Raw genomic sequence first — 114,670 nt, forward strand, 5'->3', positions numbered from 1 at the left:
GTACCCCCCCCCCCCCCCCCCCCCCCCCCCCCCTCCCCCCCCCCCCCCCCCCCCCCTCCTCTCCCCCCCCCCCCCCCCCCCCCCCCCCGCCGCCGCTGCGGCGGCGCACCGGCGCGGCCCAGATCCTCGTCCAGTGCGCCCTGTTCGGCGTGACCGGGCTGCGCGGGCTGGTCGCCCTCGCGGTCATCGACAACGTCCTCGCCGTGCTGGCCCCCAAGGCCTGGGCCCCGTACACCTCGTGGTGGTTGGTGCTGGCCGGCTGGGTGGTGCTGTTCAGCGCCCCGTCCCGGTTCGCCCTGGGCGCGGCCGCCGCGCGGTTGCTGACCCGGGGGATCGTCCCCGGCGCCTACCCGCGCGGGGGCAGGGTCCACCTGCGGCTGTGGGCCGCGGAACGCGCCGTGGCCTCCTTCGGCGTCCCCGCGCTGCTCGGAACCCCGTGGGCCGCCCGGTACGCGCGTGCGCTCGGCTGCGCCACCGGAAAGGGGGTCGCGCTGCACGCGATGCCGCCGGTGACGGGACTCGCCGAGCTGGGCGACGGCTGCGCCGTCGAGCCCGAGGCCGACCTGTCCGGGTGGTGGGTGGACGGCGGGACCCTGCGGGTGGGGGCGGTGCGGGTGGGCGCCGGAGCCCGGGTGGGGCACCGGTCGATGCTCATGCCGGGCGCGGTGGTCGGACCCGGCGCCGAACTGACCGGCGGCGGCTGCCTGTCGGGCGAGATCCCCGCGGGCGCCAGCTGGGAGGGCTCACCGGCCCGCCCGACCGCCCGACCGGGGCCGGCCGCGGCGCGGCGGCCCGCGGGCGGCGCATCCGGCGGGCGGTCCCGCCCCGGCCGGTGGAGGGCCTGTTACGCCGTGACCCTCGGCATGCTCCCGCTGCTCCCGCTCCTCGCCGGCGCGCCCGCACTCGTCGGGACGTACTACCTGGTCAAGGACTGCGTGACCCTCGGCGCCGTCGCCCTGTGGCTCCTGCTCACCGTTCCCGTCGCGACCTGCGTCACCACCCTGTGCTGGATCCTCACCGTGGCCGCCGTCGTCCGCCTCCTCGGCCGCGGCATCACCCCCGGCGACCACCCCGCCGACGGCGGCGTCGCCTGGCGGGTCTGGCTGGTGCACCGGCTCCTCGGCGGCGCGCGGGCCTCCCTCTTCCCGTTGTACGCGAGCCTCGCCACGCCCCTGTGGCTCCGGCTGCTCGGTGCCGGGGTCGGCCGACGGACCGAGATCTCCACCGTGCTGACCCTGCCCTCACTGCTCACCGTCGAGGACGGCGCCTTCCTCGCCGACGACGTGCTCGCCGCGCCGTACGAGCTGCGCGACGGCCGGATGCGGCTGGGCGCGGTCCGCGTCGGGCGGCGCGCCTTCGTCGGGAACTCCGGCATCGTCGGCCCCGGGCGCTCCGTGCCCGACCACGCGCTGATCGGGGTCCTCTCCGACGCCCCCGCGCACAGCGGCCCCGGGACCTCCTGGCTGGGCCGGCCGACGATGCCGCTGCCGCGGGTGGCGGCCACGCCGGACGCGGGGCGCACCTTCGAGCCGGCACCGCACCTGGTGCTGGCCCGCGGGCTGGTCGAGCTGTGCCGGCTGATCCCGCTGATGTGCGGGCTGGCGCTGGCCGAGGGGGTGCTGCTCGCCCAGCAGGACGCCCTCGACTCGGGCGGCCTCTGGCTCGCCGCCGTGGTCGGCGCACCCCTGCTGCTGGCCGCGGGGGTGGCCGCTGCCCTGACGGCGACCGCCGCGAAGTGGATGCTCGTGGGCCGCTTCCGGGCGACGGAACACCCGCTGTGGAGTTCCTTCGTCTGGCGCAACGAGCTCTACGACACCTTCGTGGAATCCCTCGCCGTGCCGTGGTTGGCCGGCCCCTTCACGGGGACGCCCGTCCTCAACTGGTGGCTGCGCAGCCTGGGGGCCCGGATCGGCCGGGGCGTGTGGTGCGACACGCACTGGCTTCCGGAGACGGATCTGATCGCGCTCGGGGCGGGGGCGACCGTCAACCGCGGCTGTGTGCTCCAGACGCACCTGTTCCACGACCGGATCATGCGGATGGACACGGTCGATCTCGCCGAGGGCGCCTCGCTCGGCCCGCACAGCATCGTGCTGCCGGGCAGCGCGGTCGGCGCCCACGCTTCGGTCGGTGCCTCCTCCCTGGTGATGCGCGGTGAGACCGTCCCACCGGCGACCCACTGGGCGGGCAACCCGATCGCCGGGGCCGCCGCCCCCGCCATCGAATGACCCCCACCGGCCGTCCCCGGGCCGGCTACCCCGCTGCCAGCAGGACGGTGCCGGCCAGGGCGAGGCCGGCCCCGGCCGCCTGGACCGTGCGCAGCCGTTCCTTCAGGAGGGCGAAGGCGGCGAACGCGGTGACGACGGGGTACAGCGAGGACAGTACGGCGGCCACCGTCACCGGACCGTTCTGCGCGGCGACGGAATAGGTGCCGTTGGCCGCGACGTCCGCCAACCCGACGAAGGCCAGCGCGGGCAGCAGGGTCCACAGCAGCGCGGGGCCGCTGCCCGCCGGGAGCACCCGGTTCCCGCGCCGGGCCGAGGCCCAGAGCGCGGCCCCGCCCGCCGCCACGTTCGTCACGCGCTGCACGAAGAGGGCCAGGAACAGGCTGGTGAGTCCGCTGGACGCCTCCGAGATGAGCGCCATGACCGCGCCGAAGCCGAAGGCCGCGCCCAGGGTGAGCAGCACCGCCTGCCGCTGTACGGGCGCCCCGCGCAGCTCGGGCCCGCCCGCCAGCAGGATCCCGACCAGGGCCACCGCGATGCCCGCGACCTGGCCGAAGCCGGGCCGTTCGCCGAGCGTCAGACCGACCCCGACGGGGACGACGACGCCCAGTGAACCGAGCGGCGAGACCACGCCCATCGGGCCCAGCGCGAGCGCCTTGTAGAAGCTCAGCATGGCGAGGGGGCCCACCAGACCCGCGGCCACCGCGAACCACAGCTGCGGTCCGGCCTCCCGCCAGGCGCCGGTGCCGAGCACGATCGAGCCGAGCACGACGACGGCGAGGGCCTGCGAGGCGACGACCACGGTGAGCGCGGGAAGCCTGCGCGTCAGCAATCCGCCCCCGAAATCGGCGAGACCCCACAGAATGGCTGTGGCCAGGGCGAACAGGGCGGTCATGGCAGGACCTCGCAGTACAGTGCATTGAACTAGTGAGTCCACTGCACGATAGTTCAGCCCATTGAACTCTGTCATCCAAAATATTGGACGGTATGGTGTCGGATCTCGAACAACTCACCCAGGCGCTCGCCCGGAACCTCAAGAAGTGGCGAGGTGAGCGCGGTTTCACCCTGGACGCGCTGGCGGCCCGCGCCGGAGTGAGCCGGGGGATGATCATCCAGATCGAGCAGGCCCGTACCAACCCCAGCGTCGGCACCACGGTCAAGCTGGCCGACGCCCTGGGCGTCAGCATCACCACCCTGCTCGACCACGAACCCGGCCCCCAGGTGCACATGGTGCTCCCGGGGCAGGGCGTGCGCATGTGGTCGACGGACGGCGGCAGCGCCAGCGACATGCTGCTCGGCGACGACCGGCGCGGACCGCTGGAGATGTGGACCTACCGGCTGGAGCCGGGCGAGGGCACCGACTCCGACCCCCACCCGGCCGGCACCGTCGAGATGATGCACGTCACCGCGGGGGAGCTCACGCTCCTCGTCGACGGGGAGCGGTACGTCGTACCGGCGGGCGGGGCCGTGTCCTTCGAGGCGAACGCACCCCACGCCTACCGCAACGACGGCCCCGTGCCGATGGAGATGACGATGGCGGTGTCCATCCCGCCCGTGGGCCGCCCGTAGCCCGGGCGGGGGAGCCCGGGGCGGCCAGGGCTACAGGGCCGGGATCTCGATGGCCGGGCAGCGGTCCATGACCATGTCCAGCCCGGCGGAGGTGGTCCGCTCGAAGGCGTCCTCGTCGACCACGCCGAGCTGGAACCAGACGGCGCGGGCGCCGGCCGCCGCGGCCTCGTCGGCGACCGGACCGGCCAGCGCGCTGTTCACGAAGACGTCCACCACGTCCACCGGGAAGGGGATCTCGGCCAGCGAGGCGTAACCCTGCTCGCCGTGGACCGTCTCCGCCTTCGGGTGCACCGGCACCACGCGCTTGCCGAAGCGCTGGAGCACCCGCGCCACGCCGTAGGCGGCGCGGTCGCTGTTGTTGGACAGTCCCACCACGGCCCAGGTGTCGCCGTGTTGGGTGAGGATCCTGCGGATGGTTTCCGGGTCGCCGTACACGCGTGCCGCCTCCTGCTCTCGCGGGCCGGCCGGATGCCGCCCGCACCCGGCTTCAACAGGGAGGACACCTGTCCGATTCCCCCGTCCGATTCCCTTTAGGGTGGAGCGGGTGAAGGCAGACCAGTACGTCACGGTGGCCCGCGAGGGCGTCCACGAGTCCGAGATCAACCGCTCGCGCTTCCTCTGCGCGCTCGCGCCCGCCGCGACCGAGCGCGAGGCGCAGGACTTCGTCGCCCGCATCCGCAAGGAGCACCCCACCGCCTCGCACAACTGTTACGCCTACGTCGTCGGGGCGGACGCCTCCGTCCAGAAGGCCAGTGACGACGGCGAACCGGGCGGCACGGCCGGAGTGCCGATGCTCCAGATGCTGATGCGGCGCGACATCCGCTACGCCGTCGCCGTGGTCACCCGCTACTACGGCGGTGTGAAACTCGGCGCGGGCGGGCTGATCCGGGCCTACGGCGGCGTGGTCGGCGAGGCCCTCGACGCGCTGGGCACGGTCACCCGCCACCGCTACCGGCTCGTCACCGTCACCGTCGACCACCAGCGCGCCGGCAAGACCCAGAACGACCTGCGCTCGACCGGCCGGACCGTGGTCGACCTGCGCTACGGCGCGGCCGTGGAGATCGAGATCGCCCTGCCCGAGGCCGACCTGCCCGCCTTCGAGGCGTGGCTCGCCGACAGCACGGCGGGCAGCGCGACCCTCACCCTGGGCGGGGAGACCTACGCCCCCTAGGCCCTGTCGTCAAAGTGCCGTCTGCCTCGCGACGCCTGGCACGCACTCTCGCCGCACCGGGCGAAAGCCAAGTACGTCCAGTACGCGGGCTTCCGCCCGGCACGGCGAGAGCACGCACCAGACGCCGCGGGGCCGCCCTTCGGGCGACGACGGCACTTTGACGACAGGACCTAGCGCCGTGGCCGGGTGAGCGACGGGGCCGGGTGAGCGACGGGGCCGGCCCGTCGCCCCGGGTCACCGCTTTGGCCCGCCGCCCCGGGTCACCGTCGCGCCGACTCGCCCTGCGCCGCCTCGATGCCCGCGTGCAGATCCACCGCGGCGTCCAGGGTCGCGGCGCCGGACAGGGCCAGGCAGGTCAGCAGGGCCGCGGCGGTGAGGTGCCGTGCGGTGCGGGGGCGTGCCGCGGCCGCGGCCCCCACCGGTCGGCCCAACAGGGCCGCCACCCGGCGCGGTACCGGACCGGCCGCCGCGGCCAGCGCGAAGGCCGGCCTTGCGGTCGGACCGGACGCCCCGGCCGTACGGCTGGCGAGCGCGGCCCGGCCGATGGCCCGGGCGGTCAGCCCGCGGTCACCCGTGGCGCGCGCGGCCGCCTCGTCGGCGCTGCGCTCCAGGGCGTAGGCCAGCGGTTCGCGCAGGGCGCGCAGCGCCGGATGACACAGGGCCGCCAGATCGGTGACGGCGGCGAAGAGGTGGTGACGCCCGCGCAGGTGGGCGCGTTCGTGGGCGAACAGCGCCTCGCGCTCGGCGGCCGTCAGCGCGTCGAGCATGCCGGTGGTCACCACGATCCGACCCGGGCGGCCGGGCAGCGCGTAGGCGTCCGGCCCCGGCTCGTCCAGGACGACCAGTTCACCGGCGGCGTGCGCCGCGAGCCGGCCGGCGCGGCGCAGCTGGGTCCGGCGCCGGTTCGCGGCCCGCACCAGCAGTGCGGCGGACCAGCCCAGCAGGGCCGCGGCCACGACGGCCACCGCCACCACGGCATCGGGCGAACCGGTCCGCAGCGGAGTCAGCAGCCTGCCCAGCGCGGCGACGGCGCGCAGGTGCGTGGCGCCCGGGACCACGAGCAGCGCGAGGGAGACCGTGCTGGCGAGGGCCAGCCCCGCCGCGGCGCAGGTCAACAGCCACACGGCGGGCCGCGGGGGCAGGCAGGCCGCCAACCGCCGGCTCACGGGCCCGGCGAGGAAGGGCACCAGCAGCGGCAGCCAGACCGCGTAGATCACGCCCCGCCCCCGTCGAGCAGGGACCGCAGCAGCTGCTCGTCGTCGTCGCTCAACTGCGAGACGAAGCGGGTCAGCACCGCGCCCCGGTCCTCGGTCTTGCGCAGCTCCGAGTGCATGCGACGGGCCGTGAGCCCGGAGGCGTCCTCCGTCGGCAGGTACGCGAACCCGCGGCCGGAGCGGGTGCGGGACACCGCGCCCTTGTCGTGCAAGCGGGTCAGGATCGTCGTCACCGTCGTCCGCGCGTGCGACGTGCCCAGTGCCTCCTGGACCTGGCCGGGGGTCAGCGGGGCGCCGGCCGCCCACAGGGCCGCCAGCACGGACGCCTCCAGCTCGCCGGCCGGCAGTCGGTCCGGGTTGGCCTCACCCATGGGGCGCTCCTCACGCTTCCTCCGTCTACGGTGGTGTAGACCGTCTACGGCAGTGTAATGCGGCGCCGCCGGAACACCACGGGCCGGTCGGCCCTCGCTCCGCGGCGGCCGGCCGACTGGTCGTCCACCCCCGGGCGCCGGTGGCAAACTGAGAACCGAGACGGACCGGACGCCGATTCGCGTTAGCGTGGTGGACGCCCGCCGCGGCGCCCGTAGGGGGTCCGTGCTGGTCCCGGAGCTGGAGGAACGGTAAAAGTGCAGGTCGGAGTGGCATTGTGAGGATCCTCCACACCTCCGACTGGCATCTCGGCCGGGCCTTCCACCGGGTCAACCTGCTCGGGGCGCAGGCGACTTTCGTCGATCACCTCGTCGAGACCGTGCGGGAGCGAGAGGTGGACGCCGTGCTCGTCGCGGGCGACATCTATGACCGCGCCGTGCCGCCGCTGCCCGCCGTCGAGCTCTTCGACCAGGTCCTGCGCCGGCTCGCCGAGCTGGACGTGCCCACCGTGATGATCTCCGGGAACCACGACTCCGCCCGCCGGCTCGGCGTGGGGGCCGCACTGATCGGCCGCGCCGGGATCCACCTGCGGACCGACCCCGAGGGCTGCGCCGACCCCGTCGTGCTCACCGACGTACACGGCGAGGTGGCGTTCTACGGGCTGCCGTACCTCGAACCGGCCCTGGTCAAGGACGCCCTCGACGCACCGAAGGTCAGCCACGAAGCGGTGCTCGGCGCCGCCATGGACCGCATCCGCGACGACCTCGCCACCCGCGGCCCCGGCGTCCGCTCGGTCGTCATCGCCCACGCCTTCGTCACCGGCGGCCAGGCCAGCGACAGCGAGCGCGACATCGCGGTCGGCGGGGTCGACTCGGTGCCCGTCGCCGTCTTCGACGGAGTCGACTACGCCGCCCTCGGCCACCTGCACGGCTGTCAGACGATCAACGAACGGGTCCGTTACTCCGGTTCCCCGCTCGCCTACTCCTTCTCCGAGGTCCACCACCGCAAGACGATGTGGCTGATCGAACTCGGCGCCCCGGGCACGAGCCCGGTGGCCGAGCGGATCGACACCCCCGTCCCGCGCCCGCTCGCCCGCATCCGGGGCCCCATCGAGGAACTGCTGCAGGACCCCGCGCTCGCCGGACACGAGCAGGCGTGGGTGGAGGCGACCCTCACCGACCCGGTCCGGCCCGAGGACCCGATGGCCCGCCTCCTCACCCGCTTCCCCCACACCCTCGTTCTCGCCTTCGACCCCCAGGGCCGTGAAGAGGACGACGGCGCCTCCTACGCACAGCGCCTCAAGGGCCGCAGCGACCAGGAGATCGCCGAGGACTTCGTCACCCACGTCCGCGGCGGGGGCGTCGCCGACGAGGGCGAACGGGCCGTGCTGAGGGCCGCCTTCGACGACGTCCGCGTCGAAAGCGCAACTCTCGAAACCGGCCGTCGAGGGCGGGACCGATGAGGCTGCACCGACTCAAGGTCACCGCCTTCGGGCCCTTCGCCGAAGCGCAGGAGATCGACTTCGACACGCTCTCCGGCGCCGGGATCTTCCTGCTGCACGGACCCACCGGCGCGGGCAAGACCTCTGTGCTCGACGCGGTCTGCTACGCCCTGTACGGCTCCGTGCCCGGCCCCCGCCAGGCGCCCGGCACCAGCTTGCGCAGCGACCACGCCGGCCCCGATGAGGCCACCGAGGTCACCCTCGAACTCACCGCGGGCGGCCGCCGTTTGGAGATCACCCGGCGCCCCGAACAGCCGCGCCCCAAGAAGCGCGGCACCGGCACCACCAAGGACAAGGCCCAGAGCTGGCTCCGCGAACACCTCGGCGACGCCGGCTGGCAGGGACTCAGCCGCTCCCACCAGGAGATCGGTGAGGAGATCGAGCAGCTCATCGGCATGAGCCGCGAACAGTTCTGCCAGGTCGTGCTGCTGCCCCAGGGCGAGTTCGCGCGCTTCCTGCGGGCCGACGCCGAAGCCCGCGGCCGTTTGCTGGGACGGCTCTTCGACACCCGCCGCTTCGCCGCCGTCGAAGCCCTGCTCGCCGATCAGCGCAGGGCCGCCGAGGTCAAGGTGCGCGCGGGCGACGAGAAGGTGCTCGGCACGGCCCAGCGGCTGGCCCAGGCCGCCGGGGACTGTGCGGACCTGCGCGCCTGGCCGCTGCCCGGACACCAGCCCGGCGACCCCGGGCTCGCCGAGGCCGTACGGGCCTGGGCGGCCGTGGCACGCAGCTCGGCCCGGGAACGGCTGACCGTGCGCGAGCACGCCCTCATCGCCGTCGAAGCCCGGCACGCGGCAGCCCGCCGGGCCGCCGAAGGGGCCCGGGAACTTGACCGGCTCCAGCGCCGCCACGCCGAAGCCGTCCACCGCGCCGAGGTCCTCGCCGACGCCGCACCCGAGCGGGAACGGCTCCGCGAACGCCTCGACCGGGCCCGCCGGGGCGCCCTGGTCGCCCCCGCCCTCGACCTGCGCGAAGCCGCGGCCGGCGCCCACCGGGTCGCCGTGCAGGCCGTCGACGATGCGCGGCGGCGCCTGCACTGCGACCTCGTCGAGGCGAGCGCCGAACAACTCGCCGCCCTCGAACAGCGACTGCGCGGCGAGCTCGGCGCGCTCGGCGCCGCCCAGCGCGCCGAACAGCGCAGCGCCGACATCTCCCGCGAACGCGCGGCCCTGGAACGCGAGTCCCGTGCCGCCGAGGAACAGCAGCAGGAATCCGCCGACTGGCTGGCCCGCTGGGAGCCCCTGCGGGCCGCGCTGCGCGAACGCGTGGACATCGCCCAACAGGCCGCGACCCAGGCCGAACACCTGGCCGGCCGGCTGGAACCCGCCCGACTGCACCTGGCCGCGGCCCGCCGCCGGGACGCCCTCGCCGCCGAAGCGGAGGCCACCGCCGGCGAACTGCTCTCCGTACGCGAGGAGTCCGCGACGGCCCGGGAGCGCTGGCTGGAACTCAAGGAGACCCGGCTGCGCGGGATCGCCGCCGAACTCGCCGAGGCACTCGTCGCGGGGCAACCCTGCACCGTGTGCGGCTCGGCCGACCACCCCGCACCCGCCCGCCCCGCCCCCGGCCACGTGGATCGCGCCGCCGAGGACACCGCCCACGCCCGCTTCGAGCAGGCCGAGGAGCGCCGCGCGACGACCGAGCGCAGGCTGGCCGCCGTACAGGAAGCCCGTACCGAGGCGGCCGCCGCCGCCGGGGACGCCACCACGGCCGAACTCCTCGACCGCACCCGGGAACTGACCGATCGGCACGCCGCGGCCCACGCCGCCGCGGCGGGACTGCACGGAGCCCGCGAACGACTGGCCCACGCCGAACGCGAACACGCCTCCCGCAGCGCCGACCGGCTCGAAGCCGAACGCCGCATCGCCGCCCGCTCCTCGCGCCGCGAAGTCCTGGACGAGGAACAACGAGCACTGGAGGAGGAACTGGCCCGGGTCCGAGCCGGCTCGGCCAGCGTCGGCGACCGGGCCAGGCTGCTGGAGACCCGGGTCCGCCTAGTAGCGGACGCCGCGGGCGCGCTGCACCGCGCCGAGGCCGCTGCCGAACGCCTCAAGGAAGCCGACGGACGCCTCGCCGACGCCGCCTTCCGAGAGGGCTTCGACACCACGGAGGCCGCCGCCGACGCGGTCCTCGCCGAATACGAGCGCAGCGCCCTACAGCGTCGCGCGGACGCCTGGCAGGCCGAAGAAGCACTGCTGGCCGACCGGTTCGCCGAGGCCGACGCGGCCCGCGCGGCCGAGGAACCGCCCGCGGACCCGCGCGCCGCCGAGGAGCGAGCCGAGCGGGCCGCGGCCCGGCTGCGCGCCGCCGGTTCCGCAGCCGACGCGGCGCGGCTGCGCTGCACCGAACTGGACCGGCTGTCCCGGCAGATGGAGAGCGAGCTGCGCGCGCTCGGCCCGCTCCGCGAGAGCTACGACCGGGTGGCCGCACTGGCCGCTCTCACCGCCGGCACCTCCGCCGACAACGAGCGCAAGATGCGCCTGGAGGCCTACGTGCTGGCCGCACGGCTGGAACAGGTCGCCGCGGCCGCGACGGTACGGCTGCTGCGCATGTCCGGCGGCCGGTACACGCTGGTCCACTCGGACGCCAGGGCGACCGGGCGGGGCCGGTCGGGCCTGGGCCTGCACGTCGTGGACGCCTGGACCGGCAGCGAGCGGGACACCGCCACCCTCTCGGGCGGCGAGACCTTCTTCGCCTCGCTCGCCCTAGCGCTCGGCCTCGCCGACGTGGTGACCGACGAGGCGGGCGGGATGCGCCTGGACACCCTCTTCATCGACGAGGGCTTCGGGAGCCTCGACGACCAGGCCCTGGACGAGGTGCTCGACGTACTCGACTCGCTGCGGGAGCGGGACCGCAGTGTCGGGATCGTCAGTCACGTCGCGGACCTGCGCACGCGGGTCCAGACCCAGTTGGAGATTGTCAAGCAGCGGGGTGGTTCCGTGGTGCGCCACCACACGGGCGGCGCCTCGTAACCGAGGATGCCGGAGCGGGCGTCACGATGGCGTCACTGTGTGTAGTCGCCCTCGCGTTCCGTCACGGACTCAGGGGACGGCGGGGCAGCGGCGAGGAGTAGATGACGCTCGTCGTCACCGAGCCGAGTCCGGCGATCTTGCCCGTGACCTCTTCCAGGTGCGCCATCGAGCGGGACACGACCTTGAGGACGAAGCAGTCGTCCCCGGTGACGTGGTGGGCCTCCAGGATCTCCGGGGTGCTCTCCAGCAAGGCGTGGAACGGCTTGTAGTTCCCGTGCGGGTAGCGCAGCCGGACCAGCGCCATGATGGACTTCCCGAGCTTCTCCGGGTCGACCACCGCGGTGTAGCCGGTGATCACGCCCGCCTCCTCCAGCCGGCGCACCCGCTCGGTGACGGCGCTCGGGGACATGGAGACCGCGCGCGCCAGCTCGGCGAAGCTGGCGCGGCCGTCCTGCTGGAGGGCTTCCAGGATGCGCCAGTCGGTGGCGTCGGGGGAATAGTCGGTCATGTGCCAGGTCTAGCAGGGGAAATCACGGTAGGACAAGGCGATGGCAGTGGAATACCACTTCCGAAGATGATCAGTCGATCGTAGATTTTGAGCCATGACGACGACGCAGCAGCCCACCGCCACCGTGCCCACCACCAACTCCGTCCTGCGGGTGCCCCCGGCCGCCCCGGCCGTGGCCGCCGCCTACTTCGCCGCCAGCCTCGCCTTCCACGCCGACGTCTCCGACGTCGCCGGCGCCCTCGAGGCCCACCGCGAGCAGGGCGTCGAGCTCGGCTTCCAGATCATCGACTCGCGCTCCACCCCCTCCTGGGACCAGGCGCACATCCCGGGGGCGATCCACCTGCCCACGGCCCTCATCCCCGAACAGGCCGAGCGGCTCCTCGACAAGAACGTGCCCGTGGTCACCTACTGCTGGGGGCCGGGCTGCAACGGCGCCACCCGCTCCGCCCTCGCCCTCGCCCAGCTCGGCTTCCAGGTCAAGGAGATGCTCGGCGGCATCGAGTACTGGATCCGCGAGGGCTTCGAGGTCGAGACCTGGCAGGGCAGCGAGCGGCGCGCCGAGGCCGACCCGCTGACCGCCCCCACCGACTCCGACGACTGCGGCTGCTGACACCCGCCCCGCGGACCCCGTACGACGACGGGCCGTTCGCCCCCCGCCGGGGGCGAACGGCCCGTCGTCATGGGCCGACCGCAGTGCGGTCAGCGCGCGGTCTGTGCGTGGTCGACGCGAGGTCGCCGTGGGGTCAGAGCTTCGACAGCTCGTCCACCAGGTCGTCCAGGCCCAGCGAACCCTGCGAGAGGGCCGCCATGTGCCAGGCCTTGAGGTCGAAGGACTCGCCGTGCGCGGCGCGGGCGTTGTCCCGGCCCAGCAGCCAGGCGCGCTCGCCCAGCTTGTAGCCGATGGCCTGGCCCGGCATCGAGACGTAGCGGGTCAGCTCGCTCTCGATGAAGTCGGCCGGGCGGCCGCTGTGCAGCCCGAAGAACTCCTGCGCCAGGTCCACGGTCCACGTCTCGCCCGGGTGGAACGGCGAGTCCGCCGGAATCTCCAGGCCCAGGTGCATGCCGATGTCCACGATGACCCGTGCGGCGCGCATCATCTGGCAGTCGAGGTAGCCCAGGCGCTGCTCGGCGTCCGTGAGGTAGCCCAGTTCGTCCATCAGGCGCTCCGCGTACAGGGCCCAGCCCTCGGCGTTGGCGCTGACGATGCCCACGGTGGCCTGGTAGCGGGAGAGCTGGTCCGCCACGTGCGTCCACTGCGCGAGCTGGAGGTGGTGGCCCGGAACGCCCTCGTGGTACCAGGTCGAGACCAGGTCGTAGACCGGGAAGCGGGTCTGGCCCATGGTCGGCAGCCAGGTGCGGCCGGGGCGCGAGAAGTCCTCGGACGGCGAGGTGTAGTACGGCGCCGCGGCGCCGCCCGCCGGGGCGATCCGGGACTCCACCTTGCGGACCCGCTCGGCGAGTTCGAAGTGGGTGCCGTCGAGGTTCTCGATGGCCTCGTCCATGATGCCCTGCAGCCACGCCTGGACCTCGTCGACGCCCTCGATGTGGGTGCCGTGCTCGTCGAGGTGGCGCAGCGCGTCCCAGGGGCCGGCGCCGGGCAGGATCTTGGCCGCCTCGGTCTTCATCTCGGCGAGCAGCCGGTGGTACTCCGACCAGCCGTAGGCGTACGCCTCGTCCAGGTCGAGGTCCGTGCCGTTGAAGTAGCGCGACCAGCGGGCGTAGCGCTCGCGGCCCACCGGGTCCGGGGAGCCCTTGACGGCGGGGGCGTACACGTCGCGCATCCAGTCGCGCAGCGAGACGACGGCGGCGTTCGCACCCTCGACGGCCGCGTCGAGCTCGCTCCGCAGCGACTCGGGGCCGGCCGCGGCGAAGTCGGCGAAGAAGCCGGGGCCCTCGCCGTCCTCGCCGACCCAGGTGCCGAGCTGGCCGATGAAGGTGGCGGTGGGGCGCGGGCTGCCGTACAGGCCGCGGTCCAGGCCGAGCTGGAGACACTCCCGGTATCCGGCGAAGGCGGCGGGAACCGCGCGCAGCCGCTCGGCGATCGCGGCCCAGTCCTCGTCCGTGTCGGCGGGGGTCAGCGTGAAGACCTCGCGGACGCTGTGCACCGGGGAGTGGATGTTGCTGACCGCGCGCAGGTCCTCGTCCGCTTCGTGCACGGCGAGTTCGGCGGTCAGGCGCTCGCGCAGCAGACGGGCGCAGCGGCGCTCGGCGTCGCTGTCGCCGCCGGGGAGCCGTTCGGCGGCGTCGAGCTTGGCGAGGGTGGTGCGGGCGAGTTCGGCGGAGGCCTCGCGCCCGGCGGGGGAGAAGTCCGGGAGTTTGGCAGAACTCGCGGCGACACCGAGGTAGGTGCCGGTGATCGGGTCGAGTGCGATGAGGTCGTCGACGTACGCGTCCGCGACCTGGCGGGGCAGCTGGTTGCCGCTGTGGAGGGTGTCTGACATGCGGACATCTTCATACGGGAGACCCGTCCGCGTCACTACCGTTCGCTGTCAGCAGCCTGACGCGGGCCGCAGCGGTGCGCTGCGTCCACCTCCATGGAAGGGCATCCGCGGCCGGCGCGGGCGATTTCGCGCCACGGGGTCCGGTGCCGTTCCGGGTACGCCGCCGGCCCCGGGGGAGTGGACGCGCCACCCGGGGCCGGCGGGGGCCGGAAGTCCGGCGCGCGCGTCAGTTCTGGTGGCGCGGGCTCTCGTACGGCCGCTGCTCGGCCTGCTGCCGGTACGTCGGCCCGGCGCCGACCGTGGCGGTGTCCAGGCGGGCCGTGATCACCAGGGTGCCCTCCTCGATCTGGTAGTCGAGCGGGAGCCCGAGACCGCGCATGGCGGCCACCATGCCGGTGTTCGAGGCCTGCGTGACGGCGTACACGCTGTCGCAGCGGGCCTCGACCGCCATCGAGACGAGCCTGCCGAGCAGCTCGGAGCCGATGCCGCGGCGCTGCCAGTCGTCCTCGATGAGCAGTGCCACCTCGGTCTCGTCCCCGTCCCACAGCAGGTGGCCGAGGGCGACCAGCTTGCCGGAGGCCGTGGTGGCGGCCAGGGTGCGGCCGAAGCGCGGGCTCAGCAGGTGGCCGAGGTAGCGGTCGGCGTCGGCGACCGGACCGTGGTAGCGCAGGCCCAGCGTCCGCTCGGAGCAGCGGTCGTGCATCGCGCGCGCGGCCGGCAGGTCGGAGCCGTCGGCGCGGCGCACGGTGATCTCGTTGCCCTCGGGCAGGGTCAGCACGTCCTGGCTGCGCGGGACGCGCGGGCCGAGTCGGGCGTCCAGCTCGACCAGGGCGCGGGCGCGGGCGAACTCGGTCGGGGTGAAGGGCAGGTGGGGGCGGTCGACGGTGATCGCTCCGCCCGAGGGGTCGCGCAGCCGCATCGTGGTGGACTCCAACACGCCTTCGACCGGGGCGTGGGCGGCCGCGTTGGGGCGGCCGGTGAGGGTGGTGGCCGGGATCGAGTGGATCGTGCAGCGGCCGAGGAGCTGGCGCAGCGCGAGCGGCAGTTCGGCGGCGTCGAGGGCGGTCCGGGTGGCCAGCCCCAGGACCCGGGTCGGGGTGTCGACGAGGTCGTGGGCGTCCGCGCGCTCGATCCAGGTGCTGTGGCCGCCCGCCCGGGCGACGGCGCGGGTCAGCTCGGCGGAGGCCAGCTCCTGCGGGGCGCGCAGCAGGAATTCGTCGACGGTGCCGCCCTCGGGGAGCGGGTGCGTCTGGAGCGTCAGGATGTCGACGGCGTGGTGGGCCAGCGCGGTGCACAGCGCGGCGAGGCTGCCGGGTTCGTCCCGTACGGTCGTGCGCATCCGCCACAGCGCGGTGGAGCCGGCGGTCGTCGGGTCGGACGCCGCGTCCGCCGCCGTACCGCCGCCGGAACGCGCGGATCCCGACGAGGTGGCCCGGCCGCCGTCGGCCGAGGCGCCGGTCGGGGCGCCGGTATCGGAGGGGGCCGCCTGGCCCGGGGGAGGCGCGTGGCTGTGGCGGCGGGCCCACCAGGTGTGGAACCCGGCGGTGACCAGGAGCGCGACCGCCGAGGCCACCAGCATCACGGGCCCGCTCGGACCGTGCACCACGAGATTGGCCAAGGCGTCGGCGACGGCCACCGCGCAGAACAGCGCGGCCAGCTCCACGAGGTCGTGGCGCCAGTGATGGGCGCGCTGGGGGCGGTGGGAAGGGTGGGCGGTGGCGGGGCTGCGGTCAGTCATGCAGACCACTGTGACGCGGGGGTGTTGCGTGATCACGAACGGTTTGTGACCGACTGGTTAAGTGTCGATCCGATCGATTTCGCCCGGTTTTCCGGCTTGTCGCTCCCATGACTACTGGCCCACCTGGCCCGGCCGGAGCGTCTTGGTGAAGAGCACGTCGCCGCCCTGGCGGCGCAGTCGCACGGTCAGCTCCCCGCTCGCCCCGTCTATCTCCACCTCTCCGTAGTACGGCGGGTTCTCGGCCGGGGACATGTTGGCCACCGGCGCCGACTGCACGAAGGCCGTCTCGGGGCCGAAGGTCGCGTCCAGCCGTCCGTGCGGGAAGCCGCCCGCGCCGACGGGCCCCGACACGAACTCCCAGAAGGGGGCGAAGTCGCGGAAGGCCGCCCGCTCGGGGGCGTAGTGGTTGGCCGCGGTGTAGTGGACGTCCGCGGTGAGCCACAGGGTGCCGGTGATGCGCTGGTGCTTGATGTGGCGCAGCAGTTCGGCGATCTGGAGCTCCCGGCCCAGCGGAGTGCCCGGGTCGCCCTGGGCGACCGCCTCGAAGTCGGTCGCGCCGTCGGCCACGACGATGCCGAGCGGCATGTCGGCCGCGATCACCTTCCAGGTCGCGCGGGACCGGGACAGTTCCCGCTTCAGCCAGGCCAACTGCTCGGCGCCCAGGATGCCGACGGGGTCGGTGCCCTGGCGGTCCGGGGAGTTGGCGTTGCGGTAGGTGCGCATGTCGAGGACGAAGACGTCGAGCAGCGGGCCCCGGCGCACGACCCGGTGCACCCGGCCCTCGGCCCGGGTGGCGGGGTCGACCGCGAGGCCCGGGAAGTACTCGCCGAAGGCGCGGCGGGCCCGCTCGGCCAGCACGTCGACCTGCTTGACCGTGTAGCGCGGGTCCTCCAGCAGCTGACCGGGGTACCAGTTGTTGCGCACCTCGTGGTCGTCCCACTGGGCGATGACCGGGACCCGGGCGTTGAAGGCGGTGAGGTTGCGATCGAGCAGGTTGTAGCGGAAGTTCCCGCGGAACTCCGCCAGGGTCTCGGCGACCTTCGACTTCTCCTCGGTGGTCACGTTGCGCCAGATCCGACCGTCCGGCAGCGTCACGCTCGGCTGGAGCGGACCGTCCGCGTAGATGGTGTCCCCGCTGAAGAGGAAGAAGTCGGGGTCGCGCAGGCGCATCTCGTCGAAGACGCGGTAGCCGCCGAGGTCCGGATTGATGCCCCAGCCCTGGCCCGCGAGGTCACCGGACCACAGGAAGCGGACACCGGAGCGGCGCGAGAGGGGCGTCGTGCGCAGGCTGCCGTAGACGGGCTCGCCGCTGCGCCGCGGGTCGTCCGGATCGGCCACCACCACGCGGTAGTGGACTTCCGCGCCCGGCGGGAGGCCGCGCAGGGGGGTGGTGCCGGTGAAGTCCGTGGCCGGTCCGAGGAGGGGACCCGGGTGCCGGCGCACCCCGCGGCGGAACGATTCGGTGGGCGAGGTCTCGACGTACATGCGCGCGGGGCGGTCGGAACGGGTCCAGATGAGCGCGGACCCCTCCGTGACCTCACCGGACTGGGTGCCCCACGACGCGCTCGGGCGACCGGACCGGGCGAAGGCCGGCGCCGACAGGCCGAGCGGGAGGGCGAGCGCGGCGGAAGCCGCGAGCGAGCCGGTGAGCAGGGTCCGGCGGGTGTGCGGCATCGGTGCGTCTCCAGGGTTCCGGTCGGGCTCGCGCGGGCCGGACCAGTGTGCCGCCGGCACACCGGCCCGTCCGCGTCGCGCACGCGAACCGTGGATGAACAGCCGTCAGCCGACGGTCGGAGCCGGGAGCGTGGCGCGGGCCGTGTCGAGGATGACCCGGGCGACGAGCGCGGGGTCGTCGTTCATCGGGACGTGCCCGCAGCCCGGCAGCCGGACCAGCCGCGCGCCGGGGATCGTGCGCTTGGCGCGCACGCCCTGACGGCGCGGCAGCAGCCGGTCCCGTTCGCCCCAGGCGATGGTGACCGGTACCCCGGGCACGTCGTCGGTGAACCGTACGGACCCCCCGGCGGCCAGCGTGGAGTCGAAGCCGGTGGCTCCGCGCAGGGCGAGGGTCTCCGCGACCACGGCTTCGGGGGACCGCCGACCGGGGCGGGCGTAGATGGTGCCGGTGAGGGCGGCGCGGCCCACGGCACTGCGGGAGAGCCGCTCCACGGCGGGCAGCGGGAGGGCGTGGGCCCCGGCGCGCATCGCACGCAGCGCCCCGAAGGCGTAGCGGCGCTCGGTCCCGCTCCAGAATCCGGCGGGGGACAGGGCGGTCACGGAGCGGACGAGTCCGGCGCGCCCCATGGCCAGGGCGAGCAGGCCGCCGAGGGAGTTGCCCGCCACGTGGGGGCGCTCGACGCCGAGGGCCGAGCAGAGGGCGCCGAGGGCGGGGGCGACGGTGTCGAGGTCGTAGGGGACGCCCTCCGGGAGCGGGGCGGAGGCGCCGAAGCCGGGCAGGTCGACCGCGATGACGTCGTGGTCGGCGGCCAGGACGTCGGTGACCGGGCGCCACGCCTGGAAGTGGTGGCCGATGCCGTGGAGCAGCAGGATCGGCTCGCCCGCGCCCTTGCGCTCGTAGGCCACGGTCGTCGTGCGGGGGCCGATCGGGGAGTCGATGGTGAAGGAGGCGGTGCTGGTCATGCTGCTCCTCGGGTGCGGTGGTGGACCGGTGCGGCGGTGAGGGCTGTGAGACTCGCTGTCAGTAATGATTACCGCCCGGTAGCACCCGACTACAAGTCTCCGGGAACGCCGAGAACATCCTGTGAACGGCTTGATACGAATACCCGTTATGCCCGGCAGCGGGATGAGGATTGGTCTTGACCAAGTCCGGGAGCCGTCCTATCGTCGCAGGGATAGTGCAAGGACCTTTAATAAACAAAGGCGCGGAACTGCCGCTGGAACACGGCGATTGCAGCGATGGCAGGAGGAGTCAGGGTGGGGACCACGCAGCTCGAATCGGTGCCGGAACCGAAGTACTGGCACCTCAAGACCGTGCTCAGCGAGGCGCTCGACCAGGACTTCGCCGTGGGCGAGGTGCTGCCCAACGAGCGTGACCTGGCCGCCCGCTTCGGCGTCGCCCGCGCGACCCTGCGCCAGGCCCTGGAGCAACTGGAACTCGAAGGCAGGCTCCAGCGCCGACGCGGTGTCGGCACCACCGTGGCCCCGCCGCGGGTGGGCGTCGCCGTCGGCACCACCCAGCACGCCTGGCCCGGCGAGGCCGTCGACGGGTGGCAGCTGGTGGACGCGGCCGAGACCCTGCCCAGCGCCGCCGTCGCCAAGCTCCTCGGCACCGCCTCCGCCGTCCCCTTCGGCACCGACCAGACCGTGCACACCGTGCGCCGGACCCGGGTCACCCAGGGCCAGGCCGTCGCGGCCGAGCTGCTGTACGTCCCCAGCTCCTCGGTGCCGGGCCTCTCCGGCATAGACGCTCCCGCCGGACCCGCCCGCGCCCGCGCCGTGCTGCGCGAGCTGCAGCGCCTGGCGCTGGAGGGCCAGGACCGATCCGTGGAACTCGGCTCGGCCCGCGCCGACGACGCCAAGGAGCTCGACCGGCTGCCGGGGGCCCCGGTGCTGCTGGTCACCACCCGCTTCTTCACGGCCGAGGGCACCGCGGCCGTCTCCGTCGCGACCTACCGCGCGGACACCTGCCGACTGACCTTCGGGGACTCGGGCGACGTCCAGATCAGCCACCACGCGGAGACGCTCGTCGCCTCCTGACCGGCGGGCACCCGCCCGCGGGTCCACCCGCTCTCCGCGCCACCCGAGGCGGTCCCTTCCCAGGGACCGCCTCGCGGCGTACCCGGCGCGGTATCAGGCGCGGCCGCGGGACGCCGCCGGCTTCTCCACCGCGAAGAGCTCCTCCTCCGCCTGGTCCAGCGCCAGCCGCAAGGCTCCGGTCGCCACCGCCGCCTCCCCGAGCAGGGACAGGGCCACGCGCGGCGGCCGCAGGCAGTACCGCTCCAGCTCCCGCCGCAGGGGATCCAGGACCCCGTCGAGCCCGGCGGCCCAGCCGCCGACCACGACCAGCTCCGGATCCATCGCCAGGACCAGGGCGGCGACGTCGTGCACCAGGCGCTGGATGAACCGCTCCACCGCGGCCATCGCCCCCTCGTCACCCCGCTTGGCCATCGCGAACACGGCGGCGACGGCCTGCTCGTCCAGCGGGTGCAAAGGTTCCCCGTTGGTCGACAGCAACCTTTCCGGCGTCACGTCACGGCCCAGCAGGTGCAGCGCACCGATCTCGCCCGCCGCGCCGCCGAAGCCGCGGTGCAGCCGCCCGTTGATCAGCGAACCGGCACCCGGGCTGAGGCCCGCCATGACGAACACCAGGTCGTCCGTGTCCCGCCCCGCGCCCTTCCAGTGTTCGGCGACCGCCGCCGCGTTGGCGTCGTTCTCCACCTGGACCGGGCAGCGGAAGGACCGCTGCAACCGCTCGCCGAGCGGGAGCCCGGTCCAGCCCGGAAGGGCGGTGCACAGACGGACCGTGCCGTCCGCCTCCACGATGCCCGGGCTGCCGACGCCGACCGCGCGCAAGGAGTCCCTAGGCACTCCGGCGCGCCGGAGCAGGTCGGCGACCGTGGCCCGGACCCGGTCGAGCCGCTCGTCGGCCGAAGCCGACTCGTCGACCTCCTTGGTACCGGCCCCGATCACCCGTCCGTCCAGCCCGGAGAGCAGCGCCGCGACCCGGTGCGAGCCGATCTCGATCCCGAGCAGATGGCCTGCCTCCGCACGGAAGCGGAACCGTCTGGCCGGCCGTCCTTGTCTGCGAGCGCCCTCCTCCGCCTCGGCCTCCATGACGAGCCCGGTGCCGATGAGTCCCTCGACGACTCCCTCGACCGTAGGTCGCGAGAGCCCGGTCAGTCGGGTGAGATCGGTGAGCGTCGGTGATTCGGCCGCGCGAAGCGCCCGCAAGACCACGGCGGAATTGATCCGCCGAAGCAGCGAGGGGTCCCCGCCGGTCAGCTGCCCCAACGTGTGTCCTCCCAGCTAGCGCGCTTGTCAGCCGGATCGTACTGCGCACACTGGGTGACGGCGAGAAGCGGCCCCCCATCGGCCGGAATCGATCCCTCCTCTCTACGCTCTCAGGCCGGGGCGACGAACCCCGATTCGTACGCCATGATCACTGCCTGGGTCCGGTCCCGCGCCCCCAGCTTCGCCAGCACCGCACTCACATGGGACTTCACGGTCTCCGTGCCGACGAACAGCTCTCCGGCGATCTCCGCGTTCGTCAGCCCCCGTGCCATCAGCCGCAACACGGACTCCTCCCGCTCGGTCAGTGCCGCCCGCTCCAGCGTGCTCCGAGCGGCCCGGTTCCCGTACTCGGCGGCCAGTGCGCGCACCGCGGCCGGGAAGAGCAGGGTCTCGCCCTCCGCCACCAGCCGCACCGCGTGGACGATCTCCGAGGGCCGGGCCCGCTTCAAGAGGAACCCGTCGGCCCCGGCGCGCAGGGCCCGGTAGACGTACTCGTCGTTCTCGAAGGTCGTGACCACAAGGATCTTCGGCGGGTCGTCGACGCTCTTGAGCACGGCCCGGGTGGCCTCGATCCCGTCGAGCAACGGCATCCTGACGTCCATCGCGACCACATCCGGCCTCAGCCGGCGGACCAGCGGGATCACGGCGGCCCCGTCGGCGGCCTCGCCGACGACCTCGATGTCGGGCTGGGCGTCCAGGACGGCGCGCAGTCCCGCACGCACCAGGGGTTCATCGTCGACGAGGAGCACGGTGACGGGCATCCCGTCAGCGTATTCGCTCCAGCGGGAGCCGGGCGCGCACCCTCCAAGTGCCCTCGTGCGGACCGGTTTCGGCCGCACCGCCCAGCAGCGCGGCCCGCTCCCGCATCCCGCGCAGCCCGCTGCCGCTGCCCGACATCAGGGTCGGCCCCTTCGGGAGCGGGTTGGTCACCTCCAGGTCGAGCTGCCCGACGGCCACCGCGACCCGCACCCGGACCGGTACCGGCCCGCAGTGCCGCAGCACATTGGTCAGCGCTTCCTGCAGGATCCGATACCCCTCACGAGTGACCGGCCCGGGCAGCTGGTCCAGCGGCCCGGTGACTTCGCTCTCCACCCTCGACCCCGAGGCCCGGGCCGACTCCAGCAACCGGTCCGCCTCCGAGAGGGTCGGCCGCTGCGAGGGCGGCTGCGCGGACTCCCGCAGCACCAACAGCACCCGCTCCAGATCCTCCAGCGCGGCCCGCCCGGTCTCCTCGATCGCGCACAAGGCCCGCTCCGTGAACTCCGGGCTGCCCGCCGCGCGAGCCGCTCCGGCCTGCATCACCGCGACGGTCAGCGCATGACCGATCGAGTCGTGCAGCTCGCGGGCGATCCGGTTGCGCTCCAGCAATCGCTCGGTCCGCTCCTCCAGCGCGGAGAGCCGCTCGGCGGCCGAAGGCCCGAGCAGGCGGCCGGCGATGGATGTGATCATCTCGCCGAGCAGGACGACCGTCGAGGCGAGCAGGACCAGCGGTACCGGGGTGAGGACGGCCGACGCCCAGCGCGGTACCTCCAGCGGCAGCCACGGATCCGCCGAAGGGTGGCCGAAGGCCGCGCATCCCAGCTCGACCGAGGCCGACAGCAGGAACACGGTCGAGAACAGCGCCGCCGAGGAGACCAGGAGCCGTATCTCGAGCCACAGCACCGTCCGCCAGCGATCGCCCCAATGAGCCGAAGGGGACGCGCTGATCGCGCTGCCGAGGCCTCCTTCGTCATGCGGAGCGAGCAGGAACCGTGCCTGGAGGCCCTCGGCCAGCCGCACCCAGGGCACCAGGCCGAACGGCGCGACCAGGAGCAGGGGCAGCAGCGGCGCGGCAGGGTAGATGAACATCCACACGGCCACGACGAGGGTGGGCACGCACAGATGTAACCAGCGGGTGTAGGTCACCGCCTTCAACGGTGCACGGAGCATTCGGTACATGCCGTCATCGTGGCAGCCGCCGGATCGTGCCCGGCACCCCCGCACGGGGGAGACGAGCACCCCTGCACGGGGGAGACGAGCACCCCTGCACGAGGGAGACGGGGGAGGGACGGGGAGATGGACCGCCCCGCGCGGGGGTCAGACGCGGATGCGTGCGAACAGCTCGAGGTGGCCGCACTGCGGACACCGGAACGCGTCGATCTGCCACCGCTGCCGGCCCAGCCGCTTCGCCCCGCCGAAGACCCCGCGTTCCAACGCCCCGGCTATCCAGCGGGCGTATCCCCGCGCGCCTTCTCCGGTGTCCTCGACGAAGCCCTGCTCAAGCCCCACGGCACCGCACTGGGTGCACTTGATGGTGTTCACGCGGTGAGTGTAGGCAGCGGGTCATCTCCCCCGCGCGGGGGAGGGGTTCCCCCCTGACGGGGGAGGATCGGCCAGGGCCCGACGCCGAATCTTGAGACATGAAGACCATCGAGATCCGCGAACTCACCAAGGAGTACGGCACTACTCGGGCCGTGGACCACCTCAGCTTCGAGGTGCGGCCCGGACGAGTCACCGGCTTCCTCGGACCCAACGGCGCAGGCAAGTCGACCACGATGCGGCTCCTGCTGGGCCTGGACCGATCCACCTCCGGCACCGCCACCATCGGCGGCCGGCTCTTCACCGACTTCCAGGACCCGCTGCACCACGTCGGGGCGCATTTGGACCCTCAGGCGGCCCACGGCGGGCGGACGGCCCGTGACCATCTGCTCGCCCTCGCGGTCAGCAACCGCATCCCTGCCCGTCGGGTCGACGACGTCCTCGAAGAGGTCGGGGTCGCCGCCGTGGCCGGGCGGCGGATCAAGACCTTCTCCTTGGGGATGCGCCAGCGCCTGGGCATAGCCGCGGCGCTGTTGGGCGAGCCCGGGGTGGTGCTCCTGGACGAGCCGACGAACGGGCTCGACCCCGAAGGCATCATCTGGATCCGGGAACTGCTGCGACAGCTCGCGCTGGAGGGGCGGACGGTCCTGGTCTCCAGTCACCTGATGTCGGAGAGCGCGACGTTCGTGGACCACTTGGTCGTCCTGGGCCGGGGCAGGCTGCTCGCCGACACCTCGATGAAGGAGTTCATCGACGCGCGGAGCGCTCCGAGAGTACGGCTGCGTACCTCGGACCCCCGACGCATGCGAGAGGTCCTCGCCGCCGACGGGCTCTCCATGGAGGAGGCCGAGGAGGGACGGTGGCGGGTCGAGGGCGCGCAGGCCGAGAGGATCGGCGCTCTCGCGGCCCGCGAAGGCATACCCGTCCTGGAGCTGGTCGATGAGCGCGCCTCGTTGGAGCAGGCCTACCTCGATCTCACGGCGAACGCGACCCCTTTCGCCGCCCGCTCCGGCGCACGCTGACCTTGAGCAGCACCTCTGGCACTGCTGGCATTGCTGGCATCAACGGAACCAAGCGAACCAAGCGAACCAACGGCACCACCCGCATCCCCGTCGCCACCAGTACTGCCCTGACTTCCCCCACCACCGGACTCGCGCATGCACCCGAAACGACCTGACTGGAGAACTGGCCATGACCGCCCGCGCCTTGCCCACCGTCCCCGTCCTGCACTCGGAATGGATCAAGATACGGTCGCTGCGCGGCACCCTCTGGGCGCTCGTCGCGATACTCGCCGCGACCTCCGGCATCCAAGTACTCATGGCCGCGATGATCGGCCCGTCCGAGGCGGCGAGACCAGGGAGCGATCCGCTCCGGTTGGCCTTCTACGGTGTCGCCTTCGGGCAGATAGCGGCCATCACCTTCGGTGCGAAGGCCGTCGCTTCCGAGTTCCATGACGGGGCGCTGCGGACGAGCTTGGGCGCGGTGCCGCACCGGACCCGGTTATACCTCTCCAAGATCGTGGTCATCGGCGCACTCGCGCTGGTGGCGGGACAGCTCACCGGAATCGTCACCTTCGTGGCGGGTCAGGTCCTCATGGGAGAGCGGGCCTTGGGTGCGGGATCGCCGGGTGCGGTCCGGGCGATCCTCGGAAGCGGGCTCTACCTCGCCCTGATGGCGCTCTTCGCAGCCGGCTCGACCGCGGTACTGCGTAGCGGGACGGCCGTGTTGAGCCTGCTCATACCCTTCGTCCTGCTGGTCTCGTTCGTCATCGGTGACCACGCGGGCGGCCTGGGGCAATACCTTCCGGACCGTGCGGGGCAGCTCGTGCTGAGCACCCACCCGCAAGGAGACCTCGGCCCGTGGGCCGGGTTGGGCGTAGAGGCCTTGTGGGCGGTGGCCGCCTTGGTGGCCGGTGGGGTCGCCCTACGCCGACGGGACGCGTGACGCCGGGCCACTTGTCAGTGGTCGTGGGGATACTGACGACATGACGACGGCAGCGCACCTCGAGGCAATCGACCGGCTCCGGACGCGCGGGTTCCCCGCGGCGCGGAGCAGATCGGTGACCGAGCGGAGCGGCCCGGGTTACCACCTCGTGGAGCTGGGGGAGAGTCGCTGGTACGGCGATGAGGACGCGGCCGACCGGATAGCCGGGGTCGAGCAGATCTCGGCCGAGTACGGAGCGCTCACCCAGAGGTTGGCGGAGCGCTGGGGGGAGGAGCAGGTGTTCCATCTGGGAAGCCTGCTGGAGAGGGCGGTCTCGGGAGGGGGAGAGGGGGAGGTCCCGGAGCCCTGGGGGGAGATGAGCGGTACGACCGACCACGTGCACGTGTGGCGGGTCGAGGGGCGCTGGGTGGTCGTGTACGTCGCCGAGTGGGGAGCCGATCACTCACCACAGTTGATGGCCGCCGTCACGGTGATCGATCCTCCCTAGCGATCCGGTTCCCAAGGGGACGGCTGGTGCGAGGGGGCGGCGAGCCAGTCGGCGAGGGCGGCGTAGTCCGCGTCGGCCAGGCCGCGGCGGGGGTCGACCCGGTGGAGCAGGGCGGGGCCCGAGTGGTGCGCGGACACCCAGGTTCGGTCCGCGTCCGTGATCTCGTCGTCCACCCAGATGAACGGCCCACCCGCTGCCCGGGACAGCAGCCCGCGGGTCTTCCAGTGGAGGCCGAAGCGCGCGTCCCGCTCCTCCCGCTCCTCCCGCTCGGTCGGTCCGTCCGAGGCGGACGGCTCCGGCCAGCGCATTACTTCCAGGGGTGGTAGGCCGAGCAGGGGTGCGAGGTGGGTGTTGGCGTCGGTCATCCAGGTCGTGGCCCAGACCAGGGTGCACGGGAGCGCCGACAGCCGGGGGCCGTGGCGCGGGTCGAGCCGGTGCAGGAGCGGGTGGGTGGCGACGTCGCCCGAGGCTGCGGGCCACGCCGGGTGGGGCGGGTACGCGTGCGACGGTCCGCCGAACGGGATGAGCGGCCCGTCCACGTCGAGGAAGAGCAGCGCAGGGCCCGAGGTGTCGGGCGCGGTCAGTGGTCCACCTCGGCGGCCAGGCGGAGGCGGGCGTACTCCTCGGCCATGGTGTCGGCGGTCCAGTGGGCGTTGAGACCGCTCGGGTTGGGCAGGGCCCAGATCCGGGTGGCGCCGATGGTGCGCTCCTGGGGGCCGATCTGGGCCTTTCGCTCCCCGAAGGCCGTGCGGTAGGCGGTGACGCCGACCACGGCCAGCCACTGGGGGCGCAGGAGTTCCACCTTGGCCGTCAGCAGGCGGCCGCCCTCGCGGAACTCCTCCGCATCGAGCTCGTCGGCGCGGGCGGTGGCCCGGGCCACGACGTTGGTGATGCCCAACCGGTAGGTCAGCAACTCCTCCTGCTCCGCGGGGGCCAGGCGGCGCGGGGTGAAGCCCGACAGGTGCAGGACGGGCCAGAAGCGGTTTCCGGGACGGGCGAAGTGGTGGCCCGTCGCGGCGGACAGCAGACCCGGGTTGATCCCGCAGAACAGCACGCGCAAACCGCCCGCGACCACATCCGGGAGGATGCGGTCGCGGGCGGCGGCCAGCTCTTCGGGCGTCAGAGGATCGACCCCGGGGTGTAGCCCGCGGCCTCCGGGTGCTGCTTGGTGATCTCCTCGATGCGGGAGACCACCACGGCGACCTGGTCGCCCGCCGCGCCGGTGAAGGACAGCTTGTCGGCCATCAGGGCGTCGAGCTGCGCGCGGTCCAGCGGCATCCGCTCGTCCGCGGCCAGCTTGTCGAGCAGCTCGTTGCGCTCGGCGCCCTGCTCGCGCATCGCCAGGGCGGAGGCCACCGCGTGCTCCTTGATGACCTCGTGGGCGGCCTCGCGGCCGACGCCGGCGCGGACCGCGCCCATCAGGACCTTGGTGGTGGCCAGGAAGGGGAGGTAGCGGTCCAGCTCGCGGGCGACGACCGCGGGGAAGGCGCCGAATTCGTCCAGGACGGTCAGGAAGGTCTCCAGCAGACCGTCGAAGGCGAAGAAGGCGTCCGGCAGCGCGATCCGGCGGACCACGGAGCAGGAGACGTCGCCCTCGTTCCAGGTGTCGCCCGCGAGCTCGCCGGTCATCGAAGCGTAGCCGCGCAGGATGACCATCAGGCCGTTCACGCGCTCGCAGGAGCGGGTGTTCATCTTGTGCGGCATCGCGGAGGAGCCGACCTGGCCGGGCTTGAAGCCCTCGGTGACCAGCTCGTGCCCGGCCATCAGACGGATGGTCTTGGCGATCGAGGACGGGGCGGCGGCGAGCTGCACCAGCGCGGTGACCACGTCGTAGTCGAGCGAGCGGGGGTAGACCTGGCCCACCGAGGTGAAGGCGTGCGCGAAGCCGAGGTGGCCCGCGATGCGCTGCTCCAGGTCGGCGAGCTTCGCGGTGTCGCCGCCGAGGAGGTCGAGCATGTCCTGGGAGGTGCCGACCGGGCCCTTGATCCCGCGCAGCGGGTAGCGCTCCAGCAGGTCCTCAAGGCGGCCGTAGGCGACGAGCAGCTCGTCGGCGGCGGTCGCGAAGCGCTTGCCCAGGGTCGTGGCCTGCGCCGCGACGTTGTGCGAGCGCCCGGCCATGACCAGCTCGGCGTGCTCGGCGGACAGCTTGCCCAGGCGGGCCAGCACCGCGACCGTGCGGTCCCGGGCCAGTTCCAGGGAGAGCCGGATCTGGAGCTGCTCGACGTTCTCGGTGAGGTCGCGGGAGGTCATGCCCTTGTGCACGTGCTCGTGACCGGCGAGGGCGTTGAACTCCTCGATCCGGGCCTTCACGTCGTGCCGGGTGACCTTCTCGCGCTCGGCGATGGAGGCCAGGTCGACCTGCTCCAGGACGCGCTCGTAGTCGGCGAGGGCCGCGTCGGGCACCTCGATACCGAGGTCCTTCTGGGCGCGCAGCACGGCGAGCCACAGCCGCCGCTCCAGCGTCACCTTGTACTCGGGGGACCACAGGACGGCGAGCTCCGCGGAGGCGTAGCGGCCGGCCAGGACATTGGGGATGCGGGGCTTGGCAGTCACGTGTAGGGATTCTACTTGCGCTTCGGCTGTGCGTTTACGCAGGTGGGTGCCCCGCCTCTGGTTGTGGCTTGCTACGAGAGCCGCTCGCCCGTTCCGGTGGCGTACGGCAGCAGTTCCGGCCGCTTCGCCGGGCGGCCGTCCCCGGAGGAGCGGCCCGTCAGGCGGCGGCCGATCCACGGGAGCAGGTGTTCGCGGGCGAAGCGTGCGTCGTCGATGCGCCGGACGGCCCAGCCCGGCGGCCGGGTAGCGGACAGCGGGGCGCGCCAGTCCTCCTCCGCGGGCAGCCCCAGGGCCTGCCACACGGCCTCGGCGACCCGCCGGTGTCCCTCGTCGGTGAGGTGCAGCCGGTCGGCGTGCCACAGACGCTGATCGGCCAGCACGGGGGCGCCGTACAGGTCGACGACCAGTGCACCGTGCCGCGCCGCCAGTTCGTCGATGAGGGCGAAGAGCTCTTCCATGCGCGGACGGAAACGTTCCATCACGGGCCCCTGGCGGCCGGGCGAGCGCATCAGCACCAGCTGCCCGCACGCGGGTGCCAGCGTCTCCACGGCGGCCTCCAGGTGGCCGCGTACCCGTCCCATGTCGACCTTGGGGCGCAGGGTGTCGTTCAGGCCGCCGACCAGGGTGACCAGGTCGGCGCCCATGGAGGCGGCGAGGGGTGCCTGCTCGGTGGCGATCTGGCCGATCAGCTTCCCGCGCACCGCCAGGTTCGCGTAGCGGAAGCCGGGCTCGCGGGCCGCGAGACGGGCGGCGAGCAGATCCGCCCAGCCCCGGTAGGACCCGTCCGGCAGCGCGTCGGACATGCCCTCGGTGAAGGAGTCGCCGACCGCGACCAGACTCGTGTAAGACGCATTCATCTCCATGGCGGGAGCGATGCTACCGCGCGGTTCCCCGGTCCCGCGAGCGCGGGCGAGCGCGCGAGGGGGCCGGGGAACCGCGCGTCGCTATGCGGCGGTCTGGTTGCCGAACAGTTCGCGCAGCACGTCCTCCATCGTGACCAGACCGGTCATGGACCCGTCCGTCGCGAGGACCGCCGCCAGGTGGGTACGGCTGCGCCGCATGGCGGTCAGCACGTCGTCCAGCGGGGTCTCGGCCCGGACCTGGGCGATCGGCCGCAGGGCGGAGACCGGGAAGGCCTCGTCGCGCGCGAGCACGTCGAGGGCGTCCTTGACGTGCAGGTAGCCGAGGATCTTCTGCTGGCCGTCGAGCACCGGGAACCGCGAGTACCGGGACGCGGCGGAAAGGCGCTCCAAGCCCTCGGGCGTGATGCCCTCGCCGGCGGAGACCACCCGGTCCACGGGCAGCGCCACGTCGATGACGGGCCTGCGGCCCAGTTCCAGGGCGTCGTGCAGGCGCTCGCTCGCCCGGCCGTCGATCAGACCGGCCGCGCTGGAGTCCTTGACGATGCGCGCCAGCTCGTCGTCCGAGAAGGTCGCCGCGACCTCGTCCTTCACCTCGACCCGCAGCATCCGCAGCAGCGCGTTGGCGAAGGCGTTGATCGCGAAGATCACCGGCTTCAGCCCCCGCGTCAGCGCCACCAGCGGCGGTCCGAGCAGCAGGGCGGTACGGACCGGCTCGGCCAGCGCCACGTTCTTCGGCAGCATTTCGCCGAAGAGCATGTGCAGGTACGTCGCCAGCGCCAGGGCCACCACGAAGGAGATCGCGTGGGTCACCCCGGCCGGTACGCCGACCAGGTCGAGGAGCGGGGTCAGCAGGTGGGCGATGGCGGGCTCGGCGACCACGCCGAGCACCAGGGTGCACAGGGTGATGCCCAGCTGGGCCGCCGCCATCAGGGCCGACACGTGCTCCAGGCCCCACAGCACGGCCCGGGCCCGCCGGTCGCCCTGCTCGGCGTACGGCTCGATCTGGCTGCGCCGGACCGAGATCAGCGCGAACTCCGCGCCGACGAAGAAGGCGTTGACGACCAGGGTCGCCAGGCCGATCAGCAACTGGATCGCGGTCATCGGCCCTCCTCCGGGTACCTGTCGTCGCTCTTCTTGCCCTGCCTGCGGCGCGCGCCGTCCCGCGGTGCCTCGGCGGGCGCCGCGACGGGGGCGTGCAGCAGCACGCGGGCGGCCCGCCGCCCGCTGTCGTCCACCACGTCCAGCTGCCAGCCGCCCAGCTCCAGGCTGTCGCCGACCACCGGTATGCGGCCCAGCTCCGTGGCCATCAGCCCGGCCAGGGTCTCGTACGGGCCGTCCGGCACCCGCAGCCCGATCCGCTCCAGCTGGTCGGTGCGGGCCGCGCCGTCCGCGGAGAAGAGCCCGCGGCCGGAGGCGTCCGTACCGGCCGGGGCCAGGTCCGCGGTCTCGTGCGGGTCGTGCTCGTCGCGGACCTCGCCCACGACCTCCTCGACGATGTCCTCCAGCGTGGCCACGCCGGCCGTGCCGCCGTACTCGTCGATGACCACGGCCATCGTCTGCCGGCCGGACAGCCGGTCCAGCAGCCGGTCCACGGTCAGCGACTCGGGGACGAGCAACGGCTCGCGCAGCAGCTGGGAGACCGGGTGGCGGCGGCGGTCCGCGGCGGGCAGGGCCAGGACGTCCTTGATGTGGACGGTGCCGACGACGCTGTCGAGGCTGCCGCGGTAGACGGGGAAGCGGGACAGGCCGGTGGCCATGGTCGCGTTCGCCACGTCCTCCGCGGTCGCCTGCACGTCCAGGGCGGTGACCTGGACGCGCGGGGTCATCACGTTCTCCGCGGTCAGGTCGGCCAGGTTCAGGGTGCGCACGAAGAGTTCGGCGGTGTCCTTCTCCAGCGCGCCCGCCTTCGCGGAGTGCCGCGCCAGGGCCACCAGCTCCTGCGGGCTGCGCGCCGAGGCCAGCTCCTCGGCCGGCTCCAGGCCGAAGCGGCGGACCATGCGGTTGGCCGTGCTGTTCAAGTGGCCGATGAGCGGCTTGAAGGCCCGGCTGAACATCCGCTGCATGGTCGCCACCCGCTTGGCCACGGCCAGCGGGGAGGAGATCGCCCAGTTCTTGGGGACCAGCTCGCCGACGACCATCAGGACGACGGTCGACACGGCGGTGCCCAGGATCAGGGCGGTGGAGGATGCGGCTCCGGCGGGCAGCCCCATGGCCTCGAACGGGCCCGTGAGCAGGGCGGAGATCGAGGGCTTGGAGATCATGCCGATGACCAGGCCGGTCACGGTGATGCCGAGCTGGGCGCCGGAGAGCTGGAACGTCAGGCTGCGGACGGCGGCCAGGGCGCTGTCGGCCCCGCGCTCGCCCCGCTCGGCGGCCTGTTCGAGCTCGCTGCGCTCGATGGTCGTCAGCGAGAACTCGGCCGCGACGAAGACCCCGCACGCGAGGCAGAGCAGCAGCGCGACGACGAGCAGAAGCACTTCGGTCATCGGTTCACCTCCGTCCCATGATCAGACAGGAGGAGGGGTGTCGCGCGATGTCGGGTACTGGGAGGCTCGCCCATGGGCGGACGCTCACACCTTTCGATTCGAGGAGAACGTTCCCCATAGGGTAAAGGATCGGCAAAGCGGTCGCATCCGCGTTACGCGGGGCCGAACGGCTTGACCCAGCGGCGCCAGTGGTCCTCCCGCGCGTAGCCCGCCGCGGCCCAGGCCCGCCGGGCCCGCTCGTTCGCCTCCAGCACCATGGCGTCCCCGCGGCGTCCGCCCACCGCCAGGAACCGCCGCTCGGCCGCGTCCAGCAGCGCCGTCCCGATGCCCTGCCGGCGGTGGGAGGGGAGCACCGCCAGCCGGTAGAGCGAGCAGCGCCAGCCGTCGTAGCCGGCGATGACGGAGCCCACCAGGATCCCGTCGGACTCGGCCAGGATCAGGGCCTGCGGGTCCCGCCGGACGAGGCGGGTCACCCCGTCCACGTCGTCCGTGATGGAGGTGCCCTCCGCCGCCACCTTCCAGAAGGCGAGCACGTCCTCGGCGTCGGCCGGGGCGGCGGCCCGTATGCGCAGATCGATCATGGCGGTGAGCCAAACACGCGCCCTCGCCCGCGCGCAATGGTCGACCGTACGAAACCGGCGCCGGTCAGTCGTCGCCGCGCCGGGCCGATCCGATCACGCAGTACGAGGTAGGCAGCGCGGGCCCGCGCTCCGGTACGCGCACCCCGCGCTGCTGGACGATCCGGAACCCGGCGGCCTCGATCGCGGCCAAGGTGTCCCGCGCGGTGTGGCAGCCGCCGAACAACCGGGGCCACACCGTGCGGTCCAGCGCGCGCTGGACCCCCGCCATGGTCGGTCCCGGCGCCAGCCCGTGCTCGAAGAAGCGCAGCTCACCACCCGGCCGGATGACGCGGTGCAGCTCGGCGAGGGAGCGCGGCAGGTCCCGCACGGTGCACAGCACCAGGGAGGCCACGGCCGCGTCGAAGGCCTCGCTCTTGACCGGGAGGGCCTCGGCGGCGCCGGGTACGACGTCCACCGGGACCTCGGCCCGCCGCGCGGCGGAGGTGGCGAGGCGGCGCAGGGTCCGCTCCGGTTCGACCGCGACGACTTCGCAGACGGCGCGCGGGTAGTGGGCGAAGTTCAGCCCGTTGCCCGCGCCGATCTCGATGATCCGGCCGGAGAGGCCGTGCAGCAGTTCCCCGCGCAGCGCGGCGAGCCCGCCGTGGGCGTCGGCCTGGACGCTCATCCGGGCGTAGAAGCGGGCGAAGACGGGGTGGTGGACGGCGTCCCGGGGCAGGGCCGGTCGGGGGCGCGGTGACATGACGGACCTCCCGGAGCGGGCGGACGTACCCATGTCTTCAGTCTCCCCGCGCCACGGGGCGTCACCCCTCCCGGCGCGGGGGTTCACCGAGAAGCGTGCCCCGAGGGGCCGGGCGGGCCGGATCCCGGGCCGCCCGGGGCTTCAGGACCAGGCCCGCAGGAAGGCGGTCGCGGACCACGCGCCGCCCAGGTCGGGGGCCAGCCAGCCGGCCGCGGCCGCGCGGAAGGCCTCGGGCGCCAGGGCCCCCGATCCGTGCGGCACCGCCCCGAGCAGCGGCATCTCGGACACCACCGGGAGGTCGGCCAGATTGCAGCGCGACGCCAGGTCGGGGGCGAGGGGCCAGCTGCCGACCACGATGCCCAGGCCCGTCAGCCCGCGGGCCCGCAGCGCCTCGCCCGTCAGCGCCGCCGAATTCAGGGTGCCGAGCCCGGCGGGCGCCACGATCAGCACCGGAGCCCGGAGCAGTCGGGCCGCGTCGGCGAGGGTGTGCCCGGCCTCGTCGAAGCGCACGAGCAGCCCGCCCGCGCCCTCGACGAGGACCAGGTCGTGCTCCGCGGCCAGTGCGGCCGCGGCCTCCGCGACCGCGGCGGGCCCGACGGTGGCCAGCCCGGAGCGCCGGGCCGCGGTGTCCGGAGCCAAGGGCTCCGGGTAGCGGGCCAGCTCCAGCGTGCTCACGCCGGCCCCCGCGAGCCGCCGCACCTCGGCCGCGTCACCGTCCTCGCCGGGGGCGACCCCGGTCTGCGCGGGCTTGAGCACCGCCACCGAACGCCCGGCGGCCAGGGCCGCGGCGGCGATCGCCGAGGTGACGACGGTCTTGCCGATCTCGGTGCCGGTACCGGACACCACCACCACGCCCGTCGGAAGGGAACTCACCGGGACCGCACCTTCCGCACCACCAGCACTACTCACGCCACCAACACCACCAACACCACCGGTACCCATCGAACCGTTCAGCCTTCCCGCGCCGCCGCGCACACCGCACGGCCGATCCGCGCGACATCGCCGTCACCCGTCACGAACGGCGGCATGGTGTAGATCAAGTCCCGGAACGGCCGCAGCCACACACCCTCCCGGACCGCCGCCCGGGTCGCCGCGGCCATGTCGACGGGGTGGTCCAGCTGCACCACCCCGATCGCCCCGAGCACCCGTACGTCCTTCACCCCGGGCAGGTCGGCCGCCGGAGCCAGGCCCTCCAGCAGCCCGGCCTCGATCCGCTTGACCTCCCGCGCCCAGTCCTGGGACAGCAGCAGGTCGAGCGAGGCGAGCGCCACCGCGCAGGCCAGCGGATTGCCCATGAAGGTCGGCCCGTGCGCCAGCACCGGCACCTCGCCCCGGGAGATCCCGTCCGCCACCCGCGCCGTGCAGAGCGTCGCCGAGAGCGTCACGTACCCGCCGGTCAGCGCCTTGCCGAGGCACATCACGTCCGGGGTGATCCCCGCGTGGTCGGCGGCGAAGAGGGCGCCGCTGCGCCCGAATCCGGTCGCGATCTCGTCCAGGATCAGGAGCACGTCGTACTCGTCGCACAGCTCGCGCAGCACCCGCAGGTAGCCCGGGGAGTGGAAGCGCATGCCGCCGGCGCCCTGCACCACCGGCTCCACGATCACCGCGGCCAGTTCGTCCGCGTGCGCGGAGACCAGCGAGCGCAGGTGGTCGACGTAGGTCGGGTCGACGGGGGCGTCGAAGCCGCCGGGCGGCTCCTGCGCGAAGAGCTGGCGCGGGAGCATGCCCTGCCACAGCTCGTGCATGCCGCCCTCGGGGTCGCACACGGCCATCGGCTGCCAGGTGTCCCCGTGGTAGCCGCCGCGCCAGGTGAGCAGGCGGTGCTTGCCCGGACGGCCCACCGAGGTCCAGTACTGGAGGCACATCTTGACCGCGACCTCGACCGAGACCGAGCCGGAGTCGGCGAGGAAGACGTGCTCCAGGCCGGCCGGGGAGATCTCGACCAGCTTCGCGGCGAGCCGGACGGCGGGCTCGTGGGTGAGCCCGCCGAACATCACGTGCGACATCCGGCCCAGCTGGTCGCGCACGGCGTCGTTGAGCACCGGGTGGTTGTAGCCGTGGATGGCCGACCACCAGGAGGACATGCCGTCGACCAGCTCGTCCCGGCCCTCGCTCGGCCGGCCGAGCCGCAGTCGCACGCCCGAGGCGGAGGAGACGACCAGCGGCTCCTGCCGCCCGGGCATGGGTCCGTACGGGTGCCAGACGTGCTGCCGGTCCAGCGCGAGGAGCGCGTCGGCCGGCAGCGGGTCGTGCGGGTGGTACCGGTCAGGCATTGGGCGCGAGTTCCGTTCCCGCGCCGCGGCGGCGCACGGCCACCAGGTCCGAGCGCACCTCGCCGGCCTCGGCCTGGCCCGAGGGGGCCGGGGCCGGTACGGACGCCGCGGCCGGGGCCGCCTCCGCCTCGTGGCCGGAGCAGCCGCCGCACGCCGAACCGCAGCCCGCCGCCGCACCCGCGTCGGCGGAGGACGCCGAGGACGCCGCCGAACCGCACACGGACGCACCCGCGGCCGCGCCGCCGCCGTGCGAGCCGCAGCCGCCGGCCAGCGCGTCGGAGCGGTGCGCGGGGAGGGTCGACGTACCGGCGCCCTCGACCTCGAAACCGGCGTCCGCGATCATGTCGAGGTCGGCCTGGCCGGCCTGGCCCTCACTGGTCAGGTAGTCGCCGAGGAAGATCGAGTTGACCAGGTGCAGCGCGAGCGGCTGCATCGAGCGCAGGTGCACCTCGCGCCCGCCGGCGAGGCGGACCTCGACGTCGGGGCAGACGAAGCGGACCATCGCGAGGATGCGCAGCGCGCGCTGCGGGGTGAGGTTCCACTCCTTGGCGAGCGGGGTGCCCTCGAACGGGATCAGGAAGTTGACCGGGACCGAATCCGGGTCCAGCTCGCGCAGCGAGTAGACGACGTCGACGAGGTCCTCGTCGCTCTCGCCCATGCCCGCGATCAGGCCGGAGCAGGCGGACAGGCCCGCCGCGTGCGCCTTCTGCACGGTGTCCACGCGGTCCGCGTAGGTGTGGGTCTTGGTGATCGCCCCGTACGTCGCCTCGGACGTGTTGAGGTTGTGGTTGTAGGCGTCGGCTCCCGCGTCGCGCAGCCGCTCCGCCTGGCCGTCCGACAGCAGACCCAGGCAGGCGCAGACCTCGACGCCCTCGTTCTGCTCCTTGATCGCGGCGATGGTCTTGCCGACCCGCTCCACGTCCCGGTCCGTCGGCCCGCGGCCGCTCGCCACCAGGCAGACCCGCTTCGCGCCGCCCGCGACCCCGGCCGCGGCGGCCTGAGAGGCCTCGTCCGGCTTCAGCCAGGTGTACTTCAGGATCTCGGCCTTCGAACCCAGGCGCTGGGAACAGTAGGAGCAGTCCTCGGGGCACAGGCCCGACTTCAGGTTGACCAGGTAGTTCAGCTTGACCCGACGCCCGAACCACTGGCGGCGCACCTTGCCGGCAGCGGCCACCACGTCGAGCAGTTCGTCGTCAGAGGTCGCCAGTACGGCGAGCGCCTCTTCGCGGGTCGGCAGCTCGCGCCGCAGCCCCTTGTCCACCAGGGTGTTCAGCAGGTCCATGACGCCGATCCTGGACCACACGACCACTCCCGGCCAAGGAGAGATCGCACAACATGGCCGGATCAGAGTGTGTGTATCGCCACACCTGGCGCTGGAGTCACGGCGGCTAGGGTCGGGCAGGTCTGTGGACTGCCGACAAAAACGAGGACCCGCCGATGCCCCAGGACACCCCCGACCCCGCCGATGTCTTCGCCTGGACCGACGAAGCGGAGCGGGCCCGGGAGCGCGCCGGACTGGTGCGCACGCTGCGCCCCCGCCCGGCCTCCTCGCCGCTCCTCGACCTGGCCAGCAACGACTACCTCGGCCTGACCCGGCACCCCGAGACCGTCGCGGGCGCGCGGGCGGCGGCCGAGCGCTGGGGCGCCGGGGCCACCGGGTCGCGACTGGTCACCGGGACCACCGAACTGCACGCCGAGCTGGAGCGGGAGCTGGCCGCCTTCTGCGGCTTCGAGGCCGCCCTCGTGCTGTCCTCCGGGTACGCCGCCAACCTCGCCGCCGTCACCGCGCTCAGCGACCGGGAGACCCTGATCGTCTCCGACGCCGGGAACCACGCTTCGATCGTCGACGGCTGCCGCCTCTCGCGGGCCCGCACCGAGGTCGTTCCGCACGCGGATCCGGACACCGCGCGCAAGGCGCTGGCCGGGCACACGGGCCGGGCGCTGCTGGTCAGCGACTCGGTCTTCTCCGTGGACGGGGACGCGGCGCCGCTCGCCGCCTACGCGGCCGTGTGCCGGGAGTCGGGCGCGGCCCTGGTCGTGGACGACGCGCACGGGCTCGGCGTGCTGGGCGAGGGCGGCCGCGGCGCGCTGCACGCCGCCGGGCTCGCGGGCGCTCCCGACGTGGTGGCGACGCTGACCCTCTCGAAGTCCCTGGGCAGCCAGGGCGGAGCGGTGCTCGGACCGGCCCGGGTGATCCGGCACCTGATCAACACCGCCCGGACCTTCATCTTCGACACCGGGCTGGCCCCGGCCGCCGCGGGCGCCGCCCTCGCGAGCCTGCGCCTGCTCCAGCGCGAACCGGAGCGCGCGGCGCGGGCCCGGGAGGTGGCCGACCGGCTGTACGGGCGACTCACCGCGTCCGGCCTGACCGCGGCCCGGCCGGACGCGGCCGTGGTGTCGGTACGGGCCCCGTCGGCCGCGGCGGCACTGCGCTGGGCCGCCGATTGCCGCGAGGCAGGTCTGTCCGTGGGGTGCTTCCGGCCGCCGTCCGTGCCGGACGGGATCTCCCGGCTGCGGCTGACCGCCCGGGGGGATCTCACGGGGGAGGAGATCACCCGGGCCGTGGACACGATCCTCGCGACCGCGCCGGCCGGAGCCACGGACTAGGTACGGCCACCGCCCCGGCCTACCGGGCGAGGTCCGCCCGTACCAGGGTCAGGAAACCGTCCCAGGCCGGCCCGGTGAAGAGCACGGCCGGGCCGTCCGCCCGCTTGGAGTCGCGGACGGCCAGCAGGCCGCCGCTGAGGACGGCGGTCTCCACACAGTTGTTCATTCCGGTGCTGCGGCTGCTGCGCCGCCACCGCGCGCTGATCAGAAGTCCGCGGGTGGATAAGGGGGTTGCGGACACGGGGGTGCCTCCTTACGCGTCGTCAGCGAGTGCGCTGATCAGATCCGACGAGTCCTGGGGCGGGAGGGCGTGCGCCTGAATGGTGCGGAACGCGGCGCTGTACGCCTCGAGGTCTTCCTTCCGCTCCAGATAGAGGCTACTCGTCAAATGGTCGAGTACCACCACATCCAGATCGGCGATGTTCGGAAATGAGAAAATTACGAACGGTCCGGTCAGGCCGAGATGTCCCCCCACGCTGAACGGCAGTACCTGGAGCCGTACTTGGGGCAGCCGGGCCACGTCCACCAGGGACCGCAGCTGCTCCGCCATCACCCCCGGACCGCCGATCTGGCGCCGCAGCACCGCCTCGTCGAGCACCGCGCTCAGCTCCAGCGGCGGATCCGTGCGCAGCACCGACTGCCGGGCGAGCCGTACGTCGACCAGCGCGTCCACCTTCGGCTCCGGCAGCCCGCCGAGCGCTGCGCGGGTGACGGCGCGCGCGTACGCGGGGGTCTGCAACAGGCCGGGGACCACCGACAGCTCGACCGTGCGCGCGGACCGGGCGCCCGCCTCCAGACTGATGAAGTCCCGGTACTCCTGCGGCAGCAGGCCGCGGTAGTCGTGCCACCACTGGGGGCCCCGACCGGTCTCGGCCCCGGGGCCGGCGGCGGAGGCGGAGAGCGCCTCCAACAGGGCGCGCTGCTGGGCCCCCACGCCGCCGTAGGCATCGAGGAGGAGCCGCACGTCCTCGGGCTTGACCCCGCTGCGGCCGGTCTCGATGCGGCTGATCTTCGATTGGTGCCACCCCACGATCCGGGCCGCCTCACCACTGGTGAGTCCGGACCGGTCACGGAGCGCACGCAGTTCCTCGCCGAGCTTGCGCCGACGTACCGAGGGACCGTGTTGCACACCCGCCTCCTTCCACCGGCACAGCTCGCACCAGTCTGCCGTCCAAATACGGTCTTCCGTAGCAGAGTTCACCGCAACGAGGGACAGATATATGCAGATCTTGGGTGAACGGCAGCCGGGCCGGGACAATGAGTGGCACTCTGGCGCTCAGCACAGATCCGGGGCGTTGCGCTCCGGTGGGAAAGGGACCGCGCCATGGCAGATCACCAGGAAGCATCCGTCACCCTGCCGAGCGATCCCGCCTCGGTCTCCACCGCCCGGCGCTACGTGGCGGACGTGCTCAGCGGATGGGGACTGCCCGATGACGCGGACACCGCGGACACCGTCCGACTGATCGTCTCGGAACTGGCCACCAACGCGGTGCAGCACACCTTCGGTCAGTCGCCCACCTTCACCGTCGACGTCCGGCTGGAGCGCGAGGAGGTGCTCCGGGTGGGCGTGACCGACAGTCACCCGCGGTGGCCCAAGCGGCTCCCGGCCGCGGTCCAGCAGGACAACGGCCGGGGCATGGTCATCATCCGCTGGCTGACCGCGGAATCGGGCGGGCGGCTCTCGGTCAGCCCCACCGAGGACGGCGGCAAGACGGTCTGGATCGCCCTGCCCTGGACCGTCCCGGCCGCGCGCCGCGGCTGAGCGCCGTCAGCCCTGTCCGCGCTCGGGTGCGCTGCGCTCTATGCAGAGTTCGTTGCCCTCGGGATCGGCCAGGACCACCCAGCCGGTGCCGTCCGGGCGCCGCTGGTCGTCCAGGACGCGCGCGCCGAGGCCCACCAGGCGTTCGACCGTCTCGTCGCGGGTTCCGGTCGGCGGTGAAATGTCCAGGTGCACGCGGTTCTTGACGCTCTTGGCGTCCGGCACCCGGATGAACAGCAGTCCCGGCACCCCGGGCTGGTCGGTGGTCAGCAGGATCTCCGCGTCGCCCTCGACGTCGTCCTCCTGCATGGTGTAGCCGGTCACCGACGCCCAGAACTCGGCCACCTTGTGGGGGTCGGCGGCGTCGAAGGTGATGTGGCGGACCGGGTTGTAGTACACGCGTCTCCCTCGTCTGGGGCGGGTCGCCCGAGCCCAACCTACCGCCGTATACGGCGCGGAGCCCGGATGGGGCGCGGTCGTTGAACGCGGTCCACGGCGGAAACGTGGGTTAACACGACGGAAAAGCCCGCGCCCTAACGTGACGTCGGCCTGACACCGGACAGGGGGTCAGGTCTGGGCTCCAACGTCTGCATCCAGCCAAGACATGGCAAAGCCGCGGTGTGTGACCCGAAAAGTCTTTCCCCTCGTCGGGCAAGAACTGCTTGGGCCGCATATGGGCAGGTCAACAAAGTGTTGACGGTGGATAAGGTCTCGCACGGCGCGCAGTCGAAGACGTCGAGAAACCGGGTGACTAGGGTGCAACTCACACCGCACGAACAGGAAAGACTCCTGATCCACGTGGCAGCCGATGTGGCTGAGAAGCGAAGAGCGCGCGGGGTGCTCCTCAACCACCCCGAGGTGATCGCGCTGATCACCACCCACATCCTCGAAGGGGCCCGCGACGGCCGCACGGTGGCCGAACTGATGGCCTCGGGGCGGACCGTGCTGACCAGGGCGGAGGTCATGGAGGGCGTTCCCGAGATGATCCACGACGTCCAGGTCGAGGCGACCTTCCCCGACGGGACCAAGCTCGTCACCGTCCACGACCCCATCGTCTGAGAGGTCCCCCCATGATCCCCGGCGAAATCCGCTTCGGGGACGGTCCGGTGCGCCTCAACGAGGGCCGCTTCGTCACCCGTCTCACCGTGCTCAACGCCGCCGACCGGCCCGTCCAGGTCGGCTCCCACTACCACTTCGCCGAGGTCAACCCCGGCCTCGACTTCGACCGGCCGGCCGCCCACGGGCTCCGGCTCAACATCGCCGCCGGTACGGCCGTCCGCTTCGAGCCGGGCATCCCGGTCGCGGTGGAACTCGTACCGCTCGCCGGGCTGCGCGTGGTGCCGGGCCTGCGCGGGGAGACCGGGGGGCCGCTCGATGGCTGAGCTGACCCGGCAGCAGTACGCCGACCTCTTCGGGCCGACCACCGGTGACCGGATCCGGCTGGCCGACACCGACCTCTTCGTCGAGATCGAGGAGGACCTCAGCGGCGGCCCCGGACGCTCCGGCGACGAGGCGGTCTTCGGCGGCGGCAAGGTGATCCGCGAATCGATGGGCCAGGCCCGCACCACGCGCGCCGAGGGCGCGCCCGACACCGTGATCACCGGCGCGATCGTGCTGGACCACTGGGGCGTCGTGAAGGCCGACATCGGTATCCGCGACGGCCGGATATGCGGCATCGGCAAGGCGGGCAACCCCGACACCATGGACGGGGTGCACCCGGCCCTGGTCATCGGCCCCGAGACCGAGGTCATCGCGGGCAACGGGAAGATCGTCACCGCGGGCGGCATCGACGCCCACGTCCACTTCATCTCGCCGACGATCATCGACGAGGCCCTCGCGTCCGGGATCACCACCCTCGTCGGCGGCGGCACCGGCCCCGCCGAGGGCTCCAAGGCGACCACCGTGACCCCCGGACCCTGGCACCTCGCCCGGATGTTCGCGGCGCTGGAGGACTCCCCGGTCAACATCGGGCTGCTGGGCAAGGGCACCACGATGTCCCGCGACGCCATGTACTCCCAACTGCGCGGCGGCGCTCTCGGGTTCAAGATCCACGAGGACTGGGGCGCCACCCCCGCCGTCATCGACGCCTGCCTGGGCGTCTGCGAGGAGACGGGCGCGCAGGTCGCCCTCCACACCGACACCCTCAACGAGGCCGGGTTCGTCGCCGACACCCTCGCGGCCATCGGTGGGCGGACCATCCACTCGTACCACACCGAGGGGGCGGGCGGCGGGCACGCGCCCGACATCATCACCGTGGTCTCCGAGTCGAACATCCTGCCCAGCTCGACCAACCCGACCCGGCCGCACACCGTCAACACCGTCGAGGAACACCTCGACATGCTGATGGTCTGCCACCACCTCAACCCCGCGGTCCCCGAGGACCTCGCCTTCGCCGAGTCCCGGATCCGCCCCTCCACCATCGCCGCCGAGGACGTCCTGCACGACCTCGGAGCCATCTCGATCATCTCCTCCGACGCCCAGGCGATGGGCCGGATCGGCGAGGTCGTCATGCGGACCTGGCAGACCGCGCACGTGATGAAGAAGCGGCGCGGCTTCCTGCCGGGTGACGGGCCCGCCGACAACCACCGGGCCCGGCGCTACGTCGCCAAGTACACGATCAATCCGGCCGTCGCCCAGGGCCTCGCCCGCGAGATCGGCTCCGTGGAGCCCGGCAAGCTCGCCGACCTGGTCATCTGGCGGCCCGCCTTCTTCGGGGTCAAGCCCGAAGTGGTGCTCAAGGGTGGGCAGATCGCCTACGCGCAGATGGGCGACGCCAACGGCTCCATCCCCACCCCGCAGCCCGTGCTGCCCCGGCCGATGTTCGGCGCCACCGGTCGCTCCGCCGGCCACAACTCGCTCAACTTCACCTCCCAGCCCGCGCTCGACGACGGCCTGCCCGAACGCCTGGGCCTGGCGAAGCGGTTCGTGGCGATCGAGAGCACCCGCAAGGTCACCAAGGAGGACATGCGCAACAACGACGCGCGCCCCCGCGTCGAGGTGGACGCGGACACCTTCACCGTGACCATCGACGGCGACGTCGTGGAGCCCGCCCCGGCCGCGGAACTCCCCATGGCGCAGCGCTACTTCCTCTTCTGATGACTACTGATGACTTCTGATGGCTGCGGATGGCTTGTGATGGAGACCTTCGTGAGCGGGCCGGTCCGATGAGCCGGGCCGCCCTGCTCGTCCTCGCGGACGGACGCTTCCCCGCCGGGGGCCACGCGCACTCCGGCGGGGCCGAGGCCGCCGTCAAGGCGGGCCGGATCCACGACGACCGCACCCTGGAGGCCTTCTGTCGGGGCCGGTTGCACACCGCCGGCCTGGTCGCGGCGGCCCTGGCCGCCGCGGCCGCCCTCGGCATGGATCCGGCCGTACTGGACGCCGCCGCCGACGCCCGGACGCCGTCGCCCGCACTGCGGGCCGCCGCGCGCCGGCTCGGTCGACAGCTGCTGCGCGCCGCCCGGGCCACCTGGCCCTCCGCGGAACTCGAAGCGGTGGCCGCGGCCTTCCCGCGCGGGGCGCACCAGCCCGTGGTGCTCGGCGTCACCGCGCGGGCCGCCGGGCTCGGGCCGCTCGATGCCGCGCACGTGGCGGCGTACGAGGCCGTCGGGGGTCCGGCCACCGCGACCGTGCGGCTCCTCGGGCTGGACCCCTTCGAGGCGAGCGGGGTGCTGGCCCGGCTGGCCCCGGCGATGGACGAGGTCGCCGACCGGGCGGCGGACGCCGCGCGCCTCGCGCTCTCGGCCGGGGCGGGGGCGCTGCCCGCCGCCTCCTCGCCCCTGCTGGACATCGCGGCCGAGGCGCACGCGGCCTGGCCCGTACGCCTCTTCGCCTCCTGAAAACCACCCCCCCAAGGAGTCCTCCATGCACCTCGACCACGCTGGAACCTTCCCGCACCGGCACAGCCACAGCGCCGCTCCGCTGCGCGCCGACGGCTCGCGCCGGGCGCTGCGCATCGGACTCGGCGGTCCCGTCGGCTCCGGCAAGACCGCCACGGTCGCGGCGCTCTGCCGGGAGCTGCGCGCGGAGTTCTCGATGGCCGTCGTGACCAACGACATCTACACCCGCGAGGACGCCGAGTTCCTGCTCCGCGAGGCGGTGCTGCCGCCCGAGCGGATCGCCGCCGTCGAGACCGGCGCCTGCCCGCACACCGCGATCCGCGACGACATCTCCGCCAACCTGGAGGCGGTGGAGGAGCTGGAGGACGCGATCGGTCCGCTCGACCTGGTGCTCGTCGAGTCCGGCGGCGACAACCTCACCGCCACCTTCTCGCGCGGGCTGGTCGACGCGCAGATCTTCGTGATCGACGTGGCCGGCGGCGACGACATCCCGCGCAAGGGCGGCCCCGGCGTGACCACCGCCGACCTGCTCATCGTCAACAAGACCGACCTGGCCCCCTACGTCGGATCGGACCTGGACCGGATGGCGCGCGACGCCGCCGACCAGCGCGGTGAACTGCCGGTCGCCTTCCAGTCGCTGCGCGGACCGCGGGGCGTGGGCCCGGTCGCCGACTGGGTGCGCGGCAACGTCGCCGCCTGGGTGGCCCGGTGACCACGGCCGCGGCCCCCACCACGGCCACCGCCGCGCCCGTACCGGCCTCGGGGCTACGGGCCACCGCCCGCATCCGCGCCGAGACCGACGGCCGCGGTGGCACCGCCCTGCCGCTGCTCCACGGGGAGGGCCCCTTCGCGCTGCGCCGGACCCGGGGGAGCGGACCCGGGGAGGCGCGGGTCACCCTCGTCGGTGCGATGAGCGCACCGCTCGGCGGCGACCACCTCACCGTCGAGGCGAGCGCGGGCCCCGGTGCCCGGCTCGCCCTCGGGTCGGCCGCGGCCACCCTGGCCCTGCCCGGCCGCGGCGGGGCGCCCGCGCTGTACGAGACCTCGCTGACGCTGGAGGAGGGCGCGGCCGTGCGCTGGCTGCCCGAGCAGCTGGTCTCGGTCGCGGGCAGTGACCTGTGGGTGCGCACCCGGGTCGAACTGGCCGCCACCTCCCGGCTGGTGCTGCGCGAGGAACAGGTGCTCGGGCGCGCCGGCGAGGCTCCGGGCCTGCTGCGCAGCCGGCTCACCGTCCACCGCCGCGGGCTGCCCCTGCTGGACCAGGAGCTCGCCTGCGGCCCCGGAGCCCCGGGTGGCTGGGACGGCCCGGCCGGGCTCGCCGGCCACCGGGCCCTCGGCCAACTCCTGATCGTCGACCCGGCCTTCGAGGCGGACCCGCCCGCCGCCGCGATGCTCGGCGGGCTGGCCGCCGTCACCCCCCTGGCCGGGCCCGCGGTGCTGGTCACGGCCCTGGCGGCGGACGCGCTGGCGCTGCGCGAGGTGTTGGACGGGGCGATGCGCACCTACGCCCCGTGAGCGCGGACCGCGTGGGGCGAAGCCGGGACGAACCGGGACCCCGCTCAGCGGTACACCTCAATCCGGATATCGGGTTGGCAAAGAACCCGACCGCGCTCTGTTGTCGCGTATAGGTCAGGCGCGAAGATCCCCCTGCACGTCGTCCGAAGTCGGCCGCCCACGGCGGCACCTGACGCAGGGGGAACAACCACGTGATACGCAACGCAGCGCTGGGGAGCGCTGCCGCTCTGATCGCCGGTACGCTCACGGCCGGTCTCGTCATGGCCACACCCGCCGCCGCCTCCGACAGCCGGTCCTACGGGGTCCCGGAATCGGTCGGCGTCGAGATCGCCGCCGCCCGCGCGGCGCACGCCGGGATCGACTGGAAGGCCTGTCCGGCCGACTGGGGCTTCGAAGCCCCCATCCAGTGCGGCTATGTGAAGGTCCCGCTCGACTACGCCAAGCCGTTCGGCAAGACCATCGACCTCGCGGTCGACCGGATCGGCAGCACGGGCACCCCGCAGGAGCGCCAGGGCGCCCTGATCTACAACCCCGGTGGTCCCGGCGGCTCCGGCATGCGCTTCCCGCGCCGTGTCACGACCAAGAGCCCGCTGTGGGTCAACACCTCCAAGGCGTACGACTTCGTGGGCTTCGACCCCCGCGGCGTCGGCCACTCCGCGCCGATCTCCTGCATCGACCCGCAGGAGTTCGTCAAGGCCCCCAAGGCCGACCCGGTCCCCGACTCGGTCGCCGACAAGAACGCGCAGCGCAAGCTGGCCGCCGAGTACGCGGACGGCTGCAAGGCCCGCAGCGGCGAGATGCTGCCGCAGATGACCACGCCGAACACCGCGCGCGACCTCGACGTCATCCGCGCCGCCCTCGGCGAGAAGAAGCTGAACTACCTCGGCGTCTCCTACGGCACCTACCTGGGCGGGGTCTACGCGACCCTCTTCCCGACCCACGTGCGCCGCATGATCGTCGACTCCGTGGTCAACCCGGACCAGGACAACATCTGGTACGAGGCCAACCTCGGCCAGGACGTGGCCTTCCAGGGCCGCTGGAACGACTGGCAGGACTGGGTCGCCAAGAACGACGCGTCCTTCCACCTCGGTGACACCCGCGCCAAGGTCCAGGCCCAGTACGAGGCGCTGCGCGCCAAGGCCAAGGCCAACCCGATCGGCGGGGTCGTCGGTCCCGCGGAGCTGATCGGCTTCTTCCAGAGCGCCCCGTACTACGACTCCTCGTGGGTGCCGGTCGCGAAGACCTTCGCGGCCTACGTCGCCGGTGACACGCAGGCGCTCGTCGACGCGATCGCCCCGGACATGTCCGACATCAAGGGCAACGCGACGGCGGAGAACGGCAACGCCGTCTACACCGCCGTCGAGTGCGCGGACGCCAAGTGGCCCACCAGCTGGACCGAGTGGGACCGTGACAACAGCAAGCTGCACGAGAAGTACCCCTTCCTGACCTGGTCCAACGCGTGGATGAACCTCCCGTGCGCGACCTGGAAGGCCAAGCAGTCCACCCCGATCGAGGTCGGTGCCAAGCGCGGGCTGCCGCCGGTGCTGATCGTCCAGTCCGAGCGGGACGCGGCCACGCCGTACGAGGGCGCGGTCTCGCTGCACCGCCGCCTCGCCGGCTCGCGCCTGATCACCGAGCAGAACGCGGGCTCGCACGGTGTCACCAGCCTGGTGAACCCCTGCATCAACACCCGGGTGGACACCTACCTGCTCACCGGCAAGGTCGACGCGCAGGACGTGAAGTGCGCTCCGCACGCCACTCCCGTCGCCCCGGCCCCGGCCGCCGCGAAGTCGCTCGCCAAGAGCGCGGCGTCCGACCTGCCGGCCCGTGAGGAGCTCCCGGCCGTCCGTTAAGGACGAGCGGTACGTCCGGTCCGCCCCCGGGCGGACCGGACGGGGAACGGTCCGTGGAGAAGGCTCAGCGCCCCGTGCGCCGGGCCTTCTTCCGCGTCTCCTCCGCCTCGGCCTTGACCTCGGCGGCGTACCGGTCGACGTACTCCTGACCGGACAGGCCGAGGACGGCGTACATGATCTCGTCGGTGACGGCGCGCAGCACGACGCGCTCGTTCTCCATCCCCGCGTACCGGCTGAACTCCAGCGGCGCGCCGAAGCGGATCGTCACCCGCCGGATCTTGGGGAGCTTCTGTCCCGGCGGCTGGATCTCGAAGGTGCCGACCATCGCGCAGGGGACGACGGGCACCCCCGCGCCGAGCGCCATCGCGGCCACGCCCACCTTCCCCTTGTAGAGCCGCCCGTCGTGCGAACGGGTGCCCTCCGGGTAGATGCCCAGCAGCTCGCCCTTGGCCAGCACCCCCAGCCCCTCGCGCAGGGCCGCCCGGCCCGCGTCCTTGCCGGTGCGGTCGACCGGGATCTGGCCCGCGCTGCGGAAGAAGGCGGCGGTGAGCCGCCCCTTGAGGCCGGGCCCGGTGAAGTACTCGGCCTTCGCGAGGAAGGTGATCCGGCGCCCCAGGACGGCGGGCATCAGGAAGTGGTCCGAGAAGGACAGGTGGTTGCCCGCCACGATGGCGGCGCCCTCGGACGGAATGTGCTCCATGCCCTCGATCCGCGGCCGGAACAACAGGCGCAGCAGCGGTCCGAGGAGCACGTGCTTGAGCAGGTGGTAGAACATCCGGCCGCTCCCGTCGACGTCCTGCGGTGCCCGCCATCCTACGGACAGTCAGCTGCCGGACGGCAGAGGTGGGCGCGCGGCAGCCCGCGGACGGGGCGGATCAGGGGTTGCGGGAGACGGCCATCGCGGCCGTGAGCAGTCCCAGCAGGACCCAGCCGAACCACAGCCACCCATTACTGCCGAGCGCCACCGAGTACCCCGCCACCGCCACCAGCGCGGCACAGGTCATGACGGCCATCGCCTTCACAGATCCGGTCATGCCCCATGGTGGCGCGCCCGGGGGCCCCGGCGCTACTGTCCACGCGCTTGGAGGGAGGCCAGATACGCGTTGTAGGCCTCCAGTTCCTTGTCGCCGTCCCGGTCGGCCGCGCGGTCGGAGCGCTTCGCGGCCCGCTGCTCGGAGTGGTACCACTGGTAGACCAGCGCGATCAGGACCAGCACGGAGGGGATCTCGCTGAACGCCCAGGCGATGCCGCCGCCCCACTGCTGGTCGAGCAGCGGGTCGATGCCGAGGCTCGCGGGCGGGCTGGAGTACGTCTTGATCATCGGCTCGCTCGCCATCATCAGCGCGATGCCGAAGAAGGCGTGGAAGGGCATGCCGGCGAAGAGCTCCAGCATCCGCATCACGTATCCGGGGCGGTGCGGGCCCGGGTCCACGCCCATGATCGGCCAGAAGAAGATCAGGCCGACGGCGAGGAAGTGCACCATCATCGCGATGTGCCCGGCCTTGGACTCCATCAGGAAGTCGAAGAGCGGGGTGAAGTACAGGCCGTAGAGGCTGGCGATGAACATGGGGATGGTGAAGACCGGGTGGGTGATCACCTTCATGTAGCGGCTGTGCAGGAGCATCAGCAGCAGCTCGCGCGGACCCTTGTGGCCGCGGGCCGCGGGCGCCAGCGCGCGCAGGGCCAGCGTGACCGGCGCGCCGAGCAGCAGCAGGATCGGGGTCAGCATGCTGATGACCATGTGCTGGACCATGTGCACGCTGAACATGACCATGCCGTAGTCGTTCAGCTTGGTGCACATCACCAGCATCACGGTGAGCACGCCGATGGTGAAGGCCACCGTCCGGCCCACGGGCCAGGCGTCGCCGCGCGCGCGCAGGCGCGCCACGCCCCAGATGTAGAGGCCGAGCCCGATGAGGGAGCCGAACAGGAAGAACGCGTCGAACGAGAACTCCAGCCCGCGCCCGAGGGTGAACGGCGGCAGGCCACCCATATCCATGCCGTCGTGCGCGAGAAGGTTCATGCGTGTACTCCCTTGACCTGTGGTGCCCCACCACAGTAATGCCGCCCCCGGTCGCGGCCGCGTCCGGGGGCGGGGTCAGAAGGGGGGAAAGATCACAGAACGGTCTCCGCCTCCGCGTACCGCTCGGCCGGGACCGTCTTGAGCGTCTGGGTCGCCTCGCCCAGCGGCACCATCACGATGTCGGTGCCGCGCAGGGCCGTCAGCATGCCGAACTCGCCCCGGTGGGCGGCCTCCACCGCGTGCCAGCCGAAGCGGGTGGCGAGCACCCGGTCGTACGCCGTCGGCGTGCCGCCGCGCTGGACGTGGCCCAGGATCACCGGACGGGCCTCCTTGCCGAGGCGGTCCTCCAGCTCGACCGCGAGCCGGTTGCCGATCCCGGCGAACCGCTCGTGGCCGTAGATGTCGGTGCCGCCCTGCTCGAAGGACATGGAGGAGCCCTCCGCGGGCTTGGCGCCCTCGGCGACCACGACGATCGCGAACCGCTTGCCCGCCGAGAACCGCTCGCCGACGATGGCCGTCAGCTCCTCGATGTCGAAGGGCCGCTCCGGCACGACGATCGCGTGGGCGCCCGCGGCCATGCCCGAGTGCAGCGCGATCCAGCCGGTGTGCCGGCCCATCACCTCGACCACCATCACGCGCTGGTGCGACTCGGCGGTGGTCTTGAGCCGGTCGAGGGCCTCGGTGGCCACGCCCACGGCCGTGTCGAAGCCGAAGGTGACATCGGTGGAGGAGATGTCGTTGTCGATGGTCTTCGGCACGCCGACGATCGGCAGCCCGGCCTCCGCGAGCAGGTGGGCCGCCTTGAGCGTGCCCTCGCCGCCGATCGGGATGATCGCGTCGAGTCCGAGGTCCGCGACGTGGCCGCGGGCCGTCTCGACCCCGCCGCGCAGGTGCGCGGGCTGGACCCGGGAGGAGCCGAGGATGGTGCCGCCGCGGGCCAGGATGCCGCTCACGGCGTCCAGGTCCAGCTTGCGGTAGTCGCCCTCCAGGAGACCCTTCCAGCCGTCGAGGAAACCGATGACCTCGTCGCCGTGGTCGACGACGGCGCGGTGCACGACGGAGCGGATGACGGCATTCAGGCCGGGGCAGTCGCCTCCGGAGGTGAGCACACCAATGCGCATGGCAGGCAGGACCTTTGCAACGTGGGCCGATGACCGGACCACGTCGTCCGGTTGGAACTACCGCCACCCTACAAGTGGATGCCCGCCGGACTGAACCATCCTCCACATGCTGGTCAGATCAGTCGTACGAACGCACGTCGGCCCGAATCCCCCAAGGGAAATCCGGGCCGGACGTGAGGTGGCGCGCCGGGTCCTACGGCCTAGGCGGGCTGCGTCGCCGAGGCGATGCGCTCCGCGCGCAGCGCCTCGTACCAGCGGTCGTCGACCGGCGGCAGCGCGTTCACGTCGAGGGCCAGCTTCAGCAGCAGGTCCGCGATCAGCGGGTTGCGGGCCATCACCGGGCCGTGCATGTAGGTGCCGAAGACGGTGTCGTTGTACGCGCCCTCCGTGCCGTCGCCCGTGCCGTTGCCGCGGCCCATGCTGACGCGGGCGAACGGGCGGGCGGTCGGGCCGAGGTGCGTGACGCCCTGGTGGTTCTCGAAGCCCGTCAGCTGCGGCAGGCCGAGCCGCGGGTCGATGTCGCCGAGGACGTCGCCCACGCAGCGCTCGCCCTCGCCGCGCACGGTGACCACGTCCAGCAGGCCGAGGCCCTGCTGGCGCTCGCCCATGTCGTTGACGAACTCCTGGCCGAGGATCTGGTAGCCGGCGCAGACCGAGAAGACGATCGCCCCGTTCGAGACGGCGCGCTCCAGGCCGCCGTCGCGCACCAGCCGCTCCGCGGCCAGTCGCTGGGGCCGGTCCTCGCCGCCGCCGATGAGGTAGATGTCACCGGAGGTCGGGATCGGCTGGTCGCTGCGCACGTCCACGCGCTGGACGTCCAGACCGCGCAGCCGTGCCCGGCGCTCCACGACCAGGGCGTTGCCCTGGTCTCCGTACGTGCTGAGCAGGTCGGGGTAGACCCACACCAGACGCAGGCTGTTGTCGCTCATGCTCTCGTGTCCTCTGGGTGTGAGTACTAGTTGCCGACGCGGCGGCGCACGTCCTGGAAGGCGGTGTAGTTGGCGATCAGCTCGATCTGGCCGGGAGGCGCCAGCTGGACGGCCTCGTCGAGGGTCTCGCAGACGCGGAAGTCCAGCCCGGCGACCTCCAGGCGGACCGCGAGGTCGAGCTTGCGGTCACCGATCACGAAGATCGGGTGACCGGCGAGGCGCGGGTAGTCCACGTCCCACAGCCAGGAGGTGTCGGTGCCGTCGGCGCCGCGTGCGTTGACCGAAAGGATCACCGGCGTGGGCGGCGGGTCGATCAGGGAAAACGTTTCGAGCCAGCCCGCGGGGTTCTTCGCGAGCAGCAGGCGCAGCTCGCGACCCTGGAAGGAGACCACGTCGTAGCGGCCGGCCACGGCCTGCACCTGGTACATGCGCTCCAGGGCCACCTGCGGGGGAACCCCGAAGACGGCGGCGACGGCGGCCGAGGTGGCGGCGTTCGCCTTGTTGGCGCGGCCCGGCAGCTGGAGGTGGATCGGCCAGGCGCTGCCGTGCGGGTCGAGCACGTGGTCGCCGCTGAGCACCCAGGTCGGGCTGGGGCGGCGGAAGCCGCACTCGCCGCAGAACCAGTCGTCGCCCGGACGCTGCATGACGCCGCCGCAGGAGGGGCACGACCAGGCGTCGTCCTTCCACTCCTGGCCGGCCGCGACCCACACCACGTTCTGCGACGAGGACGCGGACCACACGATCAGGGGGTCGTCGCAGTTCGCGACGATGACCGCCTTGGAGCCCTGGAGCCCCTCGCGCCACTTCTCCGCGAGCATGCGGGTCTCCGCGGCGCGGTCCAGCTGGTCGCGGCTGAGGTTCAGGAGCGCGATCACCTTCGGCGTCACGTCCCGGGCCACGCCCGCGAGGTACTTCTCGTCGACCTCGATCACGCCGTACTTGGCGTCGCTGCCGCCGGCCAGCGCCGACGTGATGCCCGCGGGCATGTTGGCGCCCAGCGCGTTGGACACCACGGGCCCGCTGGCGCGCAGGGCCTCCGCGATCAGCCGGGTCGTCGTCGTCTTGCCGTTCGTTGCCGACACGAGGACGACATCGAGATGCTGTGCCAGCGCGCCGAGAAGATCGGGATCGAGCCTGAGCGCGACCTTGCCCCCGATCACCGATCCGCTTCCGCGTCCCGCGGCCCGCGACACCGCCGCCGCGGCCTTGCCCGCCGTCACGGCCAGCTTGGCCCGCGGCGAAAGCGGCTCTGTGTTGCCTGCCATCGTCCCTCGTCCTCCTTGCGTCGGTCGGCCCCAGCCTATCCAGAACCGGTGGGACCCCTGACCGCGGCGCCCACTGAATCGCTCATATAGTCGCTCCGCGTACCCTTATCGCCATGCGACAGCGTCCGATCCCCGGCAATTCAGGCCTCGTCCGCACCATGAGCCTGCTGGGCGATCCGGTGCTCCACTCCGCCTGCGCGGAGGTCACCGACTTCGGCCCGGCCCTCGACCGGCTCATCGAGGACATGTTCGCCACGATGTACGCCGCGGAGGGCGTGGGCCTGGCCGCGAACCAGATCGGCGTGAACCTGCGGGTCTTCGTCTACGACTGCCCCGACGACGAGGACGTGCGCCACGTCGGGCACGTGGTGAACCCGCGCCTCGTCGAGGCCGACGGGCTGGAGCTGGTCGGCCCCGAGGGCTGCCTGTCGCTGCCCGGCCTGGAGGCCGGGACGGCCCGTTTCGACCACGCCGTGGTCGAGGGGGTCACCTCGGACGGCGCGCCGGTGCGGATCTCCGGCACCGGCTTCTTCGCCCGGTGCCTCCAGCACGAGTGCGACCACCTCGACGGCGGCGTCTACGCGGACCGGGTGACGGGCCTGCGGCTGCGCCGCCTGCGCCGCGCGATCCGCCGGGCGCCCTGGTCGGCTCCCTAGGCTGCCAGGGGGTACGCGCCCCCGCGCCGCCGCGGGTTCTTCAGAAGCCGGGGCCGTCCGGGCGGTTGCCCGCGGTCGCCAGTCGGCCCCAGAGCAGGTCGACCAGGTCGCTGACCAACTCGGCCCGCTCGCAGGGCCGCTCGCCGAGCCACCAGTCGCCGGCCGCGTGCATCATGCCGACGATGCCGTGGCCCCAGACCCGCGCCAGCCGGTCCCCGCCGGGGCCCAGGTCCACCCGCTCCGCGATCACCTCGGCCAGCTCCTCGCCGAGGCGGCGCAGCAGCGGCGCCGAGTGCAGGCCGACGTCGAAACCGCGCTCGGCGGTCTGCGGGTCCTCGGCCGGGTGCATCAGGAACCGGTAGACCTGCGGGCGCGCCTCGATGGCGGCGAGGTAGGTGTCGAGGGTGGCCTCGACCCGGCGCCGGCGCTCGGCCGGTGCGTCCAGCGCGGCGCGCAGGGAATCCAGGAGCGCGTCGGTGTGGCGGACGGCGAGGGCCTGGTAGAGGCCCGCCTTGTCGCCGAAGTGCCGGTAGAGGATGGGCTTGGTGATGCCCGCCTCGGCCGCGATGGCGTTCATGGAGGCCCGGGGGCCGTCCCTCAGGACGACGCGGTCGGCCGCTTCGAGCAGCTCCCGCCGCCGGTGCTCGGACGATCCTTGGTGGCCGCCTGCCGGGCCGGCCTGCCGCGTGGTCTCCATGACGTGTTTCTCTCCCCGCCCTTGCGATGTGCTCGACGCCCACGCAACGTAACACCCCGCACACCCGGTCGGCCGAATCGGCGGCGGTGGTGGGGCGGCGGCTCCTGGTTGACAGTGGCTACCCGTCAGTAACACACTGTGCCCACTGTTCGATGTTACCGCGAGTAACATCATGGGCTCGACAAGCACAGCTGGAGGGGACGACATGGCGGAGTTCACCATGGATCTGGGCGAGGACCAGAAGCAGGTGCGTGACTGGATCCACGGCTTCGCCGCCGACGTGATCCGGCCCGCCGCCGCGGAATGGGACGAGCGCGAAGAGACTCCCTGGCCCGTCATCCAGGAGGCCGCGAAGGTCGGCATCTACTCCCTCGACTTCTACGCGCAGCAGTTCTTCGACCCGACCGGCCTCGGCATCCCGATGGCCATGGAGGAGCTGTTCTGGGGCGACGCGGGCATCGCCCTGTCGATCGTCGGCACCGGGCTCGCCGCCATCGGCGTCGTGGCCAACGGAACCGAGGAGCAGATCGGCACCTGGATACCCCAGATGTACGGCACCCCGGACGACGTGAAGCTCGCCGCCTTCTGCTCCTCCGAGCCGGACGCCGGCTCCGACGTCGGCTCGATGCGCACCCGGGCCGTCTACGACCAGGCCAAGGACGAGTGGGTGCTGAACGGCACCAAGACCTGGGCGACCAACGGCGGCATCGCCAACGTCCACATCGTCGTCGCCGTGGTGGACCCGGAGCTGGGCACCAAGGGGCACGCCTCCTTCATCGTGCCGCCGAACACCCCGGGCCTGTCCCAGGGGCAGAAGTTCAAGAAGCACGGCATCCGCGCCTCGCACACCGCCGAGGTGGTGCTGGAGGACGTCCGGATCCCCGGCTCCTGCCTGCTCGGCGGCAAGGAGAAGCTGGACGAGCGGCTCGCCCGGGCCCACGAGCGGGCCCGCAACGGCGGCGGGGAGCGCGTGAAGAACGCGGCCATGGCCACCTTCGAGGCCTCCCGGCCCGCCGTCGGCGCGATGGCGGTCGGCACGGCGCGGGCGGCGTACGAGGTGGCCCTGGACTACGCGAAGACCCGCACCCAGTTCGGCCGCCCGATCATCGACAACCAGGGCGTGGCCTTCCAGCTCGCCGACATGCGCACCTCCATCGACGCGGCCCGGCTGCTGGTGTGGCGGGCGTCGTGGATGGCGGTCGCCGGCAAGCCCTTCACCTCGGCGGAGGGCTCGATGTCGAAGCTCTTCGCGAGCGAGGTCGCCAAGAAGGTCACCGCGCAGGCCGTGCAGATCCTCGGCGGCAACGGCTTCACCCGCGAGTACCCGGTGGAGCGGATGCACCGGGACAGCGCGATCTACACGATCTTCGAGGGCACGAGCGAGATCCAGCGCCTGGTGATCGCGCGGACCCTCTCGGACATGCCGATCCGCTAGGGCGTGTTTCGAAAGTAGCGCCGGGCGCCCGGAGGGCGTGGCTCGCGGCGTCTGGTGCCGTGCATCGCAAGGCGGAGGGGCGCCCGCCTACTGGACGTAATCGGGCGTTCCGACAACGCGGCGAGGTGCGGTACCAGGCGTCGCGAGCCCGGCGGGACTTTCGAAACACGCGCTAGGGCCTCCCGGCTTCCTCGCCCCTGCTGCGGGACCCGTCCCGCAGCAGGGAATCGATCACGCCCGCGAAGAGGCGCCGGCCCGCCGCGGCGACCGCCGGATCGAGCGCGCGGGGCAGGCCCCGCACGCGCAGTTCCTCGTGCCAGCGGACCTCCGCGCCGCCCTCCGGGAGCGGGTGGACCTCGATCTCCGCCCAGCCCCGCACCACGCCCCCGAGCTTCTCCAGCCGGACCGCGCCCGCGCCGACCTCCGTCGGGGGCCGCCAGAGCGTCACTTCCATCGGGTCGTCGAATGTGACCCCGGCCACACCCGTGCGGGCCGTGAAGCGGGTTCCGACGCGCGTCGGCGGCGCCGTCGTGATCACGGTCCGGGTCAGCGGCACCCGCGCACCATGGCGTTCCCAGGCGGTGAGCCTGCGCCACGCCTCCGTGGCGGACAGCGGGGTGCGGCGCAGGATCCGGATAAGGGGCATGAGCGCATCGTAATCGGGCATACACATCCTGAACTGGACCTCGAATATGGGTTCCGTCCGGGGGTGGTGATCGGTAATACTCCTCGCCACCGTGGATCGCGGAATCGACCGGTTGACCATCGGCCCTCCCGCCCCACCCTGCGATGAGGTGCGCCATGTGCTCCCACCAGCCCCCCTGCCCGACCGCTGACAGCGCCGATCACGACGCCGCACGCACGGTCGCCTTCCACCCCGAACAGGGCTGGAGCCTGCTGTGCAATGGCGCCGTGGTCTTCGACGACACCGGTGAACTGCTCCCCGACGGCCGTACGGTGGCTCCCCGCCGACCGGCCCTGGTCTGAGCGAGGAGGCAGCATGCGCCAGCAGCTGATCCGCAAGCCCGTCCCGAAGCCCGCCCCCCGCGACCTCGACCTGCGCACCCCGTCCGGCCGGCCCCTGCCGTACTGACGCCCGTGCGAGCCGCCCGCGCCCGCCGCCGGGTCGCCGATGCCCGCCCGGGGGGCATCGGCGCTCAGCCGGTGGGCGCCGCCGCGCCGCCGCGGAAGGCGTCCTCGTAGGCCTCGTCCCCGATCGCCGCCCGCGCGCGCCGCTCGCCCTCGTCCCGCAGGGCCAGCAGCGAGGGCGAGCCGCCCATCTGCGGCTGACCGACCGTGCGCCACCACGCCTGGCCGGTGCCCAGCAGCCGGGCCGCCAGCTCCCCGTCGCCCAGCCCCGCCACCGCGGCGGCCAGCACGTCCAGGCCCAGCGCGATCCCCAGCCGGTCGCCCAGCAGCCGTTTGCCCGAGAGCATCGCCCGCACGTGCCGGGCCGCCTCCCCGTGGTGGCCGAGCCCGAGCGCCGCCACCGCCAGGACGTAGTCGGCGTAGGCGCGCAGCCAGCGGTCGCCCAGCTCCGCACAGGCCTCGCCCAGCCCCCGGGCCTCCTCGGCCGCCTCCTCGAACCTGCCCAGGTCGCACAGCGCGTACGAGGCCGACAGCCGGCACAGCAGCCAGCCCGGCCCGCTGGTGCGCCCGCCGTGCCCGGCCCGGGCCCGCGGACCGGCCAGCTCCAGCGCCCGCTGCGGGTCCCCGGGCATCAGCAGGGACACCGACAGCAGGTACGCGGCCCGCAGCTCCGGTTCGGGGTCCGCCAGGTGGAGCGCCGCCTCGACGCACTGCGCGCCCAGCGCCCGGGCGGTGGGCATCTCCCCCTGGAGCATGGCGGTGAGCCCGAGCGCCCAGAGCGCCTGGAAGTGCGCCGTCCCGGCCCTCGGGGCCCCCTGGAGCGCCCGCTCCAGGAAGCCGCGGCCCTCGTGCGTGTGCCCGCAGGAGAACCAGAAGAACCACAGCGCCCCGGCCATCTCCAGGGCCGTCGCCCGGTCGGTGCCCAGCAGGTGCTCCAGGGCGGTGCGCAGCTGTGCGTGTTCGGCGGTCATCCTGCGGTACCAGTCGACCTGGCCCGGGCCGAGCCAGCCCGCGTCGGCGGCCCGGGCCAGGGCCGCGTACCAGTGGGCGTGCCGGTCGGCGAGCGTGCGCACCTCGTCGAGCTCGATCAGCCAGTCGTGCCCGTACTCGCGGATCGTGTCCAGCATCCGGTAGCGGGCCCCGCTGCCCCGCTCCTCGGTGCGCCGCACCACCGACTTCGCGACCAGTGCGGCCAGCACCCGCTCCACCCGGGCCGGCGGCAGCGGCCCGCCCGAGCACACCGCCCGGGCGGCCGTCAGGTCGAAGTCCCCGGCGAAGACCGACAGCCGGGCCCACAGCAGCCGCTCCACCGGCGCGCACAGCTCGTGGCTCCAGCCGATCGCCGTCCGCATGGTCCGGTGCCGCGGCTGGAGTGCGCTCAGGGGGTCGGACAGCACGTCGAACCGCGCGTCCAGGCGCCGGGCCATCTCCTCCAGGCTCCACAACCGCAGCCGGGCGCCGGCGAGTTCCAGGGCGAGCGGAATCCCGTCCAGGCGGCGGCAGACCTCGGCGGCGATGGCGGCGCGCCGGGGATCGGCGAAGGCGGCCGCGCTCTCCGGCGCGGCGGCCAGGGCGCGTTGGCGGAAGAGCGCGAGCGCCTCGCTGTCGGGTCCCTCGGCGGGCAGCGGGCGGATCTCGACCAGCATCTCGCCGGGGGAGCCCAGCGGTTCGCGGGAGGTGACCAGCACGGTGAGGCCCGGGGCGGACTGGAGGAGTTCGCCCACCAGGTGGCGGCAGGCGGCGACCAGGTGTTCGGCGGTGTCGAGGACCAGGAGCAGTTCCTTGTCCGCCAACCAGGCGCAGAGCTCCTCGTCGGGGGAGCGCGCGGAGTGGTCGGTGAGCCCCAGGGCGTGGGCGACGGTGGAGGTGAGCAGCTCCGGATCGCGCAGGGGCGACAGCTCCACCCACCAGACGCCGTCGCGGTGTCCCGGGGGCAGGGCGTGCAGGGCGCGCAGGGCCAGCCGGGACTTGCCGACACCTCCGACACCGGTCAGGGTGGTCAATCTGCGCTCGCGCAACAGTGCGTGTATGAGGTCGAGTTCGCGCTCCCGACCGACTAAGGCCGCCGTCTCCGGCGGCAGGTTCCCCGGCACGGAGGCAGAGTCTGGCCGAGGGTCGCCGCCCGGCGGACCGGACTGACCGCTGTTGATCGAGTACTCACCGAACACGGAAGTATTGTGCGCGATCCGCGTTCGCGGCAGTGCCGTTCGGTGAAGATCGCGGAAGATCACGCGCGGCCGTGGGGGCCCGCGCGGGCGCGGGGGCTCAGACGAGCGGGACCCGGCGCTCCGCCGAGAAGGACCCCCAGTTGCCGTCGGGCAGCCGTGCGCGCAGCTTCAGGGACCAGACCGTACCGGCCGGTTCGGCGACGCTGAGCCGGTACTCGGCCCGTCCCGCGGGCACCGCGCCCGTACCGAACTGGATGACGGTCGTGGGCCGCTCGTTGACGTACAGCTGGTATTCGGCGGTGGGCCGCCCGGTGTCGGGCGGGTTCCAGGACAGGGTGACGGAACCGGGCGAAGCGGTCGCGGTGAAGTCGGCGGGCGCCGTGCTCGGGCCCTTGCCCGTGGCGGTGGCGGTGGTGACGTCCACCGGCGGGCTGTCGGTCGAGGAGTTGTCGGCGCCGTCGCGGGCGCGCACGGTGAAGGTGTAGACGGTGTCCGGCTGCAGGCCCGTCAGGCGGGTGCCGGTCTCCATGGCGCCGGCGGTGTGGATGCGCACCCCGCCCTGGTAGATGTCGTAGGCCGTCACGCCCGTGTCGTCGGTGGCGGGAGCCCAGGTCAAGGCGGCGGCGCGGGCGCCGTCCGGGTGGCCGGCCGCGCGCGTCGGGGCCGTCGGCGGCCGGTGGTCCTCGGCCTTGGCGGCCCCGGTGGTGACGGTGGCCGCGGCGCTGGGGGCGGAGAGGTTCCCGGCGGCGTCCCCGGCCCGCACGGTGAAGGAGTACGCGGTCAGCGGAGCCAGGCCGGTGAGGTCCACCATCGTCTTCTCGGCCGGGACCTCCCGGACCACGGCACCCGCCTGAAGTATCTGATAGCGCGTCACGCCGTCCCGTGCGTCGGCGGATTGCCACATCACGTGCACGGAAGTGGCGCTCCCCGCCTGGGCGGTGAGCCCGGAGGGCGGCGCGGGCGGCCGCGTGTCGGGGGAGCCGCAGGCGGTGAGGGCGGCGAGGGCGGCGGCGGCCAGGGCGCGGACGGCCCGTGCGCGGGCGGCCGCTGCGGTGGGGGAGGTCGCTGCGGTGGGGGAGGCGGGGCGGCGCAAGGGGGCGTCCTCACGGGGTGTCGGTGCGGCGCCGTCCGGGTGGGGCCGGGGCGGGTGGGGGCCGCGATCGGCACCGCAAAGGTCTAGACATATATGGCACGCCCCCCGCCCCCGCGGCAAGACCCCGGGCGCCGGCGCCGGTCGGCGGGGCCGGTCGGCGACCCGTGGATGCGGGCCGTAAGCACGCCGACCACTGATCCACCGCTGTCACACACGGTCAACACCCGTATGGCGGACACCGGTTCCACCCGAAGGCACCGCCCGCTGCGCCACCATGGCGCCGCGCACAAGGAGGTGCCCGATGGTGATTTCGCTTTCCGTGGTCGTCCTGCTCATCGTCCTCGCGTCGATCTTCGTACGCAGCGGTGGCCTCAAGTTCTCGCACGCGCTGGTCTGCGTCCTGCTCGGCTTCTACCTGGCGAGCAGCAGCATGGCCGCGACCATCCACAACGGCCTGGCGGCCACGGCCCAGGTGGTCGGCGACCTCAGGCCCTGACCGGCGTCGGGCGCGGGTGAATCATCCCGCCCGTGCATGGACTCCTCCGGTCGCCCGATCTACCGTCTGGCCGCGGCGCGATGTCAGGCACACCGTCAACGGGGCGGAAGAGGAACGCACGAGAGAGGAGGAGGCCCGAATGGTGCCAAAAGCGCTGAACTGCGCGGTGGTTCCGGCCGTCGCCGTCGCCGTGGCGATGTACGGGATCTCCCCGGCGCGAGCCGACGCGATACCCCAGGCGCCCGGCCACCGGCTGGTCAGCCACTACGACGGCAGCCCCGCGACGGCCCGACCGGTGCCCGGCCAGGCCCCGCCCCAGCACCCCTTCCTCGCGCCCAACGGGCGCAGCGGGATGCACGCCGACGCGGCGGGCAGCGCCACCTACCCCTGGTCCGGTCCGCTCGGCGAGAACCCCCGGGGTCACCAGCGAGAAGATCGCCGCGCTCGGCGGCGAGTGCGCCACCGCCACCTTCGACGCGGGCGGCCGCATGGTCACGGTCTGCGGCACCTTCTCCGGCTTCAAGGTCAAACTGCTCGACCCCGGCTCCCTCGCCACGCTCGCGGAGTACCCGCTCCCGCAGCGCTCCTCGACGGTCGAGGCGATCACCTCGCTCGACTTCTCGAAGATATTCAAGGACACCTCGGGCGGCGCGTACTTCTACCTGGACGACCAGGACCGGGCGGTGCTGGCCGACGCCCGCCAGCACGTCCTGCGCCTCGCGCACGGCCAGAACCCCGACGGCAGCTGGAAGTTCACCGTCGCCGACGACTGGGACCTCACCGGTCAGGTCCCGCACGACTGCGTGAGCTGGACCAACCTGCGGCCCAGCGGCACCTGCGATCCGCTCACCTCGGTGATGCCCGACTGGCAGGGCCGCATCTGGTGGGTCACCCGGCAGGGTCGCGTCGGCACCCTCGACCCGGCGACCGGGGCGCTGCGCTCCGTCCGGCTGGAGGGCGAGGAGATCCAGAACTCCTTCTCCGTCGCCGAGGACGGCGTGTCGATCGTCTCCGACCACGCGCTCTACAGCTTCCGCGCCACGGCCGACGGCACCCCGCGGGTGCAGTGGCGCCAGACCTATGACCGCGGCACGGGCGCCAAACCCGGCTCCGTGAACCAGGGTTCGGGCACCACCCCGGACCTCTTCGGCGACGGCTACGTCGCCATCACCGACAACGCCGACGACCGGATGAACGTCCTCGTCTACCGGCGGGGCGTCGACGTCCCGGCCGACCGGCGGCTCGTCTGCGCGGTGCCGGTCTTCCGCTCCGGCGCCTCCACCACCGACAACTCCCTTATCAGCTGGGGCAACAGCCTCGTCGTCGAGAACAACTACGGCTACGAGAACCTCACCACGCTGCTGCTCGGCAAGAGCGTCGTCGGCGGCGCCAGCCGGATCGACGTCCGGCCCGACGGCAGCGGCTGCGACACCGTGTGGGAGAGCGGGATCCGCTCGCCCTCGACCGTGCCCAAGCTGTCCACGGCCAACGGGCTGCTCTACTTCTACGAGAAGGAGCCCAACGCCTGGGGGATCGACGCCTGGTACCTCAGCGCCGTCGACTTCCGCACCGGGCAACGCCGCTGGAGGCGACTGACCGGCACCGGACCGCTGTACGACAACAACTGGGCGCCCATCACCATCGGCCCCGACGGCACGGCGTACATCGGCGTCTTCAACGGCATCGTGGCCGTCCGCGACGGCGGCTGAGCGGCCGGCGGGGCCGCCCCCGTCCGCCCGGTCCTCCCGCTCAGTCCTCCCGCTCAGTCCTCCCGGCCGTCCGGGATCCGCCACAGCGGGTGCTCCCGCCGGGCCCAGTCCCGGTCCACCGAGCCGGTCCGCATGCCGCGCCGGGACTCCGGATCGGCCAGCGCCTTGCCCACGTGAGCGGCGAGCACCACGCCCAGGGCGAGCGCCAGCCAGTCGTGGACGAAGGTGGCCGCCGTCCGCCAGCGCAGCGGCGCGAAGCCCGTCACCCACATGAGCAGCCCGGTCCCCAGCATCACCAGGACCGCTCCGGCCAGCCAGCTCGCGTACACCTTCTGGCCGGCGTTGAACTTCCCGGCGGGCCGGGGGCCGCGCCGGTCCCGGCGCAGCGCCGCCCGCAGCCACGCCCCGTCGTGCGGACCGAAGCGGTTGAGCCGGCGCAGATCACCGCGGAAGGCCCGCGATGCCAGCCCCAGCAGGAAGGGCGCCGGGAGCAGCAGCCCGGACCACTCGTGCACGGTGACGACGAGGTGGCGGCGGCCGACCAGTTCGGCGAGCGGGGAGAGGTACAGGCAGGCGGCCGAGGCCACGCTCAGGCCCATCAGGATGCCGGTGGCCCGGTGCACCAGGCGCTGGGAGCGGCCGAACCGGCGCACCCGCGGGGCGGCGGTCGCCGCGGCGGTCTCAGACGGTAGGGGCATCGTCGCGTCCGTTCGACTTTCCGACCCAGGCGTCGACGTCGTAGCCGAGGCGTTCCCAGTAGCCCGGTTCCACGTCCCGGGTCACGGTGATGCCGGAGAGCCACTTCGCCGACTTGTAGAAGTACATGGGGGCGGCGTAGAGCCTGACCGGCCCGCCGTGGGTGTGGCCGAGGGGCTGGTCCTGCATGCGCAGGGCCACCAACACGTCGTCGCGCCGGGCCTGCGGCAGGGTCAGGCTCTCGGTGTAGGCGCCGTCGAAGCAGGTGAACCGGATGGCCCGGGCCTGCGGGCTGACGCCGGCCGCGTCCAGCAGCCGGTGGAGCGGCACCCCTTCGAAGGGGGTGTTCGGGACCCGCCAGCCCGTCACGCACTGCACGTCGCGCACGACCCTGGTCTGCGGGAGCCGACCGAGGTCGTCCAGGGTGTACGTGGCCGGGCGCTCGACCATGCCGTCCACGGTCAGGCGGTAGTCCTGCGGGCCGCGCCGGGGGACGGAGGACGCCACCGAGTAGTAGCGGAAGCCACCGCCGTTGGGCAGCAGGGAGGTGATCCCGGTGGGGTCCTTGTCGGCGGTGGCCCCCAGGACCGATTCGAAGCCGCGCTGGAGGACGGGGGCGGCGGCCAGGCCCACGGCCCCGAGGCCGACCATCCCCAGGACCAGGCGGCGGCCGACGGGGGAGCCGCGGCCGTCCGGATCGGGGCGCTCGGGGCCGGGGCGCTCCGGGTCCGGGTGCTCGGGGTCCCGTCCGTGCTGTTCTGTGCTCACCCGGCGATTCGACCACCGTCGCCCGCCCGGCACCAGGGTCGGCGGCCCGCCGTCAGGATTCCGTCACACCTTGCCGGGGCTCCGGGACGGGGCCGCGGGATCGGGTGCGTGAGGGGTGGTGTTGCGTCCCCCGATGCCAACACCACCGCTCACGCACTCCGCTCCCCGAGCCTAGGGAGGGACGGCCGCCGTGGTTGTGCACTGCGCGCGGCGATCGTTGACGATCCGTGCGGCGGGTGCGCGCCGGGGCGCGCGGAGCCGGGCCGGGCTCCCGGGCGGGGCGCGGGCCCGCTCGTACGATGCGCAGGTGATCACCGCCGCACCGCGCCGCAGACCCGGATACCTGGCCGCCGCGGCCGTCTTCGCGATCGGCATGATGGGCACCACGCTGCCGACGCCGCTCTATGGGCTCTACCGCGAGGAGATCGGCTTCTCCACCTTCGTGGTGACCGTCGTCTTCGCCGTCTACGCGGTCGGCGTGCTGGCCGTGCTGCTGCTGGCCGGGGACTACTCCGACCGGGCCGGCCGGCGGCCCGTCCTGCTGGCGGCGCTCGCGCTGTCGGCGGCGAGCGCCGTCTGCTTCCTGTCCGAGAACGGGCTGCCGCTGCTCTTCGCCGGCCGGCTGCTGTCCGGCTTCGCCGCCGGGCTGCTCAGCGGCACCGCGACCGCCACCGTCATCGAGCTCGCCCCGCCCGAGGGCCGGGCCCGGGCCGCCTTCGCCGCCACCGCCGCCAACATGGGCGGCCTCGGCTGCGGACCGCTGGTGGCCGGGCTGCTCGCGGAGTACGCCCCGCACCCGCTCGCCCTGCCCTTCCTGGTGCACCTCGCTCTGCTCGTGCCCGCGGCGGTGGTCGTGCTGCTGCTGCCCGAGACCGTGGAGCGGCCCGACCGGCGCGCCCGGCCGCATCCCCAGGGCCTGCGCGTACCGCCCGGGGCCCGGGCTGCCTTCGCGCTCTGCGCGCCGGCCGCCTTCGCCGGCTTCGCCCTCCTCGGGCTCTTCACGGCGGTGGCGCCCACCTTCGTCGCGCAGACCCTCGACGTCACCAACCACGCGGTGGCGGGGGCCATCGTCTTCTCGGTCTTCCTGGCCTCCACCGCGGGCCAGTGGGCCGCGGGCCGGCTGGCGGCGGAGCGCGCGCTACCGCGGGGGCGGCTGCTGCTGGTGGCCGGCCTGGTGCTGGTCGCCGCCTCGCTGGCGGTGGAATCGCTGCCGCTGCTCGTGGTGGGCGGCGCCCTCGCCGGGGTCGGACAGGGCATGGCCTTCCGCGCGGCGGTGGCGACCGTATCGGCCGCGGCCCCCGCGGAGCAGCGGGGCGCCACGATCTCCACGCTGTTCGTCGTCGCCTACTGCGGGATCTCCCTGCCCGTGGTGGGCGTCGGGGCGCTGACCCTGTGGCTGGGTCTGCGGGGCGCGGGCCTGGTCTTCACGGCCTGCGTCGCGCTCACGGCGGCGGCCGGCCGCCGCGGGGGCGACCGGCCGCGATCCGGCCCGCACTGAACGCGGGGCTTCCCGGTCGGAGGTCCGCCCCGGCCGTGGAGCGGCCTCAGCTGAAGTCGAGGCCGCCGGTCCGGGTGCGCTTGAGCTCGAAGAAGTCGGAGTACCCGGCGAGCAGCCGCACTCCGTCGAAGACCCGTACGGCGTCCTCGCCGCGCGGGATCGAGGTCAGGACCGGTCCGAAGAAGGCGGTGCCGTCGATGTGGATCGTCGGCGTGCCGACCTCCTCGCCGACCGGGTCCATGCCCTCGTGGTGGCTCTTGCGCAGGGCGTCGTCGTATTCGGTGCGCTCGGCGGCCTCGGCCAGCTCCACCGGCAGGCCGACCTCGGCCAGGGCTTCGCGGATCAGCTCGTCCGTGGCCGACCGGTCCTGGTTGTGCAGCCGGGTGCCGAGGGCGGTGTACAGGTCGCGCAGTACGTGTTCGCCGTGCTCCTGGGCGGCGGCGATGCAGACCCGCACGGGGCCCCAGCCGGTCTCCAGCAGCCTGCGGTAGCGCTCGGGCAGGTCTTCCTTGCCCTCGTTGAGCACGGACAGGCTCATGACACGGAAATTGAGGTCCAGGTCGCGCTGCTTCTCCACCTCCAGGATCCAGCGGGAGGTGATCCAGGCGAAGGGGCAGATGGGATCGAAGTAGAAATCAACTTTGTTGGTCACCCGTCCGATCCTAGGAGGCCCATGTCCCGTCCATAAGGGCCATTGTGGTGCCGTGGGAGTGGGCCATTTCCGCGCGGGAAGTCCGTCGGGGGAGAGCTCGACCCTGATGCCGCGTCACATGATCTAGCTCCGGCCGCCGCGCGAGAGGGGTGCGCCGAGGGTGCGCCGAGGGCCCGTCGGAGGGTGCTGGCACGTGAAAATGAGACGACAAAACGCCTCAGATCGCTACCAAATGACTGTGTCGCGATCCAATCTTCATCAAGGACTTTCTCAATCGATCAGCAACTCTCCTATAGTTGCCTCTCGTTGCCACAGGAACCCTCTCTTCCATTTCTGCCCGGTTTGAGGCTTTGATTGATGACGGCGTCGCCCTCCCCCTTTCGCCCCTCCGCGCTCGCCCTGCTGCTCACCGCAGCGGTCGGCGGAGCGCTCTGCACGGCGGCGGTGGCCGCGGCCCCGTCGACCGTCCGGACCCCCCTCGCCTGGTTCTCCGTGACCGGTGTCCTGCTGCTCGGGATCGCCGCCTTCGGGCTCACCTGGACGACGCGCACGGCCCAACTGCTGCGCCGGCGCACCGCCGGCCTCGTCGCCGACGTGTCCGCCCGGGACGCCGAGATATCCCGGCTCACCGCCGCGGCCGCCCGTGACGCGGCCGCCCGCACCGCCGAGCGCCGGCAACTGGTCGCCGACCACGCCGCCGAGCTGGACCGCCTCGCCCGCGCCGGCGCCGCCGAGGCGGACCGGCTGACGGCCTCCCACCTCAGCGCGCGCCAACACCTCGGGGACGAGCTGCGCCGCGCCGAATCAGGCCGGGCGGCCGCCATGGCCGCCGCCGCCAACGCGGCGGGCCGGATGCAGGCCCTGGCCACCGGCATGCTCGCCGACCTGCGGGAGATGGAACACCGGCACGCCGACGAGGACGTCCTCGGAGACCTGCTGCACCTCGACCACCGCACCGCCCAGGCGGGCCGCCTGGCCGACTCCATCGCGGTGCTCACCGGCGCCCGTTCGGGCCGCCGCTGGGCCAAGCCGATCGTCATGGAGTCGATCCTGCGCGGCGCGATGGGCCGGATCGGCAGCTACCAGCGGGTGCGGCTGCACTTCACCAGCGACGCGGCCATCGCCGGGCACGCCGCCGAGGGCGTCATGCACGCGCTCGCCGAACTGCTCGACAACGCGGCGAACTTCTCGCCGCCGACCGCCGAGGTCCACGTGTACGTGGAGGAGGTCCCGGCCGGGATCATCATCACCGTCGAGGACAGCGGCCTGGTGATGAGCGAGGTGCAGCTGCGCCGCGCCCAACAGGCCGTGTCCGCCCAATCGCTGGACCTGGCCGGGCTCTCCGGCACCCGTCTCGGCCTCGCCGTGGTCGGCCGGCTCGCCCGCAAGCACGGACTGACCGTGTCCTTCCGCCCGTCGGCGCGCGGTGGCACCGGCGCGCTGATGATGCTCCCTCAGGACCTGATCAGCCGCGGTCCCTCGGAGAACCCCGCCGCCGACGGCGGTGTCCCGGTCCCCGTGGGCGCGGCCGACACCCCGGCCCGCGCCGGACGTACGGACCCCCGCACCGCCGACGTCGGCGGCGCGACGGCCGAACCCGCCGCCGACCACGGCGCCGCACGCACCGGCGCCGATGCCACCGGCGACCCCGCGCGCCCCGCGACCCGTACCGACGGGGACGCGGCCGGCGCGGCGGACGCCGAGGACACCGGCGGGTATCCCACGCTCGGCGAGAGCGGACTGCCGCAGCGGCGCCGCGGCCGGACCCTGGCCGCCGCCCACCCCGAGGGGGCCGGCGATCCGCAGGCCGCGCGCCCGCCCGCGGACGCCTCCCGCTCCGCCGCCCGCTTCGGCAGCTTCCGCCAGGCCGTGCGCGGCGCCGCGGCCGCGCCGCCCCCAGGGACCCCGCACTCTCCGCACCCCCCGCACCCGGAAGGCAACACGCGATGACCGGCACCACCACCGACGAGACGCTCGGCTGGCTCCTGGAGAGCCTCCTGGAACGCACCCCCGGCGCCCGCCACGCCCTCGTGCTCTCCCGGGACGGCCTCAAGCTCTGCCGCACCCCGGAGCTGTCCGTCGACCAGGCCGACCAGCTCGCGGCGATCGCCGCCGGGATCCAGAGCCTCTCGCACGGGGCGTCCATCGAGTTCGGCGACGGCAGCGGCGGCGTCCGCTCCGCGATGGCCGAGTTCTACGGCGGGATCCTCTTCATCGTCGAGGCGGGCGAAGGCGCCCACCTGGCGCTGGTCGCGGCGGAGGACGCGGACGCGGGCCTCGTCGGCCACAACATGTCGGAACTGGTCGAACAGCTCGGTGAGCACCTGATCGCCAGGCCCCGGGGATGAGCCGGAGCAGGCCGGGCCGGGACGATTCCCCGGACCGGCTCTACACCCTCACGGGCGGCCGCAGCCGCTCCGGCTCGGACGCCTTCGACCTCGTGACGCTGGTCGTCGCCGAATGCGATCCGATCGTCGGCATGCAGTCGGAACACGCGGCCATCCTGCGGATGTGCCAGTACCCGACGGCGGTCGTCGAGATCGCCGCGGAGCTGGGCCTGCCGGTGTCGATCGTGCGGATCCTGCTCGCCGACCTGCTCGGCACCGGCAAGATCAGTGCCCGGCACCCGCGTTCGGCGTACCTCCTTCCCGACCCCGACATCCTGGAGCAGGTGCTCGTTGGACTCCGCAATCTCTGATCAGCCCGCTGACCAGCGCGAACCCCGCCCGGCCCGGCAGGCCCTCAGCAGCACCGCGGACAACGGTCTCAAGATCGTCGTGGTGGGCGGCTTCGGCGTCGGCAAGACCACCATGGTCCGCTCCGTCAGCGAGATCCGGCCGCTGAACACCGAGGAGACGATGACGAAGGCGGGCGAGGCGGTCGACGACACCGGCGGCGTCGCCACCAAGACCGCCACCACCGTCGCCTTCGACTTCGGTCGGATCACCCTCGACGCCCACAACGTGCTCTACCTCTTCGGAGCCCCCGGCCAGGAGCGCTTCTGGTTCCTGTGGGACCGGCTGTTCTCCGGCACCCTCGGGGCGGTCGTCCTCGTCGACACCCGACGGCTCGCCGACTCCTGGTACGCCATCGACAGGCTCGAACACCACGGCACGCCCTTCGTGGTGGCCTGCAACGACTTCGGCGGTCCCGTGCACACCCCGGAACAGATCCGGAGCGCCCTGGACCTGCCGCCGCACGTCCCGCTGGTCTTCTGCGACGCCCGCTCGCGCGAGTCCAGCAAGCAGGTCCTCATCTCCCTCGTCCGGCACGTCCAACACGTCCGCCACGAACGGCACACCCCGCACGCCCAGACGGCCGACCGGCCGACGACCCCGGAGCCCACCCCGTGACCACCCCCGAGCACCGCCCCGTCCCGCTGGGCGGCCCCCGGTTCCAGACCGACCCCGCCGAGCTGTACCGGGAGATGCGCCGCGACCACGGCGCCGTCGCCCCGGTCGTCCTCGACGGCGACGTACCGGCCTGGCTGGTCCTCGGCTACCGCGAACTGCACCAGGTCACCAGCGACCCGGTGCTCTTCTCCCGCGACTCCGACCTGTGGAACCAGTGGGACCGGATCCCCGCCGACTGGCCGCTCCTTCCGATGATCGGCCGCAAGCAGCCCTCCATCCTCTACACCGTCGGCGAGCGCCACCGCGAACGGGCGGCGGTGATCTCCGACGCGCTGGAGGCCATCGACCCCTTCGAACTCAAGGGCCACGCCGAACGGTTCGCGGACGAGCTGATCGACCAGCTCTGCGGCAAGGGCGAGTGCGACATCGTCGGCGAGTACGCCATGCTGCTGCCGCTGCGCGTCCTCGCCCGCATCTACGGCTTCGCGGACGAGGAGGGGCCCGGCCTCGTCACCGCCATGAACGACATGATCAACGGCCGTGAGGGCGCGCTGGCGGGACAGCAGCACCTCGGCGCCTCCATGTACGCGCTGCTCGCCGCCAAGTCGGCCGAGCCCGGCCCGGACGTGGCCTCGCGGATGCTCGCCAACCGGGCCGGCTTCACCCTGGACGAGGTCGCCCAGGACCTCATGGTCATGATGGCCGCCGGGCACCAGCCCACCGCCGACTGGATCGGCAACTCGCTGCGCCTCATGCTCACCGACGACCGCTTCGCGGCCTCCCTGTCGGGCGGCCGGCACAGCGTCGGCGAGGCCATGAACGAGGTCCTGTGGGAGGACACCCCCACCCAGAACGTGGCGGGCCGCTGGACCTCCCGCGACACCCACCTCGGCGGCCGCCGGATCGCCTCCGGCGACCTCGTCCTGCTGGGGCTGGCCGCCGCCAACTCCGACCCGCACGTGCGCACCGACGCCGGGGCGCTGACCGGCGGCAACAACGCCTTCTTCTCCTTCGGGCACGGCGAACACCGCTGCCCGTTCCCCGCGCAGGAGGTCGCCGAGGTCATCGCGCGGACCGGCATCGAGGTCCTCCTCGACCGGCTCCCCGACGTCGACCTGGCGGTCCCCGCCTCCGCGCTCGCCCGCCGCCCCTCGCCCTGGCTGCGCGGCCTGTCCGAACTGCCCGTGACCTACACCCCGACCCCCGCCCTTGGAGCCACCAGATGACGTGCCCGATCGACCACACCGGCTCCACCGCCATCGCCCTGGACCCCTTCGTGGCCGACCTCGACGCCGAGAGCGCCGCCCTGCGCGCCGCCGGCCCGCTGGTCCGCGTCGTCCTGCCCGGCGGGGTGGCCTGTTACGCGGTCACCCACCACGCCGAGGCCCGCAAGCTGCTCACCGACCCCCGCATCGTCAAGGACATCAACGCCTGGGGCGCCTGGCAGCGCGGTGAGATACCCCTGGACTGGCCGCTGATCGGGCTCGTCAACCCCGGCCGCTCCATGCTGACCGTCGACGGCGACGAGCACCGCCGGCTGCGCACCCTGGTCGCGCAGGCGCTGACCGTGCGCCGGGTGGAGACGCTGCGCGCCGGCATCGAAGCGCTGACCACGGGGATGCTGGACCGGCTCGCCGAGGTGCCCGCGGGGGAGACCGTGGACCTCAAGGCGCGCTTCGCCTACCCGCTGCCGATGAACGTGATCAGCGAGCTGATGGGCGTGGACGCCGCCGACCATCCCCGGATGAAGGAGCTGTTCGAGAAGTTCTTCTCGACGCAGACCCTGCCCGAGGAGGTCCCGCAGATGATGGCGGACCTGGGCGCGCTCTTCGGCCGGATCGTGGAGTCCAAGCGGGAGAATCCCGGCGACGACCTGACCAGCGCGCTGATCGCCGCCTCCGAGGACGGTGACCGCCTCACCACCGAGGAGATCACCAACACCCTCCAGCTGATGGTCGCCGCCGGCCACGAGACCACCATCAGCCTGATCGTCAACGCGGTCGTCGCCCTGGAGACCCACCCCGAACAGCGCGCCCTGGTCCTGAAGGGCGAGGCGTCCTGGGAGGACGTCATCGAGGAGACCCTGCGCTGGTCGACCCCGACCTCGCACGTCCTGATCCGCTTCGCCGCCGAGGACGTCGAGGTGGGCAGCGCGTTCCTGCCGAAGGGCGAGGGCCTGGTCGTCTCCTTCGGCGCCATCGGTCGCGACGAGGCCCAACACGGCGAGAGCGCCGGTTCGTTCGACATCACCCGCACCCCGAACCGGCACATCTCCTTCGGTCACGGCCCGCACGTCTGCCCCGGCGCCGCGCTCTCCCGGCTGGAAGCGGCGGTGGCCCTCCCGGCCCTGTACGCGCGCTTCCCCGAACTGAGCCTGGCGGTGGCCCGCGAGGAGCTGCGCAACAAGCCGATCGTGACCCAGAACGACCTGTTCGACCTGCCCGTCACGCTGACCCCGCGACCCTGACGGGGTAGCGCCCCGGGGCCGGGCCGGTTCAGGCCCGGTCCGTCACCACGGTGATCCGCAGCCGCTCCGCCAGGAACTTCAGGGCGTCCTCGCGGGCGGCGGGGGAATCGGCCTTCACCAGGATGTGGCCGAGGCGTTGCGAGGAGGAGGTGAGGGGGCCCACCCGGTCGCCCACCCCCTTGCGCAGCCCGACCCGGACCACCGCCGGGTGCGCGGCGATCTCCGCGAGCCCGTCGACCTCCGTGATCGTGCCGGGCGCGCAGGTGGGGAAGTACGTCGCCGCGTACGCCACCGGGCGGGTGCGCACCAGATCGCCGAGCGGCTCGCCGAGCGCGAGCCGCACGACCGCCTCGTGCAGGTCGAAGCCGTACGTCAGGCTCACCGCCTCGGCCAGGAAGTCCCCGGGGGTGCGGACCGCCACCTCCATCAGGACCGGACCGTCCAGCCCCACCCGGAACTCCAGGTGCACCAGCCCCGTCCGCATCCCGAGCCCCCGCAGCACTCCCGCGGTCAGGGCGTCCACCTGCGCCGCCAGCGCCGGATCGGTGAACGCGTACCCGCAGCGGTGCGAGAGCTCCACGAAGTACGGCGGGGCGGTGGTCTCCTTCTCCGTCACATTGGCGAAGAGCACCTCGCCCTCGCGGACGAGCGCCTCCCAGCTGTACTCCGGCCCCGCCACCGCGGCCTCGACCAGGATCTTCCCCTCGCCGCCGCGCCGCGCCACGATCTCCTCGGCCTCCGCGGCGCTCGTGACCAGCTCGACGCCCTCGCTGCCGCCCAGGGACAGCGGCTTGACCACCACCGGCAGCCGCTCCAGGATCCACTCCCGGGCCGCGTGCAGGTCCGGGGCCAGCAGGAAGTCGGGCTGCGCCACTCCGTACGCCCCGAAGCCGGTGCGTTGCAGGGCCTTGTTGCGGGAGATCACCGCGGCGTGCAGGGACGGACCCGGCAGCCCGAGCCGCTCCTGGGCCAGCGCGCCCGCGGTCACGTTGGCCTCCGCGAAGGCGAGCACCCCGTCCGGGGCGCGGTCGGCGAGCGCCGCCGTCACCCCGGCGAACCAGGACTCGTCGAGGGATCCCGTCACCGGGTAGTAGGAGACGTCCTCCTCGGCCGGGCGGCCGCCCATGAGCGCCGCGTTCTCCACCGCGCGGACCCGGTGCCCGAGCCGCCTCGCCGCCTCCACGTACGGCCGCCCCATCGTGCCGACGCCGACCACCAGCAGATCCTTCACGCCACTGCCCCTTCGCTCGCTGCCTGCTTCTGTTCCTGTTCCTGTCCCTGCTCCTGGCGTTCCCGCTCCCGCGCTCGCTCCTGCTGTCGCTCCAGCGCCCGGGTCACCGGCGGTACGAGGACCGAGGCCAGGCAGAACACGAGGCCCAGAGCGGCCCATCCGGCCGCTCCCGTCGCGATCACCACGCCCGTCACCAGCGCCGGGCCCACGATCCGCTGTCCCGAGTTGCCGAGGCTGAAGACCGACAGGTAGGTCCCGCGACGGTCCTCCGGCGCGAACGCGTAGCTCAGGTCCCAGCTGCCGACCGCCTGCCACATCTCCCCGAAGGTCAGCGCGACGCACGCGGCCAGCAGCAACGCCCCCGCCAGCAGCGGCGGGAGCCCGTGCACCGCCGCCAGCGCCGCGCAGCACGCGGCGAGCGCGAAGCCGCTCAGCCGCAGGGCGCGGGCCGCCCCGCCGGGCCGTTCCGCACCGCGCGACACCGGCACCTGGAGCGTGATCGACAGCGCCGTGTTGACCAGGATCAGCACCGGCACGAAGCCGGCCGGCACCCCCGTGGCCGTCATCGCCCACAGCGGCAGCCCCACCGACAGCAGCGTCGTGTGCAGGTTGAGCACGCCGCCCAGCCCGGCCAGGCCGAGGTAGCGCCAGTCGCGGAAGCCCCGGATCGCCGTCAGCGGCCCCACCTTGCGCTGCGCCGCACTGGAGCGCACCAGCCGCAACCTGCTCAGCATCACCGCCGAGGCGACGAACGCCGCCGCGTTGCCGAGCACGATGCCCCGGTACGCCCACATGCTGTCGGCGGCGAGCAGCGGAGCCGCCAGCAGCGCGCCCACCGAGAAGCCGATGTTGCGCACGGTCCGCACGATCGCCATGGTCCGCGTACGGTCGGACTCCTCGGTCGTGTCGGACGCCACCGCCTGCGTCATCGGCTGCGTCGCCCCCTCCGCGGCGGCGAGGCAGGAGGACACCACCAGGAAGCCGACGAAGCCGTGGACGTACGCCAGCGCCACGAACCACAGGGCCCGCCACACCTGGAGCGCGATCAGCGTCCGCCGGGCCCCGATCCGGTCGCTGAGCGCGCCGATCGGGACGGTGGCCAGGAAGCCCACGAAGCCGGAGACGGCCAAGCCGGCGCCGATCTGGGTGGGCGACAGGCCCACCGAGCGGATGAAGAAGATCGTGGAGCCCGCGAGGAACAGGCCGGTGCCGATCGCGTTGATCAGCGAGGTCAGGGCGAAGGTCCGGCCGGCCGCCGTGGCGGGCACGTAGTCCGAGAGCGAGATCCGCATCACCGCGCACCTCCCGCGGGCCCCGCCGTGCGCACCGAGACCAGCGCGGCGGCCTCCTCGGCGTTGCGGGCCGCCGCCGCCGCGTCCGTACCGGTCGCGATGACGTAGCCGGCCCGCTCCCACGAACTGGTGACGGCCAGGACGACGTCGCCGGGCGCCACCCCGACGTGCACCTCCTCCACCCCGAAGGCGCGGCGGGCGGCCTCGGCGCCCTCCACCGCCGTCACCGGGCCGACGGGCGCGATCAGGAACCGTACGGCCGCACCCAGGACGGGCGGGCGCTGCGGCGCCGGAGCGCTGCCGTCCAGGACCCCGAGCAGCGCGGACAGGATGTCCGTCCCGTAGGCCAGGTCGATCAGGGCGGTGATCCCGCCGCCGGGCAGCCGGGCCGCGCACTCCACCAGGTGCGGGCGGCCGTCGTCGAGGATCCACTCCGAGTGGAGCACCCCCGAGCGGAAGCCCGTCGCCGACACCAGCACCGCCACCGCGCCGCGCAGCGCGTCGGCCTGCGCCGCCGGCAGCGCGGCGGGCACGGTGTGCCCGGTCTCGACGGGGTGACGCGAGTCCTGGACCATCTTGGCGGTGATGTTGGTGAAGCCGACGATGCCCTCGTGCACCACCGCCTCGACGCTGACCTCGGGCCCGTACAGGCGCTGTTCCACCAGGTAGCGGGCGGAATCCGGGTAACCGGCGTGCAGGGACGGCTCGTCGGCGGTCGTGGTGTGCGCCCAGGCCGCGGCGCCGTCGTCGTCCGGTCCCAACAGCCGTACGCCGAGACTGGCCTGGCGGCCCGCGGGCTTGAGCACGCACGCCCCGCCGAAGCGGGCGCGGAAGGCGCTCACGTCCTCGGGGCCGCGGGCCCGCTTCCAGGCGGGCTGGTCCAGGTCCGTACCGTCCACCGCGGCCCGCAGCAGGGTCTTGTCCCGCAGGATCCGCGCGGCCTTCGGGCCCGCGCCGGGCAGCCCCCACGCCTCGGCGAGGGCGGCGGCGGCGACCACGCCGTACTCCACGACCGGAACCACCGCGCGCACGGCCGGGGGCCGGGGCACCGCGGCGACGATCCGGTCCGGATGCTCCTCGTCCTGACTGGGCGCGGCGAGCACCGCGGCCACGCAGCGGTGTGCGTCGGCCAGGCCGGCGATGCGGCGCGCGGCGATGACGGCGGGCTCCTCCACGACCAGGACGGAGTTCTCGGGGAGCAGGACGTCCAGTTTGCCGAGCATCACCGGGCTGTACCCCACCAGAACGTGGGTGATGATCGCCGGACCGGACGGATCGGGCAGTGTCATGGAGGCCTCGCTGCGTGACGGAGGGCGCGGGACGGGGAGGGGCCGGGGCGGGTGCGCTGCATCGTGCCCGGCCTGCCCGACGACTGTGCCTTTCCGGCCACTTGACGGCATAGCCCGCTCAAGGTTCGGGTCCGCGCACCGCCGTGACCTCCCCATGCGGACCGGCGGGATCCGCGCCTGAGAACCATTTCGGCCCGCGCGGCGTCCTTCCTGGTGGGCGCGCACACCGAGGGTGGGTGCGGGCAGGCAGGGTAGAGGAGTGAGTGGGTATGGGGTTCGTCAGCTGGATCATCCTGGGGCTGCTGGCCGGAGGCATCGCCAAGGTCCTGCTGCCCGGGCGCGACCCGGGGGGCCTGATCGGGACGACCCTGATCGGGGTCGCCGGCGCCTTCATCGGCGGGTGGCTCTCGGCGAGGTTCCTCGACCGGCCCATCCAGAACCAGTTCTTCGACCTGGCCACCTGGGGCGCGGCCATCGCGGGGTCGCTGGTGCTGCTGATCGCCTACCGGATCCTCTTCGGCCACTCGCGCTCGTCCAGGTAGCCGGGACGGACGCGCGCCGCGCGCGGGCGGGTGGGGTCGCACGCGGCGGGCGCGCGTCAGATGAGGCGGTACTGCACCGCGCAGGCCACCGCGTGCGAGCGGTTGCGGGCGTGCAGCCGGGACATCAGCTCGTAGATGACGTTCTTGACGGTGTGCTCCGAGCAGGACAGCGTGCGGGCGATCACCGCATTGCCGTGGCCCTCCGCCATCAGCGCCAGTACCGAGGTCTGGCGTGCGGTCAAGTGCGGGGCGTCCGCGGCGATCGCGGGCGCGGCGGCGGGCGGCGCGGGGTGTCCGCACAGCAGGCGCAGCAGATCCGGATAGGGCATCTCGACGGTGTCCGGGGCCGGTTCGGGGGCGGGCGCGAGGCCGGTGGCGACCTGGGCCAACATCCGGCTCAACCGGACCGCTTCGAGGCCCCCCTCGCGGGCCGACGTGCGCGTCGGTGCGGCGACGGGGCTCACAGCATGCCCGCCCGGAGCGCGTAGGCCACGGCGTGGGCGCGGTTGCGCAGCCGGAAGCGCTGGGTGATGTCGTGCACGACGGTGGTCACCGTCCGCGGCGAGTAGCACAGCCGCTTGGCTATCTCGCTCGTCTCGTGGCCGTCCGCCACCATCCGCAGCACCGACCGCTCCCGATCGCTGAGCCCGGCCGCGTCCCAGGGCCCGGCCGCCACGTCGGCCGCCGCCCCCCGGGCGCCGGAGTGCTCCAACAGCAGGTCCAGCAGGTCCGGCGGCAAGGTGCAGTCACCGCGGGACGCCGCCCGTACGGCCCGGGCGAGGCGGACCGGGTCCGCCTCGCGGCGGCGCAGCAGCCCCCGGGCCCCGGCGGCGATCGCGTGCAGGGCGTCGGCGGGCTCCAGCTCGCCCGCCACCAGCACCACGTCCGGACGGGACGGGGTGTCCCGGATCGAGCGCAGTACGTCGAGTTCCGTGCGGCCGACCCGGTCCACGGTCATGACCACGACGCGGGGTTCGCCGCCCGGAGTGCTCAGGGCCACCTCCGGACAGGCGAGCAGGGCGCTCTTGGTGCCGGCTTCGAGCACCGGATCGAGTGCGACGACGTTGACAGGGACGGGTTCTCCCACCGGGTCCTCCGAAAGTCATCCGCCTACCGGGTGTCGGACCGGCGGAAGGGGTGCTGGTTCCCAGACTGGGGCCCGCCGCCGGGAGCGGCATCGGGCCCCTGCCCCCACATTTGTGAAGGCGCGGTGTCACGAGCGGCGGATCATGTGAAGGCCGCCGTCCCGGTCCCGCGGGAGGGCGGCCGGGGCGGTGCGGCCGAGGTCGGACCGGGGCGCGCGCCCGGTCCGCCGGGAGCCCGCGGGCAGGGGGCGCGGGGCGTGCGCGCCGTGCGGACGGGGGGTCGTGGGGGCCGCCGTTCGGAATATGGGGGACGTCCCCCCATGTGCGCGGCGCGCGGCTCTGCGAGTTTTCTCTCGTGACTGACACCGCCACCGCCGCAGGACCCGAGGTCGGCGGCCTGACCCACTCCTGGTGGGCACAGGCCCTGAACCTGCGGGAGCGGCTCGCCGCACCGGGTGCCCCCGCACCCGCGCGCACCGACGCCCCCCACGCCCGGCCCGCTTCCTGGGCCCTGGGGGACCCCGACGGTTTCGCGGCGCGGCTGGCGAGTCTGGGCGCGACCGAGGACACCGGGAACGCCCTCGCGGCGGAGCTGCCGTGGCGGCTCGCCGCCCGTGCCGAGAAGCCCGCGTGGGCCCAGTACGCCGAGCGGATCGTGGCGCGGGCCCCCGCCGAGCGCACGGCCGGGGGCGCCACGACCGCCCCGGACACCGCACCGGGGGCGTGCGGCGCCGAAGCGGCCGACGGCGCCGCCGTGTTCCTGCCCGCGCTGCGCCCCCTGACCGAGGTGGCCTGGGCGGACACGGCCGAGCGGATCGACCTGCCCGCGGCGGAACTGGCCGCCGTCCGCGCCGCCTTCGAGGGGTGGCTGGGCGACCGGCTGATCCGGCAGTCCGCCCGCACCCTGGTCAAGGAGCTGCACGCGGCGCGCGGCGCCGGGCGGCTGGCGGGGGAGACCCCGCGGGAACGCTTCGCCGACTTCCTGGCCGGGCTCGGCACCCGGGAGGGCCTGGCCGCGCTCTTCGCCGGCTACCCGGTGCTCGCCCGGATGCTGGCCCGGTCCTGCGCCCAGGCCACCGACGCCACCGCGGAGCTCGTCCGCCGCTACGCCGCCGACCGGGCCGCGATCGTGCGGGAGCTGCTCGGCGGCGCCGACCCCGGACCGCTGGTACGGATCGACCTCGGCCGCGGTGACGTCCACCAGGGCAACCGCTCCGTCGCCCTGCTGCGCTTCGCCGACGGCGCCACCGTCGTGCTCAAGCCCCGCCCGCTCGACCAGCACGCCCTGCTCGACCGGGCCGTCGCCTGGACCAACGCCAAGGTGCCCGGCCTCGGCCTGCGGACCCCGCGCTCGGTGCGCCGGCCCGGGTACGGCTGGCTGGAGTTCATCGAGCACGGCTGGTGCACCTCGCCCACCGAGCTCGACCGCTTCTACCGCCGCCAGGGCGCGCTGCTGGCCCTGCTGTACGCGGTGGACGGCGTGGACATGCACTACGAGAACGTCATCGCCTGCGGCGACCAGCCGGTCCTGGTGGACGCCGAGACCCTGCTGCACTCGGGTCTGCCCGCCGCGGTGACCTGCGGGTCCGACCCCGCGGCGGCGGCCCTGTCCGCCTCGGTGCACCGCACCTGCCTGCTGCCGAGCCTGCTCATCGGCGAGAACGGCGCCATGGACATCTCCGCCCTCGGCGGCGGCCACGGCGGCTCCTACCCCAGCGACGGAATGAGCTGGGAGGCCGCCGGAACGGACGAGATGCGGGTCCGGCGCGGTCGCGTCGAGACGCCGGCCGGACAGAACCGGCCCGCCCCGCGGGACCCGGCCGCCGCACACGGCGACCACCGCGCCGCGCTCCTCGAGGGCTTCCGGGCCGGCTACGACGCGATCGCCGCGGACCGCGCCGAACTCCTCGGCGAGGACGGGCTGCTGGGCCGCTGGGCCACCAGCCCGGGCCGGCTGATCGCCCGCGCCACCCGCCTCTACACGACCCTGCTGGAGGAGTCCACCCATCCCGACGTGCTGGGCGACGCGCTGACCCGGGACGCGCTCTTCGCCGTGCTGTGGGCGGAATCCGAGAACGACCCGGCCCGCCAGCGGCTGATCGAGGACGAGACCGCCGACCTGTGGGAGGGGGACGTACCGCTCTTCTTCCACCACCCCGCGCACACCTCGGTGCGCACCTCGCGGGGCACGTACATCGAGGGGGTGCTGCCCGCGCCCAGTCTGCGGGCGGCCCTCGACAAGATCGCCGGCATGGGCGAGGTGGACCGGCACGACCAGGAGTGGATCATCGCCGCGACGCTCGCGGTGACCGGCGCCAACCTCAGCGGCGGCGGGCCCCGTTCGGCGCTGGCCGGGCACCTCGCCCCCGCCGTCGTGCCCGACCCCTCCCGGCTGCTGACCGCCGCGTGCGGGATCGCCGACGAGATCGCTGCCCGCGCCGTCCACGGCGAGGGCCGGGTCAACTGGCTCGGCCTGGAGCAGGTCGCCGGTGAGCACTGGGCCGTCCTGCCGATGGGTGGCGGCCTGGCCCAGGGCTACTGCGGAGTGGCCCTCTTCCTGGCCCAGCTCGGCGCCCTGACCGGCGCCGGACGCTACACCGCGCTCGCCCGTCAGGCCGCGGCCCCGCTGCCGGAGCTGCTGGCCACGCTCGCGGCCGACCCCGCGCTCAGCGCCGCCGTGGGTCCGGGCGCGCTGCACGGACTCAGCGGCATCGTCTACACCGTGGCCCGGCTGTCCGCCCTGCTCGACGGGGACAGCGGCACCCTCGCCGGCGGAGATCCGCTGCGGGCCTGTCTGCCGGACGCGCTCACCGCCCTCGCCCTCGCCGTCGAAGCCGACCCCGACGGCCCGGCCGACCTGGCCGACGGCCTCGCCGGAGCACTGGCCGCCACCGTCGCCGTGCACCGCCTGACCGGGATGCCCGGCGCCGCCGCCCTCGCCGCCGCCTTCGCCGACCGGCTGGTCTCCCGGGCCGCACCGCGCCTCGCCGGCTCCGCCGGGCCGGGCCCCGCCGCCGCCGGCTTCGCCCAGGGCGACGCGGGCATCGGCTGGGCCCTGCTGCGCTACGCCGCCGCCGAGACCGAGCGGGGACTGGCGGGCACCGCGGCGGTCCGGGCCGAGGAGTACGCCCGTACCGGCGCCGCCCTGCTGCGTCCCGCCCTGGACGCGGCCCTGCGCCACCCCGCCGACCTCGGTTGGCACTCCGGGCTGGCGGGCACCGCGCTCGCCGCCGCCGATGCCTTCGCCCGGGCCGGTCAGCCGGTCCCGGAAGCCGAACTCACCTGGTGCGCCGCCCTGCTGAGCGACCCCGCCGAGGCGGGGGAGTCCACCGAGTCGGCCGAGTTCGGCGACCTCAGCCTGGGCAACGGCACCCTCGGCTCACTGGAACTGCTCAGCGTCCTCGCCGGGCAGGGCCACCCCCGGGCCGCCACCGCACTCACCCACCGCGCCGGTCAGGTCCTCGGCCGCCTCGAAGGCCACGGCCACCGCTGCGGCACCCCCGACCACGTCCCTTCACCCGGACTCCTCACCGGCCTCTCCGGCATCGGATACGCCCTGCTCAGGCTGGGCTTCCCGGAGACGGTCCCGTCCGTCCTGCTGCTCCACTGACCGGCTCCGGCCGGACCGACCGCACCACAGCTCGTCAGCACCGACCGCACCGACCGCACTGCAGCACCGAGCGCCACCTCCACCTCAGGTTCCGAGAAAGGTACTCACCACCATGCAGGAGTTCCAGGTCAACGCCACCGCCGCCGCCACCACCGACGCGGCCGCCGAGGTTCCCGCCGGGGACCCCGCGGGCGGCATCACCCTGTCGGGCCGCAACAAGGCGTGCGCGCGAGCCCGGGCGCTGGCCGGTCTCGTCCTCACCAGCGGACTCGTGGTCGCGCTCAGCCAGATCGACACCAGCGTCTCGGCGCCCAACGTCACCTGGTAGTGCCCGGTATCCGGATGACGGTACGTGGAAAAGGCCGACTTTCGGTGCACTGCGGACCGTACGCATGAACTAGATTTGCGCTCATGCGTTCCCGTCCGCGGTACATCATCGGTCGTGACTCTCAACTCTTAGAGATCAAACACGCGTTGACCGAGGCCAAGGGTGGGCGCGGCGGGGTCGTCTTCCTGGTGGGCGAGGCCGGGATCGGGAAGTCCCGGCTCGCCGCCGAGGCCGTGGGGATGGCCTTCAACGACGGGATGCGGGCGCTGCGGGGCCGGAGCAGCACCACCGGCCCCACAGTGCCTTTCCGGCCATTGACGGAAGCGTTGATGGCGCTGTTCCGCGGCGGCCCGGCGGGCGGCCCGTCCCTGGACGACCTGCCGCTCGGCCCGTACCGGCCCGCCCTGGGCCGGATCATCCCGGACTGGAGCGGCGACGCCCAGGACAACAGCTCGATGGTGATCCTCGGCGAGGCCGTGCTGCGGCTGCTCATCGCCACGGGCCGGGAGGACGGCCAGCTCCTCCTCCTGGAGGACCTGCACGACGCCGACCCCGAGACCCTCGCCGTCGTCGAGTACCTCGTGGACAACCTCGAATACACCAACGTGGTGCTTCTGGCCACGATCCGCACCGAGTCCTGCGACGCCCTCGACATGGCCGAATCGGCCCGCCGCCGCGGGGTGGGCACCGTGCTACAACTGGCCCCGCTGACCCGGCCCGAGGTCCGCGCCGTGATCGCCGCGCAGCTGGACACCGAAGCCGAGCTGGTCCCGGAAGCCGCCCTCGCGCGCCTGTGGGACGACAGCGCGGGCAGTCCCTTCCTCGTCGAGGAACTCCTCCAGGGCATGATCGGCAGCGGCGCGCTGGTCCGCGCCGAGGACGGCTGGCGGGTCGTGGGCGACCTGCGCAGCGACGTGTCCACCGCCCTCGCGCGCGGGATCCTGCGGCGCGTCGACCGCCTGGCGCCGCAGGGGCTGACCCTGCTGTCCGCGGCCGCCGTGATCGGCCGCCGCTTCCCGCTGACCGTGCTCCAGCGGATGACCGGCATCGACGACCGCAGTCTGCTCAGCCACCTGCACGCGGGGGTCGCGGCGCAGCTCGTCGTCCACGACGAACCCGCCCCCGACTGGTACGCCTTCCGCCACTCGCTCACCGCCGAGGCGCTGCTGACCCAGCTCACGCCCACCAACCGGGCGGAGATGTCCGGCCGGGCCGCCGACGCGGTCCAGGACCTCTACCCGGAGCTGGAGGGCGAATGGTGCCCGCTCGTCGCGGAGTTGCGCTCCCAGGCCGGTGACGAAGCCGAAGCCGGGCGGCTGTTCACCGTGGCGGGACTGCGGGCCCTGTCGGCCGGCGCCATCGGTTCGGCCGTCACCCTGCTGGGCCGGGCCGAGCGGCTGCTCGCGGCCAGCGGCGACGCGGCGGGCCGCACGGCGGCCCTGGAGGCCCTGCTGCCCGCGCTCGCGGAAGCCGGCGACTTCGCCCAGGCCTTCGGCTTCGCCGAGAACCTGCACACCCTCGGCGGGAGCGGCCTGAGCGCCGAGCGGCTCGCCGCGCTGCACACCAGGCTGGCCAAGGTGGCCCACACCGCCGGGCGTTGGGAGGACGGCAACCGGCAGATAGCCCAGGCCAGGGCCCTCCTCGGGGTGCACCCGGACGAGCGCAGCACCGCCTCCATCGACGTCACGGCCGCCTACCTCGCCCTCGACACCCCCGGCCCGGACCGCACCCAACTCGCCGAGAAGCTGGCCTACTCGGCGCTCCAGGCCGCGGAGCGGCACGGGCTGCCCACCGTGGTCTGCCAAGCCTGGGAGCTGCTCGCCACGCTGGCCCGCGAGCGGGACTTCGACGAGGCCACGGCCCTGCTGGAATCGGCCCTGCACACGGCCGAGCAGCACCAGCTCCCGCTCCAGCGGATGTACGCCCTCACCCGCATCGGCGGGAACAACTGGCTGACCGAGGGCAACACGATCCCCCTGCTCGCGGCCCGCGGCGAAGCCCAGCGGCTCGGCTCCGCCACCATCGTGTACACCATCGACGGGATCATGATCCTCGACGCGGTGCTGCGCGCCGAGTTCGCCGCCGCCGCCCAGGCCTCCGAGGAGTGCCTGGCCGTCGTCCAGCGGCTGCGCCTGGCCCCGGCCACCCGCTACGTGCTGATGGCGCGGGCGACCCTCGCCGCGCACCAGGGCGACCGGGCGGACATGGAACGCGCGCTCACGGCCTTCGCCGAGTGGGACGGCAGCGGCTCCCAGGAGGAGCCGCTGACCCGAGGGCTGGCCCGCGCGTTCTGCGCGCTGATGGAGGAGGACCGGTCCGCCGCGGTCCACGAACTGCACGCCGTGGCCGAGCTGGAGAACACCAACCCCAGCACGTACTACCTCAGCGGCCGCTACGGCATCGGGCTGTTGCTGGACGTGCTCTCGGGCGAGGCGGGCCGCGGTCCGTACGAGGAGATCGCGGCGACCGCCCCCGGCCGGATGCGCTGGAACAGACAGTTCGTGCTCTTCGCGGGCGCCGTCCTGGACGGCCGGGAGGGGAGACCCGACCTGGCGGCCGCCGCCGTCAACGAGGCCCTGCGCACCGCGGAGCCGTACGTCACCGCCCTCCACCTGGGCCTGCGGCTGATCGCCGAGGCGGCCCACGCGGACGGTTGGGGGGAGCCCGTGGCCTGGCTGCGCCGCGCCGAACTCCACTTCCACCAGCAGTCCGTCGCCCCCGTCGCGAACGCCTGCCGGGCCGCCCTGCGCCGGATGGGCGCCCCCGTCGCCCAGCGGCGCACCGGCTCGGGCAGCATCCCGGACGTGCTGCGCACCCAGGGGGTCACGGTGCGCGAGTACGAGGTGTTCCGGCTGCTCGCCGAGCGCCTCGGCAACAAGGACATCGCGGACCGCCTGTACATCTCGCCCCGCACGGTGGAGAAGCACATCGCCAGCCTCGGCACCAAGACGGGCCGCTCCAACCGCGCGGCCCTGTGCGCCCTCTCGGCGTCCTTGCGCGACTAGGCCGTATCCGAAAGAGACGCCCGAGCAGGTACTCAGCCTTCGAGCAGTGCGACCGCCTCGGCGAAGTCGGCGTGCGCGGGCTCGAAGGTGCGTGCGGCGGCGAAGAACATCGACCGGTCGACGAGGGCGCGGGCCAGGCGTGCGCGGTCGTCGGGCGTGCGCCGGGCGAGCGCGACGCCCTCGTCGAAGTAGGGCGTGAACCGCTCCTCGAACCGGTAGGGGTGGTCGCCGTCGCGGACGGCCGCGCGGACGCAGATCCTGCGCTGGACGTCGACCAGCTCGGGCAGCCGGTGGGCCTCGCGCAGGGTCGCCGCCTGCGCTTCGAGGCCCGCCAGCATGCCGAGGAACCCCTCCCGCACGTGGCGTGACCATCCGTGCTCCGTGCCGAAGGGCGGCATCGGGGACTCGGGGCTCGCGGCGGGTTCGGCCGCCCGTCCCGACAGGACGAAGAGGGTCTTCCACCACCCGAGGATGCAGCTCCAGTTCTTCGGCTCGCCCGTGGTCGCGAGTTCCTCCAGGACACCCAGCGCCTCGCGCCGGGCGGCCGCGGCGCCCGCCCCGTCGCCGACGGCGTCCCGCATCCGGGAGAAGTGGACCAGCTCCCACGTGAGGATGGACAGCGAGGTGCGCTGTTCGGCCGCCTTGTGCCGGGTCACCTCCAGGAGTTCGCGGAAGACGGTCGCTGCGGCGTCGTGCCGCCCGGCGCCCTCCAGGTTCGCCGCCCACCGCACCCGGTTCCAGAACACGTTGTCCGAGCCCTCGTCCCGGGCGGCCGCCTCGTCGAGTTCCGCCGCCCGCGCGAAGTGCCCCTCCTCGGCCAAGGCGATCGTCAAGGGCGTGGTCAGGCCCGCCGCGGCGAGCTCCTCGCAGACCGCACGCCCCTCCGTCCTGCGCCCGAGGGCGAACAACGAGACGCGGTAAGAGTCCAAGGCCCGGCGCAACCGCTCGGCCCCGTTCGGCTCACCGACCTCGATCCCGCGAGCGACCCGCGCGGCCTCGGCGGTCAGCGCGACGTCCATCTCCAGACTCCTGCTCTCGTAGTGGAGCGAGAGCAGGGCGTCCACCAACTTCGGCCCGTAGGCCTTCGGGTTCACCTCGACCAGAACCCGGTACGCGTCGACCTGGTCCCTCCGGCTCGGCCGGCCGGACCCCAGCAGCAGCACACGCGCCCGAAGCACCGCATCGTGATCGATCGTCACCATTCCCCCTGTCTCCGGATGACGCAAGAAGGCGATTCTGGGCCGCGGGGAACGGATCGGACAAGCGTTGCGAACTGTGCTTTCCGTCCTACGAAAACTGGCGCTGACCTGTCATGATGGACGTGCCGTCATCCTCAGCGCATCCCGCGCACCGCCTTCGAGCTGAGCACCCCCAGGGCCGTCAGGGCGAGGACCCCGGCCGATACCGCGAACATCGGGCCGCTGCCGTGGCGGGCCAGGGCCCCGCACAGGATCAGCGAGAGCGGCGCCATGGCGTAGCCGAGGACCATGTCCAGGGAGATCACGCGGCTGAGCACCGAGGGATCGATGGTGCGCTGGATCCAGCTGAGGCCGAAGACCCCCTGGAAGCCGATGCCGAAGCCCATCGCGAGTACGGTCACGAACGCGGCCACGACGTTGTCCACCAGCCCCAGCACCCCCATGCCCACCGCGAGCCACCCGGCCAGCGCGGCGATCAGCAGCCCGACCCGGGGGAGGCTGCTGAGCGAGCCGCCGACCAGGGTGCCCAGCATCGCCCCGCCCGCCAGCGCGCCGTTGAGCAGGCCCAGGGTGGTGGAACCGCCGTGCAGGTCCACCTTGGCGAGCGTGGCGAAGCCGACGGTGAAGGTACCGGCGTAACAGAAGGTCATCGCCGTGTCGACGACCAGGATGGAGCGGATCCGCGGGTCCTCCAGGGCGTAGCGCAGCCCCGCCCGCATCCGGGTGAGCAGGGAGTCCCCGGCCTCCTTCGTCGTGCTCGCCGGGGCGTCGTCCCCGGCCTCCTCCGGTCCGCGGGCAAGGGTGCGGATCCGGGAGACGCACAGGCCGCACAGCGCGAAGCACACGGCGTCCACGAGGAAGGCGACGGGGGCGTCCGAGAGGGCCACCACCATGCCGCCGACGGCCGGGCCGAGGATGGCGGACACCTTGGTGCCGACCGCCAGCAGGGCGTTGGCCGGGGCGAGCATCTCCTTGTCCACCACGGTGGGCAGGATCGAGGCCCGGGCCGGCTGGAAGAAGGCGTCGACGGCGCCGAAGGCGGCGGCGGCCCCGCACAGGATCGCCACCGTCAACGAGCCGGTCATCCCGATCAGCCCGACGGCGGCCATCAGCACCGCCCGGGCCCAACTGGAGAGCGTCATCAGGGTCCGCGAGGACCACTTGTCGCTGAGCGAGCCGCCGACCAGGGTCAGCAGGGCCCGCGGCACCGCCTGGAAGGCGAGGACGTAGCCGAGGGCCAGGGTGGAATCGGTCAGGCTCAGCGTGATCCAGGAGAAGGCGATGTAGCTGAAGCCGTCCCCGAGCAGGGACAGGGACTGCCCCAGCCACAGCAGCCGGAACGAGGGCAGTTTGGCGGGGGCGCGCAGGCGGGTGCCCGCGCTCGCCAGGGTGGAGGCCATGATCGGACCCTTCGTCGGGCCGCCGGGGGCGGCCGGGGCGTTCAGGAGGGGGGGGGGGGGGGGGGGGGGAGGGGGGGCGGGGGGGGGGGGGGGGGGGGGGGGGGGGGGGAGGGGGGGGGGGGGGGGGGGGGGGTCGCCCCCCCCCCCCCCCCCCCCCCCCCCCCCGGGGTCAGTACCGGACGGGAAGGGCCGTCAGGGCGCGGTTGAGCAGGGACGGCTGCCAGGTGTGCCGGTCGGAGGTCAGGGCCAGGTCCGGGTACTCGCGCACGAGGACGCCGACCACCGAGCAGGCCACCAGGCGCGCCAGCGCGGCTCCGATGCAGAAGTGCGCGCCGAAACCGAAGCCGAGGTGCGAGGTGCTGCCCCGTGCGACGCTGAACAGGTCCGGGTCGGCGAACCGCTCGGGGTCCCGGTTGGCGGCGGCGGTGACCAGGAACAGCCGGTCCCCGCCGCGCACCGCGCGGCCGTCGAGGTCGAAGTCGCGGGCGGCGCTGCGGATCGACATCTTCGAGGGGCCGTCGAAGCGCATCGCCTCCTCGACGGCGAGCGGCACCAGGTCCGGGTTCGCGCGGACCTGCGCCAACTGCTCGGGGTGGCGCAGCAGGGCGAGCATCGTGTTGGCGATCAGATTGCTGGTGGTCTCCCCGCCCGCGAAGGCCATCTGGGTCAGCATCCCGACGAACTCCTCCTCGCTGACCGACTTCCCGATCTGGCCGCCCGCCAGCACGGAGCTGATCAGGTCGTCCTTCGGGTCGGCGGCGCGCTCGCGCACGAGCCCCGCGAGGTAGTCGTCCAACTTCACCAGGGACTGGAGGGAGGTGCGGTACTCGCGCTCCTCCTGCGCCGCGCCGAGGACCAGGTCGCCGACCCGGGCGTTCCAGTACCAGAAGGAGGGGCTGTGCGCCTGGGGGACGCCCAGCCAGCGGGCGAAGACCAGCGACGGCAGCGGCCGGGCGATGTCGGCGAGCAGGTCGCCGCTGGTGCCCGGCACCGAACGGCGGGTCAGCATGGCGCGGGTGGCCCGCTCGACGAAGGTGCGGTAGCGGGCGATGCCGCGCGCCGAGAACTGCTCCTGGAACACCTGGCGCAGTCGCCGGTGCTGCGGGGGGTCGTTGAAGACCATCCAGCGGGACAGGACGGAGAACGCCCGCTCGGTGTCCTCCCGGGCGCCCTCGGGGACGGCGTCCATCAGGGGGCCCACCCGCTCGGCGGAGACCGCCGGGTCGCGCAAGCAGTGCATCAACGGGCCGTGTCCCGTGACCAGCCAGGCCCGGTGCATGGTGCTCCAGTGGACCGGGTCGTGGTCGCGCAGCGCGTTCAGGTAGCCGTAGGGGTCGGCGTTGAGCTCCGGGTCGAGGAGGTAGCGCTCGGTGAAGGCGGGCCGCGTGGGCGCGGTCAGCAGGCTTGTGGGCGCGGTCAGCAGGGCGGCCGGGCCGCCCGCGGGAATCGTCGTGGTCATGCCCGGGTCTCCGTCCGGATGGCGTGCAGGAGGGAAGCGGTCCGGCCCAGCAGGGGCTCGGACATCAGCGACATGTGGTCGCCTTCGGTGACGTGCAGGGTCAGCCCGCCCAGGGCCTGCTCCCGCCAGCGTTCGACGTACTCGCGCAGGCCCACGTCGAGGCCGGGCATCGGCTCGTCGTCGGGCAGGGCCGCCGCGTGCGAGCCCACCACCAGGTGGACGTGGCCCGGGTAGGGCCGTACCTCGTAGTCGGCCAGGGCGGTGAGCAGCGAGTGCCACACCTCGATCGGCGCGTTCTCCACCAGGGCGGCCTCGCTCGGGCTCATGTCCGCGCTCAGCAGCAGGGCGGTCAGCTCGGCCGTCACCGCCTCGCGCTCCGCGCCGGGGGCCAGCGTGCGCAGCCGGTCGCGCAGCTCCTTGCCGGTGACCATCTTGGCGCTGACGTCGGCCAGTTGGGCGCGCGCCACCTCGCTGGGGAGGTAGGGCTCGATCAGGGTCAGCGGCGCGACCCGGTGACCGCCCTCGTGCAGCTGGGTGGCCATCTCCATGGCCAGGTTGGCGCCCATGGACCAGCCCAGCAGGTCGTACGGGCCGTCCCCGCCGTGCGCGGTCATCTCGGCGACGTAGTTGGCCGCGATGCCGGCCACCGTCGTCGGGTCCACGCCGCCGAGCAGGCCGCGCGCCTGGAAGGCGCGGACCGGTGTCCCCGCCGGCAGGGCGCGGGCCAGCCCCACGTACCAGGCGGCGCTGCCGCCCGTCGGGTGCACGCACCACAGTGGGTCGCCCGTTCCCTCGCGCAGCCGGACCTCGGAGGTCACGGCGACGGGCGCGGTGCTCGCCGCCGCCTCCTCGGCGCGGGCGGCGAGCTGGGCGATCGTCGGCAGCTCGATCAGGTCGCGCACGGAGACGCTCAGCCCGCGGGCCGCCGCCCGGGCGGCCACCCGGACGGTGGAGAGCGAACTCCCGCCGATCCGGAAGAAGTCGTCGTGGACGCCGAGCTCCGCCGTGCCCAGTACGTCGCGCCACACCTCGGCGAGCACTTCCTCGGTCGGCGTGCGCGGAGCGGTGAACTCGGCGTCCACGTCCGAGCGTTCCAGTGGCAGCGGCAGGGCTCGCCGATCCACCTTCTTGCTGCTGTTCAGGGGCAGTTCGTCGAGGAAGACGAAGCGCGCGGGCACCATGTAGGCCGGCATCCTGGCGCGCAGCGCCTGGCGGATCCCCTCCGCGTCCGGCGCGCACCCGGGCTCCGGGACGACGTAGGCGACCAGCGCCGGATCGCCCGGCAGGTCACGGCGCAACAGCACCACCGCCTTGTTCACCTCGGGCAGCTCCCGCAACCCGCATTCCAGCTCGCCCAGTTCGATGCGGAAGCCGCGCAGCTTGACCTGGTTGTCCCGGCGGCCGAGGCACTCGATGCTCCCGTCGGCGTGGTAGCGGCCGAGGTCGCCGGTGCGGAAGAGCCGGCCGCCGGGGGCGCCGTAGGGGTCGGGCACGAAGGTGGTGGCCGTCAGCGCCGGCCGGTTCAGGTAGTACAGGCCGACGGCGTCACCGCCGAGGCAGATCTCGCCGGGCACCCCGACCGGAAGCGGTTCGAGGTCCCGGTCCAGGACGTAGACCTGGCTGTTGCGGATCGGCGGACCGATCGGCGGGAGCCCCGTCCCGGCCACGCACACCTCGGCGCAGGACCACACCGAGGTCTCGGTCAGGCCGTAGGAGTTGATGAACATCCGGCCGGGGGACCAGACATCCGACATCTCGGCCGTGGGCGCCTCGCCGCCGGTGACGATGGTGTGCAGCAGCGGCAGCGGATCGCCCTGCTCCGCGAGCACCGCGAGGGTGCTCGGCGGCAGCGCGGCCGCGGTGACCCCGTACCGGTGCAGGGTCGCGACCAGGTCCGGGCCGGGCATCAGGGCCTCCTTGGGCGCGGTGCACAGCCGCGCCCCGTTGGCCAGGGCCCAGGTCAGCTCGCTGACGAACACGTCGAAGCTGAAGGAGGCGAACTGCAGCACCCGGTCCGCGGGTCCCGGGGCGAAGACGTCCCGCTGGCCGTGGATCAGGTTGCTCAGGCCCCGGTGCGGGACCGCCGCGCCCTTGGGGCGGCCCGTCGAACCCGAGGTGTAGAGCACGTAGGCGGTGTTGTCCGGGCCCGTACCGGCCACCGGGACGCCGCCGGAGCCCGCGCACTGGGCGGGTACGTCGACCAGCACGACGGGGCCTTCGAAGGGCACCCGGCCCGCCAGCGCGGACTGGGTGAGCAGCACCCGCATCCCGCTGTCCCCGGCGACGAACTCCAGCCGCTCGGTGGGGTGTTGCGGATCCAGCGGGAGGAAGGCGCCGCCCGCCTTGAGGACCGCCAGCACGGAGCGCACCATGTCCGGCCCCCGGTCCGCGCAGATCCCGACGATCACCTCCGGGCCCACGCCCAGCTCCCGCAACCGGCCCGCCAACACCCCCGCCGACGCGTCGAGTTCGCCATAGGTGACCTCGCGCTCCGGATGCGTGACGGCGACCGCGTCCGGAGTGCGCAGCGCGTGCTCCGCGATCCACTCCTGGAACATCCGGGGGTCGTTGTCCACCACCGGACCGCGCGCCCACTCCACCAGCGCCCGCTCCCGGGCCGCGCCGCGCAGCACGGGCCGCGCCACCGGCCCGTCGGGGTCACCGACCATGGTCTCCAGCAGCGCGCACACCGCGTCGGCCAGCTGTTCGGCGGTGGCCGGGTCGACCCGGGTCGTATCGGCGTCGACCGTGAAGCCCTGCACGCTCACGTTGATGTTGAGCGGGAACATCGTCCGGGCGATCTCCTCCGACTCGTCCCAGGTGTCCCCGGAGAGCCGGTGGAAGTTGATGTAGTTGAAGAGCACGTCGACCAGACCGGGCTCGTCCGGCCGCAGCCGGCCCAGCCGGGCCAGCGGCACCCGGCGGTGTGGCATCAGGTCCTGCTCCGCGGCGAACACCTCGCGCACCAGGTCCAGCCAGCTCTCCCCGGTCCGCCGGATCCCGAACGGCACGGTGTTGAGGAACAGCCCGCGCATCCGGTCCGCGCCGCTCTCCTCCGGGCGGCCGTTGGTGACCAGGCCGATCGAGTGCCCGGCGGACCCGCCGTCGGTGTCCGCCTCGGCGTCCGTGAACAGGCCCATCGCGTGGTGGAAGGCCGCCAGCAGTACGGTCCGGCGCGGAACGCCCGCGCGCTGGGCGAGTTGCCCGATCGGCTCGGCCAGCGCCGCGTAGGAACGCCGGATCTCGATGATGGCGGCGTCGCCGTCGACCGGCCCGCCCGAGCGGCGGCCGAAGCGCACCGGCCGCAGGTCGTCCAGCTGGGCGCTCCAGAACTTCAGGCTCTCCTCCGAGTCCACCGCCGCCCGCTCCAGGGCGACGTACTCCGCGAACCGGGGCGAGGGCGGCAGGCTCGGCTCCCGCCGGCCCTGGGCCACCACCTGGCGGTGCAGGTCGAGGACGTCGGCGATGAGCGAGGTCAGGCTCCAGCCGTCCAGCACGATGTGGCAGTCGGTGACCGTGAACCGCAGCTCGTGGTCGCCGACGTGGTGCAGGTGCAGTCGGACCAGGGGCGCCGTCGCCAGGTCGAAGCGGCGGGCGAACTCCTCCCGCACGTACGCCTTGACCGTCGCCCGCTGCCGCGCCCGGTCCTGGCCGCGCAGGTCGACGTAGCCCACCCGCAGGTCGGCCGTCGGACGCACCAGCTGGATCGGCTCGGAGAAGGACACCAGGTCGACGGAGGAGCGCAGGATGTCGTGGGCGCGCACCACCGCGTCCACGGCGCTCTGGAAGGCGGCGAGGTCGAAGCCCTCGGGCACGGTGATCTTGAGGTCGGTGACGTTGTGGTACGCCCCGCGCTCCGGGTCCGCCAGCATCTCGTGCAACATGCCGGTCTGCAGGAAGGTGAGCGGGTAGGCGTCGACGAGACCGTCCGGCAGCCGCGCCGCGTCCGCCGGGTCCAGCTGCGAGAACGGCGCGACCGGAGGCGGACCCGCCGGGTCCTCGGCCTCCCGCACCGCGGCGGCCAGGTCGGCCAGGGTCCGGGCCCGGAAGAGGTCCGCCACGCTCAGGCCCAGCCCGGCCGAGCGGGCCCGGCCGATCACCCGCAGGGCCAGGATGGAGTCCCCGCCGAGGTCGAAGAAGTTCGCGGTCCGGCTGATCCGCTCGGCGCCCAGGACCTCCGACCAGATGCCGGCCAGCGCCTCCTCGACCGCGCCCTCGGGCGCCGTGAAGTCGGCCGGGGCCGCGGCCCCCTCGGCCGCCACCGCGATCAGGGCCGCACGGTCCACCTTGCCGTTCGCGGTGATCGGCAGCTTGGCGTGCCGCACGAACAGGGCGGGGACCATGTACTCCGGCAGCGTCAGGCGCAGCCGGTCCCGCAGGTCCGCCGCGTCCAGCGGCCGCCCCTCGCTCAGCACCACGTGGGCCACCAGCCGGGCGCCGCCGTGCCCGTCGGGCCGGGCCACCACCGAGGCGTCCCGCACCCCGGGCAGCACCCGCAGCGCGGTCTCGATCTCGCCCGGCTCGATCCGGAAGCCGCGGATCTTCACCTGGTGGTCGGCGCGGCCCGCGTAGGCGAGCTGTCCGTCGGGGAGCACCCGCACCAGGTCACCCGTGCGGTACATCCGGGCCGCGGCCCCGCCCGGCGCCGAGGCCGGGGCGAAGGGGTCCGACGGGAAGCGCTCGGCGGTCAGCTCCGGCCGGTTGCGGTAGCCGCGGGCCACGCCGCCGCCGGCGACGTACAGCTCGCCGACCGTGCCCCGGGGCACCAGCCGGCCCGTCCGGTCCAGGACGTACCCGTGCTGCCCGGCCAGTGGGCGGCCGATCGGGGAGTAGACCGGCGCGACCGTGTCCGCCTCGGTGATCAACCGGTAGGTGACGTGCACGGTGGTCTCGGTGATGCCGTACATGTTCACCAGCGCGGGCCGCCCCTCGGCCGGCCCGGCGAACCAGTCCCGGTAGTCCCGGGCGTCGAAGGCGTCCCCGCCGAACACGACGGTGCGCAGCGCCAGTTCGGCGAAGTCCGCGCCCTGCTGCGCCAGGTGCGCCCGCAGCCCCTTGAAGGCCGCCGGGGTCTGGTTGAGCACGGTCACGCGCTCCGCGCGCAGCACGGCGTGCACCGCGGCCGGGTCGCGCACCTCGTCCTCGGTCAGCACCACCACCCGCCCGCCGGAGGTGAGCGGACCCCACAGCTCCCACACGGAGAAGTCGAAGGCGGGGGAGTGCAGCAGGGTCCAGACGTCGTCGGGGCCGAAGTCGAAGTGGTGGTCGGCCGCGCCCAGCAACCAGGCCAGGTTGGCGTGCGTGACCTCGACGCCCTTGGGCTGCCCGGTGGAGCCGGAGGTGTAGATGACGTAGGCGAGCGCGTCGGGACCCGGGACCACCCGGGCCAGGTCGTCGGCCGCGCCGGCCGCCGGTTCGGGGGAGGACCCGGGTTCCGACAGCGGGATCACCCCCACCGCCAGCCCCTCCACCGCCGCGCGCCCGATGTCGTCGGTGACCACCCACTCCACCCCGGCGTCGGTGACGGTGAACTCCCGCCGGGCCCGCGGGTGCGCCGGGTCCAGCGGCAGGTACGCCGCCCCCGCCCGCCACACCCCGAGCAGTGCCACGGCCAGGTCGACCGAGCGGCCCAGGCACACCCCGACCAGGGACTCCGGGCCGATCCCGGCGGCCCGCAGCCGCCGGGCCAGCGCCCGGGAGGCCGCGTCCAGCTCGGCGTAGGTCAGGGCGCGGCCGCCGCCGGAGACGGCCACGGCGTCGGGCGTGCGCCGCACGTGCTCCGCCAACCGCTCGCACGCGAGCCGGGGAGCCGAGGCTTCGGCGGCCGCGGCCGCCCGCGGCCCCTCGACGCTCGCCGCGGGCCGGTTCGCCGGGCCCTCGGGGCCGAGCAGCTCCGCGAGCTCCGTGTCCGTGAGCAGCGTCGTCCGGCTCAGCGGGACGGACGGCGTACGGGTGAAGGCCCGCAGGACCGCCACCGTGTGCTCCGCCAGCCGGGCGATCGACTCCGCCGCGAAGAGGTCGGGACGGTAGACCAGGCGCAGGCTCTGGCGGCCCCCGTCGTCCAGGACGTCCAGCGTCAGGTCGAACTTGGCGGTCGTCAGGTCGATCGGGAAGGGCGCGGCGGTGGCCCCGCCCAGCGCGTACTCGCCCCGCTCGGCCGCGGTGTGCGTGAACAGCACCTGGAACAGCGGATTGCGCGACAGGTCCCGGTCGGGACTCAGCTCGTCCACCACCCGCTCGAAGGGCAGCGTCTGGTGCGAGAGCGCCCCCAGCACGCTCTCCCGGGTCCGGGCGAGCAGCTCGTCCCCGGTCGGGTCCCCCGCCAGGTCGGTCCGTACGACCAGGGTGTTCACGAAGAAGCCGACGAGCTGCTCGGTCTCCGGCCGCTCGCGGTTGGCGACGACCGTGCCGATCGCGATGTCGTCCTGCCCGCTGTGGAAGCCCAGGGCGGCCTGGAACGCGGCCAGGGTGGTCATGTAGGCGGTGGTGTCGGTCCGCCGGCCCACTTCCGCCAGCGCCCGCGTCAGCTCGGCGGGCAGCTCCACGGTGTGCGCGGCGCCGGCGTAGGAACGGGTGGTCGGGCGCGGGTGGTCCAGGGGGAGTTCGAGCGGGGTGAGGCCCGCCAGGGCGGAGCGCCAGTAGGCGATGTCCGCGCTCTCGTCGCGGCCGCGCTGCCAGATCGCGTAGTCCGCGTAGGAGATCGGCGCCGGGTCGGCGGGCGGCGCGGTGCCCGCGGACCGGGCCGCGTGGAAGGCGCGCAGGTCCCGCATCAGCAGGTCGAGGGACCAGCCGTCCGCGACGATGTGGTGCAGGGCCAGGACCAGCACGTGCTCCTCGGCCGCGACCCGCACCAGCGTGGCGCGGAACCCCGGCTCGACGGCCAGGTCGAAGGGGCGCAGCGCCGCCGTGCGCACGGCCTCGGCCACGGCGGCGGCGTCCGCCCCCTCGGGCAGCTCCACCAGGTGCAGGCCGGCGCCGTCGGCGGGCAGCACCTCCTGGGCCGGTACGCCCTCCACGTCCGGGAAGACCACCCGCAACTGCTCGTGGCGCACGACCAGGTCGCCGACCGCCGCGTCCAGCGCGGGCAGGTCCAGCGGGCCGGTGAAGCGCCAGGCGGCGGGCATCAGGTACTCGACGCCCCGGGGGTCGAGCCGGTGGAGGAAGTAGAGGCCCTGCTGGGCGGAGGAGAGCGGGACGCGCTCCGGTCGGGGCGAGACCCGGGGGATGCCCGCCGCCGCGGCGGCGCCGGCCCGGCCGCGGAGTCTGCGTTCCAGCAGTTGCCGGGCCGCCGGGGAGAGTCCGCCCTGAGCGGTGGAGGGTTCGACCTGTGAAGTGGTCATGGGAATGCGGTCCTATCTCGTCTCAGAAGTCAGCCGTCAGGGACAGGTCGATCTCGTCGTCGCTCATCCCGGCGATCTCCTCGAACAGCCGCTGCTCCACCAGTGCGGCGAGCAGTTCGACCGTCGGGTGCTCGAACAGGTCACGGACCTGGACCGGGCAGTCGAAGGCGGCGCGGAGCCGGGAGGCCACCGCCACGGCGCGCAGCGAGTGCCCGCCGAGGGCGAAGAAGTCCTCCTGGACCCCGATCCCGGGCAGGTCCAGCACCTCGGCCCAGATCTGGGCCGTCACCTCTTCGGTGGGGGTCCGCGGTGCCACGGAGGCTGCGGGCGCGGGGAGTTCGGGCTCCGGCAGCGCCGCGGTGTCGGTCTTGCCCTGCACGGTCAGGGGCAGGGAGTCCAGGACCACGAAGGCGGCCGGGACCATGTAGCCGGGCAGCCGGGTGCGGCACCAGGCGGCCAACTCCTCGGCTCCCAGGCCCGCTCCGGCCACGTAGCCGACGAGGGCGCGGTCCCCGCGCAGTTCGCGGACCAGGACGGCGGCTCCGCTGACGCCCGCGCACTGTTCGAGGACGGCCTCGATCTCGCCGGGTTCGATGCGGAAGCCGCGGATCTTGACCTGGTGGTCGGTCCGCCCGAGGAACTCCAGCTCCCCGTCCGGCCGTCGGCGCACCAGGTCGCCGGTGCGGTAGAGCCTGCCGCCGGTGGCGCCGTACGGGTCGGGGACGAAGCGCTGGGCGGTCAGGGCGCTCTGGCCGAGGTAGCCGCGCGCCAGTTCGGCGCCGCCGACCAGGAGTTCGCCCGGCACGCCGACCGGGACCAGCTCGTCGTGCGCGTCGACGACGTAGAGCCGCCGCTCGCCCCAGGCCCGGCCGATCGGCACCCGGCCCGCGACCGGTCCGGTGACCAGGTGGGACGTGGCCGAGATGACGGACTCGGTGGGGCCGTAGGTGTTCTCGACGGGCACGTCGGGCAGGTGGGCGAACCACCGCTCCAGCGGCGCCGAGGGCAGCGCCTCCCCGCCGGTCACCACCAGCCGCAGGCTCTTGAGGTCGCCGGCCACCGCGTCGAGGCGGGCGGCGATCTCCTCCCAGTAGGAGGGAGTGACCTCCATGACGGTCACTCCCTCCGCCCGGACCCGCTCGGCGAGTTCCTCCACCGTCCACACCTCGTCCGGCCGGATCACCACCGTGCCCCCGGCGGCGAGTGCGGGCAGGATCTGTTCGAGGGAGGCGTCGAAGGAGTGGGAGGCGAAGTTCAGCACCCGGTCCTCGGCGCTCACCCCGAACCGCTCGCCGGCCGCGCGGACGTGCGCGGCCAGCGCGTGGTGCTCCACGCCGACCGCCTTGGGGCGGCCCGTGGAGCCGGACGTGAAGATGACGAAGGCCAGTTCGCGCGGGTCGGGTGCGTGCCGGGGCGCGTCCGGATCGGGCCGCACGTCCTCCACGCGGAGCACCGGGCGGCCCAGCGCCGCCGCCAGGTCGGCGGTCGGGCCGTCCGTCACGACGTACCCGACCCCGGCCCGCTCCACCATGAAGCGCAGCCGCTCCTCGGGCAGGTGCGGGTCCAGCGGTACGTACACCCCGCCCGCCCGCCAGATCGCGGCCATCGCCGTCACCGACCAGGTGCTCCGGCGCAGGCACACCCCGACCGGGGTGTGCGGGGCCGCCCCGGCGGCGGCCAGCGCCCGGGCCAGGCCGCCGGTCAGGGCGTCCAGCTCGCCGTAGCGCACGCTGTCCTGCCCGCACACCAGGGCCACCGCACCGGCCTCGCCCCGCACGGTGAAGGGCGGCGCGGTGGCGACCGCCGGCGACCCCGCGGCCCCTGCCGTGAGCGCGGCGCGCTCGGCGGCGGACAGGAGCTCCAGGCGCCCGACGGGCCGCCCCGGGTCGGCCACGACCGCGGCCAGCACCCGGCCCACGTGCCCGGCGAAGCGGGTCACCGTCTCGGGGTCGAAGAGGTCGCTCGCGTACTCCACGTTCAGCGCGAACCGGTCCGGATAGAGCAGGAAGGTGGCCGTGAGGTCGAACTTCGCCGAACGCCACGGCAGGACGAAGTGCTCCACCTCCAGCCCCGCGACCCGCGGCCCGCCGGTGGCGCTCTCCTGTACGTCGAACATCACCTGGAAGAGCGGATTGCGCGACGGGTCCCGCTCCGGACGCAGCTGCTCCACCAGCCGCTCGAAGGGCACCTCCTGGTGGTCGAAGGCCCCGAGCACCGACTCCCGGACCCGACCGAGGAACTCCTCGAAGGTCGGCTCGCCCGACAGATCGGCCCGCAGCACCACCGTGTTCACCAGCAGCCCGACCAGCCGCTCCAGCTCCACCTGGCCGCGACCCGCCACCGGGGTGCCCACCGCGAGGTCCCGCTGGCCCGACCAGCGGGCCAACACGACCTGGGTCACCGCCAGCAGCACCATGAACCGGCTCACCCCGAACCGGCGGGTCAGCTCGCCCAGCCCGGCCGCCAGCTCCGCGGGCAGGTCCACCTCGACGGCGCCGCCCCGGCCCGACCAGAGCGCCGGACGCGGCCGGTCCGTCGCCAGCTCCAGCGCCGGCACCCCGGCGAGGTGGCGCTCCCAGTAGTCCAGCTGTCGCTCCAGCACCTCGCCGCTCAGCCGGTCGCGCTGCCAGACGGAGTAGTCCCCGTACTGCACCGGGACCGGCTCCAGCGCCGCCGGCTCCCCGGCCAGCCGGGCCCGGTAGCAGGCCGACAGCTCGCCGATGATGATGTCCTTGGACCACCCGTCGGTGGCCGCGTGGTGGAACGAGAGGACCGCGACGTGGTCCTGCGGCCCCAGCTCCCACACCCCGGCCCGCAGCAGCGGCGGGTGCTCCAGCGCGAACCGCCGGGTCGCGAAGGCGAAGGCCTGCTCGCGCACCTCCTCGATCCGTACCGACTCCTCGCCGGGCGCGGCCGCGCGCCATTCCAGCGGTACGCCGACTCCCTCCACCACCTGCTGCACGGGCCGCCCGTCCCGCTCGGTCAGCGCCGTGCGCAGTGCCTCGTGCCGGGCGAGCACCTCGTCCAGGGCGCCCTGCCAGGCCGCCCGGTCCAGGCCGCCGCGCATCCGCCAGGAGAACCACAGCACGTACGCGTCACCGGCGTCGGACATCCGGTCCAGGAACCACATGCGCTCCTGGGCGAAGGACTGCGGCAGCGGCCCGGAGCGGTCCACCGGGACCACCGCGGCCGCCCCGGCCTGCCGGGCCGCCGCCACCAGCGGCCCGAAGGAGCGGATGCTGGGGTTCTCGAACAGGGTGCGCAGCTCCACCTCGCGGCCGAGCCGCTCGGCGATCCGCGAGACCGCCATGGTGGCCAGCAGCGAGTGCCCGCCCAGGTCGAAGAAGCCGTCGTCGATGCCGACCCGGTCCACGCCCAGCACCTCGGCCCAGATCCCGGCGACGACCCGCTCGGTCTCGTTGCGCGGGGCGATGAACTCCGCGCCGCTCGCGGCCCGGTCGCGGTCCGGGCGCAGGGCCGGCAGCGCGCCACGGTCGAGCTTGCCGGAGGCGTTCACCGGGAGCGCGTCGAGGGCCACGAAGTCCGCGGGCACCGCGTAGTGCGGCAACCGCTCGGCGCAGAAGGCGCGCAGGACGGGGGCCGGGACCGGGCCGTCGGCGCCCACCACGTAGCCGGCCAGCTCCGTACCGCCCTGGGCGTCCGGGCCGGCGGCCACCGCGGCCGCCACCACCCCCGGGCACTCCAACAGGACGGCCTCGACCTCGCCGAGCTCGATGCGGAAGCCGCGGATCTTGACCTGGTCGTCGGTCCGACCGAGGAACTCCAGCTCCCCGGTGGGCAGTCGGCGCACCAGGTCGCCCGTGCGGTAGAGCCGCCCGCCGTCCCCGCCGAAGGCGTCGGGCACGAACCTGGCCGCGGTGAGAGCGGGCCGGCCGAGATAGCCGCGGGCCAACTCCGCTCCGCCGAGCAGCAGCTCGCCGGCGACCCCCTCGGGGACCAGCTCGTCCCGCTCGTCCACGACGTACGCCCGGCGACCGCCCAGCGGGCGGCCGATCGGCACCCTGGCCGCCGCCGCGTCACCGGGCGCCGGGTGCGCGATGTCGTGGACGGTCGCGGTGACGGTGGTCTCGGTCGGGCCGTAGGCGTTGACCACCCGTACCCCCGGCACCCGGGCCCGCCAGGCGGCCAGCGCACCCGCCGGGACGGACTCCCCGCCCAGGATCAGCAGGCGCAGGGAGGCCAGCGCCCGCGCCGAGGCGTCGGTGAGGGAGAAGGCGAGCTCGGTCCAGTAGGTCGGCGGCAGGTTCACGACGGTGATCCCGTGCCGCTCGACGATCGCGGGCACCCGGTCGGGCAGCCACTGCTCGTCGGGCCGGATGATCAGGGTCGCCCCGCACCCCAGCGCCGTCAGCAGCTGGTCCAGGGACGCGTCGAAGGAGAAGGACGAGAAGGCGAGCACCCGGTCGGCCGCGGTGATCCCGAACTCCGCCCGCGCCGCGCCGACATGGGCGGCCATCGCCCCGTGCTCCACGCCGACCGCCTTGGGGCGGCCGGTGGAGCCCGAGGTGAAGATGACGTACGCCAGCTCCCGCGGATCCGGTGCGTACCGGGGCGCCGCCCCGTCCGCGCCCGACCCGGGCCGCACGTCCTCCACGACCAGCACGGGCGCGCCCAGTTCCGCCGCCGTCGGCCGGGTCGCGGCATCGGTCAGCACGCACCGCACCCCCGCCTCCTCGGTCATGAACCGCAGTCGGTCGGCGGGCAGTTGACGATCCATCGGGACGAAGACCCCGCCCGCCCGCCAGATCGCGACCATCGCGGCCACGGACGCGCTGCCGCGCCGCATGCACACCCCGACCGGGGTGCCGGGGCGGACCCCCGCCCCGATCAGGGCCGCGGCCAGGTCACCGGTCAGCGCGTCCAGCGCGCCGTAGGTCAAGGACTCGCCGCCGCAGACCAGGGCCGGCGCCTGCGGGGCTCCGGACACGGCGAAGGGCGCGGCGGCAACGGCGGACCCGGCGCCCGGGCCGGCCGCCAGCGCCACCAGGCGCCGGGCCTCCCCGCCGGGCAGCGGTTCCAGCTGCCGGGCGAGCGCCTCGACCGAAGCCGTGGGCGCGGCCACCACCGCGCGCACCAGGGCGACGTACCCCTCGGCGAACCGTTCCATCGTGGCGTCGTCGAACAGGGTGGTGGAGTACTGGAGCATCGCCGCGACGCCGCCGCCCGCGCGCAGGCTCAGGTCGAGGAAGACGTCGAGCCCGGTGCCGCCGAGCGGCGTGGGGACGAGGGCGACGTCCAGGTCGCCCAGGCGCGCCGGGGCGGGGGCGTTGTTGAGGAGGGTGAAGGAGGCCTGCGCGAGCGGGTGCCGGGACAGGTCGCGTTCGGTGACCACCTCGCCGACCACGCGGTCGAAGGGGGCGTCGGCGTGCGAGAAGTCCTTCAGCGCCCCGGTCCGCACCCGCGCCAGCAGCTCCGCGAACGTCGGGTCCCCCGACAGGTCGGTGCGCAGCACGATGGTGTTCACGAAGGGGCCGATCAGCCCGGAGACCCCGGGCCGGCCGCGGTCGGCGAGCGTGGTGCACACCGCGATGTCCCGGCGGCCCGAGTACCGGCCCAGCAGGGCCTGGTAGACGGAGAGCAGCAGCATGTAGCGGGTCGCGCGGTGCTCCCGGGCCACCCGGTCGACCTCGGCGACCAGCGCGGCCGGCAGCTCGAAGCGGACCACGTCCCCCGAGCCGTCCCAGAACGCGGGCCGGGGCCGGTCGGTGGGCAGCGCCAGCGGGGTCGACCCGGCCAGCCGCTCGCGCCAGTACCCCAGCAGCCGCTCCATGCGCGGACCGGCGAGCCGCTCCGCCTCGGCGCCGGCGACATCGGTGTACTGGAGGGCGGGCGTCGCCACGGCCTGTCCGCGGTAACCGGCGTCCAGTTCGCGCAGCATCACGTCCCAGGACCAGCCGTCGACCGCGATGTGGTGGACCACGACGAGCAGCAGGTGCTCCCGCGGGCCGAGCCGGGCGAGGGTGGCCCGCACCGGGTGCTCCGTGGCCAGGTCCAGGGGGCGGGACAGCTCCCGCTCGAAGACCTCGGCGGCGTCGGCGGCCGGGGTCGGCTCCAGGGTGATCGCCCGGGCCGGGTCCACCCGCGGTACGGGCTCCCCGTCCACCGCGGTGAAGCGGGTGCGCAGCACCTCGTGCCGCGCGACGACCCCCGTCAGCGCCCGCTCCAGCGCGGGGACGTCGAGGGCGCCTCGGATCCGCAGTGCCAGGGGGAGCAAGGAGTCGGTGGAACCTCGGGTGAGCTGGTCGAGGAACCACAGCCTGCGCTGCGCGAACGATGCCTTCACTGCGGGCCTCCAAGCGGTGTTTTCCACAACACTGCTGTCTGCGAAGGCCGGTCAGTAGGGAAGAAGAAGCAGCCCCGCACGCAGCCGGTGGGGGTAGAAAGCGCAACGGCGGCGCCGCCCGGACGCCTTCGCGCTCGGGCGGGCCGCCGCCGCGGGGGTGCGTGGTCCCGGGTCGGACACGGGGGAGCCCGGCCGGGACCACGCGGCTCAGGGGGTGTCGCCGCCGCCCGGGACCGGGGGCGCGCCGCCCTCGTCGACCGCCACGAAGCGCAGCTCCGAGGTGTAGGCGGCGCCCTGGTCGTCGGTCAGCCACGCCTGCTCGGGGCTGGGCAGCATCTCGGTGATCACGGCGCGGCCGCCCGGGTCGTTGCGGGCCAGCCTGCGCAGCGCCTTGGCCAGGATGTTGAGGTACACCGGGCTGTCGAAGTCGACGTAGAACGGCCGGGTCTCGGTGGGCAGGACCACGAACACGAACCGCGGCAGCCCGTGCCGTTCGCGCCACTGGCGGGCCCGCACGAAGCGACGGGCCTCGTCCTTCTCGTCCGCGAAGTCGATCCCGTCCTGGGGCAGCCGCCAGGTCTCCCGGGCCACCACCAGCCGGTCGACGGTGACCCGCGGCGCGTGCTCCGCGTCCTCCGGCAGGATCTGGAACAGGTCCATCGCCAGGGTGGTCAGGACGTGCGCGAACACGTCCACCGCCGCGAACGCGGCGCCGTCGGGCAGCACCACCCGCAGCTCGCCGTCCTCACCGCGGGTCACCGTGACGTCGGCGCTCAGGACCGAACGCGCCCGGGCCGGATCGGCGGTGAAGTCGACCAGCGCGACCTGGTAGTCCTCGGGCCGCACCAGGGCGTGCCGGGTGCGCACCGACAGGCGCGAGCGGTGCTCCTTGGGCAGCAGGGGCATCAGCCGGGGGCCGGGGTGGTCGCGGTCGGTCAGCGCGATCAGCTCGCCGGCATCGGGGTGCTGGTGGACGAAGAGCGAGGAACCCAGCGTGTTGGCGGCCAGGTGCAGCTCGCCCAGCACGAGTTCGAACTCGCCGCGAGCCACCGCGTCCGTGCCGGTCGCCGCGATCATGATGTCGGGGCTCAGATAGCGGGCGGCCGTCCAGCCGCCGGGCACACCGCCCGCCCGGCCGCCCCCGACCGGGTCGGCGCCCTCGCCGAACCGCTCGGCCACCGGCCCCGCGATGTCGGCCAGCGTCAGCCGGACCCGGCGGGCGTCCGGCGGCGGCGACAGGATCGCCGCCCACCGCGCCCGGAACTCCCTCTGCAGCTCCTGCGTTTCGGTGCGAGCCGCCCCGTGCAGGATCGGCATGCAGGCGAACCAGAAGGCGGCCAGGTCCACCGGCCCCCGCTCCGCGAGACGCTCGTACACCGGCTTCGCCCGGTCCATCACGGCCTCGGCCAGCCGGGCGGTGAGCCAGCCCGCACTGGTGAGCAGCGGTTCCAGCGGGGCGAGGGCCTCGTGGACGACCCGGCCCAGCCGGGCGCTCGCCGAGCGCCGGCAGTCGGAGTACACCAGGGCCCGGCACGGCGCCGTACCGGCCGACTTCTCGCGGACGGCCGCGGTCTCGGTCAGCGCGACGAACTCGCCCTCCAGGGCGGCCATCGCCTCGACCAGGGCCTCGGGACCCGTGGCGGCCGCCACCGCGTCCCGGCCCCGCTCCAGCACGTCCAGGGCGGCCAGGGCGCGCCCGCGCGCCGCCTCGTCGCCGATCCGGTGCAGCCACGAGCGCAGGAACAGCTCGGGGCGCGCGTCGGCGGGCACCTCCAGCTTCCACACCACCCACCTGCGGCTCACCAGGCCCGCCAGCTCGGCCACGACGTCCGTACCGGGCAGTGCGGCCGCGATCTCCCGCGCGCTGCGCACGCCGTCGCACAGGGCCAGCACGGCCGCGGCGCCGTCCCCGGCGAGCTGCGGCGGGCGACCGGGGACCAGCACCTCGGCGCCCGCGGCGCCCTCGACGTCCGCGAGGCGGACGAAGGGCACCCGGCGCGGTGCCACCCACTGGCGCAGCCCGGGGTCGGCCCCGATCGTCGCCGCGAGCGCGTCGACGGCCCAACTGGCGAAGTACACCTGGGAGTCGGCGACCAGGCCGGTCCCGGGGTCGACGACGATGCCGTCCGGGCCCGTGCCCTCCAGGTCCCAGCGGCCCCAGCCGACGGGGCCGAAGAAGCCGATGGTGTCGTTCTTGACGCAGAACCGCTGCCAGTAGTGCGCGACGAGCTCCTCGCGCTGGCGGGGCATGCTGGTGCGGGAGGCCGCGGTCGGCGTCCAGTTCAGGAACGGCGCGATCCCGGAGTTCAGCACCGGCCGGTTCTGCCAGGCCACGGCCTCCCGGAAGGCGGGCAGCCGGGCGATGTCCTGGAGGGCCCGCGCGTTGTCCACCGCGGCTTCGGCGAACAGCGCGCCGAACTCGTTCCAGCCCTCCCCGGCCAGCTGCTCGCCCTCGGGGAACTTGTCGGCCGCCGCGGCCAGTCCGGCCGGGGCCAGCCGCAGCACGCCCCGGGCCGGGAAGCCCGGCCCGCGCAGCGCGAACTGCTCCCACAGCCGCCAGCGGCCGCCCGGCAGGTAGGTCTCGCTCATGGTCTGCCCCTCACGCCTGGACGAGGTCGGCGTCGACGACGGACGCCAGGTCGGCGGGGGAGGGGTAGGCGAAGACCAGCGCGACCGGCACCTCGACGCCCACCGCCTCCTCGATCCGCGCGGTGATGCGGAAAGCGGTCAGCGAGTCCCCGCCCCACTCGTAGAAGTCGCTGTCCTCGTTCAGGTCCGCCTCGCCCAGGGTGTCGCGGTAGATGTCGAGCACCAGCTCCGTCAGCGCGGCACCGGTCAGGGTCGGGTTCAGGGACGTGGTCATGAGATCTCCTCCAGATACGGTTCGGTGGCCGCGGCGGCGGTGAGCGCCGCGGTGGTGTTGCCGCCCGAGACGATGGCGACGGCGCGCCCGGCGCCCCGGCCCGCGCGCAGCGCCCCGGCCAGGGCGACGGCGCCGCTCGGTTCCGCCTCGACCCCGCGCCGGCGCAAGAAGGCGGCGGCGGCCAGGATCTCGGCGTCGGACACGGCGATCAGGTCGTCGACCCGGTCCCGGATGACGGGGAAGGTCACCGCGCCCGGCTGCTGGGCGCGCAGTCCGTCGGCGACGGTCTCGCTCGGCGCCAGCCGGACGGGCCGGCCCGCCGCCAGCGAACGGGCGTACCGGGGCGTCGCGGCGGGCTCCACGCCCACCACCCGGACCCGGTGCCCGTGGGCGGAGAGGCAGACCCCGGCCAGCAGCCCGCCCCCGCCGGTCGGCACGTAGACGGTCTCGACGTCGGGCACCTCGGCCAGGATCTCCGCCCCGACCGTGCCCTGCCCGGCGATCACGAGCTCGTGGTCCGAGGACGGCACGAAGACCGCGCCGCTCTCCCCGGCCAGCTCCAGCGCCCGCAGGTCCCGCTCGGCCACCCCGCCCGGCACGGACACGATCCGCCCGCCCAGCGCCCGGATCAGCGCGGCCTTGGCCGGGCTGGCCCCGGCCGCCATCACGACGGTGACCTCGACCCCCAGCGGGGCGGCGAGCCGGGCCAGCGCGATCCCGTGGTTCCCGGAGGACCCGGTGACGATCCGGTCCGCGCCGAGCGCCAGGACGGCGTTGGCGGCCCCGCGCACCTTGAACGAGCCACTGTGCTGCAGGTGTTCGGCCTTCAGCAGCAGCGCGCATTCCGAGCGCCGCCGTCCCGGGCCGCCCAGCCCCGGCAGCAGCGGGGTGCGCCGTACGTGTCCCGCCAGGCGTTCGACGGCCGCGTCCACGTCCGCCGGGCCCAGGGTGTCGATGGTCGTGACGCTCATGACCGGGTGCCTCCGCTTTCGGCCAGGGCGCGGCGGTCGGCCTTGCCCCCGCGGGTGGTGGGTAGTTCGGCCAGCCGGACGAACCGGCGCGGCATCAGGTGCGGCGGCAGGGTGGTCCCCAGATGCGCCCGCAAGGCCGTGTCGGGAACGGCGGGGTCCCCGGTGACGTGCGCGGTCAGGAACACCCGCCCCTGCGCGTCGGTCGCGGAGGTGACCACGGCGCCCGTCACGGCGGCGTGGGCCAGCAGCGCGCCCTCGACCTCGGCCGGGTCCACGCGGTAGCCCCGGATCTTCACCTGTCGGTCGCCGCGCCCCAGGTAGGCCAGCCCCCCGGGGCCGCCGCGGGCCAGGTCGCCGGTCCGGTAGAGCCGGGCGCCCGGCGGCCCGAGCGGGTCCGGCACGAAGCACGCGGCCGTCCGGGCGGGCAGCCCGCGGTACCCCCGGGCCACCCCGGTCCCGCCGATGTACACCTCCCCGACGGCGCCCTCGGGCACCGGAGCGAGCTCCGCGTCCAGCAGCCGGACCACGACCCCGTCGATCGGGGTCCCGATCAGGTCGGCCGCGGTGTCGGGATCGGCGGGCACGGCGTACCGGGTCGAGGTCATCGTGCACTCGGTGGGCCCGTACTGGTTGACCAGCGCGCCCGGGAGCAGCGCCCGGCCGCCCGCGGCCAGGAACGGCCGCAGCGACTCCCCGCTGGAGACCACCAGCCGCAGCCCGGCCAGCAGCCCGGCCGCGTCCGGCTGACCGGCCAGGAAGGACAGGAAGGACGGGGTCACGCTCAGCAGCGCGGTCACCCCTTCGGAGCGCACCACCTCGCCGAACTCCTGCGGCCGCAGCAGCGCCGAGCGCGGTACGACGACGAGGCGCCCGCCCGCCAGCAGCGGCGCGAAGGTGTCCCGCACGGAGGCGTCGTAGCCCAGCGGCGCGACCTGGAGGGCGACCGTGTCCGGCCCGAGACCGTAGTCGCGGGCGACGAAGCGCAGGTACGAATCGAGACCCCTGTGCTCGACCAGCACCGCGCTCGGCTCCCCGGTGGTCCCGGAGGTGTGACTGACGTAGGCGAGCCCGCGCTCCTGCGGCTCCGCCCCGGCCGGGCCGTCGCCCGCCCCGACCGGGCCCGGCCGGTCCAGCAGGACGGGCGCCCCCGGGATCGGCAGGTCCAGCCGCGCCGCCAGCTCCGACCGGGACAGCAGCATCCCGGCCCCGCCGCTGCGCACCAGCGCCGCCAGCCGCGGCGCGGGCTGCTCCGGGTCCAGGCCCAGGAAGGCGGCGCCGGAGCGCACCACGGCCGCCATCGCGACCACCGCGTCCACCCCGCGCTCCACGGCCACCGCGCACACCACCTCGGGGCCGGCGCCCCGGAAGCGCAGCACCGCGGCCAGCGCCTCGATCCGGGCGGCCAGCTCCGCGTACGTCAGCTCCCCGTCCGGGGTGGTGACCGCGACCCGGCCCGGGTGGCGGGCCGCGTGCGCCGCGATGTCGTCGACGAAGGTGCGCATCACGCGTCCCCGTCCGCCGTGGCGGGCACGGCGCTCTGGTCGACGGCGACGAAGCGCAGCTCCGAGGTGAAGGCGTTGCCCTGGTCGTCGGTCAGCCACGCCTGCTCCGGCGTCGGCAGCATCTCGCTGACCTTCAGCCGGGCGTCCGGGTCCTTGCGGGCGAGCCTGCGCGCCGCCTTGGCCAGGATGGTCAGGTACACCGGGCTCTCGAAGTCCACGTAGAACGGCCGGGGTTCGGTGGGGGAGACCACGAACACGAAGCGCGGCAGGTCGTGTTCCCGCTGCCAGTGGCGCGCCCGGACGTACCGCCTGGCCTCCGACTTCTCGTCCGCGAAGGTCAGTTCGCCGGCCGCGAAGGTCCACGTCTCGCGGGCCACGATCATCTTGTCGATGGTGATCCGCGGGGTGTGGTCCCCCTCGGGGCGGATGGTGAACCGGTCCATGATCCGCTGGGTCAGGGTGTTGGCGTAGACGTCCAGCAGGGGGAAGGCGGTCCCGTCCGGCAGCACCGCCGTCAAGGTCCCCTCCCGGTCCTCCACCGCCACGTCCGCGCTGAGCACCGTGCGCGGCCGGTGCGGGTCGCCCGTGTCGTCGACCAGCGAGACGTAGTAGTCCTGCGGCCGGTCCAGCGAGGGCCGGCTGCGCGTGGACCACTTCAGCGGCAGCTCCTTGGGGAGCATCGGGAGCAGCCGGGGCTCGGGGAAGTCCCGGGTGGTCTCCGCGATCAACTGCTCCCGGTCGGGATGCTGGTGGACGAAGAGGGAGGCGCCCATCGTGTTCAGCGCACTGTGCATCTCACCCAGTACGAGCGCGAAGTCACCGCGGCCCACCGCCGCCGCGTCCTCGGCGAGGACCAGCACGTCGGGGCTGAAGTAGCGGGCCAGCGACCAGCCCGCACCCGGCTCCTCGAACTCGGCCCGCACCCGCTCGGCGATGTCCGCCGAGGACGCCCGCACGCTGCGCGCCCCCTCGGGCACCTCCAGGATGCGCGCCCACTTCGCCCGCATCTCCGCCTGGATGACGTCCAGATCGGCACTCGCCTCGGCGTACGGCGACGGCAGGCAGGCCAGCCACATCGCGCCCAGGTCCACCGGACCGCTCGCGTGCAGCCGCTCGTACACCTCGCGCAGCCGTACGCCCACCCGCTCGGTGAACCGGTTCGTCATCCAGCGCGCGGAGGTCAGGCACTGGGCCAGCGGCGTCAGTTCGTCGAGCAGCGCGGTGCCCAGCGTGGCCGTCGCCGAGCGCCGGCAGTCGGAGTAGACAAGCCCGCGGCAGGGCGCGGTCCGCGCCCCCTTGGCCCGCTGGCCGTCGGTGTCGGTGAGCCGCGCGAAGTCCTCCTCCAGCGCGCCCATCGCCGCGCCCAGCGCCTCGGCGTCGAGGCCGGCCGCCTGGACCGCGTCCCGGCCGCGCTCCAGCACGTCCAGCCGCTCCAGGGCGGACTCCCGCAGCGCCCGGTCGCCGACGCGCTCCAGGATGGCCCGCAGCTCCCGCTCCGGGTAGGTGCTGCTCGGCACCTCCAGGCGCCAGTGCACCCACCGCTTGGACTGGAGCCAGGCGACGGTGTCGGACGCCTCCGCCTCGGTGATCCCGGCGGCCCCGGCGATCGCGGCCAGCGGCCGCGTCCCGTCGCACAGGTCGAGCACGGCCCGCGCGGCGTCGGTGATGGGCTGCGGCGGACGGCCGGGCAGCCGCACGGTCCGGCCCTCGGCGCGGACGAAGGACACCCGGCGCGGCGGGATCCACGCCTTCATCGCCGGGTCCGCGCCCAGCGTCTTGGCGAGCGCGTCGATGGCCCAACTGGCGAAGTACACCTGGGAGTCGGCGAGCAGCCCCGTACCCGGGTCGACGGCGATGCCGTGGCTCGAGAGGTCCCAGCGGCCCCAGCCGACGGGGCCGAAGAAGCCGATGGTGTCGTTCTTGACGCAGAACCGCTGCCAGTAGTGGGCGACGAGCTCCTCGCGCTGGCGGGGCATGCTGGTACGGGAGGCCGCGGTCGGCGTCCAGTTCAGGAACGGCGCGATGCCCGTGCGCAGCACGGTCCGGTTCTGCCAGGCCACCGCGGCGCGGAAGCGCGGGGCGGCGGCGATCTCCTGGAGCAGCTCGGCGGTGCGCACGGCGCCCGTGTCGAAGGTCTCGGTGAAGGCCTCCCACTCGGGCCCGGCCAACAGGTCCCGCGGCCCGAACTTGTCGGCGGCCACGGCCAGCCCGGGAGGCGCCATGCGCAGCACCCCTTCGGCGGGGAAGCCGGGACCGCGCAGGGCGAAATGCTCCCACAAGCGCCAACCACCAGTGGGCAGGTGCACGTGTTCCGGGACGTCCGTCATGGCGGAGGCTCCTTCCAGGCGGTACTGACTCCGCGCCGGGTACCGTCTTCGGCGTCACCCTGGCTTCCTCGAACCCTGCCGGCGCGGGCCGCGCGCCACCAGGGAAGGACGGGCAGCACCGGACACCGCCGCTTCTGCGCGTTTGTCTCTATGGCGGCCCGCGGTTCCGGGGCAGGCTGGGCGCGTCGAGGCGATCGAACGCGGGAGGGCCCAAGCGATGAGTGCCAGCGGTGAGAGCGGCTACCAGGTCGTGCGCAACGAGGAAGAGCAGTACTCCGTCTGGCGGCTGGACCGCGAACTGCCGCAGGGCTGGCAGGCCGAGGGCACGTCCGGGACGAAGCAGGAGTGCCTGGACCACATCGACGTGGTGTGGACCGACATGCGGCCGCTGAGCCTGCGCCGCCGGATGGCCGAGGCGGCCGCGGGCACCGCCTGAGCGGGGCGCGGCACGAACGACGACGGCGCCCGACCGGGGAACTGCCCCGGCCGGGCGCCTTTTCCTTACGGTCCCGCGGGGGTCGCGGGGCGCTGTTCAGGTGGGCGTCAGCTCACCTGGAGGGTGACGTCGTCCACCACGAAGGAGGTCTGGAGGGACTGGTCCTCGACCCCCTGGAACTGGAGGGTGACCGTCTGGCCCGCGAACTGCGAGACGTCGTAGGTCTTCAGGACGTAGCCCGACGTCGCGTTCACGTTGGACAGCGTCTCCAGGGTCTGGCCGCCGACCGACACCTTGAAGGTGTCGTAGACGACGTTCTCGGTCTCGTCGGTGTCGATGTGCAGGTAGAAGGAGAGCCGGCCGGTCGAGCAGCCCGTCGGCAGGGTCAGGGACTGCGCCGCGCTGTCGGTGCGCTGGCTGCCCCAGCCGTTCAGCCACGCCATGTAGGCGCCGCCGTGCGGGGCCTCGCCCGCCTGGTTGGTGATGACGCCCGAGGTGGAGGTCCAGGGGGCCGTGCCGCTCTCGAAGCCGCCGTTGGCGACGACCTGGCGCGGGGTGCAGGTGCCGCCGCCGCCCCCGACCGTCAGGGTGTAGGTGGTGGCGTGGCTGGTGGTGCCCGTGCCGGTGACGGTCAGGGTGTAGGTGCCGGCCGTGGCGCCCGCGCCGACCTGGACGGACAGGGTCGAGGAGCTGCCGGACTGCACGGAGGTCGGGTTGAGCGTGGCGGTGACGCCGGTGGGCGCGCCGGAGACCGACAGGTTCAGGGTCTGCGGGCTACCGCTCACGGTGGTGGTGTTCACGGTGGAGCTGACGCTGCCGCCGGGGTTCGCGCTGCCGGCCGCGGGCGAGGTGCTCAGCGAGAAGTCCTGTGCCGGCGTGTCGCCGCCGACGGCCTGCTTCCAGATCGTGTAGGCGACGCCGTCGGCGCTGCGGTCCAGGACCGTGGCGCTGATGTTGTTCGTGGTGTCGCAGGAGCTGTGGTAGCAGGAGTCGTAGGCGGCGTTCGCGGTGCCGCCCCACTTCGCGGCCTGGGCCGAGGTCTTGCGGGCGCTGGCGCCGGCGGCGTAGCCGGAGGTCGGGATGCCCCCCTGCTGGAAGGAGTAGTCGTCACTGCGGCCCTGGCCCTCGACGTTCTCCTCGGGGGCGAGGTTCAGCGAGGTCCAGTACGCCTTCATCGGCGCCGAGGTCGCGGAGTTGAGGTTGTTGATGAAGTAGCCGCCGTTGGGGGAGCCGACCATGTCGAAGTTGTAGTAGCCCTTGATGGCCGACTTCTGGGTGCTGCTGAGCTGGTTCACGTAGAACTTGGAGCCGTTGAGGCCCTGTTCCTCGTCGGTCCACCACGCGAAGCGCACGTGCTTGGTCATGGTCGGGTTCCGCTGGGCCAGGACGAGGGCGTTCTCCAACAGGGTCGCGGAGCCGGAGCCGTTGTCGTTGATGCCCGGGCCCGCGGAGACGCTGTCGAGGTGCGAGCCGAACATGACGGTCTGGTCGGCGGGCCCGCCCGGCCAGTCGGCGATCAGGTTGTTCGACGGGTAGGTGCAGGAGGTGCAGCTCTGCTCGGTGACGGTGTAACCGGCGGCCTGGAGCTTGCCCTTGATGTAGGCCACCGACCCGGTGTAACCACCGCTGCCGGCACGGCGGTTGCCGCCGTTCTGGGAGGCGATCTGGTTCAGCTGGGTCAGGTGCGCCTGGACGTTGGCGACGTCGATGTTCGGCTGGGTGGGATCGGGCGGCGTGGTGCCGCTGACGGTCAGCGCGTAGTCGACGGTGTGCGAGAGGCCCGGTCCCTGGCCCTTGACGGTGACGGTGGAGGAGCCCGGAGCCGCGGAGGAGGAGGCGGTGAGGGTCAGCACCGAGGACTGGCCGGACTGCACGGTGGCCGGGTTGAAGGAGGCGCTCACCCCGGCCGGCAGCCCGGTCGCGGTGAGGGTCACCTGCTGGGCCGAGCCGGTCGTGGTGTTCGTGGCCACGTTGGTCGTGAGCGAGGCGCCCTGCTGGACGGTGCCGGAGGCGGGGTTCAGGGCCATCGAGAAGTCGTCGTTCTGACCGCTCGGGATGCAGGTGGTGTCACCGCTCTGCGCGGGGACGCTGATCGCGTCCCAGGCGGCCTTGGTCCGGGTGAAGAGGTTGCAGGTGGTCGGGTCGAGGGACTTGGCCGCGCTGAGCGTGGCCGTGCGGTACTTCTTGTAGCTCATGCTGCTGGTCTTGAGCAGCATGCCGCCGTAGAAGATCTTGCCGGCGTTCTGCACGCCGACGCCCGTGAGCGTGGTGCTGTTGCAGGTGCTGCTGTTGGGCTTGCCGCCGCCGGGGTTGGTGCCCTCGGCCAGCAGGTAGAACCAGTGGTTCAGCGGGCCGGCCGCCGCGTGCACCTCGGTGCCGGGTATGGAGGAGCTGTAGCAGGCCGGGTCGTTGTTGACCGCCGGCGGGTTGTACATGTTCCGGATCGGCCCGCGGCCCTGGAGGTTGATCATCTCGCCGACGGTGTAGTCCGGGACGTCGTACGGCGACGGCTCGTTGATGTACGCCTCGGTCAGCGCGCCGAAGATGTCTCCGGTGCCCTCGCCCAGTCCGGCCTCCTGGCCGCTGGTGCCGCCCGGGGTGTTGGTGTCGATGGCGTGCCCGTACTCATGGGCCACCACGTCCACGCCGGCGATCCACTCGTTGGCGCTGTTGTGCCCGATGGTGACCGAGCTGCCGTCCCAGTAGGCGTTCAGGTCGGACAGGCCCACCTTGCCGGGGAAGCTGCGACCGTTGCCGCTGACCCCGTTGCGGCCGAGCCAGGAGCCCAGCATGTCCCACTGCTTCTGGGCGGCGAACATGAGGTCCGTACAGCCGGTCTCCTTCGACGTGGCGTTCCCGGTGCCCCAGGAGTCCGACGACTTGGAGAAGACGCTGCCGCTGCTGTAGTCCGCGCAGCTCAGCCCGGTGCGGTTCGGGTCGCGCAGGGAGTACGTGCCCCCGGACGCGGTGGTGTCGATGGTCAGCGGGTTCGGGCCGTTCCACTTGCTGGTGCCGCTGCCGGCCACCACCTCGTCGTGGCGGTCGATCACCTTGCCGGTGCGGGCGTCGACGAAGACGTGCAGCTTGCTCGGCGCGGTCGCCGTCCGCCCGGACAGGACGGTCTCCCAGGCGAGCACCGGCCGGTCGTCCTTGAGCCGGACCACGAGCCGACCGTCGAGGACCTTGTCGGTGGCGACCAGCTCCTTGCGGGAGGTGGCCTCGGCGGCCTTCGCCGTGACGGTGGGGGTCGTCGCCACGTCGATCGCGGTGGTGGACGCCGACTGGACGGCGCGGACCTTGCCCTCGCCGTCGGCGAGGACCACCGCGTCGCCGCCGACCACGGGCAGGCCGCGGTAGGTGCGCTCGTAGGCCACGGAGTACAGGTCCCGCACCCACGGCGTGACCATCCGCCGGTCGTACTGCTGCTGGGGGGAGTTGACCAGGGAGTCGAGGCCGCTCTTGACGGCCGCGTCGGCGGCGGCGACCGCGCGGGCCGCCGACTGCGCCTGTGGGGGCTGGACTTGGCGTGTCGATTGCTGCGCGGCCGATGCGGTACCGGCCAGCGCTCCGGCGAGGCTCGTGGTCAGCGCCATCGCTGCCACGGTCGCCATCCATCTGGTGGGCTGCAAGAGTCCACTCCGATCGTGTGTGGGGGGTTCTGGCGGTGAGCCGCCTGTAGAAAGCCTGTGCAAGGCCGTGGCAAAGGCTGTGCGGTACCTGTGCGTGGACTGTGCCGGGGATGTGCGCAGGCGGGCGGTTCGCCGCCGAGTATGGGCGTGGGCATGGCGAGATTGGGACATCCCTGCACGCATAAGACCCGCGTTATGGTGCCGGCCGCGTCACGCTGCGTAAGCTGCCGCAATGCAGCTCGAGTTGAGGCACCTGCACACCGTCTGTCAGATAGCCGAAGCCGGCAGCCTGGGCGGCGCGGCCCGGCTCCTCGGCGTCTCCCAGCCCGCGCTCTCCGCCCAGCTCCGGCGGATCGAGGGGGTCACCGGAGGCGACCTCTTCGTCCGCGGCCGGCACGGGGTGGAGCCCACCGCGCTGGGCCACTTCGTCCTGGCCAAGGCCCGTCGGGTGCTGCACGAGATGGACGCGCTCGGCGCCGAGGCGCGCGCGATCGCCGGGCACAGCCCGCTGCGCCTCGGCTGCATCATGCTCGTCCTGCTCGACGGCCTGCTCGCCCGCACCGATCTGGACCTGTACGGGCGGGAGATCACCGTCGACCTGGAGGACTCGGTGACCGCGTTGGTGCGGATGCTCGGCGCGGGCCGCTACGACGTCATCGTGTACGGCGAGGTCAACGAGCACGAAGTCCCGCTGCCCAGCGGCGTGTCGGGCCGCACCCTGGTCCCCAGGGAGCCCTTCTGCATCCGGATGTCCGACCGGCACCCGCTGGCCGGGAAGGCGAGCGTGGACCTCGCCGACCTGGCCGACGACCCCTGGATGACCCTGGTCGAGGACGACGACGGCGGGCCCGAGGCCCTGGTCGAGGCGTGCGAGAAGGCCGGGTTCACGCCCCTGCTGCGCTACCGGATCACCGACCGGATGATGCAGTACGACCTGATCGCGGCGGGCCGCGCGGTCTCGCTGTGCCAGCCCACCGCCCCGGCCGTGCCGGGAACGGTGATGCGCCCCCTGGTCGGGGAGCCGGTCGTGGGCCGCATCCGGCTCGCCTGGAACCGCGCGGCGGTCTCCGGGCTCCAGGCGGAGCTCTTCTACCGGGCGGCGGCGGGGGCGTACGTGGCCAACGTGGACAACAACTCCTTCCACCGGGCCTGGTGGGACGCGCACCCGGAGGTGCACCCCGTGCTCGGGTGAGTGCCCGCGCCCCGTGGTCAGCGCTCGCGGATCAGCCCGGCGACGTGATCGGTGATCATGTCGAGGACGGCGGCCGCGGCGGCCGCGTCGCCCAGGACGAGGAAGTTCAAGGTCACCCCGTCCGTCATGGCGGCCAGGTAGCGGGCCAACACCGGCACGGGTACGAGGAGTTCGAAGTCGATGCGTTGGCCCAGCTCTTCGAGGAGCTGGGTGTAGGTGTCGCAGTACAAGGCGTACTGCCGCCGGGCCAGGTGCTCGAAGCCGGGCTCGCGCAGCGCGTACTGCGTGAGCTCGTAGGTGAGCATGTGCTCGCCCGGGTGCGCCGCCACGTGGTCCCAGTAGGCCCGGAAGCCGGCCCGGACGGTCTCGTGGAGGGTCGCCCGCGGCCGGATCGCCTCGCGCACGACGGTGATGTAGTCGTCGCTGATGGTGGTGAGGACGGCCTCCAGCAGGGCCTGCTTGGAGTCGAAGCAGTAGTGGAAGACGCTCAGCGACACGCCCGCCTCGGCGGCGATGGACCGGGTGGTCGTCCGGGAGACCCCGTCGCGGGTCATCGCGCGGATGGCGGCCGCGGTCAGCTGCCGGCGGCGCTCGGCCAGCGGCATCCGTGCCATGGCGGTCTCCTTCGTTCGGGTGCCACGGGGGACGCCCGCCCCCGGCGTGCCGGGAGCGGGCGTCCACGTGATCGCGTCAGCTGCTGTATACGCCGACTTCGTGCAGGGAGTAACCCCATTGGGTGCCGCGTCCCACCCCGTGGACGCGGAGGTAGCGGGCGGAGACCCCGCTGAACAGGGCGGTGTCCAGGCCCCCGTCACCCGTGGTCGTGGACCACGCGGTCTGCCAGTTCGAGCCGTCCGTGGAGACCTCGATCCGGTAGGCCCTGCCGTAGGCGCGCTCCCAATCCAGCGTGACCCGCTTGACCAGGCTCGCGGAGCCGAGGTCGATCTGGAGCCACTGGTCGTCGCTCCAGTCGCTGGCCCAGCGGGTGCCGGTGTTGCCGTCCAGGGCCTGGCCGGGCGCGTAGCTGTAGAAGGGGTTCCACTCCGACGAACTGGCCGAGGCGGCCGCCCCGGAGGCGAGGTTG

General features: G+C 73.7%; 94 protein-coding genes and 1 pseudogene (2 of these 95 cut by a window edge). 37 read left to right on the top strand and 58 right to left on the bottom strand.

From position 1 onward, the window contains the following. A protein-coding gene (locus ACZ4UB_RS17280) for a Pls/PosA family non-ribosomal peptide synthetase (protein WP_468070975.1) crosses the window boundary here: on the top strand, nt 1-2,225 show its 3' portion. The gene continues 2,074 nt to the left of window position 1, outside the view; the window shows 2,225 of its 4,299 coding nt (coding positions 2,075-4,299); its start codon lies off the left edge, out of view; it ends in the stop codon at nt 2,223-2,225. A 25-nt stretch (nt 2,226-2,250) separates the two neighbouring features. Here the strand turns inward: ACZ4UB_RS17280 and ACZ4UB_RS17285 are convergent, their stop codons facing one another. Continuing rightward, nucleotides 2,251-3,117, bottom strand: a complete 867-nt coding sequence (locus ACZ4UB_RS17285) for an EamA family transporter (protein ID WP_468070977.1) — start codon at nt 3,115-3,117, stop codon at nt 2,251-2,253. Nucleotides 3,118-3,212: 95 nt separating this feature from the next. On the opposite strand from ACZ4UB_RS17285, the gene ACZ4UB_RS17290 reads away from it, so the two are divergent. Further along, nucleotides 3,213-3,791, top strand: coding sequence for a helix-turn-helix domain-containing protein (locus tag ACZ4UB_RS17290; protein WP_468071122.1), 579 nt, complete (start codon nt 3,213-3,215; stop codon nt 3,789-3,791). Nucleotides 3,792-3,821: 30 nt separating this feature from the next. On the opposite strand, the gene ACZ4UB_RS17295 is transcribed toward ACZ4UB_RS17290, so the two are convergent. After that, complete coding sequence (locus ACZ4UB_RS17295) at nt 3,822-4,226, bottom strand: CoA-binding protein (RefSeq protein ID WP_468070979.1); 405 nt, start codon at nt 4,224-4,226, stop codon at nt 3,822-3,824. A gap of 109 nt (nt 4,227-4,335) precedes the next feature. Here ACZ4UB_RS17295 and ACZ4UB_RS17300 point away from each other — a divergent pair, with 109 nt between their 5' ends. After that, nucleotides 4,336-4,962 carry a YigZ family protein gene (locus tag ACZ4UB_RS17300; protein WP_467957299.1) on the top strand — a complete coding sequence of 209 codons (627 nt, stop codon included), beginning with the start codon at nt 4,336-4,338 and terminating at the stop codon, nt 4,960-4,962. Nucleotides 4,963-5,222: 260 nt separating this feature from the next. Here the strand turns inward: ACZ4UB_RS17300 and ACZ4UB_RS17305 are convergent, their stop codons facing one another. Both ACZ4UB_RS17305 and ACZ4UB_RS17310 read right to left on the bottom strand, forming a co-directional pair. Further along, the gene (locus ACZ4UB_RS17305) at nt 5,223-6,179 is read right to left on the bottom strand and encodes a M56 family metallopeptidase (RefSeq protein ID WP_468070981.1); all 957 of its coding nucleotides are present in this window, start codon (nt 6,177-6,179) and stop codon (nt 5,223-5,225) included. Further along, nucleotides 6,176-6,547, bottom strand: coding sequence for a BlaI/MecI/CopY family transcriptional regulator (locus tag ACZ4UB_RS17310; RefSeq protein ID WP_468070983.1), 372 nt, complete (start codon nt 6,545-6,547; stop codon nt 6,176-6,178). Before ACZ4UB_RS17310 ends, ACZ4UB_RS17305 begins: the two co-directional genes overlap by 4 nt. Nucleotides 6,548-6,822: 275 nt before the next feature. Between ACZ4UB_RS17310 and ACZ4UB_RS17315 the strand changes: the two genes are divergently transcribed. Together ACZ4UB_RS17315 and ACZ4UB_RS17320 are read left to right on the top strand one after the other, a co-directional pair. Beyond that, complete coding sequence (locus ACZ4UB_RS17315) at nt 6,823-8,007, top strand: exonuclease SbcCD subunit D (protein ID WP_468070985.1); 1,185 nt, start codon at nt 6,823-6,825, stop codon at nt 8,005-8,007. Then, nucleotides 8,004-11,015 (top strand): AAA family ATPase, encoded by a 3,012-nt coding sequence (locus ACZ4UB_RS17320; RefSeq protein ID WP_468070987.1) that lies wholly within the window; start codon nt 8,004-8,006, stop codon nt 11,013-11,015. Before ACZ4UB_RS17315 ends, ACZ4UB_RS17320 begins: the two co-directional genes overlap by 4 nt. Before the next feature lie 61 nt (nt 11,016-11,076). Here ACZ4UB_RS17320 and ACZ4UB_RS17325 read toward each other — a convergent pair whose 3' ends face one another. Continuing rightward, nucleotides 11,077-11,523, bottom strand: a complete 447-nt coding sequence (locus ACZ4UB_RS17325) for an Lrp/AsnC family transcriptional regulator (protein ID WP_468070989.1) — start codon at nt 11,521-11,523, stop codon at nt 11,077-11,079. Nucleotides 11,524-11,617: 94 nt separating this feature from the next. On the opposite strand from ACZ4UB_RS17325, the gene ACZ4UB_RS17330 reads away from it, so the two are divergent. After that, entirely contained in the window at nt 11,618-12,133 is a 516-nt protein-coding gene (locus ACZ4UB_RS17330; protein ID WP_468070991.1) for a rhodanese-like domain-containing protein, read from the top strand. 133 nt (nt 12,134-12,266) lie between these two features. Here ACZ4UB_RS17330 and ACZ4UB_RS17335 read toward each other — a convergent pair whose 3' ends face one another. From ACZ4UB_RS17335 to ACZ4UB_RS17350, 4 genes are all read right to left on the bottom strand, one after another. Next, nucleotides 12,267-13,964, bottom strand: a complete 1,698-nt coding sequence (locus ACZ4UB_RS17335) for a DUF885 domain-containing protein (protein ID WP_468070993.1) — start codon at nt 13,962-13,964, stop codon at nt 12,267-12,269. 226 nt (nt 13,965-14,190) lie between these two features. Then, nucleotides 14,191-15,702 carry a GNAT family N-acetyltransferase gene (locus ACZ4UB_RS17340; RefSeq protein WP_468070995.1) on the bottom strand — a complete coding sequence of 504 codons (1,512 nt, stop codon included), beginning with the start codon at nt 15,700-15,702 and terminating at the stop codon, nt 14,191-14,193. A gap of 111 nt (nt 15,703-15,813) precedes the next feature. After that, nucleotides 15,814-17,376 carry an alkaline phosphatase D family protein gene (locus ACZ4UB_RS17345; RefSeq protein ID WP_468070997.1) on the bottom strand — a complete coding sequence of 521 codons (1,563 nt, stop codon included), beginning with the start codon at nt 17,374-17,376 and terminating at the stop codon, nt 15,814-15,816. Nucleotides 17,377-17,481: 105 nt separating this feature from the next. Next, nucleotides 17,482-18,339: an alpha/beta fold hydrolase gene (locus ACZ4UB_RS17350; protein ID WP_468070999.1), complete on the bottom strand. Its 858-nt coding sequence runs from the start codon at nt 18,337-18,339 to the stop codon at nt 17,482-17,484. Between the two features lie 294 nt (nt 18,340-18,633). Between ACZ4UB_RS17350 and ACZ4UB_RS17355 the strand changes: the two genes are divergently transcribed. Then, complete coding sequence (locus ACZ4UB_RS17355; RefSeq protein WP_467957321.1) at nt 18,634-19,416, top strand: GntR family transcriptional regulator; 783 nt, start codon at nt 18,634-18,636, stop codon at nt 19,414-19,416. 93 nt (nt 19,417-19,509) lie between these two features. Here the strand turns inward: ACZ4UB_RS17355 and ACZ4UB_RS17360 are convergent, their stop codons facing one another. The 4 genes from ACZ4UB_RS17360 to ACZ4UB_RS17375 form a co-directional block, all read right to left on the bottom strand. Next, nucleotides 19,510-20,670, bottom strand: a complete 1,161-nt coding sequence (locus ACZ4UB_RS17360) for an ROK family transcriptional regulator (RefSeq protein WP_468071001.1) — start codon at nt 20,668-20,670, stop codon at nt 19,510-19,512. Nucleotides 20,671-20,780: 110 nt separating this feature from the next. Then, on the bottom strand, nt 20,781-21,431 hold the full coding sequence (locus tag ACZ4UB_RS17365; protein WP_468071003.1) for a response regulator transcription factor: 651 nt from the start codon (nt 21,429-21,431) through the stop codon (nt 20,781-20,783). A 4-nt stretch (nt 21,432-21,435) separates the two neighbouring features. Next, complete coding sequence (locus ACZ4UB_RS17370; protein WP_468071005.1) at nt 21,436-22,608, bottom strand: sensor histidine kinase; 1,173 nt, start codon at nt 22,606-22,608, stop codon at nt 21,436-21,438. A gap of 138 nt (nt 22,609-22,746) precedes the next feature. Beyond that, a complete protein-coding gene (locus ACZ4UB_RS17375) occupies nt 22,747-22,971 on the bottom strand; it encodes a hypothetical protein (RefSeq protein WP_468071007.1) in 225 nt (74 codons plus the stop codon). A 98-nt stretch (nt 22,972-23,069) separates the two neighbouring features. Here ACZ4UB_RS17375 and ACZ4UB_RS17380 point away from each other — a divergent pair, with 98 nt between their 5' ends. The 3 genes from ACZ4UB_RS17380 to ACZ4UB_RS17390 all read left to right on the top strand — a co-directional run bounded on the left by ACZ4UB_RS17380 (nt 23,070) and on the right by ACZ4UB_RS17390 (nt 25,399). After that, nucleotides 23,070-23,990: an ATP-binding cassette domain-containing protein gene (locus tag ACZ4UB_RS17380; protein WP_468071009.1), complete on the top strand. Its 921-nt coding sequence runs from the start codon at nt 23,070-23,072 to the stop codon at nt 23,988-23,990. A gap of 169 nt (nt 23,991-24,159) precedes the next feature. After that, nucleotides 24,160-24,912 (top strand): ABC transporter permease, encoded by a 753-nt coding sequence (locus tag ACZ4UB_RS17385; protein WP_468071011.1) that lies wholly within the window; start codon nt 24,160-24,162, stop codon nt 24,910-24,912. A gap of 40 nt (nt 24,913-24,952) precedes the next feature. Further along, on the top strand, nt 24,953-25,399 hold the full coding sequence (locus ACZ4UB_RS17390; RefSeq protein ID WP_468071013.1) for a hypothetical protein: 447 nt from the start codon (nt 24,953-24,955) through the stop codon (nt 25,397-25,399). Here the strand turns inward: ACZ4UB_RS17390 and ACZ4UB_RS17395 are convergent. The 11 genes from ACZ4UB_RS17395 to bioB form a co-directional block, all read right to left on the bottom strand. Further along, entirely contained in the window at nt 25,396-25,983 is a 588-nt protein-coding gene (locus tag ACZ4UB_RS17395) for a hypothetical protein (RefSeq protein ID WP_468071124.1), read from the bottom strand. The genes ACZ4UB_RS17390 and ACZ4UB_RS17395 overlap by 4 nt on opposite strands. Further along, nucleotides 25,980-26,522: a G/U mismatch-specific DNA glycosylase gene (gene mug, locus ACZ4UB_RS17400; RefSeq protein ID WP_468071126.1), complete on the bottom strand. Its 543-nt coding sequence runs from the start codon at nt 26,520-26,522 to the stop codon at nt 25,980-25,982. The genes ACZ4UB_RS17395 and mug overlap by 4 nt, the downstream gene beginning before the upstream one ends. Then, on the bottom strand, nt 26,519-27,952 hold the full coding sequence (gene purB / locus ACZ4UB_RS17405) for an adenylosuccinate lyase (protein ID WP_385776973.1): 1,434 nt from the start codon (nt 27,950-27,952) through the stop codon (nt 26,519-26,521). Before purB ends, mug begins: the two co-directional genes overlap by 4 nt. Nucleotides 27,953-28,023: 71 nt before the next feature. After that, nucleotides 28,024-28,815 carry an SGNH/GDSL hydrolase family protein gene (locus ACZ4UB_RS17410; protein ID WP_468071016.1) on the bottom strand — a complete coding sequence of 264 codons (792 nt, stop codon included), beginning with the start codon at nt 28,813-28,815 and terminating at the stop codon, nt 28,024-28,026. An 81-nt stretch (nt 28,816-28,896) separates the two neighbouring features. Then, on the bottom strand, nt 28,897-29,916 hold the full coding sequence (locus ACZ4UB_RS17415) for a hemolysin family protein (protein WP_468071018.1): 1,020 nt from the start codon (nt 29,914-29,916) through the stop codon (nt 28,897-28,899). Then, complete coding sequence (locus tag ACZ4UB_RS17420) at nt 29,913-31,301, bottom strand: hemolysin family protein (RefSeq protein WP_468071020.1); 1,389 nt, start codon at nt 31,299-31,301, stop codon at nt 29,913-29,915. Before ACZ4UB_RS17420 ends, ACZ4UB_RS17415 begins: the two co-directional genes overlap by 4 nt. A 152-nt stretch (nt 31,302-31,453) precedes the next feature. Continuing rightward, nucleotides 31,454-31,882, bottom strand: coding sequence for a GNAT family N-acetyltransferase (locus ACZ4UB_RS17425; protein WP_468071022.1), 429 nt, complete (start codon nt 31,880-31,882; stop codon nt 31,454-31,456). Between the two features lie 64 nt (nt 31,883-31,946). Continuing rightward, nucleotides 31,947-32,621 (bottom strand): class I SAM-dependent methyltransferase, encoded by a 675-nt coding sequence (locus ACZ4UB_RS17430; RefSeq protein WP_468071024.1) that lies wholly within the window; start codon nt 32,619-32,621, stop codon nt 31,947-31,949. 141 nt (nt 32,622-32,762) lie between these two features. Next, the gene (gene bioD / locus ACZ4UB_RS17435) at nt 32,763-33,494 is read right to left on the bottom strand and encodes a dethiobiotin synthase (protein WP_468071026.1); all 732 of its coding nucleotides are present in this window, start codon (nt 33,492-33,494) and stop codon (nt 32,763-32,765) included. Between the two features lie 77 nt (nt 33,495-33,571). Beyond that, complete coding sequence (locus ACZ4UB_RS17440) at nt 33,572-34,894, bottom strand: adenosylmethionine--8-amino-7-oxononanoate transaminase (RefSeq protein WP_468071028.1); 1,323 nt, start codon at nt 34,892-34,894, stop codon at nt 33,572-33,574. Further along, nucleotides 34,887-36,176: a biotin synthase BioB gene (gene bioB, locus ACZ4UB_RS17445; RefSeq protein ID WP_468071030.1), complete on the bottom strand. Its 1,290-nt coding sequence runs from the start codon at nt 36,174-36,176 to the stop codon at nt 34,887-34,889. Before bioB ends, ACZ4UB_RS17440 begins: the two co-directional genes overlap by 8 nt. Before the next feature lie 155 nt (nt 36,177-36,331). Here bioB and ACZ4UB_RS17450 point away from each other — a divergent pair, with 155 nt between their 5' ends. Further along, nucleotides 36,332-37,501: an 8-amino-7-oxononanoate synthase gene (locus tag ACZ4UB_RS17450; RefSeq protein WP_468071032.1), complete on the top strand. Its 1,170-nt coding sequence runs from the start codon at nt 36,332-36,334 to the stop codon at nt 37,499-37,501. A gap of 19 nt (nt 37,502-37,520) precedes the next feature. Here ACZ4UB_RS17450 and ACZ4UB_RS17455 read toward each other — a convergent pair whose 3' ends face one another. Next, entirely contained in the window at nt 37,521-37,742 is a 222-nt protein-coding gene (locus ACZ4UB_RS17455) for a DUF397 domain-containing protein (protein ID WP_385776993.1), read from the bottom strand. A 12-nt stretch (nt 37,743-37,754) separates the two neighbouring features. Then, the gene (locus ACZ4UB_RS17460; RefSeq protein ID WP_354381947.1) at nt 37,755-38,630 is read right to left on the bottom strand and encodes a helix-turn-helix domain-containing protein; all 876 of its coding nucleotides are present in this window, start codon (nt 38,628-38,630) and stop codon (nt 37,755-37,757) included. Between the two features lie 195 nt (nt 38,631-38,825). Between ACZ4UB_RS17460 and ACZ4UB_RS17465 the strand changes: the two genes are divergently transcribed. Continuing rightward, a complete protein-coding gene (locus ACZ4UB_RS17465) occupies nt 38,826-39,263 on the top strand; it encodes an ATP-binding protein (protein WP_354381946.1) in 438 nt (145 codons plus the stop codon). Nucleotides 39,264-39,269: 6 nt separating this feature from the next. Here the strand turns inward: ACZ4UB_RS17465 and ACZ4UB_RS17470 are convergent, their stop codons facing one another. Beyond that, nucleotides 39,270-39,659, bottom strand: a complete 390-nt coding sequence (locus tag ACZ4UB_RS17470) for a VOC family protein (protein WP_468071034.1) — start codon at nt 39,657-39,659, stop codon at nt 39,270-39,272. Nucleotides 39,660-40,016: 357 nt separating this feature from the next. On the opposite strand from ACZ4UB_RS17470, the gene ACZ4UB_RS17475 reads away from it, so the two are divergent. The 7 genes from ACZ4UB_RS17475 (at nt 40,017) to ACZ4UB_RS17505 (ending at nt 46,467) form a co-directional block, all read left to right on the top strand. After that, complete coding sequence (locus ACZ4UB_RS17475) at nt 40,017-40,319, top strand: urease subunit gamma (RefSeq protein ID WP_385777001.1); 303 nt, start codon at nt 40,017-40,019, stop codon at nt 40,317-40,319. An 11-nt stretch (nt 40,320-40,330) separates the two neighbouring features. After that, nucleotides 40,331-40,642, top strand: coding sequence for an urease subunit beta (locus tag ACZ4UB_RS17480; protein WP_468071036.1), 312 nt, complete (start codon nt 40,331-40,333; stop codon nt 40,640-40,642). After that, complete coding sequence (locus tag ACZ4UB_RS17485) at nt 40,635-42,356, top strand: urease subunit alpha (RefSeq protein WP_468071038.1); 1,722 nt, start codon at nt 40,635-40,637, stop codon at nt 42,354-42,356. Before ACZ4UB_RS17480 ends, ACZ4UB_RS17485 begins: the two co-directional genes overlap by 8 nt. Nucleotides 42,357-42,424: 68 nt before the next feature. Continuing rightward, nucleotides 42,425-43,099: an urease accessory protein UreF gene (locus ACZ4UB_RS17490; RefSeq protein ID WP_354381942.1), complete on the top strand. Its 675-nt coding sequence runs from the start codon at nt 42,425-42,427 to the stop codon at nt 43,097-43,099. Nucleotides 43,100-43,124: 25 nt separating this feature from the next. Continuing rightward, the gene (gene ureG / locus ACZ4UB_RS17495; protein WP_354381941.1) at nt 43,125-43,811 is read left to right on the top strand and encodes an urease accessory protein UreG; all 687 of its coding nucleotides are present in this window, start codon (nt 43,125-43,127) and stop codon (nt 43,809-43,811) included. Beyond that, complete coding sequence (locus tag ACZ4UB_RS17500; protein WP_468071041.1) at nt 43,808-44,614, top strand: urease accessory protein UreD; 807 nt, start codon at nt 43,808-43,810, stop codon at nt 44,612-44,614. Before ureG ends, ACZ4UB_RS17500 begins: the two co-directional genes overlap by 4 nt. Nucleotides 44,615-44,874: 260 nt before the next feature. Beyond that, nucleotides 44,875-46,467, top strand: coding sequence for an alpha/beta hydrolase (locus ACZ4UB_RS17505; RefSeq protein WP_468071128.1), 1,593 nt, complete (start codon nt 44,875-44,877; stop codon nt 46,465-46,467). A gap of 64 nt (nt 46,468-46,531) precedes the next feature. On the opposite strand, the gene ACZ4UB_RS17510 is transcribed toward ACZ4UB_RS17505, so the two are convergent. The 6 genes from ACZ4UB_RS17510 to ACZ4UB_RS17535 all read right to left on the bottom strand — a co-directional run bounded on the left by ACZ4UB_RS17510 (nt 46,532) and on the right by ACZ4UB_RS17535 (nt 51,805). Then, nucleotides 46,532-47,242 (bottom strand): lysophospholipid acyltransferase family protein, encoded by a 711-nt coding sequence (locus ACZ4UB_RS17510; protein ID WP_468071043.1) that lies wholly within the window; start codon nt 47,240-47,242, stop codon nt 46,532-46,534. A 100-nt stretch (nt 47,243-47,342) separates the two neighbouring features. After that, on the bottom strand, nt 47,343-47,501 hold the full coding sequence (locus tag ACZ4UB_RS17515; protein WP_354381938.1) for a hypothetical protein: 159 nt from the start codon (nt 47,499-47,501) through the stop codon (nt 47,343-47,345). 32 nt (nt 47,502-47,533) lie between these two features. Next, nucleotides 47,534-48,490 (bottom strand): cytochrome c oxidase assembly protein, encoded by a 957-nt coding sequence (locus ACZ4UB_RS17520; RefSeq protein WP_468071045.1) that lies wholly within the window; start codon nt 48,488-48,490, stop codon nt 47,534-47,536. Between the two features lie 92 nt (nt 48,491-48,582). After that, nucleotides 48,583-49,611, bottom strand: coding sequence for a 6-phosphofructokinase (locus tag ACZ4UB_RS17525; protein WP_354381936.1), 1,029 nt, complete (start codon nt 49,609-49,611; stop codon nt 48,583-48,585). A 200-nt stretch (nt 49,612-49,811) separates the two neighbouring features. Continuing rightward, nucleotides 49,812-50,540 (bottom strand): type 1 glutamine amidotransferase, encoded by a 729-nt coding sequence (locus tag ACZ4UB_RS17530; RefSeq protein WP_354381934.1) that lies wholly within the window; start codon nt 50,538-50,540, stop codon nt 49,812-49,814. A gap of 26 nt (nt 50,541-50,566) precedes the next feature. Then, nucleotides 50,567-51,805 (bottom strand): MurT ligase domain-containing protein, encoded by a 1,239-nt coding sequence (locus ACZ4UB_RS17535; RefSeq protein ID WP_354381933.1) that lies wholly within the window; start codon nt 51,803-51,805, stop codon nt 50,567-50,569. 113 nt (nt 51,806-51,918) lie between these two features. On the opposite strand from ACZ4UB_RS17535, the gene def reads away from it, so the two are divergent. Further along, the gene (gene def / locus ACZ4UB_RS17540) at nt 51,919-52,461 is read left to right on the top strand and encodes a peptide deformylase (RefSeq protein ID WP_468071047.1); all 543 of its coding nucleotides are present in this window, start codon (nt 51,919-51,921) and stop codon (nt 52,459-52,461) included. 40 nt (nt 52,462-52,501) lie between these two features. Here the strand turns inward: def and ACZ4UB_RS17545 are convergent, their stop codons facing one another. Further along, complete coding sequence (locus ACZ4UB_RS17545) at nt 52,502-53,158, bottom strand: TetR/AcrR family transcriptional regulator (protein WP_468071049.1); 657 nt, start codon at nt 53,156-53,158, stop codon at nt 52,502-52,504. 205 nt (nt 53,159-53,363) lie between these two features. On the opposite strand from ACZ4UB_RS17545, the gene ACZ4UB_RS17550 reads away from it, so the two are divergent. Further along, a complete protein-coding gene (locus tag ACZ4UB_RS17550) occupies nt 53,364-54,593 on the top strand; it encodes an acyl-CoA dehydrogenase family protein (RefSeq protein WP_468071051.1) in 1,230 nt (409 codons plus the stop codon). 172 nt (nt 54,594-54,765) lie between these two features. On the opposite strand, the gene ACZ4UB_RS17555 is transcribed toward ACZ4UB_RS17550, so the two are convergent. Beyond that, the gene (locus ACZ4UB_RS17555) at nt 54,766-55,239 is read right to left on the bottom strand and encodes an SRPBCC family protein (RefSeq protein ID WP_468071053.1); all 474 of its coding nucleotides are present in this window, start codon (nt 55,237-55,239) and stop codon (nt 54,766-54,768) included. Between the two features lie 155 nt (nt 55,240-55,394). On the opposite strand from ACZ4UB_RS17555, the gene ACZ4UB_RS17560 reads away from it, so the two are divergent. Further along, on the top strand, nt 55,395-55,580 hold the full coding sequence (locus ACZ4UB_RS17560) for a DUF5999 family protein (protein ID WP_330329229.1): 186 nt from the start codon (nt 55,395-55,397) through the stop codon (nt 55,578-55,580). A 170-nt stretch (nt 55,581-55,750) separates the two neighbouring features. Here ACZ4UB_RS17560 and ACZ4UB_RS17565 read toward each other — a convergent pair whose 3' ends face one another. Both ACZ4UB_RS17565 and ACZ4UB_RS17570 read right to left on the bottom strand, forming a co-directional pair. Next, nucleotides 55,751-57,775, bottom strand: a complete 2,025-nt coding sequence (locus ACZ4UB_RS17565) for an ATP-binding protein (RefSeq protein ID WP_468071055.1) — start codon at nt 57,773-57,775, stop codon at nt 55,751-55,753. A 172-nt stretch (nt 57,776-57,947) separates the two neighbouring features. Continuing rightward, nucleotides 57,948-58,943, bottom strand: coding sequence for a fibronectin type III domain-containing protein (locus ACZ4UB_RS17570; RefSeq protein ID WP_468071057.1), 996 nt, complete (start codon nt 58,941-58,943; stop codon nt 57,948-57,950). Between the two features lie 301 nt (nt 58,944-59,244). Between ACZ4UB_RS17570 and ACZ4UB_RS17575 the strand changes: the two genes are divergently transcribed. After that, nucleotides 59,245-59,439 (top strand): hypothetical protein, encoded by a 195-nt coding sequence (locus tag ACZ4UB_RS17575; RefSeq protein ID WP_354381926.1) that lies wholly within the window; start codon nt 59,245-59,247, stop codon nt 59,437-59,439. 196 nt (nt 59,440-59,635) lie between these two features. Further along, a pseudogene (locus ACZ4UB_RS17580) lies at nt 59,636-61,148 on the top strand (hypothetical protein). 53 nt (nt 61,149-61,201) lie between these two features. Here the strand turns inward: ACZ4UB_RS17580 and ACZ4UB_RS17585 are convergent. Both ACZ4UB_RS17585 and ACZ4UB_RS17590 read right to left on the bottom strand, forming a co-directional pair. After that, nucleotides 61,202-61,846: a cytochrome b/b6 domain-containing protein gene (locus ACZ4UB_RS17585; RefSeq protein WP_468071059.1), complete on the bottom strand. Its 645-nt coding sequence runs from the start codon at nt 61,844-61,846 to the stop codon at nt 61,202-61,204. Further along, nucleotides 61,830-62,495, bottom strand: a complete 666-nt coding sequence (locus ACZ4UB_RS17590; protein WP_468071130.1) for a molybdopterin-dependent oxidoreductase — start codon at nt 62,493-62,495, stop codon at nt 61,830-61,832. Before ACZ4UB_RS17590 ends, ACZ4UB_RS17585 begins: the two co-directional genes overlap by 17 nt. 490 nt (nt 62,496-62,985) lie before the next feature. Between ACZ4UB_RS17590 and ACZ4UB_RS17595 the strand changes: the two genes are divergently transcribed. Beyond that, a complete protein-coding gene (locus ACZ4UB_RS17595; RefSeq protein ID WP_468071132.1) occupies nt 62,986-64,110 on the top strand; it encodes an MFS transporter in 1,125 nt (374 codons plus the stop codon). 46 nt (nt 64,111-64,156) lie between these two features. Here ACZ4UB_RS17595 and ACZ4UB_RS17600 read toward each other — a convergent pair whose 3' ends face one another. Beyond that, nucleotides 64,157-64,762, bottom strand: coding sequence for a mycothiol-dependent nitroreductase Rv2466c family protein (locus tag ACZ4UB_RS17600; RefSeq protein ID WP_354381924.1), 606 nt, complete (start codon nt 64,760-64,762; stop codon nt 64,157-64,159). Between the two features lie 357 nt (nt 64,763-65,119). Between ACZ4UB_RS17600 and ACZ4UB_RS17605 the strand changes: the two genes are divergently transcribed. From ACZ4UB_RS17605 to ACZ4UB_RS17630, 6 genes are read left to right on the top strand one after another with little or no spacing between them, the layout of a single operon-like run. Beyond that, the gene (locus ACZ4UB_RS17605) at nt 65,120-66,712 is read left to right on the top strand and encodes a sensor histidine kinase (protein WP_468071061.1); all 1,593 of its coding nucleotides are present in this window, start codon (nt 65,120-65,122) and stop codon (nt 66,710-66,712) included. Continuing rightward, complete coding sequence (locus tag ACZ4UB_RS17610) at nt 66,709-67,110, top strand: roadblock/LC7 domain-containing protein (protein ID WP_354381922.1); 402 nt, start codon at nt 66,709-66,711, stop codon at nt 67,108-67,110. The genes ACZ4UB_RS17605 and ACZ4UB_RS17610 overlap by 4 nt, the downstream gene beginning before the upstream one ends. Next, complete coding sequence (locus ACZ4UB_RS17615; RefSeq protein ID WP_354381921.1) at nt 67,107-67,460, top strand: DUF742 domain-containing protein; 354 nt, start codon at nt 67,107-67,109, stop codon at nt 67,458-67,460. Before ACZ4UB_RS17610 ends, ACZ4UB_RS17615 begins: the two co-directional genes overlap by 4 nt. Then, nucleotides 67,441-68,115: a GTP-binding protein gene (locus ACZ4UB_RS17620; protein ID WP_354381920.1), complete on the top strand. Its 675-nt coding sequence runs from the start codon at nt 67,441-67,443 to the stop codon at nt 68,113-68,115. The genes ACZ4UB_RS17615 and ACZ4UB_RS17620 overlap by 20 nt, the downstream gene beginning before the upstream one ends. Beyond that, nucleotides 68,112-69,341 (top strand): cytochrome P450, encoded by a 1,230-nt coding sequence (locus ACZ4UB_RS17625; protein ID WP_467957392.1) that lies wholly within the window; start codon nt 68,112-68,114, stop codon nt 69,339-69,341. Before ACZ4UB_RS17620 ends, ACZ4UB_RS17625 begins: the two co-directional genes overlap by 4 nt. After that, complete coding sequence (locus tag ACZ4UB_RS17630; protein ID WP_468071063.1) at nt 69,338-70,582, top strand: cytochrome P450 family protein; 1,245 nt, start codon at nt 69,338-69,340, stop codon at nt 70,580-70,582. The genes ACZ4UB_RS17625 and ACZ4UB_RS17630 overlap by 4 nt, the downstream gene beginning before the upstream one ends. Before the next feature lie 28 nt (nt 70,583-70,610). Here the strand turns inward: ACZ4UB_RS17630 and ACZ4UB_RS17635 are convergent, their stop codons facing one another. Genes ACZ4UB_RS17635 through ACZ4UB_RS17645 form a run of 3 tightly spaced genes read right to left on the bottom strand, consistent with a single transcriptional unit; the run spans nt 70,611 to nt 74,394 of the window. Then, nucleotides 70,611-71,813 carry an ATP-grasp domain-containing protein gene (locus ACZ4UB_RS17635; RefSeq protein ID WP_468071065.1) on the bottom strand — a complete coding sequence of 401 codons (1,203 nt, stop codon included), beginning with the start codon at nt 71,811-71,813 and terminating at the stop codon, nt 70,611-70,613. Further along, the gene (locus ACZ4UB_RS17640) at nt 71,810-73,105 is read right to left on the bottom strand and encodes an MFS transporter (RefSeq protein ID WP_468071067.1); all 1,296 of its coding nucleotides are present in this window, start codon (nt 73,103-73,105) and stop codon (nt 71,810-71,812) included. Before ACZ4UB_RS17640 ends, ACZ4UB_RS17635 begins: the two co-directional genes overlap by 4 nt. Continuing rightward, nucleotides 73,105-74,394 carry an ATP-grasp domain-containing protein gene (locus tag ACZ4UB_RS17645; RefSeq protein ID WP_468071069.1) on the bottom strand — a complete coding sequence of 430 codons (1,290 nt, stop codon included), beginning with the start codon at nt 74,392-74,394 and terminating at the stop codon, nt 73,105-73,107. The genes ACZ4UB_RS17640 and ACZ4UB_RS17645 overlap by 1 nt, the downstream gene beginning before the upstream one ends. A 269-nt stretch (nt 74,395-74,663) precedes the next feature. On the opposite strand from ACZ4UB_RS17645, the gene ACZ4UB_RS17650 reads away from it, so the two are divergent. Continuing rightward, entirely contained in the window at nt 74,664-74,936 is a 273-nt protein-coding gene (locus tag ACZ4UB_RS17650) for a GlsB/YeaQ/YmgE family stress response membrane protein (protein WP_468071071.1), read from the top strand. A 56-nt stretch (nt 74,937-74,992) separates the two neighbouring features. Here ACZ4UB_RS17650 and ACZ4UB_RS17655 read toward each other — a convergent pair whose 3' ends face one another. Then, nucleotides 74,993-75,400, bottom strand: coding sequence for a helix-turn-helix transcriptional regulator (locus ACZ4UB_RS17655; protein WP_468071073.1), 408 nt, complete (start codon nt 75,398-75,400; stop codon nt 74,993-74,995). Further along, the gene (locus ACZ4UB_RS17660) at nt 75,397-76,023 is read right to left on the bottom strand and encodes a helix-turn-helix transcriptional regulator (RefSeq protein WP_354381913.1); all 627 of its coding nucleotides are present in this window, start codon (nt 76,021-76,023) and stop codon (nt 75,397-75,399) included. Before ACZ4UB_RS17660 ends, ACZ4UB_RS17655 begins: the two co-directional genes overlap by 4 nt. Nucleotides 76,024-76,376: 353 nt before the next feature. Here ACZ4UB_RS17660 and ACZ4UB_RS17665 point away from each other — a divergent pair, with 353 nt between their 5' ends. From ACZ4UB_RS17665 to ACZ4UB_RS17675, 3 genes are all read left to right on the top strand, one after another. Next, nucleotides 76,377-79,631 (top strand): type 2 lanthipeptide synthetase LanM family protein, encoded by a 3,255-nt coding sequence (locus ACZ4UB_RS17665; protein WP_468071075.1) that lies wholly within the window; start codon nt 76,377-76,379, stop codon nt 79,629-79,631. Nucleotides 79,632-79,743: 112 nt separating this feature from the next. Then, on the top strand, nt 79,744-79,959 hold the full coding sequence (locus ACZ4UB_RS17670; RefSeq protein ID WP_354381911.1) for a hypothetical protein: 216 nt from the start codon (nt 79,744-79,746) through the stop codon (nt 79,957-79,959). An 83-nt stretch (nt 79,960-80,042) separates the two neighbouring features. Continuing rightward, a complete protein-coding gene (locus ACZ4UB_RS17675) occupies nt 80,043-82,964 on the top strand; it encodes a helix-turn-helix transcriptional regulator (RefSeq protein ID WP_468071078.1) in 2,922 nt (973 codons plus the stop codon). Between the two features lie 32 nt (nt 82,965-82,996). Here ACZ4UB_RS17675 and ACZ4UB_RS17680 read toward each other — a convergent pair whose 3' ends face one another. The 10 genes from ACZ4UB_RS17680 to ACZ4UB_RS17725 form a co-directional block, all read right to left on the bottom strand. Then, the gene (locus ACZ4UB_RS17680) at nt 82,997-84,166 is read right to left on the bottom strand and encodes a hypothetical protein (RefSeq protein WP_468071080.1); all 1,170 of its coding nucleotides are present in this window, start codon (nt 84,164-84,166) and stop codon (nt 82,997-82,999) included. Nucleotides 84,167-84,297: 131 nt separating this feature from the next. Next, nucleotides 84,298-85,563 (bottom strand): MFS transporter, encoded by a 1,266-nt coding sequence (locus tag ACZ4UB_RS17685; protein WP_468071082.1) that lies wholly within the window; start codon nt 85,561-85,563, stop codon nt 84,298-84,300. A 169-nt stretch (nt 85,564-85,732) separates the two neighbouring features. Next, nucleotides 85,733-87,022, bottom strand: a complete 1,290-nt coding sequence (locus tag ACZ4UB_RS17690) for a cytochrome P450 (RefSeq protein WP_468071084.1) — start codon at nt 87,020-87,022, stop codon at nt 85,733-85,735. Next, complete coding sequence (locus ACZ4UB_RS17695) at nt 87,019-94,362, bottom strand: amino acid adenylation domain-containing protein (RefSeq protein ID WP_468071086.1); 7,344 nt, start codon at nt 94,360-94,362, stop codon at nt 87,019-87,021. The genes ACZ4UB_RS17690 and ACZ4UB_RS17695 overlap by 4 nt, the downstream gene beginning before the upstream one ends. 22 nt (nt 94,363-94,384) lie before the next feature. Further along, the gene (locus ACZ4UB_RS17700) at nt 94,385-100,666 is read right to left on the bottom strand and encodes an amino acid adenylation domain-containing protein (protein ID WP_468071088.1); all 6,282 of its coding nucleotides are present in this window, start codon (nt 100,664-100,666) and stop codon (nt 94,385-94,387) included. A gap of 207 nt (nt 100,667-100,873) precedes the next feature. After that, nucleotides 100,874-103,255: a lantibiotic dehydratase gene (locus ACZ4UB_RS17705; RefSeq protein WP_468071090.1), complete on the bottom strand. Its 2,382-nt coding sequence runs from the start codon at nt 103,253-103,255 to the stop codon at nt 100,874-100,876. Between the two features lie 10 nt (nt 103,256-103,265). Continuing rightward, entirely contained in the window at nt 103,266-103,529 is a 264-nt protein-coding gene (locus ACZ4UB_RS17710; protein WP_354384239.1) for an acyl carrier protein, read from the bottom strand. Further along, on the bottom strand, nt 103,526-104,500 hold the full coding sequence (locus tag ACZ4UB_RS17715; RefSeq protein WP_468071093.1) for a threonine ammonia-lyase: 975 nt from the start codon (nt 104,498-104,500) through the stop codon (nt 103,526-103,528). Before ACZ4UB_RS17715 ends, ACZ4UB_RS17710 begins: the two co-directional genes overlap by 4 nt. Continuing rightward, nucleotides 104,497-106,002, bottom strand: a complete 1,506-nt coding sequence (locus ACZ4UB_RS17720) for an amino acid adenylation domain-containing protein (RefSeq protein ID WP_468071095.1) — start codon at nt 106,000-106,002, stop codon at nt 104,497-104,499. The genes ACZ4UB_RS17715 and ACZ4UB_RS17720 overlap by 4 nt, the downstream gene beginning before the upstream one ends. After that, nucleotides 106,002-108,329 (bottom strand): lantibiotic dehydratase, encoded by a 2,328-nt coding sequence (locus ACZ4UB_RS17725; protein WP_468071097.1) that lies wholly within the window; start codon nt 108,327-108,329, stop codon nt 106,002-106,004. Before ACZ4UB_RS17725 ends, ACZ4UB_RS17720 begins: the two co-directional genes overlap by 1 nt. A gap of 217 nt (nt 108,330-108,546) precedes the next feature. Here ACZ4UB_RS17725 and ACZ4UB_RS17730 point away from each other — a divergent pair, with 217 nt between their 5' ends. After that, nucleotides 108,547-108,765 carry an MbtH family protein gene (locus ACZ4UB_RS17730; protein ID WP_354384243.1) on the top strand — a complete coding sequence of 73 codons (219 nt, stop codon included), beginning with the start codon at nt 108,547-108,549 and terminating at the stop codon, nt 108,763-108,765. A 107-nt stretch (nt 108,766-108,872) separates the two neighbouring features. On the opposite strand, the gene ACZ4UB_RS17735 is transcribed toward ACZ4UB_RS17730, so the two are convergent. Beyond that, nucleotides 108,873-112,376: a M28 family peptidase gene (locus tag ACZ4UB_RS17735; protein ID WP_468071134.1), complete on the bottom strand. Its 3,504-nt coding sequence runs from the start codon at nt 112,374-112,376 to the stop codon at nt 108,873-108,875. Nucleotides 112,377-112,626: 250 nt separating this feature from the next. Between ACZ4UB_RS17735 and ACZ4UB_RS17740 the strand changes: the two genes are divergently transcribed. Then, a complete protein-coding gene (locus ACZ4UB_RS17740) occupies nt 112,627-113,586 on the top strand; it encodes a LysR family transcriptional regulator (RefSeq protein ID WP_468071100.1) in 960 nt (319 codons plus the stop codon). Between the two features lie 17 nt (nt 113,587-113,603). On the opposite strand, the gene ACZ4UB_RS17745 is transcribed toward ACZ4UB_RS17740, so the two are convergent. Continuing rightward, the gene (locus ACZ4UB_RS17745; protein ID WP_468071102.1) at nt 113,604-114,200 is read right to left on the bottom strand and encodes a TetR/AcrR family transcriptional regulator; all 597 of its coding nucleotides are present in this window, start codon (nt 114,198-114,200) and stop codon (nt 113,604-113,606) included. A gap of 76 nt (nt 114,201-114,276) precedes the next feature. Next, nucleotides 114,277-114,670: the final stretch of a galactose-binding domain-containing protein gene (locus ACZ4UB_RS17750; RefSeq protein ID WP_468071104.1), read on the bottom strand. The gene runs 1,670 nt beyond the window's last position; 394 of the gene's 2,064 nt are visible here — the last part of the coding sequence; the start codon falls outside the window, past its right edge; the stop codon is at nt 114,277-114,279.

The organism is Streptomyces sp. NPDC028419 (genome assembly GCF_055565515.1).

Coding starts and splice junctions, on each gene's coding strand:
- ACZ4UB_RS17285 (WP_468070977.1), bottom strand. CDS start 3,117: ATGACCGCCCTGTTCGCCCTGGCCACAGCCATTCTGTGGGGTCTCGCC.
- ACZ4UB_RS17310 (WP_468070983.1), bottom strand. CDS start 6,547: ATGGGTGAGGCCAACCCGGACCGACTGCCGGCCGGCGAGCTGGAGGCG.
- ACZ4UB_RS17320 (WP_468070987.1), top strand. CDS start 8,004: ATGAGGCTGCACCGACTCAAGGTCACCGCCTTCGGGCCCTTCGCCGAA.
- ACZ4UB_RS17325 (WP_468070989.1), bottom strand. CDS start 11,523: ATGACCGACTATTCCCCCGACGCCACCGACTGGCGCATCCTGGAAGCC.
- ACZ4UB_RS17330 (WP_468070991.1), top strand. CDS start 11,618: ATGACGACGACGCAGCAGCCCACCGCCACCGTGCCCACCACCAACTCC.
- ACZ4UB_RS17335 (WP_468070993.1), bottom strand. CDS start 13,964: ATGTCAGACACCCTCCACAGCGGCAACCAGCTGCCCCGCCAGGTCGCG.
- ACZ4UB_RS17340 (WP_468070995.1), bottom strand. CDS start 15,702: ATGACTGACCGCAGCCCCGCCACCGCCCACCCTTCCCACCGCCCCCAG.
- ACZ4UB_RS17345 (WP_468070997.1), bottom strand. CDS start 17,376: ATGCCGCACACCCGCCGGACCCTGCTCACCGGCTCGCTCGCGGCTTCC.
- ACZ4UB_RS17350 (WP_468070999.1), bottom strand. CDS start 18,339: ATGACCAGCACCGCCTCCTTCACCATCGACTCCCCGATCGGCCCCCGC.
- ACZ4UB_RS17365 (WP_468071003.1), bottom strand. CDS start 21,431: ATGCCCGTCACCGTGCTCCTCGTCGACGATGAACCCCTGGTGCGTGCG.
- ACZ4UB_RS17370 (WP_468071005.1), bottom strand. CDS start 22,608: ATGTACCGAATGCTCCGTGCACCGTTGAAGGCGGTGACCTACACCCGC.
- ACZ4UB_RS17380 (WP_468071009.1), top strand. CDS start 23,070: ATGAAGACCATCGAGATCCGCGAACTCACCAAGGAGTACGGCACTACT.
- ACZ4UB_RS17385 (WP_468071011.1), top strand. CDS start 24,160: ATGACCGCCCGCGCCTTGCCCACCGTCCCCGTCCTGCACTCGGAATGG.
- ACZ4UB_RS17390 (WP_468071013.1), top strand. CDS start 24,953: ATGACGACGGCAGCGCACCTCGAGGCAATCGACCGGCTCCGGACGCGC.
- ACZ4UB_RS17410 (WP_468071016.1), bottom strand. CDS start 28,815: ATGGAGATGAATGCGTCTTACACGAGTCTGGTCGCGGTCGGCGACTCC.
- ACZ4UB_RS17415 (WP_468071018.1), bottom strand. CDS start 29,916: ATGACCGCGATCCAGTTGCTGATCGGCCTGGCGACCCTGGTCGTCAAC.
- ACZ4UB_RS17420 (WP_468071020.1), bottom strand. CDS start 31,301: ATGACCGAAGTGCTTCTGCTCGTCGTCGCGCTGCTGCTCTGCCTCGCG.
- ACZ4UB_RS17425 (WP_468071022.1), bottom strand. CDS start 31,882: ATGATCGATCTGCGCATACGGGCCGCCGCCCCGGCCGACGCCGAGGAC.
- ACZ4UB_RS17430 (WP_468071024.1), bottom strand. CDS start 32,621: ATGTCACCGCGCCCCCGACCGGCCCTGCCCCGGGACGCCGTCCACCAC.
- ACZ4UB_RS17440 (WP_468071028.1), bottom strand. CDS start 34,894: ATGCCTGACCGGTACCACCCGCACGACCCGCTGCCGGCCGACGCGCTC.
- bioB (WP_468071030.1), bottom strand. CDS start 36,176: ATGGACCTGCTGAACACCCTGGTGGACAAGGGGCTGCGGCGCGAGCTG.
- ACZ4UB_RS17450 (WP_468071032.1), top strand. CDS start 36,332: ATGCCCCAGGACACCCCCGACCCCGCCGATGTCTTCGCCTGGACCGAC.
- ACZ4UB_RS17465 (WP_354381946.1), top strand. CDS start 38,826: ATGGCAGATCACCAGGAAGCATCCGTCACCCTGCCGAGCGATCCCGCC.
- ACZ4UB_RS17480 (WP_468071036.1), top strand. CDS start 40,331: ATGATCCCCGGCGAAATCCGCTTCGGGGACGGTCCGGTGCGCCTCAAC.
- ACZ4UB_RS17485 (WP_468071038.1), top strand. CDS start 40,635: ATGGCTGAGCTGACCCGGCAGCAGTACGCCGACCTCTTCGGGCCGACC.
- ACZ4UB_RS17490 (WP_354381942.1), top strand. CDS start 42,425: ATGAGCCGGGCCGCCCTGCTCGTCCTCGCGGACGGACGCTTCCCCGCC.
- ureG (WP_354381941.1), top strand. CDS start 43,125: ATGCACCTCGACCACGCTGGAACCTTCCCGCACCGGCACAGCCACAGC.
- ACZ4UB_RS17505 (WP_468071128.1), top strand. CDS start 44,875: ATGGCCACACCCGCCGCCGCCTCCGACAGCCGGTCCTACGGGGTCCCG.
- ACZ4UB_RS17510 (WP_468071043.1), bottom strand. CDS start 47,242: ATGTTCTACCACCTGCTCAAGCACGTGCTCCTCGGACCGCTGCTGCGC.
- ACZ4UB_RS17515 (WP_354381938.1), bottom strand. CDS start 47,501: ATGACCGGATCTGTGAAGGCGATGGCCGTCATGACCTGTGCCGCGCTG.
- ACZ4UB_RS17520 (WP_468071045.1), bottom strand. CDS start 48,490: ATGAACCTTCTCGCGCACGACGGCATGGATATGGGTGGCCTGCCGCCG.
- ACZ4UB_RS17525 (WP_354381936.1), bottom strand. CDS start 49,611: ATGCGCATTGGTGTGCTCACCTCCGGAGGCGACTGCCCCGGCCTGAAT.
- ACZ4UB_RS17530 (WP_354381934.1), bottom strand. CDS start 50,540: ATGAGCGACAACAGCCTGCGTCTGGTGTGGGTCTACCCCGACCTGCTC.
- ACZ4UB_RS17535 (WP_354381933.1), bottom strand. CDS start 51,805: ATGGCAGGCAACACAGAGCCGCTTTCGCCGCGGGCCAAGCTGGCCGTG.
- def (WP_468071047.1), top strand. CDS start 51,919: ATGCGACAGCGTCCGATCCCCGGCAATTCAGGCCTCGTCCGCACCATG.
- ACZ4UB_RS17545 (WP_468071049.1), bottom strand. CDS start 53,158: ATGGAGACCACGCGGCAGGCCGGCCCGGCAGGCGGCCACCAAGGATCG.
- ACZ4UB_RS17550 (WP_468071051.1), top strand. CDS start 53,364: ATGGCGGAGTTCACCATGGATCTGGGCGAGGACCAGAAGCAGGTGCGT.
- ACZ4UB_RS17555 (WP_468071053.1), bottom strand. CDS start 55,239: ATGCCCCTTATCCGGATCCTGCGCCGCACCCCGCTGTCCGCCACGGAG.
- ACZ4UB_RS17560 (WP_330329229.1), top strand. CDS start 55,395: ATGTGCTCCCACCAGCCCCCCTGCCCGACCGCTGACAGCGCCGATCAC.
- ACZ4UB_RS17575 (WP_354381926.1), top strand. CDS start 59,245: ATGGTGATTTCGCTTTCCGTGGTCGTCCTGCTCATCGTCCTCGCGTCG.
- ACZ4UB_RS17585 (WP_468071059.1), bottom strand. CDS start 61,846: ATGCCCCTACCGTCTGAGACCGCCGCGGCGACCGCCGCCCCGCGGGTG.
- ACZ4UB_RS17590 (WP_468071130.1), bottom strand. CDS start 62,495: ATGGTCGGCCTCGGGGCCGTGGGCCTGGCCGCCGCCCCCGTCCTCCAG.
- ACZ4UB_RS17595 (WP_468071132.1), top strand. CDS start 62,986: ATGATGGGCACCACGCTGCCGACGCCGCTCTATGGGCTCTACCGCGAG.
- ACZ4UB_RS17605 (WP_468071061.1), top strand. CDS start 65,120: ATGACGGCGTCGCCCTCCCCCTTTCGCCCCTCCGCGCTCGCCCTGCTG.
- ACZ4UB_RS17610 (WP_354381922.1), top strand. CDS start 66,709: ATGACCGGCACCACCACCGACGAGACGCTCGGCTGGCTCCTGGAGAGC.
- ACZ4UB_RS17615 (WP_354381921.1), top strand. CDS start 67,107: ATGAGCCGGAGCAGGCCGGGCCGGGACGATTCCCCGGACCGGCTCTAC.
- ACZ4UB_RS17630 (WP_468071063.1), top strand. CDS start 69,338: ATGACGTGCCCGATCGACCACACCGGCTCCACCGCCATCGCCCTGGAC.
- ACZ4UB_RS17640 (WP_468071067.1), bottom strand. CDS start 73,105: ATGCGGATCTCGCTCTCGGACTACGTGCCCGCCACGGCGGCCGGCCGG.
- ACZ4UB_RS17645 (WP_468071069.1), bottom strand. CDS start 74,394: ATGACACTGCCCGATCCGTCCGGTCCGGCGATCATCACCCACGTTCTG.
- ACZ4UB_RS17650 (WP_468071071.1), top strand. CDS start 74,664: ATGGGGTTCGTCAGCTGGATCATCCTGGGGCTGCTGGCCGGAGGCATC.
- ACZ4UB_RS17670 (WP_354381911.1), top strand. CDS start 79,744: ATGCAGGAGTTCCAGGTCAACGCCACCGCCGCCGCCACCACCGACGCG.
- ACZ4UB_RS17675 (WP_468071078.1), top strand. CDS start 80,043: ATGCGTTCCCGTCCGCGGTACATCATCGGTCGTGACTCTCAACTCTTA.
- ACZ4UB_RS17680 (WP_468071080.1), bottom strand. CDS start 84,166: ATGGTGACGATCGATCACGATGCGGTGCTTCGGGCGCGTGTGCTGCTG.
- ACZ4UB_RS17685 (WP_468071082.1), bottom strand. CDS start 85,563: ATGGCCTCCACCCTGGCGAGCGCGGGCACCCGCCTGCGCGCCCCCGCC.
- ACZ4UB_RS17690 (WP_468071084.1), bottom strand. CDS start 87,022: ATGACCACGACGATTCCCGCGGGCGGCCCGGCCGCCCTGCTGACCGCG.
- ACZ4UB_RS17695 (WP_468071086.1), bottom strand. CDS start 94,362: ATGACCACTTCACAGGTCGAACCCTCCACCGCTCAGGGCGGACTCTCC.
- ACZ4UB_RS17705 (WP_468071090.1), bottom strand. CDS start 103,255: ATGAGCGAGACCTACCTGCCGGGCGGCCGCTGGCGGCTGTGGGAGCAG.
- ACZ4UB_RS17710 (WP_354384239.1), bottom strand. CDS start 103,529: ATGACCACGTCCCTGAACCCGACCCTGACCGGTGCCGCGCTGACGGAG.
- ACZ4UB_RS17715 (WP_468071093.1), bottom strand. CDS start 104,500: ATGAGCGTCACGACCATCGACACCCTGGGCCCGGCGGACGTGGACGCG.
- ACZ4UB_RS17720 (WP_468071095.1), bottom strand. CDS start 106,002: ATGCGCACCTTCGTCGACGACATCGCGGCGCACGCGGCCCGCCACCCG.
- ACZ4UB_RS17725 (WP_468071097.1), bottom strand. CDS start 108,329: ATGACGGACGTCCCGGAACACGTGCACCTGCCCACTGGTGGTTGGCGC.
- ACZ4UB_RS17730 (WP_354384243.1), top strand. CDS start 108,547: ATGAGTGCCAGCGGTGAGAGCGGCTACCAGGTCGTGCGCAACGAGGAA.
- ACZ4UB_RS17735 (WP_468071134.1), bottom strand. CDS start 112,376: ATGGCGACCGTGGCAGCGATGGCGCTGACCACGAGCCTCGCCGGAGCG.
- ACZ4UB_RS17740 (WP_468071100.1), top strand. CDS start 112,627: ATGCAGCTCGAGTTGAGGCACCTGCACACCGTCTGTCAGATAGCCGAA.
- ACZ4UB_RS17745 (WP_468071102.1), bottom strand. CDS start 114,200: ATGGCACGGATGCCGCTGGCCGAGCGCCGCCGGCAGCTGACCGCGGCC.